105 protein-coding genes and 1 tRNA gene (2 of these 106 only partly in view) are annotated in these 115,343 nt (G+C 46.3%); 21 read left to right on the top strand and 85 right to left on the bottom strand.

Features of this window, described 5'->3' with window-relative positions; genetic code table 11:
* The 6 genes from MHI52_RS09255 to MHI52_RS09230 all read right to left on the bottom strand — a co-directional run.
* Window positions 1-315, bottom strand: the 5' portion of a protein-coding gene (locus MHI52_RS09255; RefSeq protein WP_405158909.1) for a hypothetical protein. The gene continues 237 nt to the left of window position 1, outside the view; the window shows 315 of its 552 coding nt (coding positions 1-315); its start codon is at window positions 313-315; the stop codon falls past the left edge of the window.
* Window positions 316-493: 178 nt separating this feature from the next.
* Window positions 494-715, bottom strand: coding sequence for an aspartyl-phosphate phosphatase Spo0E family protein (locus MHI52_RS09250; protein WP_179198508.1), 222 nt, complete (start codon window positions 713-715; stop codon window positions 494-496).
* 188 nt (window positions 716-903) lie between these two features.
* Window positions 904-2,112: an aminotransferase class I/II-fold pyridoxal phosphate-dependent enzyme gene (locus MHI52_RS09245; RefSeq protein WP_047842264.1), complete on the bottom strand. Its 1,209-nt coding sequence runs from the start codon at window positions 2,110-2,112 to the stop codon at window positions 904-906.
* A gap of 13 nt (window positions 2,113-2,125) precedes the next feature.
* The gene (locus MHI52_RS09240) at window positions 2,126-2,626 is read right to left on the bottom strand and encodes an Lrp/AsnC family transcriptional regulator (RefSeq protein WP_024628343.1); all 501 of its coding nucleotides are present in this window, start codon (window positions 2,624-2,626) and stop codon (window positions 2,126-2,128) included.
* 160 nt (window positions 2,627-2,786) lie between these two features.
* Window positions 2,787-3,182, bottom strand: coding sequence for a spore coat protein (locus tag MHI52_RS09235; RefSeq protein ID WP_047842263.1), 396 nt, complete (start codon window positions 3,180-3,182; stop codon window positions 2,787-2,789).
* 45 nt (window positions 3,183-3,227) lie between these two features.
* Complete coding sequence (locus MHI52_RS09230; RefSeq protein WP_047842262.1) at window positions 3,228-3,461, bottom strand: hypothetical protein; 234 nt, start codon at window positions 3,459-3,461, stop codon at window positions 3,228-3,230.
* Between the two features lie 97 nt (window positions 3,462-3,558).
* Here MHI52_RS09230 and MHI52_RS09225 point away from each other — a divergent pair, with 97 nt between their 5' ends.
* The gene (locus tag MHI52_RS09225; protein WP_405158908.1) at window positions 3,559-4,779 is read left to right on the top strand and encodes an NAD(P)/FAD-dependent oxidoreductase; all 1,221 of its coding nucleotides are present in this window, start codon (window positions 3,559-3,561) and stop codon (window positions 4,777-4,779) included.
* Between the two features lie 95 nt (window positions 4,780-4,874).
* Here the strand turns inward: MHI52_RS09225 and MHI52_RS09220 are convergent, their stop codons facing one another.
* From MHI52_RS09220 to MHI52_RS09205, 4 genes are all read right to left on the bottom strand, one after another.
* Entirely contained in the window at window positions 4,875-6,089 is a 1,215-nt protein-coding gene (locus MHI52_RS09220; RefSeq protein ID WP_405158907.1) for an MFS transporter, read from the bottom strand.
* 129 nt (window positions 6,090-6,218) lie between these two features.
* Window positions 6,219-6,785 (bottom strand): hypothetical protein, encoded by a 567-nt coding sequence (locus MHI52_RS09215; protein ID WP_340026925.1) that lies wholly within the window; start codon window positions 6,783-6,785, stop codon window positions 6,219-6,221.
* Window positions 6,786-6,904: 119 nt separating this feature from the next.
* Entirely contained in the window at window positions 6,905-7,357 is a 453-nt protein-coding gene (locus MHI52_RS09210) for a DUF350 domain-containing protein (protein ID WP_081745925.1), read from the bottom strand.
* Between the two features lie 37 nt (window positions 7,358-7,394).
* Window positions 7,395-9,761: an endonuclease MutS2 gene (locus MHI52_RS09205; RefSeq protein WP_047842259.1), complete on the bottom strand. Its 2,367-nt coding sequence runs from the start codon at window positions 9,759-9,761 to the stop codon at window positions 7,395-7,397.
* 187 nt (window positions 9,762-9,948) lie between these two features.
* On the opposite strand from MHI52_RS09205, the gene MHI52_RS09200 reads away from it, so the two are divergent.
* Window positions 9,949-10,308 (top strand): phage holin family protein, encoded by a 360-nt coding sequence (locus tag MHI52_RS09200; protein WP_036610114.1) that lies wholly within the window; start codon window positions 9,949-9,951, stop codon window positions 10,306-10,308.
* A gap of 217 nt (window positions 10,309-10,525) precedes the next feature.
* Window positions 10,526-10,921, top strand: coding sequence for a cytochrome C oxidase subunit II (locus MHI52_RS09195; protein ID WP_405158906.1), 396 nt, complete (start codon window positions 10,526-10,528; stop codon window positions 10,919-10,921).
* Between the two features lie 104 nt (window positions 10,922-11,025).
* Here the strand turns inward: MHI52_RS09195 and MHI52_RS09190 are convergent, their stop codons facing one another.
* The 14 genes from MHI52_RS09190 to leuB form a co-directional block, all read right to left on the bottom strand.
* Window positions 11,026-13,734 carry a hypothetical protein gene (locus tag MHI52_RS09190; protein WP_405158905.1) on the bottom strand — a complete coding sequence of 903 codons (2,709 nt, stop codon included), beginning with the start codon at window positions 13,732-13,734 and terminating at the stop codon, window positions 11,026-11,028.
* 138 nt (window positions 13,735-13,872) lie between these two features.
* On the bottom strand, window positions 13,873-16,326 hold the full coding sequence (pheT, locus tag MHI52_RS09185) for a phenylalanine--tRNA ligase subunit beta (protein ID WP_405158904.1): 2,454 nt from the start codon (window positions 16,324-16,326) through the stop codon (window positions 13,873-13,875).
* A gap of 82 nt (window positions 16,327-16,408) precedes the next feature.
* Window positions 16,409-17,443, bottom strand: coding sequence for a phenylalanine--tRNA ligase subunit alpha (gene pheS, locus MHI52_RS09180; RefSeq protein WP_047842255.1), 1,035 nt, complete (start codon window positions 17,441-17,443; stop codon window positions 16,409-16,411).
* 633 nt (window positions 17,444-18,076) lie between these two features.
* The gene (gene abc-f, locus MHI52_RS09175; RefSeq protein ID WP_405158903.1) at window positions 18,077-19,969 is read right to left on the bottom strand and encodes a ribosomal protection-like ABC-F family protein; all 1,893 of its coding nucleotides are present in this window, start codon (window positions 19,967-19,969) and stop codon (window positions 18,077-18,079) included.
* 519 nt (window positions 19,970-20,488) lie between these two features.
* Window positions 20,489-20,559 (bottom strand) — tRNA-Gly (locus tag MHI52_RS09170).
* Window positions 20,560-20,719: 160 nt separating this feature from the next.
* Complete coding sequence (locus tag MHI52_RS09165) at window positions 20,720-22,846, bottom strand: EAL domain-containing protein (RefSeq protein ID WP_405158902.1); 2,127 nt, start codon at window positions 22,844-22,846, stop codon at window positions 20,720-20,722.
* 290 nt (window positions 22,847-23,136) lie between these two features.
* Window positions 23,137-24,093, bottom strand: coding sequence for an aldolase catalytic domain-containing protein (locus MHI52_RS09160; protein ID WP_047842252.1), 957 nt, complete (start codon window positions 24,091-24,093; stop codon window positions 23,137-23,139).
* A gap of 83 nt (window positions 24,094-24,176) precedes the next feature.
* Window positions 24,177-25,490 carry a DUF4129 domain-containing protein gene (locus MHI52_RS09155; protein WP_405158901.1) on the bottom strand — a complete coding sequence of 438 codons (1,314 nt, stop codon included), beginning with the start codon at window positions 25,488-25,490 and terminating at the stop codon, window positions 24,177-24,179.
* Entirely contained in the window at window positions 25,487-26,602 is a 1,116-nt protein-coding gene (locus MHI52_RS09150; RefSeq protein WP_036669763.1) for a DUF58 domain-containing protein, read from the bottom strand. Before MHI52_RS09150 ends, MHI52_RS09155 begins: the two co-directional genes overlap by 4 nt.
* 4 nt (window positions 26,603-26,606) lie before the next feature.
* Entirely contained in the window at window positions 26,607-27,572 is a 966-nt protein-coding gene (locus tag MHI52_RS09145) for a MoxR family ATPase (protein WP_017689647.1), read from the bottom strand.
* 121 nt (window positions 27,573-27,693) lie between these two features.
* Window positions 27,694-28,800: a PAS domain-containing sensor histidine kinase gene (locus MHI52_RS09140; protein ID WP_036610143.1), complete on the bottom strand. Its 1,107-nt coding sequence runs from the start codon at window positions 28,798-28,800 to the stop codon at window positions 27,694-27,696.
* A gap of 448 nt (window positions 28,801-29,248) precedes the next feature.
* Window positions 29,249-29,665, bottom strand: a complete 417-nt coding sequence (locus MHI52_RS09135) for a hypothetical protein (RefSeq protein WP_017689649.1) — start codon at window positions 29,663-29,665, stop codon at window positions 29,249-29,251.
* A gap of 356 nt (window positions 29,666-30,021) precedes the next feature.
* Window positions 30,022-30,561 carry a peroxiredoxin gene (locus MHI52_RS09130; protein WP_036610146.1) on the bottom strand — a complete coding sequence of 180 codons (540 nt, stop codon included), beginning with the start codon at window positions 30,559-30,561 and terminating at the stop codon, window positions 30,022-30,024.
* Between the two features lie 277 nt (window positions 30,562-30,838).
* Entirely contained in the window at window positions 30,839-31,924 is a 1,086-nt protein-coding gene (gene leuB, locus MHI52_RS09125; RefSeq protein ID WP_036610148.1) for a 3-isopropylmalate dehydrogenase, read from the bottom strand.
* 233 nt (window positions 31,925-32,157) lie between these two features.
* On the opposite strand from leuB, the gene MHI52_RS09120 reads away from it, so the two are divergent.
* The gene (locus MHI52_RS09120) at window positions 32,158-33,138 is read left to right on the top strand and encodes an aldo/keto reductase (protein WP_405158900.1); all 981 of its coding nucleotides are present in this window, start codon (window positions 32,158-32,160) and stop codon (window positions 33,136-33,138) included.
* Window positions 33,139-33,518: 380 nt separating this feature from the next.
* Here the strand turns inward: MHI52_RS09120 and MHI52_RS09115 are convergent, their stop codons facing one another.
* The 4 genes from MHI52_RS09115 to ilvB all read right to left on the bottom strand — a co-directional run bounded on the left by MHI52_RS09115 (window position 33,519) and on the right by ilvB (window position 38,684).
* Window positions 33,519-35,060: a 2-isopropylmalate synthase gene (locus MHI52_RS09115; RefSeq protein WP_017689653.1), complete on the bottom strand. Its 1,542-nt coding sequence runs from the start codon at window positions 35,058-35,060 to the stop codon at window positions 33,519-33,521.
* Between the two features lie 139 nt (window positions 35,061-35,199).
* Window positions 35,200-36,192 carry a ketol-acid reductoisomerase gene (gene ilvC / locus MHI52_RS09110; RefSeq protein ID WP_036669754.1) on the bottom strand — a complete coding sequence of 331 codons (993 nt, stop codon included), beginning with the start codon at window positions 36,190-36,192 and terminating at the stop codon, window positions 35,200-35,202.
* A gap of 261 nt (window positions 36,193-36,453) precedes the next feature.
* Window positions 36,454-36,936 carry an acetolactate synthase small subunit gene (gene ilvN, locus MHI52_RS09105; protein WP_127544450.1) on the bottom strand — a complete coding sequence of 161 codons (483 nt, stop codon included), beginning with the start codon at window positions 36,934-36,936 and terminating at the stop codon, window positions 36,454-36,456.
* Window positions 36,933-38,684: a biosynthetic-type acetolactate synthase large subunit gene (ilvB, locus tag MHI52_RS09100; RefSeq protein ID WP_036610160.1), complete on the bottom strand. Its 1,752-nt coding sequence runs from the start codon at window positions 38,682-38,684 to the stop codon at window positions 36,933-36,935. Before ilvB ends, ilvN begins: the two co-directional genes overlap by 4 nt.
* A gap of 604 nt (window positions 38,685-39,288) precedes the next feature.
* On the opposite strand from ilvB, the gene MHI52_RS09095 reads away from it, so the two are divergent.
* Complete coding sequence (locus tag MHI52_RS09095) at window positions 39,289-39,732, top strand: GNAT family N-acetyltransferase (protein ID WP_405159374.1); 444 nt, start codon at window positions 39,289-39,291, stop codon at window positions 39,730-39,732.
* A 6-nt stretch (window positions 39,733-39,738) separates the two neighbouring features.
* Here the strand turns inward: MHI52_RS09095 and MHI52_RS09090 are convergent, their stop codons facing one another.
* The 9 genes from MHI52_RS09090 to MHI52_RS09050 all read right to left on the bottom strand — a co-directional run bounded on the left by MHI52_RS09090 (window position 39,739) and on the right by MHI52_RS09050 (window position 48,582).
* Window positions 39,739-40,128 (bottom strand): hypothetical protein, encoded by a 390-nt coding sequence (locus MHI52_RS09090; RefSeq protein WP_222215514.1) that lies wholly within the window; start codon window positions 40,126-40,128, stop codon window positions 39,739-39,741.
* A gap of 214 nt (window positions 40,129-40,342) precedes the next feature.
* Window positions 40,343-41,305: an ABC transporter permease gene (locus tag MHI52_RS09085; RefSeq protein WP_253506968.1), complete on the bottom strand. Its 963-nt coding sequence runs from the start codon at window positions 41,303-41,305 to the stop codon at window positions 40,343-40,345.
* Entirely contained in the window at window positions 41,306-42,385 is a 1,080-nt protein-coding gene (locus tag MHI52_RS09080) for an ABC transporter permease (protein ID WP_036610168.1), read from the bottom strand.
* The gene (locus tag MHI52_RS09075) at window positions 42,378-43,916 is read right to left on the bottom strand and encodes an ABC transporter ATP-binding protein (RefSeq protein WP_127544457.1); all 1,539 of its coding nucleotides are present in this window, start codon (window positions 43,914-43,916) and stop codon (window positions 42,378-42,380) included. Before MHI52_RS09075 ends, MHI52_RS09080 begins: the two co-directional genes overlap by 8 nt.
* A 299-nt stretch (window positions 43,917-44,215) precedes the next feature.
* Entirely contained in the window at window positions 44,216-45,256 is a 1,041-nt protein-coding gene (locus MHI52_RS09070; protein WP_127544459.1) for a BMP family protein, read from the bottom strand.
* A 580-nt stretch (window positions 45,257-45,836) separates the two neighbouring features.
* Complete coding sequence (gene rplT, locus MHI52_RS09065; protein ID WP_017689664.1) at window positions 45,837-46,196, bottom strand: 50S ribosomal protein L20; 360 nt, start codon at window positions 46,194-46,196, stop codon at window positions 45,837-45,839.
* An 88-nt stretch (window positions 46,197-46,284) separates the two neighbouring features.
* Entirely contained in the window at window positions 46,285-46,488 is a 204-nt protein-coding gene (gene rpmI / locus MHI52_RS09060) for a 50S ribosomal protein L35 (protein ID WP_017689665.1), read from the bottom strand.
* Window positions 46,489-46,512: 24 nt separating this feature from the next.
* On the bottom strand, window positions 46,513-47,007 hold the full coding sequence (infC, locus tag MHI52_RS09055) for a translation initiation factor IF-3 (RefSeq protein ID WP_017689666.1): 495 nt from the start codon (window positions 47,005-47,007) through the stop codon (window positions 46,513-46,515).
* A 336-nt stretch (window positions 47,008-47,343) separates the two neighbouring features.
* Complete coding sequence (locus MHI52_RS09050; protein WP_036610177.1) at window positions 47,344-48,582, bottom strand: glycosyltransferase family 2 protein; 1,239 nt, start codon at window positions 48,580-48,582, stop codon at window positions 47,344-47,346.
* Between the two features lie 710 nt (window positions 48,583-49,292).
* Here MHI52_RS09050 and MHI52_RS09045 point away from each other — a divergent pair.
* Together MHI52_RS09045 and MHI52_RS09040 are read left to right on the top strand one after the other, a co-directional pair.
* A complete protein-coding gene (locus MHI52_RS09045) occupies window positions 49,293-49,820 on the top strand; it encodes a phosphatase PAP2 family protein (RefSeq protein ID WP_017689668.1) in 528 nt (175 codons plus the stop codon).
* 50 nt (window positions 49,821-49,870) lie between these two features.
* Window positions 49,871-51,022, top strand: coding sequence for an MGDG synthase family glycosyltransferase (locus MHI52_RS09040; RefSeq protein ID WP_076327057.1), 1,152 nt, complete (start codon window positions 49,871-49,873; stop codon window positions 51,020-51,022).
* A gap of 140 nt (window positions 51,023-51,162) precedes the next feature.
* Here MHI52_RS09040 and MHI52_RS09035 read toward each other — a convergent pair whose 3' ends face one another.
* From MHI52_RS09035 to MHI52_RS09025, 3 genes are all read right to left on the bottom strand, one after another.
* Window positions 51,163-52,716 carry an extracellular solute-binding protein gene (locus MHI52_RS09035; protein ID WP_390924812.1) on the bottom strand — a complete coding sequence of 518 codons (1,554 nt, stop codon included), beginning with the start codon at window positions 52,714-52,716 and terminating at the stop codon, window positions 51,163-51,165.
* A gap of 100 nt (window positions 52,717-52,816) precedes the next feature.
* A complete protein-coding gene (locus MHI52_RS09030; protein ID WP_373865007.1) occupies window positions 52,817-53,680 on the bottom strand; it encodes a carbohydrate ABC transporter permease in 864 nt (287 codons plus the stop codon).
* A 96-nt stretch (window positions 53,681-53,776) separates the two neighbouring features.
* On the bottom strand, window positions 53,777-54,682 hold the full coding sequence (locus MHI52_RS09025; RefSeq protein ID WP_017689672.1) for a sugar ABC transporter permease: 906 nt from the start codon (window positions 54,680-54,682) through the stop codon (window positions 53,777-53,779).
* 408 nt (window positions 54,683-55,090) lie between these two features.
* On the opposite strand from MHI52_RS09025, the gene MHI52_RS09020 reads away from it, so the two are divergent.
* Entirely contained in the window at window positions 55,091-57,343 is a 2,253-nt protein-coding gene (locus MHI52_RS09020; RefSeq protein WP_405158899.1) for an AraC family transcriptional regulator, read from the top strand.
* 134 nt (window positions 57,344-57,477) lie between these two features.
* Here MHI52_RS09020 and trmB read toward each other — a convergent pair whose 3' ends face one another.
* Window positions 57,478-58,233, bottom strand: a complete 756-nt coding sequence (trmB, locus tag MHI52_RS09015; protein WP_076252463.1) for a tRNA (guanosine(46)-N7)-methyltransferase TrmB — start codon at window positions 58,231-58,233, stop codon at window positions 57,478-57,480.
* A gap of 152 nt (window positions 58,234-58,385) precedes the next feature.
* A complete protein-coding gene (locus MHI52_RS09010; protein WP_036610190.1) occupies window positions 58,386-58,586 on the bottom strand; it encodes a hypothetical protein in 201 nt (66 codons plus the stop codon).
* A gap of 318 nt (window positions 58,587-58,904) precedes the next feature.
* On the opposite strand from MHI52_RS09010, the gene MHI52_RS09005 reads away from it, so the two are divergent.
* The 4 genes from MHI52_RS09005 to MHI52_RS08990 all read left to right on the top strand — a co-directional run bounded on the left by MHI52_RS09005 (window position 58,905) and on the right by MHI52_RS08990 (window position 62,632).
* A complete protein-coding gene (locus MHI52_RS09005; RefSeq protein ID WP_036669734.1) occupies window positions 58,905-59,858 on the top strand; it encodes a TIGR01212 family radical SAM protein in 954 nt (317 codons plus the stop codon).
* The gene (locus MHI52_RS09000; protein ID WP_405158898.1) at window positions 59,859-60,443 is read left to right on the top strand and encodes a class I SAM-dependent methyltransferase; all 585 of its coding nucleotides are present in this window, start codon (window positions 59,859-59,861) and stop codon (window positions 60,441-60,443) included.
* A 189-nt stretch (window positions 60,444-60,632) separates the two neighbouring features.
* Window positions 60,633-61,610, top strand: coding sequence for a type I phosphomannose isomerase catalytic subunit (locus tag MHI52_RS08995; protein WP_076252465.1), 978 nt, complete (start codon window positions 60,633-60,635; stop codon window positions 61,608-61,610).
* 41 nt (window positions 61,611-61,651) lie between these two features.
* Window positions 61,652-62,632: an alpha/beta fold hydrolase gene (locus MHI52_RS08990; protein ID WP_405158897.1), complete on the top strand. Its 981-nt coding sequence runs from the start codon at window positions 61,652-61,654 to the stop codon at window positions 62,630-62,632.
* Window positions 62,633-62,758: 126 nt separating this feature from the next.
* Here MHI52_RS08990 and odhB read toward each other — a convergent pair whose 3' ends face one another.
* The 8 genes from odhB to MHI52_RS08950 all read right to left on the bottom strand — a co-directional run bounded on the left by odhB (window position 62,759) and on the right by MHI52_RS08950 (window position 71,043).
* Window positions 62,759-64,024 carry a 2-oxoglutarate dehydrogenase complex dihydrolipoyllysine-residue succinyltransferase gene (gene odhB / locus MHI52_RS08985; RefSeq protein WP_340983015.1) on the bottom strand — a complete coding sequence of 422 codons (1,266 nt, stop codon included), beginning with the start codon at window positions 64,022-64,024 and terminating at the stop codon, window positions 62,759-62,761.
* A gap of 5 nt (window positions 64,025-64,029) precedes the next feature.
* Window positions 64,030-66,903, bottom strand: a complete 2,874-nt coding sequence (locus MHI52_RS08980; protein ID WP_405158896.1) for a 2-oxoglutarate dehydrogenase E1 component — start codon at window positions 66,901-66,903, stop codon at window positions 64,030-64,032.
* 634 nt (window positions 66,904-67,537) lie between these two features.
* Window positions 67,538-67,972, bottom strand: a complete 435-nt coding sequence (locus MHI52_RS08975) for an NUDIX domain-containing protein (RefSeq protein WP_036610206.1) — start codon at window positions 67,970-67,972, stop codon at window positions 67,538-67,540.
* Window positions 67,973-68,470, bottom strand: a complete 498-nt coding sequence (locus MHI52_RS08970) for a GNAT family N-acetyltransferase (RefSeq protein WP_036610208.1) — start codon at window positions 68,468-68,470, stop codon at window positions 67,973-67,975.
* Window positions 68,471-68,588: 118 nt separating this feature from the next.
* Window positions 68,589-69,011 (bottom strand): GNAT family N-acetyltransferase, encoded by a 423-nt coding sequence (locus tag MHI52_RS08965; protein WP_340983016.1) that lies wholly within the window; start codon window positions 69,009-69,011, stop codon window positions 68,589-68,591.
* Between the two features lie 102 nt (window positions 69,012-69,113).
* On the bottom strand, window positions 69,114-69,479 hold the full coding sequence (locus MHI52_RS08960; protein ID WP_339188673.1) for a nuclear transport factor 2 family protein: 366 nt from the start codon (window positions 69,477-69,479) through the stop codon (window positions 69,114-69,116).
* 27 nt (window positions 69,480-69,506) lie between these two features.
* Window positions 69,507-70,016, bottom strand: coding sequence for an 8-oxo-dGTP diphosphatase (locus MHI52_RS08955; RefSeq protein ID WP_339188676.1), 510 nt, complete (start codon window positions 70,014-70,016; stop codon window positions 69,507-69,509).
* Window positions 70,017-70,254: 238 nt separating this feature from the next.
* Window positions 70,255-71,043 (bottom strand): DUF3891 family protein, encoded by a 789-nt coding sequence (locus MHI52_RS08950; RefSeq protein ID WP_405158895.1) that lies wholly within the window; start codon window positions 71,041-71,043, stop codon window positions 70,255-70,257.
* Between the two features lie 195 nt (window positions 71,044-71,238).
* Between MHI52_RS08950 and coaA the strand changes: the two genes are divergently transcribed.
* Together coaA and MHI52_RS08940 are read left to right on the top strand one after the other, a co-directional pair.
* Window positions 71,239-72,168, top strand: coding sequence for a type I pantothenate kinase (coaA, locus tag MHI52_RS08945; protein WP_036610217.1), 930 nt, complete (start codon window positions 71,239-71,241; stop codon window positions 72,166-72,168).
* Between the two features lie 64 nt (window positions 72,169-72,232).
* Window positions 72,233-72,595, top strand: coding sequence for a DUF423 domain-containing protein (locus tag MHI52_RS08940; RefSeq protein WP_036610220.1), 363 nt, complete (start codon window positions 72,233-72,235; stop codon window positions 72,593-72,595).
* Between the two features lie 68 nt (window positions 72,596-72,663).
* Here MHI52_RS08940 and MHI52_RS08935 read toward each other — a convergent pair whose 3' ends face one another.
* From MHI52_RS08935 to MHI52_RS08855, 17 genes are all read right to left on the bottom strand, one after another.
* Window positions 72,664-73,215, bottom strand: coding sequence for a histidine phosphatase family protein (locus tag MHI52_RS08935; protein ID WP_405158894.1), 552 nt, complete (start codon window positions 73,213-73,215; stop codon window positions 72,664-72,666).
* A gap of 24 nt (window positions 73,216-73,239) precedes the next feature.
* Complete coding sequence (gene murI / locus MHI52_RS08930; RefSeq protein WP_127544488.1) at window positions 73,240-74,022, bottom strand: glutamate racemase; 783 nt, start codon at window positions 74,020-74,022, stop codon at window positions 73,240-73,242.
* Window positions 74,023-74,317: 295 nt separating this feature from the next.
* Complete coding sequence (locus MHI52_RS08925) at window positions 74,318-74,704, bottom strand: hypothetical protein (protein ID WP_340019835.1); 387 nt, start codon at window positions 74,702-74,704, stop codon at window positions 74,318-74,320.
* Window positions 74,705-74,771: 67 nt separating this feature from the next.
* Window positions 74,772-75,242, bottom strand: a complete 471-nt coding sequence (locus MHI52_RS08920; RefSeq protein WP_405158893.1) for a GNAT family N-acetyltransferase — start codon at window positions 75,240-75,242, stop codon at window positions 74,772-74,774.
* Window positions 75,242-75,910: a GNAT family N-acetyltransferase gene (locus MHI52_RS08915; RefSeq protein WP_405158892.1), complete on the bottom strand. Its 669-nt coding sequence runs from the start codon at window positions 75,908-75,910 to the stop codon at window positions 75,242-75,244. Before MHI52_RS08915 ends, MHI52_RS08920 begins: the two co-directional genes overlap by 1 nt.
* Before the next feature lie 50 nt (window positions 75,911-75,960).
* Entirely contained in the window at window positions 75,961-76,332 is a 372-nt protein-coding gene (locus MHI52_RS08910) for a hypothetical protein (protein WP_405158891.1), read from the bottom strand.
* 97 nt (window positions 76,333-76,429) lie between these two features.
* Window positions 76,430-77,305, bottom strand: coding sequence for a serine/threonine-protein kinase (locus MHI52_RS08905; RefSeq protein WP_076327073.1), 876 nt, complete (start codon window positions 77,303-77,305; stop codon window positions 76,430-76,432).
* Complete coding sequence (locus MHI52_RS08900; RefSeq protein WP_076252494.1) at window positions 77,302-77,880, bottom strand: GNAT family N-acetyltransferase; 579 nt, start codon at window positions 77,878-77,880, stop codon at window positions 77,302-77,304. Before MHI52_RS08900 ends, MHI52_RS08905 begins: the two co-directional genes overlap by 4 nt.
* Window positions 77,877-78,458, bottom strand: coding sequence for a DJ-1/PfpI family protein (locus MHI52_RS08895; RefSeq protein WP_127544504.1), 582 nt, complete (start codon window positions 78,456-78,458; stop codon window positions 77,877-77,879). Before MHI52_RS08895 ends, MHI52_RS08900 begins: the two co-directional genes overlap by 4 nt.
* A gap of 214 nt (window positions 78,459-78,672) precedes the next feature.
* Complete coding sequence (locus MHI52_RS08890) at window positions 78,673-79,551, bottom strand: SDR family oxidoreductase (RefSeq protein WP_127544862.1); 879 nt, start codon at window positions 79,549-79,551, stop codon at window positions 78,673-78,675.
* Window positions 79,552-79,662: 111 nt separating this feature from the next.
* The gene (locus tag MHI52_RS08885; RefSeq protein WP_405158890.1) at window positions 79,663-80,991 is read right to left on the bottom strand and encodes a F390 synthetase-related protein; all 1,329 of its coding nucleotides are present in this window, start codon (window positions 80,989-80,991) and stop codon (window positions 79,663-79,665) included.
* On the bottom strand, window positions 80,988-81,848 hold the full coding sequence (locus MHI52_RS08880) for an MBL fold metallo-hydrolase (protein ID WP_405158889.1): 861 nt from the start codon (window positions 81,846-81,848) through the stop codon (window positions 80,988-80,990). Before MHI52_RS08880 ends, MHI52_RS08885 begins: the two co-directional genes overlap by 4 nt.
* Window positions 81,842-82,837 carry an NAD-dependent epimerase/dehydratase family protein gene (locus tag MHI52_RS08875; RefSeq protein WP_405158888.1) on the bottom strand — a complete coding sequence of 332 codons (996 nt, stop codon included), beginning with the start codon at window positions 82,835-82,837 and terminating at the stop codon, window positions 81,842-81,844. The genes MHI52_RS08880 and MHI52_RS08875 overlap by 7 nt, the downstream gene beginning before the upstream one ends.
* Window positions 82,834-84,126, bottom strand: a complete 1,293-nt coding sequence (locus MHI52_RS08870) for an ATP-grasp domain-containing protein (protein WP_405158887.1) — start codon at window positions 84,124-84,126, stop codon at window positions 82,834-82,836. Before MHI52_RS08870 ends, MHI52_RS08875 begins: the two co-directional genes overlap by 4 nt.
* Complete coding sequence (locus tag MHI52_RS08865) at window positions 84,116-85,117, bottom strand: beta-ketoacyl-ACP synthase III (RefSeq protein WP_405158886.1); 1,002 nt, start codon at window positions 85,115-85,117, stop codon at window positions 84,116-84,118. The genes MHI52_RS08870 and MHI52_RS08865 overlap by 11 nt, the downstream gene beginning before the upstream one ends.
* 500 nt (window positions 85,118-85,617) lie before the next feature.
* Complete coding sequence (locus MHI52_RS08860; protein ID WP_340983028.1) at window positions 85,618-86,508, bottom strand: TIGR01777 family oxidoreductase; 891 nt, start codon at window positions 86,506-86,508, stop codon at window positions 85,618-85,620.
* A gap of 116 nt (window positions 86,509-86,624) precedes the next feature.
* Window positions 86,625-87,146: a hypothetical protein gene (locus MHI52_RS08855; RefSeq protein ID WP_340983029.1), complete on the bottom strand. Its 522-nt coding sequence runs from the start codon at window positions 87,144-87,146 to the stop codon at window positions 86,625-86,627.
* A gap of 167 nt (window positions 87,147-87,313) precedes the next feature.
* On the opposite strand from MHI52_RS08855, the gene MHI52_RS08850 reads away from it, so the two are divergent.
* Window positions 87,314-87,688, top strand: a complete 375-nt coding sequence (locus MHI52_RS08850) for a BlaI/MecI/CopY family transcriptional regulator (RefSeq protein ID WP_340903135.1) — start codon at window positions 87,314-87,316, stop codon at window positions 87,686-87,688.
* A gap of 9 nt (window positions 87,689-87,697) precedes the next feature.
* On the top strand, window positions 87,698-89,041 hold the full coding sequence (locus MHI52_RS08845) for a M56 family metallopeptidase (protein ID WP_405158885.1): 1,344 nt from the start codon (window positions 87,698-87,700) through the stop codon (window positions 89,039-89,041).
* Window positions 89,042-89,141: 100 nt separating this feature from the next.
* Here MHI52_RS08845 and MHI52_RS08840 read toward each other — a convergent pair whose 3' ends face one another.
* The 3 genes from MHI52_RS08840 to MHI52_RS08830 form a co-directional block, all read right to left on the bottom strand.
* The gene (locus tag MHI52_RS08840; RefSeq protein WP_405158884.1) at window positions 89,142-89,876 is read right to left on the bottom strand and encodes a YdcF family protein; all 735 of its coding nucleotides are present in this window, start codon (window positions 89,874-89,876) and stop codon (window positions 89,142-89,144) included.
* Between the two features lie 50 nt (window positions 89,877-89,926).
* Window positions 89,927-90,148 carry a hypothetical protein gene (locus MHI52_RS08835; RefSeq protein WP_340983032.1) on the bottom strand — a complete coding sequence of 74 codons (222 nt, stop codon included), beginning with the start codon at window positions 90,146-90,148 and terminating at the stop codon, window positions 89,927-89,929.
* A 120-nt stretch (window positions 90,149-90,268) separates the two neighbouring features.
* Window positions 90,269-91,114, bottom strand: a complete 846-nt coding sequence (locus tag MHI52_RS08830; RefSeq protein WP_405158883.1) for an effector binding domain-containing protein — start codon at window positions 91,112-91,114, stop codon at window positions 90,269-90,271.
* A 235-nt stretch (window positions 91,115-91,349) separates the two neighbouring features.
* On the opposite strand from MHI52_RS08830, the gene MHI52_RS08825 reads away from it, so the two are divergent.
* A complete protein-coding gene (locus MHI52_RS08825; RefSeq protein ID WP_405158882.1) occupies window positions 91,350-91,880 on the top strand; it encodes a TetR/AcrR family transcriptional regulator in 531 nt (176 codons plus the stop codon).
* An 88-nt stretch (window positions 91,881-91,968) separates the two neighbouring features.
* Window positions 91,969-93,075: an MFS transporter gene (locus MHI52_RS08820; RefSeq protein WP_101313291.1), complete on the top strand. Its 1,107-nt coding sequence runs from the start codon at window positions 91,969-91,971 to the stop codon at window positions 93,073-93,075.
* A gap of 26 nt (window positions 93,076-93,101) precedes the next feature.
* Here the strand turns inward: MHI52_RS08820 and MHI52_RS08815 are convergent, their stop codons facing one another.
* Window positions 93,102-93,710 carry a DUF1349 domain-containing protein gene (locus MHI52_RS08815; RefSeq protein ID WP_127544531.1) on the bottom strand — a complete coding sequence of 203 codons (609 nt, stop codon included), beginning with the start codon at window positions 93,708-93,710 and terminating at the stop codon, window positions 93,102-93,104.
* A 178-nt stretch (window positions 93,711-93,888) separates the two neighbouring features.
* The gene (locus tag MHI52_RS08810) at window positions 93,889-94,431 is read right to left on the bottom strand and encodes a hypothetical protein (protein ID WP_127544534.1); all 543 of its coding nucleotides are present in this window, start codon (window positions 94,429-94,431) and stop codon (window positions 93,889-93,891) included.
* Window positions 94,432-94,588: 157 nt separating this feature from the next.
* Here MHI52_RS08810 and MHI52_RS08805 point away from each other — a divergent pair, with 157 nt between their 5' ends.
* The gene (locus tag MHI52_RS08805; RefSeq protein WP_127544537.1) at window positions 94,589-94,855 is read left to right on the top strand and encodes a hypothetical protein; all 267 of its coding nucleotides are present in this window, start codon (window positions 94,589-94,591) and stop codon (window positions 94,853-94,855) included.
* 147 nt (window positions 94,856-95,002) lie between these two features.
* On the opposite strand, the gene MHI52_RS08800 is transcribed toward MHI52_RS08805, so the two are convergent.
* The 10 genes from MHI52_RS08800 to MHI52_RS08755 form a co-directional block, all read right to left on the bottom strand.
* On the bottom strand, window positions 95,003-95,965 hold the full coding sequence (locus MHI52_RS08800) for a glycosyl hydrolase (protein WP_405158881.1): 963 nt from the start codon (window positions 95,963-95,965) through the stop codon (window positions 95,003-95,005).
* Between the two features lie 28 nt (window positions 95,966-95,993).
* Window positions 95,994-97,004, bottom strand: coding sequence for a carbohydrate ABC transporter permease (locus MHI52_RS08795; protein WP_081745928.1), 1,011 nt, complete (start codon window positions 97,002-97,004; stop codon window positions 95,994-95,996).
* 28 nt (window positions 97,005-97,032) lie between these two features.
* Window positions 97,033-97,932: a carbohydrate ABC transporter permease gene (locus tag MHI52_RS08790; RefSeq protein WP_405158880.1), complete on the bottom strand. Its 900-nt coding sequence runs from the start codon at window positions 97,930-97,932 to the stop codon at window positions 97,033-97,035.
* Entirely contained in the window at window positions 97,929-100,514 is a 2,586-nt protein-coding gene (locus MHI52_RS08785) for a DUF5696 domain-containing protein (protein WP_405158879.1), read from the bottom strand. The genes MHI52_RS08790 and MHI52_RS08785 overlap by 4 nt, the downstream gene beginning before the upstream one ends.
* A 14-nt stretch (window positions 100,515-100,528) precedes the next feature.
* Entirely contained in the window at window positions 100,529-101,149 is a 621-nt protein-coding gene (locus MHI52_RS08780) for a YIP1 family protein (protein WP_074094245.1), read from the bottom strand.
* Entirely contained in the window at window positions 101,130-102,596 is a 1,467-nt protein-coding gene (locus tag MHI52_RS08775) for a gluconolactonase (RefSeq protein ID WP_405158878.1), read from the bottom strand. The genes MHI52_RS08780 and MHI52_RS08775 overlap by 20 nt, the downstream gene beginning before the upstream one ends.
* Before the next feature lie 11 nt (window positions 102,597-102,607).
* A complete protein-coding gene (locus MHI52_RS08770; protein ID WP_017689719.1) occupies window positions 102,608-103,471 on the bottom strand; it encodes a carbohydrate ABC transporter permease in 864 nt (287 codons plus the stop codon).
* 2 nt (window positions 103,472-103,473) lie between these two features.
* The gene (locus tag MHI52_RS08765) at window positions 103,474-104,385 is read right to left on the bottom strand and encodes a carbohydrate ABC transporter permease (protein ID WP_047842211.1); all 912 of its coding nucleotides are present in this window, start codon (window positions 104,383-104,385) and stop codon (window positions 103,474-103,476) included.
* Between the two features lie 75 nt (window positions 104,386-104,460).
* The gene (locus MHI52_RS08760; RefSeq protein WP_405158877.1) at window positions 104,461-107,388 is read right to left on the bottom strand and encodes an extracellular solute-binding protein; all 2,928 of its coding nucleotides are present in this window, start codon (window positions 107,386-107,388) and stop codon (window positions 104,461-104,463) included.
* 126 nt (window positions 107,389-107,514) lie between these two features.
* Complete coding sequence (locus MHI52_RS08755; protein ID WP_282322203.1) at window positions 107,515-108,894, bottom strand: ABC transporter substrate-binding protein; 1,380 nt, start codon at window positions 108,892-108,894, stop codon at window positions 107,515-107,517.
* 690 nt (window positions 108,895-109,584) lie between these two features.
* Here MHI52_RS08755 and MHI52_RS08750 point away from each other — a divergent pair.
* Entirely contained in the window at window positions 109,585-110,625 is a 1,041-nt protein-coding gene (locus tag MHI52_RS08750; RefSeq protein ID WP_235193769.1) for a LacI family DNA-binding transcriptional regulator, read from the top strand.
* Between the two features lie 119 nt (window positions 110,626-110,744).
* Here MHI52_RS08750 and MHI52_RS08745 read toward each other — a convergent pair whose 3' ends face one another.
* Window positions 110,745-111,923, bottom strand: a complete 1,179-nt coding sequence (locus tag MHI52_RS08745; protein ID WP_405158876.1) for a DUF4272 domain-containing protein — start codon at window positions 111,921-111,923, stop codon at window positions 110,745-110,747.
* Between the two features lie 21 nt (window positions 111,924-111,944).
* The gene (locus MHI52_RS08740; protein WP_405158875.1) at window positions 111,945-113,165 is read right to left on the bottom strand and encodes an RtcB family protein; all 1,221 of its coding nucleotides are present in this window, start codon (window positions 113,163-113,165) and stop codon (window positions 111,945-111,947) included.
* 288 nt (window positions 113,166-113,453) lie between these two features.
* On the opposite strand from MHI52_RS08740, the gene MHI52_RS08735 reads away from it, so the two are divergent.
* Window positions 113,454-114,902 carry an erythromycin esterase family protein gene (locus MHI52_RS08735; RefSeq protein ID WP_405158874.1) on the top strand — a complete coding sequence of 483 codons (1,449 nt, stop codon included), beginning with the start codon at window positions 113,454-113,456 and terminating at the stop codon, window positions 114,900-114,902.
* Between the two features lie 59 nt (window positions 114,903-114,961).
* On the opposite strand, the gene MHI52_RS08730 is transcribed toward MHI52_RS08735, so the two are convergent.
* Window positions 114,962-115,343: the 3' portion of a GNAT family N-acetyltransferase gene (locus MHI52_RS08730; protein WP_405158873.1), read on the bottom strand. Its footprint extends 56 nt past the window's final position; the window shows 382 of its 438 coding nt (coding positions 57-438); its start codon lies off the right edge, out of view; its stop codon occupies window positions 114,962-114,964.

The raw sequence follows: 115,343 nt of genomic DNA, 5'->3' as shown, positions 1-115,343 counted from the left end.
AGTATCATCCAGCGGAACATTGGAACCATTACTTCCGTATTGTTTCATGTCGGATTCAGGCAATATGAAAATATCATGTCCTCCAGCCGCATATTCTACCATAATTTTCTGAACATCATACATCGCACTGGTGATCACTTCTACCTTGGGTTCCTCGCCCAGTTTCTGTTGCAGATTGGCCTGTAACTGCTTTGAGATTACAGATGGATTTCCTTGGTTATCAATGATGAATATGGAAAAACCATCTTTACCTCCACAACCAGCAAGCAGAAAAACGATAGAAATGATTGCAGTAAGCCCCCAAAATCTCTTCATTCCAGTTCCCCCTTTAGTCTCCTATGTCCAATATATCACAATTGTTCCACGCAAAAAAATAACCTGGCTTATCGGGGGATCACCCTGCCTTTACACACAAAAAAAGAAGACCTTCTCAGGTCTCCCTTTCTTTACTTTCTAATTCAATTAATGAAACGTTTCAATCCAGCATAAACGTTTATTTTGCTTTAATCGGGTTAGCCTTCATATATTCATTAATCTTTAAATCCAGCAAACTGCTGATTTCAATTACAATATCGGATGTGAATGATTTCTCTTCGAGGAAGATCTGTTCCATCTTGCGACGAAGCATATGAATTTCATCTTCCAAGGAAATGTCATGCAAAGATGCGTTATCGGGTTTCACCGACCATCGGTCGCCATGATCGCCTTCTGCCAGATAGTGCCCACGATTCGTCGGTAAATCATATTCAACACAAAACAAAGCTAACCCCTCCTTGGAAAAATGGTTTCCAAATTTATGAAAACTTATTTCAAATTGAAATTATATCACATTATTTTGTAAAAGAAAGTTATTTTTTTTCAATGATAAAAATGTCACATTTGTAAAAAGATTCTACTTTAGTATTAACCCTCTTTTTGCAGTTTGTAAACAAAGTTTCCGATTCGTTCCAAAGCTTCATTTAATTGGGTTACAGAAGTAGCGTAAGAACAACGCAAGAAGCCTTCACCCTGAGGGCCAAAAACATTGCCCGGAACAGCAGCCACTTTATTCTCCGTTAACAATCGCTCAGCAAACAGGTCTGAACTCATACCCGTCTTTTGAATGCTCGGGAATGCATAGAATGCTCCCTGAGGTTCATGACAATCAAGTCCAATATCTCTGAAGCCCTGCACAATTAAACGTCTACGCTGATTATACGATTCTACCATCCGATCTTTCTCACCCAAACCATTTGTCAACGCCTCAAGTGCAGCAACCTGACCCATGGCCGGCGCACACATTACCGTATACTGATGGATTTTGAGCATGGCTGCAATAAGCTCAGGATGACCACACATGTAACCGATCCGCCAACCTGTCATTGCAAAAGCCTTCGAAAATCCGCTTACGAGAATGGTCCGCTCCTTCATGTCAGGGATAGCTGCAAAACTAACATGTTTTTGCGTATACGTCAATTCAGCGTAAATTTCATCCGCGATCACAATCAGATCATGCTTTTTAATCACTTCAGCAATAGGCAGCCACTCTTCATACGTCATGATGGCTCCAGTCGGATTACTCGGATAACACAGAATAACCACTTTCGACTTCGGTGTGATGCCAGCTTCAAGTGCTTCGGCCGTTAACTTGAACTGATCTTTCGCATAGGTATCAACACCAACTGGTATACCGCCACCGATTGAAGCGATTGGTGAATACGCCACGTACGAAGGTTCAGGAATGAGAATCTCGTCACCAGGTACGATTAATGCTCGCAAAGCCAGGTCAATCGCTTCACTGCCACCCACCGTAACAATAATCTCATCCTTGGGATCGTATTTGGTATCAAACTGAGTATCCAGATATTCACTAATAGCTTCTCTTAACTTCGGCATACCTGCGTTGGATGTGTAACTGGTCATACCTCTTTCCAGCGAGTATACACAAGCTTCACGCATATGCCAAGGGGTAACAAAATCAGGTTCACCCACACCCAAAGTGATAATATCCTTGTTGTCTCCAACCAGATCAAAGAATTTACGAATTCCGGATGGAGGTATCTGCTGCACGAGGGGTGCCAGATAAGATGTCATTTTCTTGTTGTTCCCGGTTGTCTGTTCATTCACTATCATGACACATCTTCCTTTACGGCGAGATCATGAGACGGTTGTCTTCCTGATGGTCTTCAAAGATAATCCCGTCCTGCTTATATTTTTTAAGAATAAAATTCGTTTTGGTTGAAAGTACAGAGTCTATCGGAGACAGTTTCTCCGACACAAAATTAGCGACTTCACGCAGGTTGCCACCTTCCACTTCAACGAGCAGATCGTATGCACCGGACATGAGATATACGGACTTTACTTGCGGATAGAGATAAATACGTTCGGCAATCCCTTCAAAACCACGACCACGCTCCGGCGTGATCTGCACTTCAATCAGGGCCGTTACTTTTTCATCATCTATTTTGCTCCAGTTCACGACGGTTGCGTATTTCACGATGACGTGGTCTTGTTCTAGCTGTGCCACGGCGTTCTTGATCTTGTCTTCCGACTCCCCCAGCAGCGTCGACAGCAGTGCGGGAGTCCTTCTCGCGTCTTCCTTTAGCAGATCCAGAACTTTTAATTGCAGATCGTTCAAATCTTTCATGGTTTTCCCTCCAGCATCATCCAGGTTCCTGAAAATGAATTAATACTTATATTACATGAATTTGACGTTGATGCATAGACAAAAGACCGCCTGCCCTGAATTCAGGCAAGCGGTGGTATGGTCCTTTACCACTAGGTGCTTCAAACCTCTTTTGCAAAGGTTACATGTAATAAGGGTTACCGTAATTCGGTTGATGCTGCGGCACATTAGGAGCTTGGCTATATGAACTGTTCTGCGTATTCTTTTCCTGAATGAACTGCTGACACTTTTGTTGGGTCTGGTGGGCGGACTGAATTTGCTTGTCCACATCCTGACGAAGTGCCTTGGATGAGACAGAATACATGTTGTTTTGCTGCATCAGATTGAACAGTTCCCCTTGTAATCTTAGGGTATCGTTCGTCAGGTCTGTGAACATTCGACGTGTCATGGGGCAGGAAGCTTCCGTTGTCGCAGTCGTATATTCGCGTGAGGTTCGTCTTAAATCTGCAAGAATCGACTTCAGCAGATCCTGCTCCTGCATAAAATTTCCACCAGATGACAAAGATTGAGTGTACACGTATTTTCCTCCTATACTTTAAAATAACTTGTCATGTTTTGAACTTTACTGTGATTGCGCTGGTGCAAGAGATTGATGTTGCTGTAACGCATTGACAAGAGTATTCAGATGCTGCTCATGTGAGCGAACATAATGATTCAGCGCCTGTTGAATTTGCGGATTATGTGTGATGGAGGCTGTAGCTGCACATTGTTTGATTAACATTTCCTCATTGGAAATTGAATCCGCAATATAGTTCAGTTCCTTGGGGCTCAGTGCTTGCATTTGTGAGTTTTGCATGTATATCTGACCTCCTTAATCTAAAGTTATTGCGAATTTATTGTTACCCTAACCTGAAAAAGTATACTTCAACTATATTCAACAGAGGTGATCAATAATGGAACTTATTAACGGAAAAACATTTTGGCCAACTACCTTTACTTCCCATCCCCATTATCCTGTTTTGCAAGAAAACCTGTCCTGTGATTGTCTAATCATCGGTGGTGGAATGGGAGGCGCGTTGTCTGCCAAGCTTTTGACGGATCAGGGGATTGACACCGTTGTTATTGACAAAAGAAATATCGGTTATGGCAGTAGTATGGCAAATACGGGCCTGCTCCAATATACAAATGACAAAACGCTCACCTCTTGTATCGAGACATTTGGAGAAGAGCGCGGTGTTCGATTCTACGAATTATGCCGGGATGCCATGCACCATCTCGAAAAAATTTCATCGAAGCTTGAGATTGATCCTTGGTTTGTGCCTCGCACAAGTCTCTATTGTGCCAGTAACGAGGAAGATGTATCGTTGCTGGAGGAAGAATATCGTAACCTGAAACATTATGGATTTGATGTGGAGCTTTGGGATCAGGAAAAAATCAGTGCACTATTCCCGTTCAGCAAACGTGCTGCATTATACACAAGCGGGGATGCTGAGGTTAATCCCTATCGTTTGGTTCACTCACTATTCCACTCAGCCTCACGTCAAGGAGCAAGAGTCTATGCTCATAGTGAATTCACCCATTGTGAATATGATGAGAATGGTGTCCTATGTTACACACCTCATGGCACTATACGTGCCAAACATGTTATTTTCTCAACAGGCTATGAAACACAAGAAATTAAAAAGGACAGGGGCGCATATCTTCAAAGCACCTATGCTATCGCTACCAAGCCACTACAGGATCTCAGTAGCTGGTATAAGCAATGCATGATATGGGAGACCGAACGACCTTATCTATATATGCGCACAACTCCAGACGGAAGAATTATTGCAGGTGGACTTGATGAGAATCGTCCTCGAGAAGAACAACGGGCTATCAAGGCGGTTCATAAAGGTGAGATTTTGCTACAGAAGATTGCCGAGTATTTCCCATTACCTGATCTCGAAGTCGATTACGCTTGGGAGGCTGTCTTTGGAAGCACCCATGATGGTCTTCCGTTAATCGGTCCACACCCAGACTATCCGAATTCGTACTTTGTAGAAGGATATGGAGGTAACGGGACCGTATACAGCATGATTGCTGCTTCCTTAATTGTGGATGCTATTACTGGCAAACAAAACCCTGATATGGATCTGTTCTCTCTCACACGTACAAGTAAACCATCTCCTGTATAACCAACAACTGAATCAATACAACTACAAACAGGGTACAGCACACGGAAAGTTCTCTTTTCCCGCCGCTGTACCCTGTTTATATATTGGGAAGCCTGCTAAGCCGAGGGCTCTTGCCCTTCCGTTCGGTTCAATAACTTGCGCATAAAGATCCATCCAATTAGCGGAGAAGCACCGAGGACAATAATAAGCCAGGTTAACATGCGTAGAGACGGAGCATTTAAGACCGTCACAATAAATAGGGCCAACCCACATAGTCTGCCAAGCATCAGGCATAACTCTCTCAAAACGACAAGTTCAACCCTTTTCTCCACATTTTCGCCACTTGTGCCCATCATGTCGAATCCCGCTGATATCATCGGTAATACATATAACGGCATCGCAACAGCACTCCCAATCCCCATGATTAACAGCGTACCATAGGTCACTTTCCAGAGAAGAGGAAGAAGCACAACGAGCAGAATGAGAGCTCCAATGAACATTCCTTTTGATCTATACTGTGGTTTAAACCATTTCCCGGCTGCCCAATAACTTACTAATGCCACAGCAGAAGTGATGAGTGAGAACTGCCCCAATTTGTACTCTTGTGCGGTAGCCAAATATACAAGCAGTGCAATCAGGAAGGCAAAGACACCTTCACGTGCACCCTGAGCGAATAAACCCAAGCCTAAGGTCCTCCAGGGACTATCCCGCTTGGATAGCTGTATCCAAGGTTCCGACCAGCGGTATGTACCGCTCACCTTTCTTTTTTTCAGAAAAAAACTAAAAACTACTGCTATGACATAAATAACGAGTGATACCGTAAAGATGAGCCGATATCCTGTGTTGTCTGTCATGCGAGTAATAATCAGACCGGAGAACCATGGACCTATAATTCCTGTCATCGAACCAAGTAACCCGACCCAGCCATTGAATAGATCCCTGTTTTCCCGATCCGTTATTTCAAAATACACAACATTAAATGCAATCCAGAATAACCCCAAGGAACAACCTATTAGCATACCCAGAGGCCATATCCAGTCTACAGCTTTGGAACCAGCCCAGAGGACTATCATATAAAATATGCCGGACAGCGCAGTACCTAGTCGTAGTGCACTCATTTTATTATGTTCCTTGACCCATTTGCCAGCAAGCCAGAATGTCAGTCCAATGGCCAGTTGCTGGCTGAGAGTGAACCACCCCAACATGGCATAATCCGGACGGCTTTTCCACAGAAACACATTCAAAAAGGTTCCCGACAGCGCTCCGGCTAACGCAAACAATCCATTCACGCCCAAAAGCAGAATGGATTGTCGGCCTAAAGTAATCTTCATCTGCTCCTCCTTCATCCACCTGAAGTGAACTATGTACAGGTAGGTCTTAGGGTTAACGTGCCCCAAGCAAGAGGAAAACATGATGAATCTTCAGGATTGCTATGAAATTGGTTAGAATCTCCGAAATGTTTATCCCTGCGTACTCAGGTTCTTGATCAGACGCAGACGATCTTCCTCAGACAGACTGTATTGAACTTGGAAACATCCAGAGCATACATAGGTCAATACTTTAAACGGTGATGCCAATAGTGACCCTTCGCCTGAAGCTGCGTTAGCAACTGGTGTGAAGTTATCCTGCGTTGCAGCTTGTGTACCTGCGAGAATCATGAATTCCCGGCAATTCGGGCACTCTGGTACTTCTTCCTGATGATCAAGTTGCTTCTGTACACCTTGTTCATACTGAATGAGATCATTACCTTCATCCGCGTATTTGGTTAACGTTCGCAACTCCGGCAATTTGAGTTCGACTTCATCCCCCCACAGATCTGAAAGATCCGTAGTCTGTTTCTCGTTCGTTACATCGTCTACATCATAGATGTCGTCCTCAGCTTCATCGTTCTCTTCATCATCGATGTTAATGTTGAGTGTACGGTATCCTTTTAACTCATTGTGGCAATAAGGACACTCTTCTTCAGGACCGAGTTCCTCATCCCATACAATCTCCGTCTGACACCAAGGGCATACTGTTGTTTCCATATTGATCAACCTTTCTCTTTCATATAATCATGTATTCATTACATAGATGACACCGATGGCAAAAAACACGATCGATGCCGCAAACAGAATCCGTATCAATATCTTCATGACTGGTCCCCCTAGATAATGCTCGCGCCAATAACAAACGACAGCGAGACTGAAATAATCATGGATATCAATCCGACAGCTCGGTTATCCGATTCGATCTCCTTATCAATGGAGAACACGGGTGTCAGGAATTCAAACAAAAAATAGGCAATGAGCAGAAGGATAAACCCTACAAATGACCACGTCATGGCTTCATATACCGAAGATTTCGCTTGTATGCAGAACCGCAATACGTTGCAGATCCCGAAGATCTTGCCTCCTGTAGCCATCGCAACGGCCACATTGCCCTTCTTGATCTCCGTCCAGCATTTATACTTGGTCACCAGTTCGAAGCAAGCCAGAAATACGAGCAGCTCCATAATCGCTACCGAGAAAAAACCGAGTACCATCCCCAAGGGATGAGACAGCAATTGGTCAATGCTTTCTATCACGCACCGTTCCCCTCTCCCATCTGCGACCTTCATGAATAAGGTCGCAGAATATCATTGATTCATGGACCGGCTATTCCAATTCTGCGACGGTCACACCGTTCCCGCCTTCTCCGTAATTGCCCAGCCGGTAGCTTTTAATATGTTTATGCTTACGCAGGTAATCCTGAATACCGGAACGTAAAATTCCTGTACCTTTACCATGAATAATATAAACTTGGCCCAGGTTGGCAAGGAAAGCTTCATCAATGAACCGGTCTGTCTCCATCAGGGCTTCTTCCAGGTTGGTACCACGCAGATCCAATTCACTTTTCACATTGTCATCACGTGTGCGCTTCATACCCGTTACCGGTTTTTGCTTTGGTTTGGCTGCGGGAGCCGATTGCTGCAGTTCCAGATCATCCAGGGATACTTTCATTTTCATAATCCCCAGTTGTACCATAGCGTCTTTGCTGCCCGCCATCTCTACAACATGGCCTTTTTGATTCAAACTGTAGACAAGCACTTCATCACCAGGACCGATAGCACGAGTCTTCGGCGCTGTTGCCGTTTTCTTAACCGTTTTTCTGCGTTTCTCCGGTTCAGCCTCGTCCAGCTGTTTGCGGGCAGCAATGAGTTTGTGCTCCTTCACGGAAGCACCTTCTTCCATAGCCAACAGGCGAAGATCTGCTATAATCTTCTCCGCTTCCGCGCGAGCCTTGTCCACAATACTGCGTGCATCTTCTTCTGCTTTTTCAATCCGGCGATCACGTTGCTGTTCCAGTTTCTCCAGTTCGGTCTGGTGACGACTGCGTAATTTCTCCATATCCTGGCGCAAGCTCTCTGCCTTCTCACGCTCTTGTTCAGCCGTAAGACGGTTCTCTTCAAGAGAAGCAATCATGTGCTCAATCCGTTGATCCTCTTCCTTCACTTCCCCACGGGCGTAGTCGAGAATGTAACCCGGCAGTCCCAGTCGCTCTGCAATGGCAAATGCATTACTTCGTCCAGGTACACCCACCAGAAGGCGATAGGTTGGACTCAGTGTGTTGATGTCAAATTCCATGCTGGCATTAATGACACCTTTACGCTCATATGCGTATGCTTTCAGTTCACTGTAGTGAGTGGTTGCAACCATGCGACATCCCGTCCGGTGCATATGCTCCAGCATGGAGATTGCCAGTGCGGAACCTTCAGCCGGATCTGTCCCTGCGCCAAGTTCATCGAGTAATACCAAACTTTTTGGTGTCATGTTTTTCAGAATGCGAATGATGTTGGTCATATGACTGGAGAAAGTACTCAGATTCTGCTCGATACTCTGCTCGTCCCCAATGTCTGCATAGATCGCATCAAATACACATAACTGACTGCCATCCTCAGCCGGAACAAATAAACCGGACATGGCCATCAGGCTCAGCAATCCAATTGTTTTGAGCGTTACCGTTTTACCACCCGTATTGGGACCTGTCACGATAATGGATGTATAATCATTGCCCAACTCTATGTCAATTGGTACCACGTTTTCAATCGGAATCAGTGGATGACGGCCTTTCTTGAGCTTCAGGAACCCGCGGTCATTCATGCGAGGCAATGTTGCTTTCAGTTCACGAGCCAGACGTGCTTTGGCAAAGATAAAATCAAGTGATCCCAGCAAGTCGACATCATACAACAGCCACTCTCCCTGCTCACTGACAAGTGCCGTCAATTTCTGCAAAATAATTTCTATTTCGCGTTCTTCCCGAATCCGAGTCTCGCGTAATTTGTTGTTCATTGCAACAATCGATTCCGGCTCAATGAACAATGTCGCACCCGAACCGGATTGATCGTGCACAATCCCGCCAAAGTACGAACGATATTCAGCTTTCACCGGGATAACAAAACGGTCTCCTCTGATGGTGATGAGCTGATCTTGAAGCATCTTGGATACGGTAGAGGATCGAATCATGGAATCCAGTTTTTCGCGAATCCGCGCTTCTCCGCCTCGCAGCTCACGACGAATCTGCGCCAACGTTACGCTTGCACTGTCGGCAACCTCTGCATTATCGTCAATACAGATTTTGATGGCATCCTCAAGCGTTTTTTGCTCTGACAGTTGATCACTGATATAGAACAATGATTCGATGGGCTCATCTTCATGCAAAGTACCAATCTGACGTTTCAATCGCCGCGCTGCAAAGGTTGTATTGGATATTCCCAAAAGTTCGTGAGGGTTAAGTGTGCCTCCAATTTCAGCACGTTTGATGGAAGCCGTAATATCTACAATTCCCCCAAATGACGGTGAGCCTTTCAAGCGATCAAATGTGAAGGCTTCATCGGTTTGCTGCAGCAACCGCTTCACTTCTTCAAGTTCACTGCTTGGTTCAAGTTGCTCCGCTTTCTTTTTTCCCATGGTCGTCTGGGCAAAGCTAAGCAATGTATTTAAAATTTTGCGATATTCCAGTGTGTGTAAAATTTTCGTGTCCAAGTGTACAACTCCTTCCAAACTATATCTGTATTATAACGAAAGAAACTTTCTTACGCTATTTAACGAATCCTTCCACACATAACTTCAACAATAACACCACAAACTACAGGTGTCAGGATTGTGCAACCTCTCCATCCCCTTGGAGTTGCCCTGCTCAGTTCAATCCGAATAAAAGGAGGTAAACACCATGAATTTCTTGGGACATGTCGTGCGATTTGTCATCGCTGCAATTGTATTAATGGTGGTCAGCTGGATCGTTCCCGGATTCGCCGTTGGTGGCTTCTGGAGCGCTCTGTTGCTTGCTCTTGTCATTGCCCTGCTCGGCTGGATCGTTGAAGGTATCTTCGGCAAAAGAGTCAACCCGTTTGGTCGCGGTATTGTCGGATTTATCGTTAGCGCACTGGTGATTTGGCTTGGTCAATATGTTGTAGATCATGTTGAAGTCAGCCTGCTCGGTGCCATTCTCGCTGCACTGGTTATCGGGATTATCGATCTCTTCATCCCGGTATCCACCCCTTTTGATGCCGGACGAAGCTCCAAAAGTTAATCTCCACTTCACCTTAACGTCCCCATGTATTCTCCTAAACCTCTGAAGGCCCTGGGCCGGAAGGGGTTTATTTCATTCAGGCAGTGCACACGCTCTGCCGTACACGTACAATTTTCAAAAAAACGACATACGCAGCGTGTACAGGCATCCACATATTGCGGTATGATGACTGGAGCAATCATTCAAATTTTATCCATATCACGCTTTAAGGAGGCACATGATGAAGAAAGGCATAACATGGCTTGCTGCCTGTATGTTAATTCTGGTCCTCACTGCATGTGGAGGAGTGAAACAGTCCGCAGAATCTGGCAGCAATGGATCCGATGCTGATGCTGGAGTTACAGCCAGTGAAGAATTGGTCATCAAGGCGAGTAACTATGAATTCGATCAACCTGAGTACCATCTTAAAAAAGGCGTTCCCGTTAACATTGTTTATAAAAATGAAAACGGAAATCACGGTATCCTGGTGCCTGAGCTGAATCTTCAACTGGATACCAGAAATAGCTCCAAAGTCATAACCCCGGACAAAGCTGGTGAGTTTGAAATGTCCTGTTCTGTCTTCTGCGGTTCAGGACACAGCAGCATGATCTCCAAAATTATCGTTGAAGAATAGTATTCAAGACAAGGAGCCCCCGCAGCGACGGGAGCTCCTTCTTTAGTATAACAAATTGTACCAGAGTACGTTGCCCACGAGCCAGTTCTGCTACATTCATTCCGCTAGGTCTGGTCCTGTTCAATCAATTCAATCCATTCGTTATATTCCGTCTGCAATTTCGTATATTCATCATGCAACTGACGATATTCCGTGTTCAGCTGCTCTGCCTTCTCCTGCTCCATTTCACGTTCAACCTGTAACAAACGTAATTGATTGGCCGCTAGTTCGTAACGCTCCCCCATCTCAAGCAGTTCAGTTTCCATGATCTCTTTCTCTTGGGTCGCTTCTGCACGTAACTTGTCCAGCTGCTGTCGTTCTTGCTCCAGTCCCTCCAGCAACTCACTACTTGCAGCACTTTCTCTCTTCCAAACCGTCAGTTCATTCTCAAGTGCAGCCCAGCGTTCCTGCCAGGATTGTTCCTGAGCCGCCCATTCATCTGCACGGCGTTGCCACACCTGGTCGTTCTGCTCTGCTTGTTCAACACTTGAGCGAAGTTCTTCTTCACGTCTCGTCAACTGTTCCAGACGGGATGCCAACTCGGCCTGTTTGGCTGACAGCTCTTCGTATTTGATCTGCCACTCCAACGCTTCTTCCTCAGTCTGGGCTAGCCGGTTCTCTTGCTCAGAGTAACGCTCGGAAAGTTTAGCTGAAGATTGACTTGCTTCTTCAAGTGCGTTCACAATCTCCTGTTTCTCCTTGCTCAGTTCATCCAGCTTGGAACTGTAATTCTCTTCACGTTGTAATGCATCACTGTAATCATTACGGATTTGTTTATAGTTATCCTGAAGTCGATTCAGCTCTTCCCGAACAACATTTAGCTCACCTTCAAGCTGATTGCGTTTCTCTTCCAAAAGCTCTGCATCCTTCTGGTATTGCACAGCCTCTTCATGGTTGAAACGAGACTCTTCCTTCACCACGGACAATTCATCATGAAGGGATTGCACACCAGACTCCAACGTTTCATTTTGTTCAGCAACTTCAAGAATCTGATTCTCCAGGTCTCCGATCTCAGCCAATCGCTGCTCAGCAAGATCCTTCAAGGACTGCTCACGTTCCGTAAGCGTGCCGATCTCATTCTGCAATGTACGCACCGCAGCATGAGCCTGTTCAAGCACTTTATGCAGTCTGCGCTGTTCCTCTTCCGACTTCACTTCAGCCTCACGAAGCTTTTGGGCTTCCTGTTCAAGCTGTGCATGTTGCTCCTGAAGTTTGCGTAGCTGTGCTGTGAGAGAGGTTTCTCTATCCACAGTTTCATTATACTTCTGCTTCCATTGTTCCTGTGAATCACGGGATTGCTGGGCAGCCTGTTCCGTTTCACGCAGAAGCTCCTGCAACTGGGAACGGTCCTCTTTCAACTGCTCCAGTTGTTGCTCCAGTTCCGTAATACGGCGAGTCTGAACTTCCTGCTCCTGTTTACGGACCCCATGCTCATGACGTAACGATTCCAATTGACCACGCTCGTGCTGAAGCTGCTGTTCTTGCTCTGCAACCATGTCCTGTGCACTGATGAGCTGGGTCATCACTTCTTCTAATTGCTCTTCGACATCTAATAGTCGAGTCTCCGCCTGTTTACGTTGTTCCTCAAGTTGCTGTTTGAGCTTGCCCTGTTCTTCTTGCAACAAGGCCTCTGCCGCCGCTTCGGCTTCTTTCGCTTGGGACGCTGCTGCTTCCTTGGCTTGCTGCAATTGTTCCTCGAAGGCTGCTTCTTTCTCCATCCATTCGAGTTCCAACTGCTCGGATAACGCCTTGAACTCCGCATTCAACTGATTTATCTCAGTCAGGCGCTTCTGCTCCGCTTGTTCCTGTAAGGCAGACCGTTCCTGATTCGCCTGATCCGTGAGCTCTTGTGTCTGTTGCAGCGCTTTTTCTTCAGCCTGTTGAAGACGAAGTTCCATCTGTTGCTGAAGTTCGTTATATTGCAGCGCTGCTTCTTCCTGAGCTTTCTTCAGATTGCTCTCTGCCTGCTCCAACTCGGACAAAATGGCCGACTCGGCTTCTTCCTTGGCTGTCTGGACCTGCTGCGCAGCCTTGGCTTCAATCTGTTGACGTTCTGCAACGGCACGGCTTTCGGCTTCTTTTAATTGAGCTGCAGTCTTGTCCTGCAACTCTTTATATTGCGCCGCAGCTTTGGCCTGCGCCTGCTGCAATTCGGCTGCAGAACGGTTCTGAGCTTCTTTGAGCTGGGAAGCAGCCTGTGCCTGTGCATTTTTAAGCTGGTTAGCCGCTTTCTCTTCCATTTCCTTCAGCTGTTTCGTTCCCTTGGCTTCTGCTTCCTTCAGTTGTGCTGTCGCTTGGGCCTGCAATTTCTGCACTCGCTCCGTTGCTTGAGCGCGTTCTTGCTCCAGCAGCTTATTCAACTTGGCTATCTCTGAATTTTTGTCCGATTCGGACTTTTGCAAGGCCTGCTCTGCTTCAATCTTCAGCTGTTGCAAATCAGCAAGAGCCTGGTCACGCCGTTCCAATTCTTGTTGATGTTCATTTTGTATGGCGTTCAACCGATTCAATTCGTTTCTCAGTTCTGTACGTTCTCCAGTGAGCATCTTCAGTTCATTACGGATTTCCTGAGTCTGAAGAGACTGTTCAGCCATATGTACAGCCGCCAGTACCGCAATACGCGGAGTATCCAGACGGGAATTTTGCTTGGAGATTGCGCCCATACGCTCATCCACCAGGTTAGCTACTTGTTTCATATAGTCGGCACTGCTGCCAACCAGTTTATAGGAAGTCCCGTAGATCTCTACGGTGACGCGTGTACGATCAGGTGTAGTCACAGTTGTGCCCTCCTTCAAGTCTGTATGTTGATTCTAAGCTGTAATCACAAAAAAGTCACATCGATCCTCTAATGCTAAGGATTCGATGTGACTTCAAACAATTCCTGCTAATCTTTGTTCAAAAAATCTTCTTTTGTCCTATTTACGCAATTCCGCTCCGAATTGCTCTTCCAGACGAGTCACTACACGGGCATGAACTTCAGTAACTTCCTCATCGGTCAGTGTACGTTCACGATTCCGGTATACCAGTGCCATCGCCACGCTTTTCTTGTTTTCACCCAGTTTACTACCAGTAAACACATCGAACACCTGTACAGTTTGTAACAATTCACCCGCCGATTCACGAATGGTGCGCAGCATATCTCCTGCTTCAATATCCTCATTCACAACAACCGCGATATCACGTTCCATGGCTGGGAAACGCGGAAGTTCACGATAACGAATGTCAGCGTCTGCTTCATTGTAGATCGATTCAAGTGCAATCTCTGCGATGTACACATCATTCAGATCATACTGCTGTTGCAGTTCCGGATGCAATTGACCCAATGTACCGATCAATGTGCCTTCCCCGCCATCCTTACCTTCCAGGTAAACCGATGCGGAACGTCCCGGATGGAATCCTTCAGGGCTGTTTGCTACCAAGCGAATGCGTTGTTCAAGCCCCACATAGGCGAACAGATGCTCAAGAGCACCTTTCAGATCGAAGAAGTCTACTTTCTCCGCTCCAACATTCCACTGCTGGCTTGCACGATTACCGGTGAGCAACAAGCCCAGTACCGGAATCTCATGTGGTTGCTTGGTCAACTGATCTTCTTCAGTGAAGAACACATTGCCCACTTCAAATACAGCCAGTGAATCCTGTTTACGGTTCATGTTATACACCGCTGCATCCAGCATTTGCGGCAAAATGCTCGTACGAAGCACACTACGGTCCTCGCTCATAGGCATCGCGAGTTTCACGGCTTTACTGCCTTGTGTCAATGCCGGGAACAATGTCGCTTTATCCGGGTGTACAAAGGAGTAACTGATCATTTCCTGCCAGCCACTGCCTGAGAGCAATCCACGAATCGTGCGGCGCATTGCTTGAGAGCGTGTATATGCCCCTGGAGTCGTCGGCCCTTCAATCCATGTGGTTGGAATGTTGTCGTATCCGTACAGGCGTGCAATCTCTTCAAACAAGTCTACATCAAGCGTAATATCCCCTCTGCGTGTTGGCACTTCCACATCCAGCAATCCTTGATCAGCATCACCACATGCAAAGTGCAAGCGAGCGAAGATCGTTTTTACCTCAAGCAAAGACAGATCAGTTCCCAGATAACGATTCAGTCTGTCCAGCGACAATTGAATTACACGTTTCTCCGCAGCTTCTGCTCCAGCTTCCACGATTCCCTGGTGCACTTCACCTTCAGCATAACGCTGAATCAGTTCAGCCGCACGATCCAAAGCTGTAATCACCGCACCCGGGTCTACTTCCTTCTCAAAACGCATGCTTGCTTCGGAACGTAGCCCCAGTTGGCGCGACGTTTTCCGAACGGTTCCGCCGTCGAACTTGGCGGACTCCAGCAACAGATTCACCGTGTCTTCCGATACCTCGGAATTCTCGCCACCCATAACCCCAGCGATGGCTACAGGTTTCACGCCGTCCGTGATGAGCAACATGTGTGGCTCCAGCTTGCGCTCCTGTCCATCCAGCGTAACAATCGTTTCGCCTTCGTTGGCCATCCGCACTTCAATATGGCCCTTTTCCAGCTTATCCGCATCGAATGCATGTAGCGGTTGACCGTATTCCAGCATGACATAGTTCGTGATATCAACGATGTTATTGATTGGGCGAACACCTGCCGCCATGAGACGGTTTTGCATCCACAGCGGGGAAGCACCCAGCTTAATGCCAGTTACATAACGAGCTGCATAGTGAATGCATTGCTCCTGTGCCTTGATCTCTACAGAGATATGATTCGCGGCTACATCACCAATTTCAACCAGTTGGTCTTTGGGACTTGGCAGCTTCACTTCACGACCCAGAATGGCACCCACTTCATAAGCTGCACCACGCATGCTGAGACAGTCGGAACGGTTCGGTGTCAGGTCCAGTTCAAGAACATGATCGTCAAGACCAAGAACCTGACTGATTGGCGTGCCAACCTCTGTTTGTTCCGGCAGAACGAGAATACCTTCCTGCTGATCTTTCGGCAACAATTTATCGTTCATGCCCAGCTCTTTGGCGGAACAGATCATGCCAAGGGATACAACACCGCGCAGTTTGGCTTTTTTGATATCCAATCCACCAGGGAGCTTCGCTCCAACCAGGGCTACGACTACTTTTTGGCCTGCATCCACATTTTTCGCACCACACACGATCTGCAGATCTTCTTCCTGACCAGCATCGATGACACATACATTCAGTTTGTCTGCATCGGGGTGTTTCTCCTTGCTCTTCACATGACCTACAACAACTTTATTGACGCCCTTGTTGCGGTTCTCCACTACATCAATTTCGACACCCGCACGGGTGATTTTCTCAGCCAATTCCTGTGGCGTCACACCTTCAAGGGAAATATAATCAGACAGCCAATCTGTCGATACTCTCATGGACGTTCACTTCCTTCATCTATAAATTGGTGTTCTCGGTTCATTCGCTTGCTATATATGGTTAATCTTTCTTGTCTTAAAGTTACAGCCGTCCAAATTGCTTCAGGAAGGTCAGATCGCTATTGTAGAAGTGACGGATATCATCGACACCATACTTCAGCATCGCAATACGTTCTACGCCCATTCCAAATGCAAAACCACTGTATTTCTCCGGATCGTATCCACCCATTTCCAGTACTTTCGGGTGAACCATACCGCCGCCCAAAATTTCAAGCCAGCCTGTTTGCTTACATACGCGACAGCCGCTGCCGCCACATTGTACACAAGTTACATCCACTTCCGCACTTGGCTCTGTGAATGGGAAGAAACTTGGGCGCAGACGAATTTCTGTGTGGGAACCGAACATTTCGCGTACGAATTGCAGTAGGGTTCCTTTCAGATCGCTCATACGAATGTTTTCGCTAATGACCAATCCTTCAACCTGGTTGAATTGGAAAGAGTGTGTCGCATCGTCATCATCACGGCGGTATACTTTACCTGGGCAGATGACTTTGACAGGCACTTCGCCCTTCATGCTCTGCATGGTACGTACTTGAACCGGAGATGTATGGGTACGCATCAACAAGTCTTCGGTAACATAGAAAGAATCCTGCATATCGCGCGCCGGGTGATTCTTCGGCAGATTCAATGCTTCAAAGTTGTAATAATCCATTTCGACTTCAGGACCTTCCGCAACGCGGTATCCCATACCGATGAAAATATCTTCGATCTCCTGTACCACTTTGGTCAGTGGATGTAGCCCGCCTTGACGTCCACGACGTCCTGGCAGAGTCACATCAATTTTCTCGGATTGCAGACGCTTCGCCGTCTCTTCCTTCTGGAACTGATCCTGCTTGCTGTCGATGACTTCCTCAATGGCAGCCCGAACATCATTGGCTACTTGACCAATAACTGGACGTTCCTCCGCACTAAGTGCACCCATACCACGCAAAATTTCAGTCAATGCACCCTTTTTCCCCAAATACTTTACACGCAGATCACTGAGCGTCTGCGGATCATTCACACCAGACAACTGCTCCAGCGCTTCGATCTTCAATGCCTCTAAACGTTCTTTCATGTGTAATTGCCCCCTTTTTGTGGTGTTTTTGCAACAAAAAAAGGCCTTCTCTCCCCTGAAGGGACGAAAAGACCGTGGTACCACCCTTGTTAGACATCCATTGCTGCGTGACCCTTCTGGCCTGCAACTGGTTCTGTCTCACTTTGTACGGAATAACGACCGTTAACCGTTTGCCCCTACTGTTGCCTCTGTGTCTGCACACAAACAGGTTCAGGGAACCGCTTCGGAGTGAATTTCGGCAGCCTTGTTCTACAGAAACGCTCTCAATCTACGGCGCTTCCTCCCTGTCCAGAGGCACTGCTTACTTATCTCCATCATCACGTTTGCTTTTAAGTTAAACCTCTAGAGGTTGTCAAAAAGTCCGCTTTTGATTACGAATGATGCCTGACGGCATCATCAGCGTCGAATATGGCATTCAGCCGAATAAGCAAATGCTTACGAAGTATGTTTCCTTCGGAAACATTGTAGTTGCTCACGTAGTTTTCCTACGCTCCGCTACTCCATTTCTAGCTTCATCCCATCTTCTTGGTACTGAAAACCGATCTTTTTGAACACTTACCTATATCGATGTAATCATCGATGATCGTTCATAATTATATGCAAAATTGATCGAAATAGCAAGCCGTCCATGTTCTAATTTATGCTTGCACCCTTATCTTTCAATTGTTTCAGGCGCTGCTGGATTTCGCGAATCTCAGCTGCCTCGACTGCTCGCTCATTCGAATGCTCGGGCTGTATCAGACTGTCTTTTCCAGCAGTGCTCACAGGAGACAGCAACTCCGATAGGCGCATCTCCAATCGTAACCGCTCGTCATCGGATTCCCGGGTCTCCAGCGCCACCTCCCGAAGTTTGGTGGACTGCTCCCAATCCGACACACCTCCTTCAAACAGAGTTGCTGTGCCACCAGCCTCCAGATCGCATAACCGATTCGCGAGTGACTTCGTCAGCATCCGGTCATGGGATACAAGCACCAAAGCACCTGAAGCCTGTTTTAATACATTTTCCATGACTTCCTGGGTATCGATGTCCAGATAGTTGGTCGGTTCGTCCAGCACCAGCAGATTGGCTCCGCCAAAGTACAGTCTCAGAAATGCCACTCTGCACTTTTCCCCCATGCTCAAATCCCCAATGCGCTTGAATACATCATCTCTGGAAAATAGGAAACATCCCAGAATGGTACGTGCCGCACTTTGTGTCATGGATGGAAGAGTAAGCAAGCTGTCCAGCAGCGTCTGATTCTCGGGGAGCCCTTCCAGCTCCTGTGAAAAGTAACCCATTTTCAGCTGTGGATGCCGTGTGACCTTGCCTTGAGAAGGTTCCAGTTCACCAATCATCAACTTCAGCAGTGTTGTCTTGCCCGTTCCATTAGGACCTCGTACAGCAAGCCGATCTCCACGTTCCACAGCAATCCGAAGATCGCGCAGCAATGGTTTGTCTCCCGTATATGAAAAACTCACCTCTTCCAGCGCAAGCAGCTGGCGTGCAGCCAGTGGATTCATCTGTAATTCCATGTTCAACTTTGCAGCTTCACGAGGTTTATCCACCCGTTCCCGCTCCAAACGTTCCAGCTGTTTTTGTTTCGCGTGGTAACGTGAAATATTTTTGTTGGCTTTGGCTTTGTAGAAACTCTGGGTGATCTTCACCTCCACATCAGTCGCCGAATTATGCGCTTTATGGAACCATTCCTGATAATTTCGAATCGTTTCTTCCAACGCCTTACGTTCCAATTCCTGCCTGCGGTAGATCGTTTCCTGTTCGCGTAATTCACGCTCTTTGTGGATCTTGTAGTCGGAGTATCCGCCCTTGTATTTGGTCAGGGCATCCGGACTGAACTCAATGACTCCTGTTGCTACCTGATCAATAAACGTACGATCATGTGATACAAATAACAGTGTACCTTCATATGAGGATAACCACTCTTCCAGCCAACGCATGCTTCCCTCATCCAGATGATTCGTCGGTTCATCCAGGATAAGGAACTTGGGTTTGCTGACAAGTAGCCCCGCCAAACGAGCCTTTGTTTTTTGTCCACCACTCAAGGAATGATAGGGTCTATTCCAATGCTCTGCGGATAATCCAAGGCGGGTCAGTACTTTCTCTACCTCAGTCTCCCACATATAACCGTTCAACTGTTCATATTGCTCCATCACTAGTGTATAAGCTGCAAGCAGCTCTTCATCCGCTTCAGTGCTCATGCTCAAACGTTGTTCCAGTTCTTCCAAGTTCCGTTTCACTTCATAGATCTGACCGCTCTCACGCCGGACCGCATCCAGTACATTCATCCCGGTCTCAATCTCCGAGCGCTGGCGCATGAACCCCCATTCCTGCTGAGGGATATGACGTTCAATCCGTCCACCACCATGCTCCTCACCCAAAATGATGCGTAACAACGTTGTCTTGCCGCATCCGTTGCGACCCAAAATGGCGAGTCGTTCGCCCTCATTAATCTCCAAATTCAATCCTGTAAACAATTCAATACCGTTCCACTCTTTTGATACTTCATGTAAGCGTACCAATGTCATCATGAGGCCTCATCCTTCCTGCATCCTTTTTGCTGAACAAAAAAAACCGCTGGCATCAGCCGGCGGTTTGGCAATTCAGGGTTGGATCAAGCATTCAAAGACAGATCTAAGGTAAGCTACGGCATGAACAAAGAAACCCAAAATACAGGGTACACGTAAACCTCAATGGCTTACTTGCTCCATACCTTTTCCCATAGCTGAATTTGGACACACGAATCCCCTCATTGCTCAGCCGCTCTGGCTGACTGCGTCATAAAACCGTCTGCAGTTAACTGGGGTTCAATTCATGTGTTTTACTTCATGGGACGTATGGTTACCTCTCATTCATGTGTAGTATCAATTTCTCCGTTATTGTACCAGAACATTGTAAAAAAGCAAAGGGTACATAATTTAAACTAAAGAATACTTACTTACTCGCCACTCCTAAAATAGAACAATCTTCTGATCGCTGTTACCACGGGATTTCCTTTAGCGCAATAGAAAAAGCCCCTGCATCGCAAGGACTCCGGTACTGCTTCGTTAAGCGGGTGATGGGAATCGAACCCACGCTATTAGCTTGGAAGGCTAAAGTTCTACCATTGAACTACACCCGCATGATTGAAGATTTATTGTTAAGTTCCTTAGGAATTTAACAGTGATTTTACAAATAATAATATACCATGATCCTCTATAGCATGCAAGTCATATTTTCCATTTTTTTCATTACGCATCCATCAAAAAAAAGCAGGAGCACCCTCGCGCCCCCGCTGTTCCCTATCCTGTAGGCTTATCCACATCTCTCAAAAACTGCTTTTCAAATTCAGCGGCTTTAATCGGTTTGCTGAAGAAATAACCCTGAGCCTCGTGACAGTGTTGATTGCGAAGAAAGACCATCTGATCTTCGTTCTCCACACCCTCAGCTGTGACTTTCAGTTGTAAATGATGCGCCATTGAGGTGATGGTAGATACGATCGCTGCGTTATTGCTGTCCTCCATGACTTCATTCACAAATGAACGGTCAATCTTAAGCCGATCAATCGGCAGATCCTTCAGATAGTGCAACGAGCTGTATCCCGTTCCAAAATCATCAATACTGATATGCACACCAATTTCTTTGATTTTGCGCAACTGTTCGAATGACCGGTCTTTATCAAATGTCATGCTCTCTGTAATCTCCAGTTCAAGCCATACAGGCTCTAGTCCCGTCTCTTTGAGAATGCCATTGATATTGTCCAACAAATGGGAGTGCCTGAATTGTCTCATCGACAGATTCACCGAAACACACAGTTTACGATAACCGGCTTCCTGCCACTGTTTGTTCTGTGCACACGCTTCACGAAGCACCCATTCACCTAGTGGCACAATGAGCCCACTCTCTTCTGCCAGAGGAATAAAATCCGCCGGAGATACCGAGCCTCGCTGCGGATGCTGCCAACGCACCAAAGCTTCCATGCCGACGATTAGCCCACTTTGCAGATTAACCTGCGGCTGGTAGACCAGGTAGAACTGACCTCGATCCAACGCCTTGCGCAGATCGTTCTCAAGCTGCAAACGCTCCTGTGCCTTCATCTGCATCGCATGGGCAAAACGATTCAGTTCCATTCCTTGTTCCTTAGCACTGTGCAAAGCCGTATCGGCATTTTGAATAATCTCCAGTGGTGACTCCCCATCATGTGGGAAAATGGCCATCCCAATTCCAAGTGTCAGATGATACTCATTGCCATCAACCAAGACGGGCTTCTCAAAAAGTTGCAAAATGGATCTTGTCCGACGCAACGCTGTATCGGTTGAACTGAAATCTGTCATCGTTAATGCAAACTCATCTCTTCCCAATCCAAAGACTTCTTCTCCTGGAAGGGACAATTGTTTCAGTCGTTGACCTACCTGACGCAAAACACGGTTAGCTGCTTGCTGTCCAAGCGAATCATTAATGGTCTTGAACCGATTAATATTCAGGACCAATACACCAACAAGCTGTTCCTGCACCACGGCATCATCCATCATCTTTTTCAGCTGCTGTGAAAGGCGACGACGGTTTGGAAGTCCCGTCACGTCATCATGATGAGCAATATAGTTCATCTTGGCTTCCGCGACCTGCTGTTGCAGGAAAGGTGTGTCCACTACGGACGTATACAGCCCTTTTTGAATGAAAAAATATGCCATACAATTACTCAGCAATCCTAATAATAGATTGAGATCGTTCACCCCAGTTGCTGAAACAAAATAACATTCACCAAAAAAGAAACACAGAATGCCACATAGAATGGTTGGTAAATCACCGTCTTTGGTTTTTTTCCATTGTACAAACAAAAGAACTGAAATAATGCCATAGAGCAATCCAACCATAAGATGAACTCGGGTGAAGACACCACCAAGCACTTCCCCATCAAGCATACTCGGCAACATGCTCCATTCCTGAATAGCCAATATGTACAAAATAACAAAGGTACCCAATGTCCCACTTAAAAGCAAGAATTTGCGTGGTAATGCAAATTCTTTCTCATTTAAGGTATACACGAGCAATAATCCTACGGAACATACCAAAGATCCCATGGTTGACATCATTAAGGAGAACTCCGATTCCATCATGGCTCCATTTGGAATCTCTTCTGCAAATGAAACGATATGAACCAGTTCAAACAGACCAATCAATAAAAAGAGTGTTGTCAATAATGTCCTCCGAAGCGTTAGCTTCTGTGTCCGAAACAACCAGCTTTGATTATAGATGCCGATACAAGCCGCTACCGCAGCAAATCCACCCAAGAGTGTCAAAACCGGGTAACCCGATATGATCAGATCAGAGCTTGAAGAAGAACGAAACCATTGACTTGCGAGGAAACATAATAAGCCGCCCACAGCGACCCAACTTATTTTTCTCTGATCTTGCAGATTAACCTTCATGCCGTGTTTTCCTTCCCGGGATCACCTATCCTGAATTACATTAACCAAACTCAACAACTTACTACACGATTCGACAAAAAAACATATTAACCAACGTTCAATTCACATGCATACACATGCTATCTGGTACATAATAACATTTAATTTTGTATACGTGAACTAAAAAATAGTTACTCCTAGGAATATTTATTCACAAATATATAGAAAAACAAGGCATTTAGAACTAAAAAAACATGGATCTCCAGTTAGAGTCCATGTTTTCCTATTTTGCAACTGTATTTCAGACTATATTACTTATCAAAATTCACTTCTGGTGTTGTTAATTTATCATAGAAATCAACAACCTTATCCTTGTCTTCCGATGAGCGAATCGCCATTGCTGAACGTGGATGCTCGTCCAACGCGCCTGTAATCATGTAAGGCAGAATGTAACCCCATTCTTCTTTTTCTCTGAGCGGAACCATCAACTGTTCCAATACACCAAGTACTGGACGCAGATTGTATTTTGTTCCTTTCAGATGAGCTACGAGCAATTCGGTTGGACAGTTTCCAGCAGCACGGCCCATACCATACACAGAAGCATCAAGCAGTTCAACGCCAAGTTCTGCCGCAACCAATGTGTTAGAAAACGCAAGTTGCATATTATTATGTGTGTGAACACCAAGACGTTTGTTAGGCAAGTGAGTCTTGAACTTCTCTACCAGATATTTCACATCATTATGGTCCAAGCTACCGTAGGAGTCTACAATGTAAACAACATCCACAGCGCTTTCTTTGATCAATTCAAATGCTTCCAGCAATTCATTCTCCATAACATTGGAGAGTGCCATAATATTAAGTGTAGTTTCATATCCACGATCATGGAATGTTTGAACCAGTGCAAGTGCCTTGTCTACATCTTTGCTGTAGCAGGCAACCCGGATCAGATCCAGCATGCTCTCACTGCGAGGCAAGATGTCATTTTCGTCCACACGTCCAACGTCAACCAGTGCAGACAGTTTGGTATTGCCTTTTTGAGGAATAACTTTACGCAGGAAATCATCGTTCAGGAAACGCCATGGTCCTGCTTCCTCGGCACCTTTAAGCAACTTCGGAGAGTTCTTATATCCAATTTCCATATAATCAACGCCGGCTTCATTCAATCCAGCATATAGCTGTTGAACAAAGTCCACGCTAAAGTCCCAATTATTCACCAATCCGCCATCACGGATCGTACAATCTACAATTTTGCAATGATTTGTCTTCATTAATGTCTGCTCCTTTTCTGACCAACTTGTGTATTCCTCTCATGATACTTGAACGTGACAAGAAAAGTAAAGGGATTCCGGACTTATTTACTTCGATAAGATCTCCAGATTCGGTCAATCTCAACCATATCGGAACGATCGAGAGCTTTCTCTCCATAACGAACGGCATTATACGTATCTGGCAGTCTCGCAGACAGCTCATCTTCTTCTACCTTCACACCATTCTGAATAATGGTCTGTGCAGCCTCCAGCGGAGTATGCGCCCCCTGTATTTCCACGCCTCGATGAGCTGCTCTTTCAATCCAAGTCCGATAGTAATACCGAACACGTTCGGCATCCTGTGCAGGGGGCGCCTCTTTCTTGCGAAACCAATTCTTTCGGACTTTTGCTGGCGCATCAAGCGTCTCACTGACATCGATATACTCCGTCCGTGGTTCTGTCTTCTTTTCACCTGGTTGTAACATCCCCTTGAATCGGTCCATAAGTCTGTTTATCGTTTTTTGTCCCAACCTCAGAAGCAGCCACAGAATTGCTCCTGCTACAGCACACATCACTACCCATCCGAGGATGTTCCAGAAGACTGAGGGCTCGGATGGCGGCTCTCTCCAGTCATTCGGTATATTTAACTGCTGATTGGGGTTGTCCATTGGTAATCGTGGCTCCTCGCCGGAAATCGGACCAAACCATCCCCTGATCCATGCGAGCAAGCGATCACGTAGCGGTCCCAGCCAGGAAGCCAGACTTGGGAAAGCACCAATCGCTACGATAACAATAAACATCCACATGAACCGCTGATGATTCGCACGTGCAAAATCTCTTAATACCAATCTTCTCTTGCCGTCATTGAGTATTGCCTGATCCAGTTGCAGCATATATCGTCCAACTAGCCAAAAGGCAAAGCTGATCACTCCGGCAATATAGATCCATAGGGTATAGGTTCGTATTGGCTGCATGAATTCCAACGCATTCGAAGCAATCATAAGCACGATTGCACTGATTACACCCATAATCTGCAAGCGCCATAACAATACAGAATGAAAGACTGGCTGGAGGGTCAGACCTGCATAAGCCGAGATGACTCCACACAGTACCAATGTGATGATATCCGGCAACGGGAGAATAAGGCTCAACCCAACAACGAGTGCGAAGAGAAATCCTATGACAAGTGCCGCTAGTCCACGAATGAGTGTACTTTTCTCGCTAAAACCTGGAATTTTATGCTGAATGAATTGTCCCAACCAACCTACAAGAACAACCAGGATGAATAATGTGTACGGCAAATGTTCCATTGCGTAGAATGAAGCAAGCGTAAATATCGGAAAAAGGTATATGCCAGCCATCAAGACGGCAAGCATTGTTATGAGTCCTGTGGTCGTTGCTACCGGTCTGTTCCTCATGCACTCACCGCCTTCGTATTACCCTTCACGTCCTCTACCGGGAGAATCGTTACACGATGTCCTTGTTCGTGCAGACGTGCAATCTCGTGCTCCATAGCGGCAGATACATAGGATGTAATCAGCAGATAGCTGCGGATTTGCTGTGCTTCTTCATTCAGACGTACTTCATCATTCAGGAATTGCTCCATGGGCACCATACATTTCAATTCTGTCTCAGCCATAGCTTCCAGTAACCGTTCCAGATGGGGCGTGCCATAATCCGGTTCAATCCGAAGTGTATCGCGGCCTCCACCCACATGATAACCATTATGGGCGAAACCTGCTGGCAACCCTCTACCGATGGCATCCACTGCAGCCGTGGCAGCGTAACGAAGTGCCCGCTCAATCTTTTCCGGTCGAGTAACAACACTCCACATATCTGCAGATTCCTGAATATTGACTACAATCCAGGATTGCGGATCAGCCGTCCATCCCTGTTTGTAGACTTGTAATTCACCTGTACGTGCACTCGCTTTCCAGTGAATACGATTCATGGGGTCGCCTGCACCATAAGGCCGAACACCCAGGATCAAGAAAGGATCTTCAACGATCCATCGTGATACTTCCACTTCTCCCTGCCATACCTGATAAATTGCAGGAAGATCCTCTGCATTCACTAATGAAGGATACACGATCATAGACATTTGCAAAGGAATTGGTTTGGTGGAACGCCACACGCCAAAGAGATCCCCACCTGTCATCGTTGCTGTATTTAATGGATAAATTCCACGCTGAGTACATGTAAAAGGATGCTTGCGCGTAATACGAGTAAACGGTTTTAACGTAAAAATACTCTTATGGTTCTGATAGATTTCTCCTTGACTAATATCCATACCTGAGCCGGAACGAAATACAAACGACACTGGCATCATCGATTCAAGTCTGAGCCACGGTACGGAGACTCGTTTCTCATTCGATATCGTCTCCACCATCTCAAGTTCATCTCCAGCGTAACAACGCAGCTTGCTGAATTGTCTGCTGTATCTGAGTTTTCGCAGTGCAGGTCGTCCAAACCACACACCATGTATAACAACGACAATGCCTCCAACAAGGACAAGCCATAATAATGCCATAAGATTAACGCCCGCTTGTAGCGAGATTCTCCGTAGGCACTTCTGTCTGATTCAGAAGTTCCTGGATGATACGCTCCGCCAAGCCCTCTTGTTGTCTGATCCTGTTACGGAATACCAGTCGGTGGGCCAGCACAGGTTCCGCCAGCACTTTAATATCATCAGGCAAAACAAAGTCTCTGCCATGCAGTGCAGCCCATGCCTGACTTGCCTTGAGTAATGCCTGAGCCCCTCGTGGACTTACGCCAAGCGAGAGCTCTGGATGTTGCCTTGTCGCTTCGGTTAACTGAATGATATATCGTAGCAGATCTTCGTTGATTTGCACTGTTTTATACGTATCCTGCGCCTTCAAAAGTTCTTCACGACTGATCACTGCCGAGAGATCATCAACAGAACGACTGGCTACCGTACGTCTCAAAATTTCTACACTCTCTTCACTGCTTGGATAACCCATGCGAATTTTCATCATAAAACGATCCATCTGCGCTTCAGGTAGTGGAAAAGTTCCTTGGTTATCTACAGGATTCTGGGTGGCGATAACGATGAATGGCCGTTCCAGCTGTCTCGTTGAACCGTCGATACTGATCTGGCGCTCTTCCATACACTCCAGCAAACTTGATTGTGTACGCGGTGTAGCCCGGTTAATCTCATCGGCTAGTACAAGATTGGCAAACAAGGGGCCGGGTCGGAATTCAAAATCCCCTTCTTTTTGATTAAAAAAATGAATCCCTGTTAAGTCAGAGGGCAACAAGTCCGGTGTAAACTGGATGCGTTGGAATGTGCAGTCCAATGAGGAAGCTACCGATTTGGCGAGCATCGTTTTTCCGGTACCCGGTACATCCTCCAGCAGCACATGTCCTGACGCTATGATCGCTGTCATCACCAGCTCTATCGTATGCTCTTTTCCCACAATCACTTTTCCCACATGATCCATCAATTGTTGATTCATTCGTTCCATTCCTTGGATTTCCATCTGCATCTCATCCTTCCGTTATGGAGCTTATGTATTCGCATTCATTACTAACTATAACCGTTATTAGCAACATAAAACAAAGGAGTTGGCAAATGGCCAACTCCTTAACTCCCCGCTTTTCTCAATATACCAAGGGTAACATAATTATAAACCGCGTGCCTTCGCCCTTTTTGCTATCCACAGAGATGGTGCCCCCATGGTTCTTGATGATTCGGTAACTCACCGAAAGTCCAAGCCCCGTTCCGCTCTCCTTGGTCGTGAAGAATGGATCAAACAGACGTACAAGCGTGTTATGGTCCATCCCATGACCGTTATCCGCGATGGAGATCTGTACGAACTTGTTTTCCGTGGCGGTAGATATTCGAATTAGACCCGTATGTTCTTCGCCAACTTCCTCAATGGCATCCATTGCGTTTTTCACCATATTCAAAATAACCTGCTTAATCTGTTTGACATCAATGGACACATTCAGCGGGGCATCCCCTTCATCCAGTACGATCTCGCATCCCTTCATCAACCCTTCACTTTCGGTCAGCAAGACCACCTCTTTGAGCAAAGAGTCGACGGATATCACGGTCTTCTGTGGAGCTGACGGTTTGGAAGAATTCAAAAATTCGTAGATGATGTCATTCGCCCGATCAATCTCCGTCAGTATGATTCGAGCGTACTCGTCTTTGCCGAGCTGCAGCAAATGGGGCCTGAGCAGTTGAATGAACCCACGGATTGCAGTCAACGGATTACGAATTTCATGAGCAATAGATGCTGAAATTCGCCCCAGCATCGCAAGTTTGTCATTTTGATAAGCGGTCTGTTCAATTTGTTTATAATCAGATACATCTTTGACGCTGAACAAAAAGTCGCCATCCATCTGATCACCGTACGTCACAGTAACCAGCCAATGCCTTCCGTATTCATCAATCAATTCATGATAGCGCTTACGGTGAAAAATAGTTTCCCGATAGATACGTAAAATTTTCTTTTTCTTGAATCGGCTCATCTGCGGATGATGCAGCATTTGCATCAGGGTGCAGCCGCTCAACAGACTTCTTGGAAGTTCCAACAACTTTGCCATCTGAACGTTAATAAACGTCAATACACCGTGACTGTCAAACAACATAATACCGCTATCCAGATGTTCCAGTACATTCTCGTACTTGTTGTTATCCAGATGCACAGGCGGGAAACCATCCGTTGGTTGAGGCACTGTATCCTGAAATTCACTAATCATGTCAGGTTCCTCCTTTTCACGTAAATGATAAACTTGCCATTCGGACATCATATCATCACAGAAACAGGAAGGGCCGATTTTATTTTTCATTACCGGTGCCCTTTCGTTGGGGGGCTGAGCCGAAAATATGGATGCCATGGCCGGAACTCAAGCTGGTCTATTCCCGGTAACCAACAGTTGATCCGGAAAATCATATACGTTTGTCCCATTCTGACCTTCTCCTATTCCCAAACACGAACATTTTTTGCTCCGCCTCTTTTGCAAGTCTGTTTTTATCATAGACAAGTTTATAGAAGAGAGTCAATCGGAGAAAGTGTCGAATGGAAATTATTTTAAAAAAAACCTCGAATTAGTTCCAGAACACAGCACAAAAACGAAGCCGTTTCACCCAGTTAGGCAAATCAGCTTCGTTTTTAATATCTTTAATTGGTGATATATCCGAGATCATCTATAGTCCGGTCTTATTATGCTGAATTTTCAGTCTGCGCTGACTCATCACAGCTAATCGACGTTTAAGTTCGCTTTCCCACTTCTCGTCTTTGGTTTCCTTCGCGAGCCTGAGCAAATCCAGAGCCATATCAATCTGGCGTTGCACAATGACCATGGCATCCTCGCTCTCACGGTTTACACAGTTTTCAAAAATCGCATCCTCATCTTCTGTAACATAATCTTGAAAGTCGATCTCGGATGCACCGTCTCCATGCGCATATTCAGCCAGAATTTCGTATTCGTTTTCCACTTTATAATGCACCTCAACCCGGTGACACACCGGGCAAAACAGCAGGGGAACATTATGAACCTGGGTGCGGTAATGCTTCAGCGTGCCCTTCGTTCCAACCATACTTGCCCCACAACAGTAACTCATTTTTGTTCACCCTCCTTATTACGTGCCGGGACTTTTTTGTTAAAATGCCATCCCGTACACTTACAGCACTTCCAAAAAGGAATAGTTCCATCAGTGTATCACATTCATGTACAGATTATAAATGCAGAGCACCGGAATATTTACCGGGTTTCCATACCCTATTCGCCTTAAAGGCCATCAATTCCTCTTTCAACAGATAAAAAGAAGACTTTCTTCTAATATATTATTAACACGCTTAGCTGCTTGTTCAAACACTTTTAGTTAACTTCGTGATAACTTCCGCCAAAAGGGTGCAAAAAGCCCTCAATCCCTAACGGGATGAGGGCTTGAACAAAAACCGTTCAAGTTAACCTGGCTTACAGGTTAGTGTCGCCTGGTTTCCAGTTCATTGCACACAATCCGCCGGATTGCAGTGCTTGCAGTACGCGAAGTGTTTCTTCAACACTACGGCCTACATCGTTGTGGTTAACCACTTGATATTTCAATTCGCCTTCTGGATCGATGATGAACAGGCCGCGCAATGCTACGCCTTCTTCTTCGATCAGAACGCCATAATCTTTAGCCACTTGCTTCGTGATATCGGAAGCCAGTGGGAAGTTCAATTGACCCAGACCATTGCTGTCTACAGGTGTATTGATCCATGCTTTGTGGCTGTGTACGGAGTCTACACTCACGCCAAGGATTTCTGTATCCAAAGCTTTGAATTGCTCGGAAGCAACGCTCAAAGCTGTAATTTCAGTTGGGCACACAAATGTGAAGTCCAAAGGATAAAAGAAGAATACAAGCCATTTGCCACGATAATCGGACAGTTTAACGGAACCAAAGTCTTGTCCATCTCCCGATACTGTTTCCATTGCGAAATCCGGTGCTGGTCTACCTACCAAACGTTCTGCCATAACTAAAAATTCCTCCTTTGGGATTATGTAAGCATCCTTGCGGATTGCTCATCATCAAGAAAAACGCGTACGCTTTTCCTGTAATTAAAATGATTTGAACCTTGATAACAAGTACAAGTAAAATGTTATCATCCGGACTTCCCAAAGTCAAGATTATAAACATTATTTTTTTATAATCATTATAAATAAGGATTTTTCGTGGCAAAAATGATAAAGGAACAGCCCTCTGTACATTCCATAACTGGAAACAAAGGGCTGCCTGTAGTTGGTAATATAATTACGCCTGTTTCTGAATAGCCGCCACGATCAAATCGCCCATTTCGGTCGTGCTGATCGCTGTGCTCTTGTCTACAGCAATATCACTCGTGCGGTGTCCTGCGTTCAATACATCCGATACAGCCGCTTCAATGGCATCCGCACCTTCTGTATAACCAAAGGTTGTACGGAACATCAATGCCAAAGAGAGAATGGTTGCAATCGGATTAGCGAGGCCTTGACCTGCGATATCCGGTGCAGAACCGTGTACCGGCTCATAGAGTCCGAAGCTGCCCTCTCCCAGTGATGCAGATGCGAGCATACCGATGGAACCCGTCAACATCGCTGCTTCATCACTCAAGATATCTCCGAACATGTTTTCCGTTACGATGACATCGAAGCTGGATGGACGACGCAGCAATTGCATCGCGCAGTTGTCTACCAGTACATGCTCCAGTTCAACATCCGGATAATCCGGTGCTACCCGGTTCACGACTTCACGCCAGAGACGGGAAGTTTCCAATACGTTGGCTTTGTCTACAGAAGCCAGCTTTTTGCGACGTCCTTGCGCAATTTCGAATGCCTGACGAACGATCCGCTCCACTTCTGTTACATTATATGCACATGTATCTACTGCCTCTTCGCCCTGTGCACTTTCACGTCTGAACTTCTCTCCGAAGTAGATACCACCTGTCAGCTCACGTACCACCATCAGATCTGTACCTTCAAGTACTTCAGGCTTCAGAGTTGAAGCATCCTTCAAGCAATCAAATACAACAGCCGGACGCAGGTTGGAGAACAATCCAAGTGCTTTGCGAATACCCAGCAGGCCTGTTTCCGGGCGAAGCTCTTTGCTGTTGTTATCCCATTTTGGACCACCAACCGCTCCAAGCAGGACTGCATCTGCACTTTTACATACGCTCAGTGTTTCTTCAGGAAGAGGTGTACCCTTCTCATCAATCGCGATTCCGCCAAACAACGCATGCTCTGTCTCAAAACGATAACCGAATACTTCCTCCGTACGTTTAAGAACTTTCTCAGCCTCAGCTACGACTTCAGGGCCGATTCCGTCACCTGCAATAACTGCAATTTTTTTCACGTCTGCCATTGGGTTGTCCACTCCTTATATTTCATTCATTAATTATTCATAAAGTAACGTCTCATATTAACTCTCTCTTTTGTATCATATTCCAAGGTCATTTGACCAAGATATACAATCTATGACTTTAATAGATTTTACCTATAAGCCAATAGAGATTGGCCTTTCCAAGTTGTTCTGACCTCCCGGCTGGGTTAAAATATAGCTGAATTCAAATCAGGTACGCAGGAGGGATAAGCAACATGCAATATTCGTATTTGGGTAAATCAGGCCTCAAGGTCAGTCGAATCTGTCTCGGTACCATGAATTTCGGGCCTGCTACAGATGAAAAAGAAGCTTTCCGCATTATGGACGCAGCACTCGATGCAGGCTTGAACTTTTTTGATACCGCTAACATCTACGGTTGGGGTGAAAATTCCGGCCTTACCGAAGAAATTATCGGACGCTGGTTCAACCAGGGTGGGGGCAGACGTGAAAAAGTAGTTCTGGCCACCAAAGTCTATGGCTCCATGCATGATGATACAGATGGCCCCAACAACGAAGCTGGCCTCTCCGCCTACAAAATCAGACGGCATCTGGAGGGTTCCCTCCGCCGCTTGCAGACCGATCATATCGAGCTGTACCAGATGCATCATGTAGACCCTGCCATATCGTGGGACGAGCTGTGGGGTTCGTTCGAGAATGCCGTTCATCAGGGTAAAATCGGTTATGTAGGATCGAGTAACTTTGCTGCATGGCAGATTGCAATCGCTCAAAGTGAAGCCAAGAATCGTCATTTCCTCGGCCTGGTTTCCGAACAACATAAATATAGCCTCAACTGTCGTTTGCCTGAGTTGGAAGTACTGCCCGCAGCCAAAGAGCTGGGCCTCGGCGTCATTCCATGGAGTCCACTGGATGGTGGATTACTGGGACGTAACGCTCTGCAGAAGCTGGAAGGAACACGCAGTGGAGGCATCGCTGGACGGATCGAGCAGCAGCAAACTCAGCTTGAAGACTTTGCCGCACTATGTCGTGATCTCGGTGAACCACAGGATACGGTAGCTTTGGCATGGGTTGCAGCCAATCCGGCAGTGACCGCCCCGATTATCGGACCGCGTACACTGGAGCAGTTTGAGACAGCACTCAAATGTCTGGATGTAACTTTGGATGAAGCCGTGCTCAAACGTCTGGATGAGATTTTCCCGGGTCCAGGTGGACATGCCCCTAATGCATACGCGTGGTAATAGCTTGATAGTGTAAGCCAATGCAATAGGTAATCGTAGAAAAGGTTCTGTGTTTTACTGCCATAATTATATAAATCAGCATTTTGCATAATTCGAATTATACCGCTCACGGGTACAAGATATAGACGAACAGAATCATTTCGATCTATATCTTGCTGATTGGAAGACGCTTAGAGGTTATGCAAAATGCTCAAATACAAGCAAAAGAGTCTGGCCCTCCACAGGAGAGTCAGACTCTTTACGTACCTCACTAAACGTAACAAAGCAAGCCGAACGATCTTCTATATCCATTAAATTAAAGATATATCATTCTAGCAGCATACATGTATCTCAGCTTAAAGTTCAGTTCAATGAAGGCTGCGTGCTTCTTGCATTGGAGCCTACAGATTAACGTTTACACGGTTCGTATATGTCTTGCGCTTCTCAATCAATTGATTCAGGCCGTCTACATAGGCACGTGCGCTTGCACCCAATATATCTGTGCTTACGCCACGTCCTTGTACCGAAACCTGATTCTGAGTCAGCACAACATGTACTTCACCCAATGCATCCTTACCGTGCGTTACCGATTTGATGGAGTAGTCAGACAACGTTACATCTTCCCCACTCACTTGGTCAATCGCATTGTAGATCGCATCTACCGATCCGTTACCTTCTGCTTGCTTCTCAAGCGTATCCCCGTCAAGCGTTGCAATGCGGACTTTGGCCGTTGGTACCGATTCATCTCCGTACGTTACGAAGATGGATTCCAGTTTATACACCTCAGGTGCATCCTGCAATTTCTCTTCAATTACGGCAAGCAGATCTTCGTCAGTAACTTCTTTTTTCTTATCAGCCAGATCTTTGAACTGAGCAAAAGCACGATTCAATGCTTCTTCTTCCAGCTCATATCCCAGATCAATCAACCGTTCACGGAAGGCATGACGACCAGAATGTTTACCCAGTACAAGTTTGCTTTCCTTCAGACCGATGGACTCTGGAGTCATAATCTCGTACGTGGTTTTTTCCTTCAACATGCCATCCTGGTGAATGCCGGATTCATGTGCGAAGGCATTCGCCCCAACAATGGCTTTGTTTCCAGGCACAACCATACCTGTCAAACGGCTAACCAAACGACTGGTCCGTGCAATCTCAGACAACTGCAGCGATGTTTTCGCCTGGAAAAATTCCTGACGTGTCTCCAGTGCCATAGCAATTTCCTCGATCGCCGTGTTTCCGGCACGTTCACCAATGCCATTGATCGTACCTTCGATCTGATCGGCTCCGTTGAGAATGGCTGCAAGTGTATTGGCCGTCGCCATACCCAAGTCATTATGACAGTGGGCGCTCAGCTGTACCTTTTCAATACCGTGTACATTCTCCTTGAGATGTTTGAAAATGTTTCCGTATTCATATGGGCTCAGGTAACCAACCGTATCCGGAATATTCACGACGGCTGCACCTTCTTCAACAGCCATATTCACCATTTCCACGAGGAAATCATACTCGGTACGACCTGCATCCTCAAGGGAGAATTCAATCTTCGAGAATGTTTTCTTTGCATAACGAATCGCGGAACGAGCTGTATCCAGTACCTGCGCTTTGTCCATGCGCAATTTATGTTGGCGGTGAATAGGTGAAGTTGCCAGGAAAACGTGAATGCACGGGTCCTGTGCACCTTTAAGTGCTTCCTTAACCGCATCAATGTCTTGCTCTCTGGAACGGGACAAGCCAATTACAGTCACATTTTTGACCGCATTTGCTACTGCATTGACAGCTGCCAGATCACCTGGAGATGCCGCCGGGAAACCCGCTTCCATCCGGTCAATGCCAAGCCGCTCGAGCTGATGGGCAATTTCCACCTTTTCACGAGTGTTCAGATTGACTCCCGGGGATTGCTCTCCATCACGCAGCGTTGTGTCAAATACATAGATTTTACGCACGCTTCGCACCTCCTGTACTTGTTATTATATGTTTCTCTGAACCAGCAATAGCGGCTCACGCATAAGCACGGCCGCTATTCCCAGTTAAAGCTCTAAGTTTACTTGATTACCTTAAAGTGCATGCTCTAGAAGTTAATGCTTACTTCTTGATCCAGTGCATCATCTCACGCAATTGTCCGCCAACCACTTCGATTGGGTGTTCAGCTTCGTTACGACGAGTTGCTGTCAAGAATGCACGTCCGGATTGGTTTTCCAGAATGAAGTCGCGTGCGAATTTACCTTGTTGGATATCCGTCAGCACTTCTTTCATTGCTTTCTTCGTATCTTCAGTTACAACGCGAGGTCCAGTTACATAGTCACCGTACTCAGCTGTGTTACTGATGGAATCACGCATGCTTGAAAGTCCGCCTTCATACATCATGTCAACGATCAGCTTCAGTTCGTGCAGACATTCGAAGTATGCCATTTCAGGAGCGTAACCCGCTTCTGTCAATGTTTCGAATCCAGCTTTTACCAATGCACTCACGCCACCACACAGAACAGCTTGCTCACCGAACAGATCTGTTTCTGTTTCTTCACGGAAGGAAGTTTCGATAACCCCTGCGCGTGTACAACCGATACCTTTAGCATAAGCCAAACCGATTTCTTTAGCTTTACCCGTTGCATCTTGCTCAATCGCGATCAGGCCCGGTACACCAAAACCTTCCACATAAGTACGACGTACCATGTGACCAGGGGACTTAGGAGCTACCAGCAATACATCGCTGTTTTTTGGAGCAACGATTTGACCAAAATGAACGTTGAAACCGTGTGAGAAGAGCAATGCAGCGCCTTCTTTCAGGTTTGGTTCGATTTCGTTTTTGTATACAGAAGCTTGAGTTTCGTCTGGCAGCAAGATTTGAACTACATCTGCGCGGCTTGTTGCTTCAGCCGGGGACAGAACTTCAAATCCGTCATTTTTTGCAGTGTCGAAGGATTTACCTTCACGAAGTCCGATGACTACGTTCAATCCACTATCACGAAGGTTTTGAGCTTGGGCGTGGCCCTGGCTACCATAACCGATTACCGCGATCGTTTTTCCTTTCAATACGTTAAGCTCTGCATCCTGTTCATAATAAGTAGTTACTGGCATGTTTATAAGTCCTCCTTTGTATTGTAAAGAACCCTTCATTAATGAGCGGGTGTCTCAAGGGACCGCCTCGCTTGGAGTGTCAAAAGCATCTCTGGTCTGATCCGATCCGTTCAGACACCCGCCCATTAATGCGGGAATGTAGCTATATTTTCAAGCGTTACATCACTAAAATGTTAAATTACAACTGTTAAGGGACTGACACTCACATAAGATCAACTGTATATGTTAGCTAACCGTCGTCCCTCTTCATTCATTATAACTTTATACGTTGCCGCGTACCAATGCAGTTATGCCTGTACGGGACAATTCGCGAATGCCATATGGCTTGAGCAATTCAATCATAGCATCAATTTTGTCCGTATCTCCAACTACCTGCACAATCAGGCTGCTCGGACCAACATCTACAACGGATGCGCGGAATGTTTCTACCACACCCAGAATTTCAGGACGCTCGGAAGGCTCTGCTTTCACTTTAATCAAAGCGAGTTCACGGGCTACCATCGGTTTCAGGCTGAAATCAACCACTTTAATAACATCGATGATTTTATACAATTGTTTCTCAATCTGCTCCAGCGTTTTATCGTCACCAATGGTGACAATAACCATCCGGGAGAGTCCAGGTTCTTCCGATTGACCTACGGTAATACTCTCAATGTTAAATCCGCGTCGACCGAACAACCCTGATACACGCTGAAGGACGCCTGGCTGATCGTTTACCAATATTGAAATCGTATGTCTAATCATTCGTCAGCATCCCCCATCAGCATTTGATCAATTGTTGCTCCCTGCGGAACCATTGGATACACATTTTCATCCTTGCGTACTACGAATTCTACAACGACTGGTCCTGGTGTATCCAAAGCTTCCTGCCAAGCACGCGCTGCTTCTTCTTTATTCGTTGCACGCAATCCTTTCACGCCATATGCTTCAGCCAGTTTTACAAAATCCGGGCTTCCTGCCAGATCAATGTGGCTGTAACGGTTCTCATAGATGAGTTCCTGCCATTGGCGAACCATTCCAAGTACCTGATTGTTAATGATCACAATTTTTACCGGTATATTGTTAATAGCACAGATTGCGAGTTCTTGGGAACACATCTGCATTCCGCCGTCACCGTTAATGGAGATAACAAGTCTGTCCGGATTGGCCATCTGAGCACCAATTGCAGAAGGGAATCCGAAGCCCATCGTTCCGAGACCACCCGAAGTTACCCATGAACGTGGTTGATTAAACTTGTAATATTGTGCCGCCCACATCTGATGTTGTCCCACATCCGTAGTCACAATCGCTTCACCTTTGGTTGTATCATTCAACATTTCAACAACCCACTGCGGTTTCAGCACTTCGTCTGAATCCGTATAGCTGTATGGCTTCTCTTGTTTCCACTGTTTGATCTGGTCTCTCCATGCATCTGCACGCTCTGCACGTCCAACTTCTTTGTTGGCTATTTCAAGTACGGTCTTCACATCACCAACGATTGGAATATCGGTTGCAATGTTTTTACCAATCTCAGCCGGATCAATATCGATATGAACGATTTTGGCATGTGGAGCGAATCCGTCCAGCTTACCTGTTACCCGATCATCGAATCGTGCGCCGATATTAATCAGCAGATCCGACTGTTGGATGGCCAGGTTGGATGTGTATGTTCCGTGCATTCCTGGCATCCCTGTCCATAGTTCATGCCCACTTGGGAATGCACCAAGCCCCAGAAGGGTTGTCGTAATCGGAATGCCTGTCTTCTCAACAAACTCGAACAGTTCTTCATGTCCTCCCGAGTATACCACACCGCCACCGGCCAGAATCATTGGACGTTCTGCTTCCTGAATGGCCTGAGCCAAACGGTCAACCTGCAGTTTGTTTGGTACTGTCCGTGGATTGTACCCTCTTAATGTAACAGGTTCAGTACTTGGTTCAAACAAGGTTTTGTTAGCTGAGACATCTTTCGGAATGTCGATCAGTACAGGACCTTTACGGCCGGTGTTGGCAATATGGAATGCCTCATGAATGATACTCGACAAATCCTTAACATCTTTTACCAGATAGCTGTGTTTGGTGATCGGCATTGTAATCCCGGTAATATCCGCTTCCTGGAAAGCATCGGAGCCGATCAGGCTGGAATTAACATTTCCCGTAATGACAACCAGCGGCACAGAATCCATATATGCCGTGGCTATTCCAGTAACCAGATTGGTTGCTCCCGGCCCGGAGGTAGCGATACAAACACCAACTTTGCCGCTTGCACGTGCATATCCGTCAGCTGCATGAATTGCACCTTGTTCGTGACGGGTTAAGACGTGTTTGAAATCCTCGAAACCATACATTGCATCGTAAATGTACAACACTGCGCCACCCGGGTAACCAAATACGCAATCCACACCTTCAAGCAACAAACTTCTCAGCAGAATCTCGGAACCGCTAATGACCTCCGGCTTCATCCATTTTTCACGTAATTCATCTGTCGATCGTACTTCTGGAATTTGAGCTCCCATTAGTCATCCTCCTCTCGGAATTTACACCATTCTGACATTTAAAGTTACAAAAAAAACCTTCCATCCCCTGCAAACAAGTTCATGCTTGCGAGGGACGAAAGGTTATCGCTTCCGTGGTACCACCCAACTTTGCCCGAAATTTCGCAATAACGGACCTTACCAGGTACAACAAAACGAATAGCTCAAACGAACATAGTCGTTTCCCATACCTGTTGTCTGTAACGCAGACATACGATTTTCCCTAATACGCGAAAGGAGTGACATCCAGTGCTTTTCAGGAAAACAGCTCCGAGGTGAGCTCGTATATAAGGGATAATGGTGGTGGTTTCAGCAATTCCAGCCACTCTCTGAGCAAAAGAGCCCTTAAAACTTCGTCCTCTTCATAGCCGATGAAATATTCTCGTTAAATGTTAGGAACATTATATGATTCCTCCAACCGATAAGTCAATACCTGTTTTGCATAAAAATTCAGAGAACCTTCCTTCCTCCCTCTTCAGCCTATAAGGTTGCCCTAATCCCAGCGCTTCATTCAGTCACCTTTTATCTTGCTTCGGGCATAGGATATACGAGCAGCACGACTGGTCCTGAAAGGAGGCTCCGCATGGTGATTCGGCAACGCACATCCAAGCTAGATGATGGCCCCATCATGAAGCTGATTGACACTCAACTTGTTCCTTTATCCCATATGAGCGAAAAGGAAATTAATAAAATCCGCAAAGAAATACCCCTGCGAATGAACAGGGGCATGACCTTTGTTGTCTCGCCGGAGCCAGACAAAGCTGCTGTGGCATTCATCCATTTTCTCATGCATGGGGAATTGCTCTATGTCGATATGATGGCCGTTAGTCCGAAAGAACAACGCAAACGTTACGGGCAAACTTTGTTGCTCAAAGCAGAGAGCTTTGCGGTATCTCGGGGTTGTCGAAGATCTAAAGTGATGGTGGATGAGGGCAATACCAAAGGGCTTCAGTTTTATCAAAAAAATGGATACAGTGCGATTCGATACATCATGATAAGCCGCTGCTACGAATTGGAAAAAACATTATAGAATGTCCTAGAAAAATCCTGGCGGGCGTGGACCTGGACCATAAGGGCCGAATCCAGGACCAGGTCCATATCCGCCACCAGGTCCTCCAGGTCCATATCCCGGTCCGTAGCCTGGACCATATCCAGGCCCTGGTTTTGGTCCAGGTCCATATCCGGGACCAAAGCCGGGACCACCTCCATAAGCATAAGGCAGTGTAGCAATAGCGAGCAGATCAAACAATACCAGTGGCAGAATCGCTTTTGTACTTACTTTTTTGCCATTCAAACGCTTGAGTACCAGTTTGTTGCCCGATACTTTCAACAGCTTTCCCGTAACCCGAGTGCCGTCTTTTTTGATTGCAACAATATTTTTGCCTATTAATTTCATCGCTTCATCACGCGTAACTTGTTGTTTCATACTTTCCCCTCCTCCTCGGATCGTTCAAAACAGTGTATTCGTCCATCACTGAATTCGCCTGTTTCTTTGTCCCTACCTGAAAATATGGGTATCTGCACGAGAACCAAGTTAAGCATGTAAAAGTCGATGGGCGTTCAAGAAAACAAAAAAAGGCCCGCACAAGGCGGACCCTTTATCAGAACTCTGAATAGCTAAGCTGATATGGAAAAGGTTGTTACCTTTTACCCGGATCATATGCTTCACCGAGTGCAGACGGAGCCGAAGAACGTCCAACCGCTGCAACGAGAACGATGATGGTAAGCAGGTAAGGCAGCATAAAAATAATTTCCTGGGGAATATTTTGTGACCATTCAAACAACTGTACATAGTTTCGGATCGCTTGTGAGAATCCAAAGAAGACAGCCGCCCCAAAGGCACCAATCGGATTCCACTTACCAAAGATCATAGCTGCAATGGCAATATAACCTTGGCCGGAAACCGTATTGTGTGAGAATGTACCCGTAGTCGTCAACGTAATCGCAGCTCCACCAATAGCCGCAAGCGCACCACTGATCATAACGCCAATATAGCGATAACGAAGCACTTTAACACCAACCGTGTCAGCCGCACTTGGATGTTCACCTACAGAACGAAGGCGCAGACCAAATGGCGTTTTGAACATGATGTAATACGTCAGGAATACGAACAGAATGGCCAGATATGTCGTTGGATATACGTTCTTAAAGAAGGCTTCTCCAAGCAAAGGAATGTCTTTCAACAATGGCACATCAAACTTGCTGAAGCCTTGAACCAACGGTGAATCACCAGAACCTTCAAACAACAGTTTAACCAAGTACAACGTACTTCCTGCTGCCAAAAAGTTAATGACGATACCACTGATAATCTGGTCTGCCTTAAATGTGATAGACGCAACGGCATGAATCAGAGATACCAGTACGCCCAATACAATCGCAAGCAAAACCCCCATCCAGGCCGATGTCGTTCCACCCATGCCAGCTTCTTGAGCATAATGCGCCCCGATTCCAGCTGCAAAGGCACCAAATACCATAAAACCTTCAAGTCCCAGGTTGGTTACACCTGATTTTTCAGAAAAAATTCCGCCGAGTGATGCAAAAATCAATGCCGTAGCAAAGACAAGCGTCGTATTGATAATTTGCCCAATTGTCAACAAGTCCATCTACAACACCTTCTCTTTCTTACGCTTCGAATAGAACGGTTTAAGTATCCAGCGCACGATGCCTTGTGCCGCAATGAAGAAGATAATCGAACCGATCACAATCCGAATAATCTCAGGCGGAACATCCGCAGCAAAACTCATACCTGCAGATCCGTACGTGAGGGTACCAAACAACACTGCCCCCAATAACACCCCAAACGGATGATTCAAACCAATCAGGGCAACTGCAATTCCGTCAAAGCCTGTTCCCGGTGAACCCGACATTACGGTTTGGTATTGGAACACACCAAGAACCTGGAATGCACCGCCAAGACCGGCAAGCATACCACTGATAAACATCGCTTTTACGATATTCCGGTTAACATGCATACCTGCATATTCAGCCGCATTAGGGTTGTAACCTACCGCGCGGATTTCATAACCTTGTTTTGTTTTCCACATATAGATATAAAAGAGCACAGCCATCACAAGGGCAATCAACGTCCCCATGTGTACACGGGAGTTACCCATCAGTTCAGAGAGCCATGTCAAACTAATCGAAGCCGATTCGCTGATATCCACGGAACGATTCTCGCCCTTCAACAGCAAGAATTGGCGAACGATAAGGTTGGCCAGATACAGACCAATCCAGTTCAACATGATACTACTGATAACTTCATTGACCCCACGTGCCGCCTTTAGATAACCAGCAATAGCGGCCCACAGACCACCAAACAATGCACCGGCAATCAAAGCCAGTGGCGCATGGAGGTAGATCGGCAAACCTGCAAATTTAACACCAACAAATGTTGCAGCGGTCATACCAACGAGAAATTGACCTTCTCCACCGATATTAAACAACCCTGCACGTGATGCAAATGCAAATGCAAGTCCAGTCATAATTAGTGGTGTCATTTCCCGTACTGCTTCACCAAAGTTGTACATGTCGCCAAATACCTTGGTGAACAATGCACCATAGGCTTCAATTGGATTGTAACCACCAATCAGCATGACAACTCCACCGAGAATAAGACCCATAATAATAGCTACTACAGGCAAAATAAATGAATCTCGGGTAAACCATTTCAATACGTTATTCATGCGCAGTACCTCTCTTTTGGGTGCTGCCCGCCATCATCAAGCCGAGCTCCCTGTCATTGGTTTCTTCCGGCAGCACCTCACCAACGATCTGTCCTTCATAAATAACAGCAATTCGGTCAGATACATTGATAATCTCATCAAGCTCAAATGAAATCAGTAGAACAGCCTTCCCTTGATCGCGCTGTGCAATCAGTTGCTTTTGCACGAACTCAATAGCCCCTACATCCAAACCACGCGTTGGTTGCGCAGCGATAAGCAGTTCAGGGTTTTTATCTACCTCACGGGCGATAATGGCCTTTTGCTGGTTTCCTCCGGACAAGGACCGAGCTTTGGTCTCAATGCTTGGTGTACGCACGTCAAAAGCCTCAACAAGCCGCTTCGCCTGCTGTTTGATGGCATCGAAGTTAAGGAACCCTTTACGGGTGTATGGTGCTTTATAATACGATTCCAGAACGATATTTTCACTCACTGAAAAATCAAGTACAAGTCCGTGTTTATGTCGATCTTCCGGAATGTGGGCTACACCCGACTCCGAGATATGGCGCGGAGAATGATTGGACAGCTCCTTGCCCTCCAAAAGAATCGAACCGCTCTCTACTTTACGAAGTCCGGTAAGAGCTTCAATCAGTTCACTTTGCCCGTTACCATCCACGCCTGCGATTCCGACAATCTCTCCTGCACGTACGTTCAGGTTAAGTTGGTTCAGAACCGAAATACCTTCTTTATTCTTGGCCGTTAATTTACTGACTTCGAGCACATTGGCTCCAGGTGTAGCCGGTTTTTTGTCCACTTTGAATGTGACATTCCGCCCCACCATTTTCTCTGCCAGCTCATTCGGATTCGTTTCCGAAGTTTTGACCGAATCAATTACTTTACCCCGACGAATAATGGTTACTGTATCGGAGATTTCCATAATCTCTTTCAGTTTGTGTGTGATCAAAATAATGGACTTTCCTTCAGCAGCAAGCTTCTTCATGATGATTATCAATTCTTTAATCTCTTGAGGAGTCAATACGGCTGTAGGCTCGTCAAAAATCAAAATATCTGCACCACGATACAATGTTTTTACGATCTCAACTCGCTGCTGCATTCCGACAGAAATATCATGAATCTTGGCATGAGGATTCACTTTCAGTCCATACTGTTCAGACAGACGCTGAACTTCAGCGGCTGCTTTTTTATAATTAATATTGAGACCCTTCGTTGGTTCAGATCCCAAAATAATGTTCTCTGTTACCGTGAACGGCTGTACAAGCTTAAAGTGCTGATGCACCATGCCGATGCCAAGATCGATCGCTCGGTTAGGACTGTCGATGATGACAGGCTTGCCATTCACTTCAATGGAACCTTCATCTGGCTGATAGAGACCAAAAACAATATTCATCAACGTTGACTTACCAGCGCCGTTTTCGCCCAGTAGCGCATGGATCTCGCCTTTACGAAGCTGAAGGCTGATGGCGTCGTTGGCAACAATGCCTGGGAAACGCTTCGTAATTTGTTTTAACTCAACGACGGGGGTTGCTGCACCCATGTAATCACCCTTATAACTGATATAGTGTGGTTCCGCAAACGTAAAAAAAAACGTCTATCGACGTACTTTCAAAGAAGACAGACCACGCTTAGCTGAAGTTTTTCTTGCGATAATCGAATGGTTCAGCTCCGCTAAGAACGTATAAATTCCATTATCTTAAGAAAAGCTCCTACCGGAGCGTTGGTGCACAGTGACCTTGTACAATTGTTATGATGACTTGATCAAATGTTCCTGTTCTTGCAATCATAAGGCCGGTCAAGACCGGCCCCAATGATTATTCTTTTGCAACGAAGATCAAATTACTCTGTAGGAACTTTGATTTCGCCGCTGATGATTTTTTCTTTGTACTCGTCCACTTTTGCAAGTGTATCAGCAGAAACATTTTTCGTGGAAGTATCAGCGACACCTACACCGTTGTCTTTCAAAGTCAGATTCTCAGCTCCGCCTTTGAAGGTACCATCGATGATTTCTTGGTTTACGCGCTTAACAGCTTCGTCAACTTTTTTGATCATTGAAGTCAAAGTGATTTCATCACCAAACTCAAGAGATTGGTCTTTGTCAACACCGATAACCCATACATCTTGACCTTGTTTCTTGCGAGCACTTGCTTCGATAAACACACCGTTACCTGTTGCGCCAGAAGCGTGGAAGATAATATCTACGCCTTCATTGTAAAGTGTTGCTGCTGCTGCTTTACCCAAGTCAGGTTTATCAAATGCACCTGTGTAGTTAGAAATGAATTTAGCGTCAGGGTTAACTGCTTTAACACCTTCTCTGAATCCAACTTCAAACTTTTTGATCAGTGGGCTTTGCATACCGCCTACAAAACCAATTTTGTTGGATTTTGTTGTCAGACCAGCCACAACACCAACTAGGTAAGATCCTTCTTCTTCAGCAAATGTTACGGATTTAACGTTAGGAGCATCAACAACACTGTCGATGATCGCGAGTTTAGCATCAGGGTTTTGCTCAGCTACAGTTTTGATTGCATCAGCCAATTGGAAACCGATACCCCAAGTCAGATCATATCCACCTTTAACGAATTCGTTCAGGTTAGGAATGTACTCTTCATCGGATTTACTTTGCAGGTATTTAACAGCAGTACCTGTTTCTGTTTCAGTCGCTTGCAAAGCTTCCCAAGCGGATTGGTTAAAGGATTTGTCATTAACTCCACCTACGTCAGTAACCATACCGATATTGAGATCGGATTTCGTTTCAGTGGGTGTGCCACCTGTATCTCCTCCGGCATTTGTTTCTTCTTTCGGTTTGCTACCACAACCTGCGAGCATAACCGATACCGCCAGCAACATTACCAAAGACAAGCTGAGCATCTTTTTCATTTCTCTTTTTCCCCCTTAATGATATATCCCTCATTCCAATCCAGCCTACAATTGAACGGTTAACAGATAGCAGGAATGACTTTTATGCAGAATGTATGGTTTCTTCGACATTAAAAGCGCATTCTCACCCTTGAAGCATCCTATCATCTGTCGAAAAACCGAACATTATGACATGGAGAGAAAAATCTAGGACTAGCCTACTAGAGGTGATTATACAATCAACCAGTGTTAAAATCCAGATGTTTCATCACCAAATATCACATATTTTTGTTCTTTTTTTATTGAAAACGCTTAATAATTTAGCGTTTTAACACACTAACGTTACAATGATGTGATGTTATATAACAAAAACATATCGCGAACTTTAGTGATGAGAGGGATTTACCTGTTTTTATTTGTATTATTTCACCGTTCGTATTTTATGTATTCCCATGGACCGTTATTCACCAGTTATCTGGTTTCATTGTTCCCTTCCAGACTACAACCTATTCGCTCTAACTCATTCAGAGATTCATCCTCGAATTTCTTCCAAGCCGTAAAAAAAGCCGCCATATAGGTACGGCGGCTTGTATCATACAATTTAAGCGTTGATTTTGCCTTTAGCTACAGTAGCCAAAGAGTTGAACGCATTGATGTCGTTAACGGCCAGATCAGCCAACATTTTGCGGTTCATGTCTACTCCAGCAAGTTTCAAACCATGAATCAGTTTGTTGTAAGACAAACCATTCATACGTGCTGCAGCATTGATACGAACGATCCACAGTCTGCGGAAGTTACGTTTCGTGTTGCGACGGTCACGGTATGCGTATACCAGGGATTTCATTACTTGCTCGTTAGCTGTTTTAAAAATACGGTGTTTGGAACCGAAATAACCTCTTGCCAGTTTCAAAACCTTTTTATGACGACGACGTACTACAAAACCGCCTTTTACTCTTGCCATATTAAAGAACCTCCCAAATAAATATAAATGTATCCGTGGTATGTGTACGGCCGTAGCCGATCCCCCATACGGAATCTACTAATTAGAATTAGCCTTTCAAGTTAGCCAAGCCTTGTTTCAAACGTCTAACATCCCCGGCAGCCATAACTGGGTTACCGTTCAGAACGCGCTTAGCACGTTTGGATTTGTGGGAAAGCAAGTGGTTTTTGTGAGCTTTGTAACGAAGGACCTTACCGGAACCGGTAATTTTGAAGCGTCCTTTCAAACTGCTGTGTGTTTTCATTTTAGGCATTTTGTGTTTCCTCCTCCAATGTTATCAGGCTTTAGGAGCCAAGATCATGATCATACTGCGGCCTTCCAATTTCGGTTGACGTTCAACAGTACAAAGTTCTGCAACTTCTACCTTAACGCGCTCCAAAATCCGTTGACCAATCGCGGCATGTGCAATTTCACGTCCGCGATAACGAACAGAACATTTCACTTTGTCGCCTTCGTTCAAAAACTTAACTACATTACGAAGCTTCGTTTGATAATCGTGCTCCTCGATATTGGAACGGAACCATACTTCTTTAATATCAACAATTTTCTGGTTCTTACGGGCTTCTTTATCTTTCTTTTGTTGCTCATAGCGGAATTTGCCATAGTCCATAATACGACACACCGGCGGTTTAGCCTGTGGTGCCACATTGACCAGATCCAAATTCAGGTCAATCGCCATTTGCAGTGCTTCGCGAATGGGCGTAATCCCAATTTGTTCTCCTTCAGCTCCGACAAGGCGTACTTCCTTCGCCCGAATCTCATCATTAATCATGTGATCTTTACTAATAATCGTCCACCTCCAGGTCATTTTGAATATCCAGTTACACAAAAATAAAAGGGATGCCGGTCAAGCTACCGACATCCCTGTAATCAACACAATTCTTCATGAGTATACACTTCATAAATTATTGGGATCGTTGACCAGCCAACATGTTTGTTGATCAGGTGAGAAGTCGGACTTCTGCTTGTGATTCCATTGCTATTCGCTTTAAGGCACTTAAATACTATATCACCCATGAAATACATTGTCAACATTTTTCACAACTTTTTTTTCGTAAATTACCCATTTGTGATATCAGATGTCAACAAAGTATCGCATGCATGTTCCTTACCCTTGTTTGCTTTGCACCTCATCCAACCGTACAACACGTGTATGTTGAGTGTGGCTCCACTGTTTGTTGTTCTGTGTAAAGAAAGCGTAGAACGTAATCGGGTACCAAGACAGCAGGTAGATCGGGAACAGAATCAGATATAGATAAACTTTGGCAAAGGTAACCTTCTCCAGCGCCATGGACAACAGGAACGTCAGAATGTTCAAACCAATAGCCACGAACCCAACCCATAACGGGAAGTATCCATAAATATTAGCAATGTGCGGACCACTGAATATAGCCATGTCTACCCACATCACAGCCGTCATCAGGAACGTAAGCAACACCACATAGACATTGGCTCCGTAGATAGCAAGGTCAAATTTCACCAGGCTTCTTTCCTTAATGGACTGCCATAGCAGCGGGAAGAAGTATCTACGCGCAACTGTAAAGTGACCTTGCATCCAGCGCAGACGTTGTCTCGCTGAAGCTTTGAATGTTAATGGCTTCTCATCAAATACTTTGGCGTCATAGTTGAAAACAGGATACACATTACGTTGCACACTGCGCATCGTAAACTCCAGATCCTCAACCAGACTTGTTGCACCCCAACCAATTTCCTTCAACAGGTTGGTCTCAAAGCACATTCCGGTTCCTCCGAGGAAATTCGCCATATTCAAGTTATGACGAGACAACTGCCACAGACGGTTGATGTACCAGTAAGAAACACCGTAAGCTGCAGTAATCCAGGAATCCTCCGGATTTTTCGTATCAATGTATCCTTGGATAACACGTGAACCATTGTTCAAGTCATCATTCATCTCAAGCAAGAAGTTACGGTCAACCAGGTTATCCGCGTCAAACATAACAACTGCGTCATACTGACGTGGCAATTTCCACAGGTACTTAAGCATCCATTCGATGGCGTACCCTTTACCTCTTAAATCGGCATTGGTACGTACACAGGCGTTTAATCCATGCTCTCTGACAATTTGAGCCGTTCCATCCGTACAGTTGTCACAGATGACAAACACATCGTACAGATCTTCCGGATAATCAAGTTGTTTCAAGTTCTCCATCAAGGCACCTATGACTTGTTCCTCATTGTGTGCTGCGACGAGTACAGCGAATGATTTTGTCGCCGGATAATGTTTCTTTTTCTTTTTCTTAATCAGACCGAACAGCGAAAACGTGAATTGGTACACGGCTAGCAGTGCCAGAATGACCTGCATCGTGACGAATATAGCGTCCAACATCGTTCTCTGTTACCCCCTTTTTTTCAAAACCCAGTTTACTCAAGCATTTCTCTTCCTGATTCTGCAATTTATTTTTTTTTGATCTGCAGAATATGACCCTGTTCTTTTGTGTACTACGTGAATATATCAGGCAATGTTTCAAAGCTTGGTTGCTATCAGTTGGCTGCTTTATCGATTCTGTATCCTTTTCAGTCATTTGTCAAAACCCCAATTTCACTTTTTGAAGCAGAAATGTGATCTTTAAACGCTGAATAGACACTTCGTGATACCACAACCTCGCATTCATGCCTGTTATATCTTATTTTCAGCCGTTTACTTGATTTTTATTTCTAAAGTCCCTGCTTTTTTCATCAGCATGTTATTCTTCGTCAGAGGCTCTATAACAAATAACGCAAACAGACCTCAAAAAGTTTGAAACAGAACTCACATTTTTTTACCTCATTTCAGCCATGTTGAATCATTGTATCTTTTTTGGCTGACCCAAGTCAAAAAGTTAAGATGGGTATATATCCACTCTTTAACATGAATTTCACGTTCTTTACATGGGTTCTCCTTGAAAAGGACAACATTTAAAAATATGATAAACATATACCTGAAATAACCTCAAGTTCATGAAAAACGGTTATATACTAATCAGGACGAAACCGGATGCAGAAAATCACCGGAAATAATGCCGCCATTACGGGCGGCCTGACTGGCAGGAGGCCAATATGAGCCGTTTATTCTTAAAGTTTCAAGATTATGATCGAAATGTTTTTATGTGGATCAACGGCCGACTTCATAATCGTTTTATGAATTTTTGGCTGTATTATTTCACCCATCTGGGTGGAGCAACTTCATCTATTGCAATATCGTTGTTAATCTGGCTGCTTGCTCCAGCTCCATGGAGCACAACAGGACTCCAGGCATGTATCGCCCTTGCGGTCAGCCACATCCCTGTAGCTATCGCGAAAAAATTGTATCCCCGCATTCGACCTTATCTGGCCTTACCGGATACAATTACGTTCCGTAATCCCCTGACGGATCACTCGTTTCCTTCAGGGCACACAACTGCCATTTTTTCGGTCACAGTTCCCTTTATGACCACTGATCCAATCTTATTGCTAATATTGTTGCCTGTGGCCCTTATTGTCGGATTCTCTCGAATTTATCTGGGGTTACACTATCCTTCCGATGTTCTGGCGGGTGCCACAATAGGTACTTTAGTCGCACTTGCAACAGTTGCATTCTGGTCTTAAAGCCGATATGTTAGACTCAGAAAAACCTAGCAGGAACAGGTGAAGCAAGCGTGGAGAAAAAAAGAGTATTACTATTATCTGAAGGCTTTGGTACGGGTCATACTCAAGCCGCCTATGCACTGTCCAGCAATTTGCGAAAGCTCTCGCCAGACGTGCAGACAAAAGTGCTTGAACTGGGAAGTTTCTTAAATCCAAAGGTTGCACCTCTGATTATAACAGCATACAAAAAAACGGTTACCAACCAACCCAAACTTTTCGGGTACGTATACAGACACCAATATAAAAAATCATTGAACAGGCTGACAACACTGGCGTTGCATAAACTGTTCTATACACACACACGTAGCGTTGTGCGCCAGTTACGTCCCGATGCGATCGTCTGTACACATCCGATTCCAAGTGCTGTCATATCCAGACTGAAGCGTCTGGGTGTACAGGTTCCCCTATGCACAGTCATCACCGACTATGATGCACATGGGACGTGGATTAACCGTGAAGTAGACCTTTATCTGGTTTCTTCAGATGAGGTTAAGTCCAAACTAATGCTACGAGGCGTACCTGCAGAAAACATTCGAGTCACGGGCATTCCGGTGCATCCAAATTTCTGGGAGCATCCCGGGCGAGAAGAGATCCGAAGCAGATTTAACCTCAAGAACATGCCTACTGTACTGGTGATGGGCGGCGGTTGGGGAATGCTCAGCGACAAGCTGGTCCATCCGCTGCTGACACGCTGGCATGAAGATATTCAAATCATTTTTTGTCTCGGTCGCAACGATAAAACACGGATCAGCATGGAACAGAACCCCATGTATCGCAAAGAAAACATTCACATTATGGGATACACCAACGAAGTGGACAAATTAATGGAAGTATCCGACCTTCTGATTACCAAACCTGGGGGAATGACTTGCAGTGAAGGCTTGGCCAAAGGAATTCCCATGTTGTTCCACAACCCTATTCCTGGTCAGGAAGAAGAAAACGTCCATTATTTTACGGCAAGAGGGTTGGGAGAACCCATAACTTCGCCCGACGTAGTGGTTAAATGGATGAACAAGCTGTTGCATCACTACCCGGATGTTGTACGTAAACGCAAACGTCATCTGGCGGAAATCGCCAAGGTTCATCCAATGCAGAGCGCTCAAAGTATTATTGATCTGCTGGAGGACGTTCGTCCTTCATCCGCAGAAGAGGCCCGTTTATGAATTTATCCCATTAGGATGTCGCTTCCCGCATTCTTCGTCCAATCATGCCTCTAACCAACGGCTTCAAACAAGCCTGCAACCACATTGAAAAGGTGCCTTCGAATCAGAAGGCACCTTTTCTTTATGAAGGAAAGTACAAACTATTGTATGCCTGTAGACTTCAAGTACTCCTGCCACTGTTTGGTGTATTCTGCCTGAATTTTTTCCAATCCTGCTTGTTTAGCCTTCTCCATAAATGTGTTCAATCCAGCCTCTACGTCTGCCACCAAACCTACATTAAGCGGATACAGATATTGTTTTTCCACTTGTTCCAATGCAGCCTTCTCGGCTTGGTACGGTGTCCAGTCTTCAGCAAATCCGGTATAAATATCCGGCTTTTTGATTTTGTCGAGATCTTCAAACATGGTCAGCACGTCATCAAAGGTTTTATCATAGAGCATGAATTCCGGATTACGCCATGCCCAACCATTCATACCCTCACGTGGGAAGCCGTTGGTTTGTGCATCTCCGACCATTTTGTAGTATCCATTATCTACCTCGAAGTTTTTGCCTTCAACGCCGTATTCAGTCAACCAATTATATCGTTTGTCTGTCACCAGTTTCTCATAAAATGCCAATGCTTTTTCCGGGTTTTTACTGCTACGCGGAATCGCAAAACCATTGTGGATCGGGTGAACCGGTTGTGCAAACCCTTTCGCATTCGGGTACGGGAAATAAGCCAGTTTCCAATCTGGATGAGTAGACTGCACCTTGATAACATCTGCATTAAATTTGTTCGGGTTCTCCCCGGACAGAACAACAGCCGCTTTTCCATTTTGAAGCAATGAGTTGGAAGTATCCTTTACATTCAGTACGTTTTTCGGGAAAAAGCCTTTATCCATCCAGCGTTTGTATGTTTTCAGGTCTTCCAGATGTTGCGCCGATCCCCAGTAGGACGTCACGGTCGATGGTGAGTCATACATAATATCCAGTCCATATGGAAGTTGACCTGCTGTATTAACCAGCTTGGATGTCAATTGACGAATACCATGGGTATGGTTGGCATTGCTATCGGCAATCGGAATCATATTGGGTTCGTTGGCTTTGATGCCCTCCAGATATGCTTCGAGCGTCTCCAAGGATTCCGGTTTCGGAAGATTGTACTTCTCGCGCAAGTCCTCACGGTACGCAATCCCCTCGGTTACATACTCAATCCAAGTGGATGGAACAGTATAGATTTTGTCATTGATTTTGACAGCATTCCACATGTCATCAGGTACATGAGCTTTCAGCGCCGGCGCTGCTGTAGGCAGCATTTCATCCAGTGGCAGGAACGCGCCCTTCTTGGCATAGGACTGGTAGAATGTCCAATCCGCTGTGAAGATCAGATCGATCGGCTGTCCGGAAGACAGCAGGAGTTTATATTTTTGATCCCAGTCGGTCCAGGAGGTGTAGTTGAATTTCACATTGACGTTCAGATCAGCCTCCGCCAACTTATTGATCTCGGATTCAATGACAGGCAGATCTTTGGGAGCATCCCCAAGCATGTAAAATTGGAGCGTCACTTTCTCTCCTTTGTTCCCGGATGTTCCTCCCTGCTCGCTTCCTTGCGTCGATCCCCCCGAACCGTTATTACATGCGGCAAGTACCCCGGCGAACAACATCAGGGCAAGTACCAGAGACAGGTGCCGAATTGTTTTGTTACGCATACGCATCCTCCCTTTTTGTGGTGAACCTTTATATGTTAGCGCAGACTCGCCATGCTTCAGACCTGAAATGATGTCAATGGCCTGACGCCCACAGCGCGTTCACGTTCTAACCTTTCACTGCACCAATGGTGAGTCCTTTAACAAAATAACGTTGTACAAACGGATACAGGAACAAAATCGGTCCCGTTACAACGATGGCCATTGCCATCTTGGTTGATTCGGTAGGCACATCCTGACTGAGTGTGATCCCTGTGCCAATCGCCATCTGGTCAATGAATGTGATCGTGTTCATCGTGTTGTAGAGATAAAATTGCAGTTGGTACATATCCGGGTTGTTAATGAAGAGGGATGAGGTAAACCAGTCATTCCAGTAACCGAGTGCCAAGAACAGACCTACGGTGGCGATACCAGGCATCGCCAGTTTCAACACAATGCTGAAATAGATGCGGAAGTCATTCGCTCCATCAATTTTGGCTGACTCAATCAATTCATCCGGCACTGCCGAGCGAATGAAGTTTTTCATCAGGATAATGAGGAATGGCGTCATCAACCCCGGGAAAATCAGTACGGTGTACGTATCTGTGAGATTGAAGTAGTTCGCCAACATAATGTACCAAGGCACAAGTCCCCCACCAAACAGGGTTGTGAAGTAGATAAAAAACGAGAACGTGTTCCGATATTTAAAATCCTTACGCTGGAGCACAAATCCGGCCATCGTGATGAGGAACAGCCCAAGCGTAGTCCCCACCACCGTTGTAAAGACCGTTACCCCATAAGCCTTGAGTACCTTTGTAGGGAATGTAAAAACCATTTTGTAACCTTCCAGGGAAAAGTCCGTTGGAAAGAGGTGATAACCATCCCTCACAATGGACTCGTTGCTGCTGAATGAACCGGATAGAATCAGCAGAAACGGTAACAAGCACATGATCGATAAAATGATGATGAAGCTGTAGGAAATCAGTTGAAACATGAAAGTGAATTCCGAATCTCTGAGACGAGTATTCGTACGAGTGTGAGTATTCATTGGCGTGTTCATGATCGTTCTCCCTCCTGCCCTGCGGGCGTTCTAGAACAAGGCGTAGTCCTCATTTACTTTGCGGATAATATAGTTGACGGTCATGATCAAAATGAATCCAAACAAGGACTGATACAGACCAGCAGCCGTTGCCATCCCGATATCAAACGTTACTTTCAGTGAACGGTACACATACGTATCAATAATATCTGTAGCATTGTACAGCACCCCATTATTACCGATCAGTTGATAGAACAGGTCAAACTGCCCCTTCATAATGCTGCCGAGTGAGAACAACAACAGGATGACAAAGGTTGGCTTCAGCATGGGTACCGTAATGTACCAGATCCGCTGAAATATATTCGCCCCGTCGATTCGGGCAGCTTCATAATACTCGTCACTGATACCCGTTATGGCGGCCAGATAGATGACCATGCTGTATCCAAGATTTTTCCATAGATAAAAGATGATGATCAGGAACACCCAGATCCAGGGTGTGTTATAAATGTCGACCGGGCCGGCCTCAAAACGTTTGAGCACCGTGTTCACAAAACCCGACTCGTAGTTGAACATGTTGTAAGCGATTACACTTAATAGTACAAATGAGATGAAATACGGCAAGAACATGACGGATTGCGTGATTTTTTTGAATAACCTGCCCCGGATCTCGCTAAGCATGATCGCACAGAAGATCGCCAGACCGTTTCCTAATATAATGAAGGCGAGATTGTAACCCACGGTATTGGTTGTGAGCTTCAGCAACATTCCGGATTGCCATAGGAACTTAAAGTTCTCCAGACCGACAAATGGACTACCAAATAATCCGCCTTCAAAATCATACCGGGTGAACGCATAATAGATGCCGACCATCGGAAAATACGAGTTAATCAGAAAAAAGATCAGCGTGGGCAACAGCATCAGAAACATGATTTTGTTTTTGTTCAATTCTTTGAGCATGGCTCGATCCCTCCCGAATTTCTTGCGGTGCTGCGTGGTGGAGCTCTCTTTTTATTGTAGATGCTCTCTTCACTCACGGATACTGAAGCTTCCCTTCAGAAAATGAACGATTCTGCGAAATGAACTATGAACAAAATGAACGAACCATGAAATGAACAGACATTCACACACATCCGTTCACAAATGTTGATATCGTGCATAGGCTACACCTAGTGAACAATCCAGCGAAAGTTGAACTTTATGTAGAGAAAATAGGCAAAATGGCCTGTCCAGCATTGATGTAAACGCATACATAATATATAATTCAAGTTACTCTTGCTCTTCTGTACATCGATATATGAAGCCTCACATATGTATATGAAATTCTATGTTGTTCACCCAAAATAGGAGGTCTGAGGGGGAAACAGAATGCGTAAACGTTCAGAGGACAGTCAGAAGGTCTTCACACGGATTCTGATCGGCATTATTATCAGTACCGTCGCTACCTTACTTGTGGCTTCTTCTATTTTGTACGTCAACTATAATCGGATTGCTCTTCGCCAGGTGTATCGTACAGATATGAACAGTCTTACTCAAACCAGCCGTGAAGTGGCCAAAATGACCGAGACTGCGAAATCATTGTCATATCAGATTTATCAGGACTACACCATCTCTTCATTACTGCTTTATTCCAAACCAAATATCTATGAGATCACATCGGCGATGGAGCAGCTAGACAACTACCGTATGTCCCTTCCCTTTATCGAATCCATCTATGTATATAACTCCAAAAGTAATGAATTCTATATCAGTTCCAACGTGCGCAATGGGCAGCAGTCCATCTCGGAGATCGATGATCAGGGGATTACAAGCATCCTCCAACGCTTCCATGACTATAAACCTTTTGTGCCCATCCCGCGTACATATCAGGTCGGCTCTACCGAAGCAACAGAGGTTAACAGCTACACCTATCTCTGTTATGACACAATTAATGATAACGCGAAGCTAAACTATGCTGTCATCGTTAATATCAAGGATGATTGGCTCAGTCCAAATATGAATGCTGTGGATCAACCCGGCAAAACCTTTATCGTGAATGAGAATGGAGACCTTTTATCTGACTTTGGCGACCGTGCATTGATGAAAAATCTCTCCAGCGAAGCTTTTATGAAGCCAATTATGCAGGATACGGAGCAATCAGCTTACTTTACCGAGAAGGTCGACGGAGAAAAATCGCTCATCACCTATACCGCTCCCGATGATCTGGGTTGGCGTTATGTGAGAATAACACCTTATGATCTGATTACCTCAGATATACGGAGTATGCGCACACATACCGTTCTGTTTTGTGTTGGACTTCTCTTCGCAGGCTTGCTGCTCTCTTACCTTGTGTCCCGAAAACTATATCACCCTATTGATAAGGTGCTTGTTCGTTTACGTGTGATGGAAGCAGAGCGACGTGGCAGTCTTCATTTGTTACGGCAGGATTTTCTACGAGGGGCCCTACAGGGCCGCGAAACAGTAACTGGAGGTATGCTGGAAGAACGGATGAAGTTCTACGGCTCCTCCATTGATGTTCAGCGTGCATCCAGACTGGTATTACTGCGTATTGACCATTTTACCGAATTCAGCGAAACGTATCGTGATGAGACCCAACTTGTAAAATACGCCATGATGAACATCTGCACCGAGACAGCCGATCTCCACTACAATGCGGAAGCTGTGGACATGGGCGGTGATCTGATCACACTCATCTTCAATGAAAAAGCGGAAAGCCATGAACTTGAGCAACCTGCTCATAACCGGATCGAAGAGCTGCTACGTATGATGCAGGCAGCTGTAATGACCCATTTGAAATGCTCCATCTCCTGTACGATCGGCACGGAAGAAGATTCATTGGAAGACAGTATTGCATCCTACACCAGATCAGCCGAAGCCTCACTTCATCGTTTGTTCATGGGACCGGGCTGTCTGATCTATACCTCTGACATCATGGCTTATCACGCCAAGGAGTACGCATTCCCAGCAGGTAAGGAAAGACAGCTTGTTGATCATCTAATGACAGGTAAGACGCGAGAAGCAAAACAAGTCTATGCAGACATCGTCGGCGAGACAGCCGCATATCCATTTACCGTCTTCCAGCTAGCTTTATCCCATCTGACGATGACACTGAACCATGTACGAAATACCCTCAAGAAGAATAATCAACTCACGCTTGATTCAGTCTCGGATGGTCTAATGCTGCCTGTCAAAGACGCGGAAGACATCAGTGAAGTACATGAACACTTCTATCGGATGTTTGATGAGCTTGGTTCCAAAGTCGAGGAGAAACGTACGCTGAAGCACGAAGAATTGATTCGTAAAATCAATGGCATTATTGAGCGGGACTATGCGGACCCCAATCTATGTCTAACTTCTATCGCAGATGAGTTGGGCATGTCGCCCATCTATGTAAGCAGGCTCTACAAACAGCTCACCCTGAAAGGGCTCACGGACGTGATTAACGAGACCCGAATAGCCAAGGCCCAGCATCTGCTGGTGGAGACGGAGAACTCCGTTGCCGACATTGCCGAGAGAACCGGATTCACCAACAGTTCATACTTCTATCGCATGTTCAAAAAGTTCAATGGTGTTACACCAAACGATTATCGCCGCAAAGAATTTCATTCAGAGAACTTTTGAAATCATACCATACCAGACTTGAGTTTATGGAGTAATGCATATGGATTGTTAATGCAAAAAAAGAGCGACCTATGAGAATGAATCATTCACCTCATGTGTCGCTCTTCTTTAATGAGTTTAAGTTAGATTTCGATTTATTCCTGTTCCTGATCTTCGCCAGACTCATCCGAAGCTTCACGAACTTTATACTTGTCCAGACGTGTCTGCTGATACTCACGCAGGGCCTCTTCACCCACAATCACTTCAACCCGGTGAATGTTCATACCTTTACCCATGAATTTCTGCTCGTACTCCGTCATCACATGTTCTTCATTCAAACCATCACGATGCAGATTCAAAGAAATATTGGTCATTTGCAGGCCGAAGTCGGCAATGGCGTTGAGTGAGAAATCAAACAGCGTCTCCGAATCGGTTTTGAAATGAATCTGACCTTTGGGATTAAGCAATTCCGTGTATTTCTTCAGGAAGCGCGGGTGCGTCAACCGACGACGTGCATGCTTTGCTTTTGGCCAAGGATCACTGAAGTTCAAATAAATGCGCTCCAGTTCTTCCGGTTCAAAAACTTCTTCGATCTGTTCGATATTTGCCAGCGCAAGCTTCAGGTTCGGAGGTGTCTCCACATCAGCCTGACTCCACGCATTACGAGCTTTCTCACTGGCACGACGCACCAGTTCATCATACATATCAATACCGATGAAATTAAATTCCGGATATTTATAACTCATTTGGCTGATAAATTGACCTTTACCCATACCAAATTCCACGAAGATCGGATGGTCATTGCCAAACAGTTCAGACCATTTTCCTTTATGTTGCTTGGGGTCCAGTACAACAAGATCAACTTGTTGCTCCAGATTTTCTCTTATCCCTTTTCTGCCACGTAAACGCATTTTATTCCTCCGTTTGTCCCATACTTGTCTCAGACTTATTTTGCCGAAGAACTGGCAAATTGTAAAGAGCAATGAAAAGGGAATCTTCGGATCTGCCACTTTGGGCAAATCTCAAAGATTCCCTCTTCGATTTATTTGGAATTGGGGTCCAACTACTTTAGTAGTTCATAGTCTACCTTATCTTGGTGTGAAAAATCAAATGTCTTTTCGAAAGCATCGCGAACTTTTTGTCTTGCAGCCGCTTTCACTTTCGGATTTCCATTAAAACGAACACCTGTTAAAGCCAGTGCTTCTTCTGCCGTCAATTCAACAGACACATGATTCAACTCATTGTTTTTAACTTGGGAATTCATTCATATCACCTCACGGTATAGTATGGTCCATGACGTCAACGTTGATTCAAATGCTATGATGAATAATACCCATTAGATGGTGTCTGACGCTGATTTAAATATAACATAAGGTGTAAACTATAGCAAGGAGAAAACCTTGATTTTACGGCCTATTTTTGCGTTTCGATTCCCTTTTTTTTTAGTTTTTTGATACAATGATAAAAGTTCATGAAGACACCTATAATCGCTATCCATCGTCTATGACGGAAATCGCATAGCGCTTCTTCTTTTGTTCACGTATGATTACGGTAATTCGACAGCCAAAGGAGTACCCTGAAGATGAATGCACCTGCATTACAGTCCCCTCTCCTGTGGGGAGATAAACGATTCCATACCTGGAATTATGAGATGCGAGATCAATTTAACAATAAGGTTTTCAAAGTGATGCTGGATGCTGGATTCACCTGTCCCAACCGCGACGGTTCCATTGCCAAAGGTGGTTGCACATTCTGCAGTGCGCGTGGATCAGGCGATTTTGCTGGCAGCAGACGTGAAGATCTGGTCACCCAATTCAATACAATTCGAGATAAACAGCACCTCAAGTGGCCTAAAGCCCATTATATTGGCTACTTCCAAGCCTATACGAATACGTATGCTCCGGTTGAGGAGCTGCGCGAATATTTTGAAGAGATTTTGGAGCAACCCGGTGTTGTTGGTTTGTCCATCGCCACTCGCCCGGACTGTTTGCCAGATGACGTTGTTGATTATTTGGCTGAACTGAACGAGCGCACCTACCTGTGGGTTGAGATGGGGCTTCAAACCATCCATGATTCCACATCAACATTGATTAATCGCGCGCACGACACGAAGTGTTATGAAGAAGCGGTTGAGAAACTGCGCAAACGGAATATACGTGTGTGCACACATATCATATATGGTCTGCCTCAAGAGACACATGAGATGATGCTGGACACTGGACGTGCAGTTGCCAATATGGATGTACAGGGAATCAAGATTCACCTGCTGCATCTGATGCGCAAAACACCAATGGTGAAGCAATACGAAGCCGGTCTTTTACGTTTTCTGGATCAGGACGAGTATATCAAGCTGATCGTAGATACACTGGAGATGCTTCCACCGGAAATGATCGTACACCGTCTTACAGGCGACGCACCGCGTGATCTGTTGATTGGACCGATGTGGTCCATGAACAAATGGGAAGTGTTGAACTCCATTGATCGTGAGTTGCGAGAGCGGGATTCATGGCAAGGTAAGTATTGGAGGCGAGCATAGATGGGCTTTCTTTCGGTTCTCAGCTGTGCGCATCAGTGGGTTGCTTCCCGTCTGCAGAAAGGTGATCTGGCGATAGATGCAACGGTGGGTACAGGAGCAGACACACTATTTTTGGCACAACAAGTTGGCCGGCGTGGTCAAGTCATTGGATTCGATATTCAAAATGAAGCCCTCACGCTGGCACAGGCCCGGATTCGAAAACAAAATGATGAAGCCAAGCTTGGCTCCATCTCCATGCTTCAACTAAGCCATGATCGAATGGCAGAAGCAGTTCCTGAGTCATGGCTTGGTACGGTTGGTGCAGTTATGTTCAATCTGGGGTACCTGCCTTCAGAAAGTGCAGATTCCTCCATCATCACCGAGACTGACAGCACAATCGCTGCACTCGAGGCTGCACTCGCTTTATTACGTCCTCGCGGAATTATTACGGTTGTGCTCTACCCCGGTCATGACGGAGGGGCACAGGAAGCAGAAGCTGTATTGGACTGGTCCTCTGCCCTTCCGGTGGAACAGGCACAGGTTGTGATCTATCGCCAATTGCAGCGAGAAACTTCTCCTTTTCTGATCGGAATCGAGAAAAAATAATTTCCTTTGTTCACCAAATACAATAAACTAGACACAATCGCAAGGCGAGCTATTAACGGCTTTTTCTTACTGCGATCTGTGTTCTACATCTACATATGCAAACGTATTCACTTGTTTGCTCATGGCGACTACATGCCCATGACTGATTAAAGCGATCCACCATTTCATATACTAGAGGAGAGATTACTGATGTCTACGCCATACCCATTACAATTCCAACCTGAGTTCAAAGAACGTGTGTGGGGCGGTCGTGCGCTGGAGCAATTCGGCCTTACGCCCCCTGAAGGACATATCGGAGAAGGATGGATGATTGCAGATCATCCCAACGGTACAACCAAGGTATTAAATGGAGCACTGGCTGGCAAGGGTCTGGATGAAGTTCGTGAACAACTGGGCACCGAATGGCTTGGAACCAAAGGTGTCTCTGAAAAAGGCGGCCGTTTCCCCCTTCTGATTAAGCTGCTTGACTGCAACGATGACCTGTCCGTTCAGGTTCATCCAACAGACGATTATGAGGCACTTCCTCCAGGCGAGCTTGGCAAAACAGAAATGTGGTATGTACTCGACGCAAAACCGGGCGCACACATCATCTATGGCTTGAACGAAGGCGTTGATCGGGCAACATTAAAAGAAGCATTGGAAAACGGCACGGTGATGGATACCCTTCGTCAGGTACCTGTAGAGGCCGGCGATACGTTCTTTATCCCTGCCGGAACAGTGCATGCGCTCTGTGCAGGTGTCGTTGTCGCTGAGATTCAGCAAAACTCGGATACGACGTACCGCATATACGATTATAATCGTCCAGGGCTGGATGGCAAACCACGTGAGTTGCATGTTGAAGACTCATTAAATGTCACCGCCTATGAGGGCGCAGGTGCCTCAACGATGAAAACAAATAACGCTACTCCTGGTGAATGGCTCAAGCTTGCGGAATGCCCTTATTTTGTAGTTGAAAAAGGTATTGTGAATAAACGTTGGGAACTCTCCACCAATCCTGACAGCTTCACGATTCTCGTTGTCTGTGAAGGAGAAGGAACTTTGGAGTGGGCACATGCTGAATCAGACAGCATTGAATTGAAAGCTGGACAATGTTATCTCTTGCCAGCCAATCTGGGTTCTTATACATTGAACGGGAATACCACTGTTCTTCGCTCTTATCTGCCCTAAATCAAGCTTATATGTAACCTGTGAAGGAGGAATTACACGAGATGCAGGAATCTACCTTTGCCTTGGTCGCTAGTGAAGGTACCCGTATTCATGTGTACCGCTGGCTTCCCGATCCGGAATGCAACGTTAAAGGTGTAGTGCAAATTGCACACGGCATGGGCGAGACAGCAGCCCGATACGCCGAATTTGCCGACATCCTTACCCAAAATGGCTATGCGGTTTATGCCAATGACCATCGGGGTCATGGCAAAACTGTGGAGAATGCCAAGTTGCTTGGTAATGCTGGTATCGATGCCTTCCGCTGGATGGCGAGTGATATGATCAATCTGGGCGAAGTAGCCGCCAAAGAGAATCCTGGGGTGCCCCTATTTCTAATGGGACATAGCATGGGCTCATTCTTGGTACAACATCTCATGTACGCTGGTCATGAGCAGTACCATGCCTTTATTTTATCCGGGACAAACGGCAGACGTGGTCTGCTCCGGTTTGGAGAGAAGTTGGCCTTCTTGCAGTGCGGCATTCAGGGGGCTACCCACCCCAGCATGCTACTCAACGCGATTGTATTTGGTGGATTTAACCGCTCTTTCCGCCCTGCAACGACACCGTTTGATTGGTTGTCCCGGGACTCACAAGAGGTTCAGCGATTCATTGATGACCCCCTGTGCGGAGCCGTCTGTACAGCAGGCTTTTTCCGCGACTTCTTCAAATTGCTGCTTGAAGTCCATCTTCCACACAATATGGAGCGCATACCCAAACACAAACCCGTATACCTGTTCTCAGGTGAGAAGGACCCTGTCGGACTTCATGGCAAAGGCGTTCTTAATCTGGTCTCGCAGTATAAGAAACTTCAGCTGGAGAATATTGAGTATCGCCTGTATCCGGATGGACGCCATGAAATGCTGCATGAGATTAACCGAACAGAAGTAGCCCAGCACGTTGTGAGCTGGCTAGAGCGGAATACCCCTGGCTCGAATACTCACCCTAGTCCGGTGAGCCCTACCGAGACGGCTGACTCTATATAATAGACTCGGAGACATATCAAGAGCAAAAAGAAACCCCTGAATCGGATGTACAGCTCACGCTGCGCTCCAGTTCAGGGGTTTTCTTGTTAAGCGATATGAATAATAGCTATAATCAAACGTTATGGATTAACCTTCAATTAACAGGGATTCCGGGTCTTCAAGCAGTTCTTTCACGGTTACGAGGAAGCGAACAGCCTCACTACCGTCGATAATCCGGTGATCGTAGGACAACGCGATGTACATCATTGGACGGTTCTCCATCCGTTCTGCATCAATCGCCACTGGACGAAGCTGGATCTTATGCATCCCCAGAATACCCACTTGAGGTGTATTCAGAATTGGCGTAGACAACAAGGAACCAAATGTTCCACCATTGGTGATGGTGAACGTTCCACCTTGCAGATCAGATAACGCCAGCGTGTTGGAACGAGCTTTGGATGCCAGATCCGCAATGCTCTTCTCGATCTCGGCAAAGCCCAGACGATCTGCATCACGCACAACCGGTACAACCAGTCCTTCCTTCGCAGATACGGCGATGCCGATATCATAATACTTTTTGAGTACAACATCTTCGCCATCAATCTCTGCGTTAATTGTAGGGAACTTTTTCAGAGCCCCCACAACCGCTTTAGTGAAGAAGGACATGAAGCCCAGGTTAATCTCATGTTTCTCTTTGAACTTGTCCTTACGGCGTTTACGTACATCCATGATGGCAGTCATATCAACTTCATTAAACGTAGTCAACATGGCTGCTGTCTGCTGAGCCTCTACCAGACGTTTCGCAATGGTTGCACGACGGCGAGACATCCGCTGACGCTCCACTGGTTTGGTATAGGTAGAACTTCCAGCTGCCGGAGCACTTGGTGTTGCTGGGGCTTTACTCGCAGGTGGAGCAGCAGGAGCCTGATTGTTATGACTCTTCACATCATCCTGGTATACCCGTCCAATCGGATCTTTGCTCTGAACCTGATCCAGTTCGATACCACGTTCACGTGCAAGCTTACGGGCAGACGGTGAAGCCGTCTTGGCACTATCGGATGACTCCGGTGCTGCTGCAACAGGTGCTGGTGGTGGTGTTGGAGCTTCAGGTGCAGGAGTAACGGCCTTTTTCTCTTCAGCTGCTGGTTCGGAAGCGGGTGCACCGCTTCCTCCTCCAGAACCAGCTGAGAGTGTACCGATCGTTTCACCGATCTCGACCGTCTCTCCTTCCTGACGAATGATCTTCTCCAGCACGCCACTTTCTTCTGCGCTGATCTCAATATTTACTTTATCCGTTTCCAGTTCAAGAAGCACATCACCCTGATTAACGGTATCCCCTTCTTTAACCATCCATCTGGATACAGTTCCCTCAGTTATTGACTCACCCATTGCAGGTACTTTAATTTCACTCACAGCTGTTACCTCCCCAGTGGAATATTATTCTTCGTCGTCTGTTTCAACGCAGATGTAATAATCTGTTGCTGTTCCATACTATGCACAAGCTGATAACCGCTGGAAGGACTTGCGTGTTCCGGGCGACCTTCGTATCTAACGGTTGTGCCTTCCGGGGCAACTTCACGAAGACGAGGCTCCATGTATGTCCAGGCACCCATGTTTTTGTTTTCTTCCTGTACCCATACCAGTTCTTTTACATTGCTGAAACGTGCGAGTATGCGTTTAATCTCTTCTGCCGGGAACGGATATAGCTGTTCCACTCGAATGATGTGAAGCCATGACCAATCAGCTTTATCTTTTTCAAAAGCATCTTCCAAGTCAATGGCAATCTTGCCACTGCACAAAATAATGCGCTCTACGCGATCCGGCTGTGTACCCAGTCCGGCTTGCTCCAGCACAAGCTCAAACTTGCCTTCACTGAATTCGACTGCCGGTGAAGCAACACGCGGATTCCGAATGAGACTTTTCGGTGACATCATCACAAGTGGACGAGCATCTTCCGTTTCAGTCAAGGAAGCTTGACGACGCAACAAGTGGAAGTACTGAGAAGCACTCGACAAGTTGGCAACCGTCATGTTGTCTTCTGCACAAAGCTGCAGGAAGCGTTCAAGACGAGCACTTGTATGCTCAGGTCCCTGACCCTCATTCGCATGTGGAAGCAACATGACCAGACTGGATTTCTGAGACCACTTGGCACGACCCGCTGATACAAACTGATCAAAGATAACCTGTGCACAGTTGGCAAAGTCACCGAATTGAGCTTCCCAGATGACCAGTGTATCGGGTGAATATACGTTATATCCGTATTCGAATCCAACAACGGATTCTTCAGACAACGGACTGTTATAGATTGCAAAGGATGCTCTTGCCTGTGGCAAGTGATGTAATGGGCAGAACTTTGCTCCATTCTCCGAATCATGCAACACCAGATTCCGATGAGCGAATGTAGCACGCTCGGCATCCTGTCCACTAATCCGAATTGGCTTGCCATCTGCCAGAATGGTTGCAAATGCGAGTGTCTCCGCAAGGCTCCAATCCACTTTTTCCCCTTCGTTCAGGGAAGTGCTCCGGCGTTGCAAAATTCGCTGTAACTTCGGATACACATTGAAGTTCTCAGGCCATTTCAGCAGATCGGCATTAATGCTGCGAAGATTCTCCAGCGGTACCGCAGTCGGAGTAATCGTAACAGCCTCCGGCTCACTGATTTTCCGCTGATAATATTCATGCACTTCATTTTTCTTCATCTGGTCATAAGCTTCTTTTAATTTGTTCGTTACTCCATCGCGAATGCTCGTAATGGATGCATCATCGATAATCGATTCCTCTTTCAACTGATCCTGATACAAGTGGCTTACCGTTGGATGGTTTTTCACCTTGTCATAAACGATAGGTTGAGTTGTTTCGGGATCATCGGTTTCGTTATGGCCGTAGCGACGATAACCGATCAAGTCGATCAGGAAATCCTTTTTGAAGCGATTGCGATACTCGGCTGCCATACGAATGGCTGCAATACAAGCATCCGGATTGTCCGCATTCACGTGTACAATCGGAATTTCGTACCCTTTAGCAAGGTCACTTGCGTAGTACGTTGAACGGGAATCACTGCTATCTGTAGTGAAACCCAGACGATTGTTGACGATAATATGGATGGTTCCGCCATTCTGATATCCTGGCAGAGCTTTGAAGTTAAGCGTCTCTGCAACGATCCCTTCTCCAGGGAATGCTGCATCACCGTGCATCAAAATGGTAGCTGCCTTCGTCACGTCCTGCTTCGGATACCCAGGGTCACGACGGTCATCCTGAGCCGCACGAGCAAACCCTTGTACAACCGGATTAACGTATTCCAGATGGCTCGGGTTATTCGCCAGAGTAAGGCGTGCCTGCACAGTTTCCCCGTCTTTCACAAAACGGTTGGCACCCATATGATATTTGACATCCCCCGTCCAACCGTAGTTGATCCCAGTCGAACCTTCCGATGGAACCAAATCTTTGTTCGGAGCATGATGAAATTCAGAGAAAATCTTGCTGTACGGTTTGCCCAAAACATGAGCCAGTACATTTAACCGTCCACGGTGGGCCATACCCATCAGAATGTGGCTTGATCCGGCTTCTGCCATGATGCGAACTGCTTCATCAAGCATCGGCACAAGCACATCGTTACCTTCGATGGAGAAACGTTTCTGCCCAACAAATGTTTTGTGAAGATAATCTTCAAATTGCTCGACTTCAACCAAACGTTCCAGCAAAGCCTTACGTTCTTTCGGCGTAAGTGGAGCCGGTGATGTCCGAGATTCCGCACGACGATTCAGCCACTCACGCTCTTGAACTTCGTGCACATGACTGAATTCGTAGGCCATGGGTCCAGTGTATATCTGACGCAAACGTTGGATTGCATCCCATCCGGTTGCTGTCTGCCCATCTGCACCTTCCCAGATCAGGGAAGCAGGCAAAGCTTTCAGATCTTCTTCGTTTAATTCAAAATGCTGAGGTTCCAGCAAAGATGTGTCTGTATCTTCACTGATTCCAAGCGGATCTATATCTGCAGCAAGATGACCATAGGTGCGGATGTTCCATACCAGTTTACCCGCTGTAACCGCTTTCTGTAATAGTTGAATGTCTACGCTTCCGGAAGCCGATTGGGCGTTGCCGGAATTCAAGGTTGTGCGTGCATCCCTGCCAGACATCGGCGGTGCACCCCATTCTTCAAATAGTTCACGATAAGCCGGTGTAACCGAACCAGGGTCTTGAGTGAATAATTCATATTGTTCCTGTACGTATCCCATATTGGGGCCATAGTAACTTTCCCAGGGCTTCTTGTTGCCTTCCACGATCGTCATCGACGTTCCCTCCGTCTTGATTTAGTCATAAGTTTTTGACGGAAATCATTGACTAAGCCGTAATTTGCGTTCGTTCAACATTTTAAGCGAAATTTTTCATGAAGTCCAATAATCGTGCTGTTGGTGGTAGTAACGTTAGTCCGACGCTCCCGTCAAGGTTTGTCTGCGTTTTCAAAATCAAAGTAAAACAATGATTGTATATACCGTCGCACAGATGTCGAATACTGTCCTGATCCGTTCGAAGGTTACACTTTCTCCACTTCTTCAAGTGAAGTCCATGTTCTACTATCTATTCTATAAACTTTTACGCTCAGGAGCATTTCCTATTTTTAGTTCAATTGATGCATAAATTAGATGAATCGAATAAATCGATCAATTTGGGTAGTACAACGAACGCTTAATTACAACAAAATAGGCATACGATCTCCCATTTTACCTCCTTAATTGAATTGTGGTCCATTATGTGCAAAAACAAACCGTCAAGTTAAACATTAACCATTTGACGTCACATTCAACAAATAATTGGGGTTTTCTTCAGGAGACCCACAGCAAAAAGCTGGCCCAGACATAAATTATCCGAGCAGCTTCTTTGGATTCATCAAATTTAAGTTAACAATAAAGTTGAGGATGCACATCAAGATGTACTTTTGCTAATCATATACTCTGCAAACGGGGTTAGGGAAAGATCTCTAACTTGCTCCAGTGTAAACCAGTCCGCGCCCAACGAATCTTCACCATCGGGTTCTTTTTTGATATGATCCGGCTGACTGGCTGCGGTCAAAACAACATCATACAACATCCCGATATGGTGCAACTCTTCCGGCTCACCTTGATACACCCATTCCAGTACCGTAGACTCCGCAGAACGAATCATCACTTGTAGATGGGTCAGGCCCGTCTCCTCTTCAATCTCACGATGAAGAGCAGTCTCTGGCTGCTCGCCAAATTCCAGCCTTCCGCCTGGTAAATCCCATTGCCCCTGATATGCTCCGCGAGCCTTATGAATCAACAGGAATTGGCCCTCCCAAGCTACCAAGCCATATACCCCAATATGTGTATGCCGATTCACTTAGGGACTCTTCCTTTCGTTTTCATCCTCTGTAACAGCATCCAGATCTATGGCCATACGGATCATATCCACACAGCGGATACCATCCTCTATAATCTCTTCCTCATAATGCCTCACAAAGAAGTCACGATCAACCCCGATAATGCGGAAACCGCAACGTTGGTATAACTTCAATTGATGAAAGCTGGAGTTGCCCGTCCCAATCTCGAGAATTCGGCATCCCAATCTACGTGCAGCTTCCATCGCTTCCTTAATCATGTGTTTGCCTACACCTTGTCCCTGCAGTTCTTCCTGTACGGCAATATTAACAATCTCCGCAGTCTCTGGACGAGTCTTCAACAATACGAACTCCCCAACCATCTCTCCTTCATACTCGGCAATAAAACAAACACCCCGACTCAGGTATTCATCCACAATTGCTTTTGAAGGATCAGCCATCAACAAAAGTTCGTAGGGTCTCTCTTCTTCCCAGTCCAAAATCCGGAACGACAATTTCATGCCAATCTCCACCTTTTCATCGTACAATATTCATTTACGTTCTGTTTGCAGAAGCCTATGTATGGCAAATCTACAAATATATCATTCTTCATTTCAACAAACTAGTTTACTCAATCTATTAATCACACACTGCTCCTGATTGATTTTGATAATGTCGAATGATCATTCCAGATGCATTGGTCATGCCCTGTTTCTCATAAAATGCCTGAAGCTCTGGGTCACACAAGAGATCGATCATATAAAGATTACGAAGACGTTCGAACATACGCTGAACAAGAGCCGTACCTATTCCACGCCCCTTATACTCTGGCACTACTTCCAGTAAGGGGATATACGCACTGAGAACACCATCAGAGATTGCTTGTACGAATCCAACCACATTTCCGGTATCTTCATCAACAGCCAGTTCAATAGCATAGGATTGTTCCAGCAGCTTCAGAAATGTTGGCGTAGACGGCGGGTTTGGCCAACCATCAAAGAAATTCCCACCTAGTTGTTCAAGAGCTATACTTTCTAACGTATCACGAAATACGATACCCACAGACTAGTCATCTCCTATAAAAATAGTAAACTTCATTATATCATAATATTTGGATATAAATATATAGATATGGATGATACATTATGAGGCATTATTTTTATCCTAACCCAAGCTTAAATGCTCATGGATTAATTTCCATTCCCCATCAAGCGTAGCAACAAACACATTCGTTGCCCGACCCTTGCCATAAGCCAGCTCTCCCTGATAAATTCCCTTCCAGTGGTAGGTATAAATACAAACGGCCTGCTCTTTGCTAGTCGTAATCCACTTAACATCTTCAGCACGATACACTTCTTCCTTGACTGTCTCCCAAGCGTTCTCAAAATACGCCCGAATTTCGTTAGGGGTAGTACAAGACGTTCCCGTAAACCAATATACGGCTTGTGGCGATAACCATTTACTGACTTCATCAAACTGATGTGTATTTGTCGCCGCAATGTATCCTTGCAGGGCATGCTGGTATCCCATGATTTTTCCTCCTTCTGACGGTTTAACTTATCGGGTCCCACTCTGTTCAAGTACGGAATCGCTATACACCATAAATGTTTCTTGCAACGTACGTCCGGATGACTTCTCCCAGATCACACTCCGCTCAAAAGTGCCTTTTTGGAAAAAACGCGGGAAACGTTCAGCGAACCAATCCTGCATAGGCAGCTCAAAAACCCGCTTCATCGGCACCCATAACAGCTCGCCTTCGGGCGGATCTTGCAATAACCGACCCTCGAATGAAGTCGCCAAATAGTTAAATACCATGTACCGCAATCCTTGTTCGGGATCACAGAACTCATCAAGCCCTTTATACGTAATCTCATTAACTATTAGCCCCGTCTCCTCCAAAACCTCCCGCATGGCACCATCCACGATACTCTCCGGAAAGTCTACCTTCCCCCCAGGAGCAATGTATCCCGGAAATCCTTTGCTGTCCGGCCGATTCATTAACAACACCTGATCATTCATTTTGTCCCATACCATACACATCGTTAATATTTCTATCCTAGTATCCATATTCGTCCTCCTGCTAACATGCGCTTCTCTGCTGTACACTAACATTTCTGGGAATAACCTGTGTTATCCTTCTTTATTCCCACTCTGATTCATTCGTATTTTCACCGGTCTCACAGTATAGTCTATGATGATATATATGCATACGAAAGGCGGACGCCCTGTACACCTGTACATCAGAAGCCCGCCTGTTTTGTTATATTCTATGCTGCTATTTCCTCAAGCCTGGAGTTTCCAGTTCTCAGTTCAATTCCGTAATCAACACCCGGCGTTCCTTCCATTCAGCCCGGCGATAAGCCTGTTGCATACCAAATTTGCGGATACTTGCCTTTGGTACCGATTTATATGGTAAAACGATCGTAAAGTCCTCATCAAACGGGAAAAAAGACAGGCCTACTTTTTCATTGGATAACCACTCTGCCTGAATCGGTTGTCTGGAACAGGCATCAAATGTACAACTGAGCCCTTCTGCAAAAAAATCATAACGCGCAGCAGGTGTTCCAGGTTCCTCCATACAGAGAAACAGACTGAGCTGATCACAGAAAAGCATAATCTCCACATCACTTTGCAGCCTCTGTTTCAGTTCTTCAGCATCACCACCAAGCTGTTTCTCCCAATCCAGCTGACGTTCGTGTTCTTGTTGCAGATAATCTCGGATGTCATCATCATCCTGAGCATTGGCCCCCAGATTTTTCTGAAATAGCTCCGTGTACATCAAGCTACACAATAATCCGGCGTAGAGGTTTTTCTGACGAACTTCTTCAATCCCTTTATGGTAGAATACAAAACGCGGACGCAATGGAAAGTCACGAAACGAATACGGCGATTGACTGTAATCATTCCAGAACGGAGATGAATCCAGTTCAATCCAACCACGGTCATGTTCCTTGGCCGCTAGAATCAATTCATCCCGATGCGCAACATCGGCTAGTAATTCATTTTTCCAGTGGGAAGCCATCTCTCCGGCTACTAATCCATGCTCATGCTGTGCGGTCAAAACAAAATCATGCTCTCTCTCATATACGATCATGTGCTGTCACCCTTCCGCATGGTATACGTTGACTTTAACATAAATTGGGTTAAACTTTCCTAGTAAGTTGTTTTTCGCTCCATTTTGACGAAAGGCATTATGAAAGGCACAATGTAAAGGTGTTGTCAGTTTCCTGAAATTTGATACACTAAAGGTTGTGTCCACAATTATATTACATACAGAAAGCGGGATCTCATGAATTTATACTCTCCTTACATCGAGTTTAACCGCAAGGAATGGGCTGAACTTAAAGAACATCAGACCACTCTTCCACTGACGGAAGCCGAATTAGAACAGTTAAAGGGATTGAATGAAGAGGTATCGATTCAAGAAGTCGAAGATATATACTTGCCTCTTACCCACTTTATTGACCTATATGCAAGAGTTTCACGAGAGCTGAATCAACTGACGGCCTCCTTTATGAAAAAAGAAGCTCTCCCCACCCCCTACATCATTGGAATCGGGGGGAGTGTTGCCGTGGGCAAAAGTACAGCGGCCCGCTTGCTACAGGCACTGCTCGCCAGAGGTAAGAATAGCCCGAAAGTTGACCTTGTCACAACTGACGGTTTCTTATATCCCAATGCGGTGCTACAAGAGAAGGGCATCATGAACCGCAAGGGATTCCCGGAAAGTTATGATATCAAATCCCTGATTCAGTTCATGGGTGATGTGAAATCTGGCAAACCCGAAGTGAAAGCACCCGTCTACTCTCACCTCGCCTACGATGTCATTCAAGGAGAAGAGAAGCAGATCTGTCAACCGGATATTCTCATTATTGAAGGTATCAATGTACTTCAGATCAAAAAGGAAACGCCTTTGCTGGTTAGTGATTTCTTCGATTTTTCCATCTACATTGATGCGGAAGAAGAACATATAAGGCACTGGTACGTTGAGCGTTTCAAGCTACTCCGCAATACAGCGTTCCAGAACACGGATTCCTTTTTCCATCAACGATTTGCCAATATCGATGAAGAAGAAACCGTGCGTACGGCCAACCAGATCTGGCAAGATATCAATGCCAAAAACCTGCATGAAAACATTTTGCCAACCAAAGGACGTGCCAGACTGATTCTGAAAAAGGAAGCCGATCACTCCATTGGGCAGATTCAATTGCGCAAACTGTAGACAACACTCGTGCAGTAAACTTTGATGTTATATCTAATTACCCTTAAAAGGAGAGAAAAACACATTGCAAACCCTGATTATACTCGGCAGTATTATGATGTTCCTGGCTGTTGCTTTGGGTGCCTTTGGCGCACACGCGCTCAAGCGCAAATTATCCGCTGACATGATCAAAATCTATGAAACCGGTGTTCAATATCACCTCATCCACGGACTTGGCATCATCCTGATCGGACTGCTGGCAGACCGTCTTGAATCCTCTTCACTCGTCATGCTTGCCGGATGGCTGATGTTCGCCGGGATTATCCTGTTCTCTGGCAGCCTGTACGTTTTAAGTGTGACGGGTGTTCGCAAATTGGGAGCCGTTACCCCACTTGGCGGAGTCGCATTTTTGGCTGGATGGGTTATGATCATGATTGCTGCATTGTAATATGCCCCGTGGATAAACGAAAAGAGTGTTCTGGCTGATATAATATCTCTGGAGCACTCTTTTGCTGTTTAATCTGTCCACATTCTTCGAATGGTGGACAGCCCTGCATCCGGTCGTTGTCTCTCCAGCACATACACATCCGGGTTAGACAGTTTGGTCCACTCTTCATAACCAAAGGATGGTTCATACTCACGAATAAGCAGTGATAACAAGTTTCCATGTGTAACCACGGCCGCGTGCTGTTCCGGTCTGCTCCACAACTCTTCCAGTAGTGCCAGCCCCCTTGCAGCCGCGTTTCTCGAAGATTCCCCGCCTTCTTCCATCCAATCCACATCATCGTATGTACGTTTCAGTCCATCCATCCAGTTAGGCAGATCAAGAGAGCTAAGTACCCTCTCCTGAAGACGTTCATCCGTATGTATATGTTGCATCGTTGCTATGCCCAGTGGCATAGCCGTCTGAACGGCCCTTTTCCATGGACTGGAGACAATATACGTTATGGAATGATGAGCCAAGATATCTGCAAGTTTTTCAGCCTGCCTGATCCCTTCATCAGTAAGCTCTGCATGGGGTTCCTGCCCTGTGGCCTTGGCGTGACGGATAAGATAAATGGACTGCATAGCTATCACCTCCTATGGTGTAACTTACTTGGAGTTCATCTCAAGATATTGAAGTGCACTGTACATCTTCTCCTGCTCTTCCGGTCGGCCTGATGAACTGAGGAAAGTGACCTGTTCCCCTGTTCTGTCTCCATGTTGAGCCACCAGTCCAAGCCGCTGCTTCAGATGGTTCACTGTGCCTTTACTGCCATCAATGATCTGTATATGATCGGGCAGAACCGTGCGCAGAATGGACGTATAGAATGGATAATGCGTGCAGCCAAGCACCACTGTGCCATACCCTTGAAGATCAAGATCTGCCAGTTTGAACCGGAAATAATCAGCGATTTTGCGCGGATCAAAATCCAGCTGTTCACACCATTCCACAAGTTCCGGCAACGCAATGGAATCCACACTGTGGTGATCATCAACACGTGATACCAGTTCGTTATACTTGGTTTGGCTCAAGGTGAGGGCCGTGGCAAATACAAGCACTCTCTTTCCACTATCACGATTCATCTCCACGGCTGGTTTCACCGCAGGCTCCATGCCAATGATCGGGATATCATACTTGGCGCGCAGATCCTTCACAGCCAGACTTGTTGCTGTATTACAAGCAATCACGATGGCTTGAACATCCTCCTGAACGATGGCTTCCACACAATCAAAAATATGTCCTCTAACCTCATCCGCAGACTTCGTTCCATAGGGGACATGCAAGGTATCTGCGTAATACAGAAATTTTTCTTCCGGAAACTGTTGTAATGCCTTATGCAAAACGGTTAAACCACCGATGCCTGAATCAAAAAAAGCAATTTTCTTATTCAAGGATTTCACCTCTATAATGTATTCTTTCGGGTTCCAAGAACCTCTCAATGCTGCTCATGCTGACTGGAGGTGAGGTTTGTACTTCCGGCTCATCACACACTACAGTGCTTGACGGCTTGCGGGAACCATTCCGGTTACGGATCGTTCTTCTGATCGCTGTTGTCTCCAAATTTTCTTAAATAACCTTATAGATGTATAAATTCGGAGACAAAGGCGAACGCTATCGCTTCTTCAGAATCGATTCCGCCCCCTCCATTACTTCCGCTAAGTCAGGTACTATAGAGAAGATAAGCCATTATTCTACGCTCATTTTATACTGTCTGAGCCAGTCCTTGCCACTATGCCACGCCTCTACAGGGTTAAGCTCTCCAAGCAGTTCAGTACTTGCCTGAGCCATGATCCATTCCTTAAGACCATTATCCGGACTGGATTCGAGCTGCTGTAGCAGCAGATGCAATCCTTCCTCACCGGTATTCAAGATGTCGTCGTATGCCTCCCGGTTACCAGCAATATAATCATTCGGATTGCTACTGGTCAGGAGGACAGGGTCGCTAACCATCTGCTGCAGGTTGCTTTCAATCGATGCTGTTAATGCTTGGTCTTCTGTCCGAATCGAACATGCTGCTACCGTCAATGCTGTGCATACGGATAACAAACCCAGAATCAGTCTTCTCTGATTCACTGTACCACTCCTTTCAACAACGAGTTAACGCAACAGACTCGGCTTTCATGCTCAAGCCCTCGGCCAACTACAGAACAAGTTCCCATTGTTCTTCGGTAAGCTCCTGACCTGACAACATCTGCTTGCGGACTTCCTTCACTTCAAAGCCCACAGATTGATATAATCTACGCGCGCTGATCAAAGACTCATTGGTCCACAGGATCACGGATGTGTAGTCCTTTTCTTTTGCAAAAAGAATTGCCTGTTTGATAAGCTCCCCGCCCCATCCTGCACCACGTGCTTCCGGTTCGATCAAAAACCAGCGAAGTTGAGCCGTATTTTCATTCACCTGAGTAAGTCCTATGGAGCCGGAAGCTGTCTGATCTAACTCAACAATCCATAACATCTCCCTCCAATGATTGCCTTTAAGTCCAAACGAATTCACCGCGTTGGTGATAAATTCAGCAAAGCTATGATCATAATTATACTCGTTTCGATAAATTCGGATATGCGCTTCAATGACATACTTCAGATCCTTTTGTACGAAAGTGCGAATCATCAGACATCACAGTCCTTCCTCAAATCCACAGTTGTGATACTGAAATCCACACCGAACTGAATTAATCCGAGTTTACGGGCAACTTGCTGTGAAGCAAGATTATCCCAAGATGTACTGTAGATTGGCATGCGTCCACGCTCCTTGACATAATACTGCCAGCACTTTACTGTCTCCGCTGCATATCCATGTCCTCTATAACCGGGGGCCGTATACAGACTCGCTTCCGCCCCATGATCGGAGAGCCTTGCGGAGCAGCACACTGCCACAGCAGAATCCCCAATAACATAAGCGGCAACAGGGCTTTTTTCATATAAGTGATCTGTTAATTCAGGAAAATGCTCTGCCAGCAAATAACGCTGCTCCTGACCAATCAACTGAACCTTCTGATTCCACTCGTAAGATATCTCAGGAAAAGCATAGGCGGGTCCCATCCACACACGGTTAACTAGCTCAAAGGTTTCCACCTTGCGAATTAGTTTCGAAATATCCAACGGAAGCTCGCAATCCTTCCCCAACTCATCCATTAGATCCGGCGGTAACTGCTCATGATAATAGATCAGTGAACTGGCAGAAGTCATACCGATAAAAATGGCTGGAGCCTGCCCACCACCCGGCTCGTTGATGCTTAATAGACGCTGCTGCTCGTTGATCGTATATAAAGTACTCACCTGTATTTTCAACATTTCCATAGACGACAGGTTCGATTTTGGAACCATAACTAAGAAGTTAACCTTTGCAATAATCGTTTGCCTACACTGCCTTTACCAGCTTCCTGTTGCTCCAGAAATTCGGATAATTGACGTAATTCTGCAGGACGATATCCAGCCCCGCACCCGCAATTATGATAGGTATAACCATGACGGTACAGCATCATCACTTTGGTCCATTGTTTGGTATCATTTTGCTTGGGCGCCTGGAAATCGTGTCCCATACTAACCATAGATGTGGCACATTGCGGGCATTTATATTCAAGTTGTGCCACCACCTCAGGGCTCAGGTCATGTCTGGAAACTTGTTTAAATGATTTGCGACAAATGAAACATGCATAGATGTCTTTATATGGTCCTGACAAGGCATATCTGCACATCATCTGCACCCCCTTAATAATTTCCATTATACGGGATTTCACACACGTATACGAATGGATTTTGCACATTTGCGAAAATTCCACCACTCACTCATTGACCTTAAATCGTAGCTTGTTTCCAGGCCTCACCAAGTTCCGCAATCGATGCGTACCGCTCGGACCGATCATCGCTCACTGCACGTATCACAACCTGATACAATGCTTCTCCGGCATCCCATCTGTCATAAGAACGATCTTTCTCCCCACCAAGCAACCCAAACGCCATTGCCCCCATGTTGAATACATTGGTAACCGCATCTATGGGTGCACCCAACTCAAATTCCTCAGGGGACATAAAGCGGGAAGATCCCCACATGCGCCCCATGGTATTGGTAAAAGAGCCCTTCCGATACAAGTCGATATCACAAATTTTCATAAAGTTTCTGTCAAAATCATAGATCAGACTGCCATCATACAAATCAACAGCCACATAACCTCTTCGTTCCACCTCGATATGAAAATTCAGAATCTGCTCCATTGCCCGAATGCGTGTCTCAACAGGAAGCTGTCTGAACCGATAGTAGGGCGAACGCGGATCTTCATATTTGGCCGGAGGCGGAAAATACCAGTGGGAATGCAAACACTCCCCATCCACCCAATCGAATACACAGGCATACCCCTCATCCGTTGCAAAATGATCCGTTAGTCGAATCAACGTGTCATGCGCCAAATCTTCGTAAACGGAAACAGATGATTTCAGATTACGAATGGCTTCCGGGGGACTTCCCGTATGATTCGCATGAATTGTATGTGCTCCCGCATATTTAACGAACAATCGCTTTCCATCCTTTTGCACAATACCAAAAGAGAGATTCCCTGAATCCTGCTGATCGAATACGCGAAAGACCGTACCCAAGGGCTGTAACCAGTCGAAAGAATGAGACTCTTTTAAGACAAAGGAAACACCGTCGATCTCAAGTTCAAATTGATCTGTCATCGGACTCCTCCTGTGCTGGTATCTTCATTCAATGTTGAATGCTCCGTGTAAAAGTAATTCATATGCGCCTCATCATATCCCTGACCGTTGACTTCCAATGCGTTACGCTCGATGCCGAAAACTTCAAATCCATATCGCTCGTATAAACGTCGGGCTGATTCATTCGTTGTCACTACACTCAGATTAATCTGCTTGATGCCTTCCAGATGTCTTCCACGATCCAGCACCTCGCGGAGCAAGAGCGAAGCCAGCCCACTTCCCCGATATGGCGGAGCAACATAGACGCCCCAGATCATGCCTTTGTGCCTGAGCTTTAGGCCATATTCTCTTTTGAAACCCATCATTCCCGCCAAGGTTCCTTCTTCTGTGTATGCTCCCAGAATATAATCATCCGGTTCATTATGTATGCGCTCCTGCACTTCACTCATGGGGAGTTGAATGGACAACTCGAACGAAGCCCCGAAGGCTTCAGGATGTGTTTTCAGTGCTTCCAGTCGCAAAGGCCAGTAGATGTCTGCTTCATCCCGCTGAATATTGCGAATGATATAAGTCTCTTGCTTGCGATCTGCATTCATTCTTCGACCACTCCCTGCATCTCATAAGGATAATCGATCTGAAGTTTTACATTCGCTGCCGCTTCCTGTCCTGCAAGCAACCCAACAACATAAATCCCAAGGTCAATGGACGTGGCCACACCACCGGCAGTAATTACATTTCCATCTTTTACAATCCGCTTCTGAATCACCTCGGTGACATACGGCTCAAGCAAATTATATGCACGGGGATGTGTTGTTGCTTTTTTGCCGGATAAAAAACCAGCCGCACCCAGCAACAGAGAGCCTGTGCACACCGAAACCTTCAAAGGCACAGACTCAGCCTGTTTCAGCCAACCTACAAAGGCCTCGTCATATCGAAGCTTGCGCGTTTCCATGCCTCCGGGGATAAACACGAGATCATATTCCGATAGGTCAGGCTTCACTCGATCCACCTTCAACGTTAGACCAGACTCATCCGTGACCTGATCTGTCATGGCACAGGTTTCCCACGTCGTTCCTTCGGTAGGTTCAAAGAAATTCAACCGATTGATCACATCATAAAACCCTGCAAAATCAAGGAAAGTCAGTCCATCAAACAAAACGAATGCCATTTTCATTGGTAACCTCCGCGTTTTAATTTGGAGCATCCTGATTATGTTTCTGATTCCGATCCCGTTCCATTGCTTCCTTCACCCGGTCACGCGCTGGCAGCTTGCTATTGATATGAAAGAGCAGACCCACAATCGCAAGAAGTAAAATAATGACGATGAATTCGAATATGGCTAACCCCTCCCGTCTGCAAACTGTACAATTTTGGTTCCTGCCTAATCTCTATTTTAAACCACGGGCGATGATCCACTCCAGCCACTTCCAGGGTAGCAGTACTTTACCTATGATGAGCACACGCGAACCTTTTCCCAAAGCATATCGAAGTCTTGGTGCACGCATCCGTGCAATTCGGCCAATCAGATCGGCTACCTCCTGTGGATCAGGTGCCGTCTCGCTCGCATGTTTGGAATAACGAAGAACCGCGTCCAGCTTATGCTTATACGGAGAGTCCTCGCTCCGGTGAATCTCACCCAAACCTTTATTCCAGATCGGTGTGCGATAAGAGCCAGGCTCAACTAATACCACCCGAACACCAAACGAAGACATCTCATGCCGCAAACTTTCCGTAAATCCTTCCACAGCGAATTTGGAGGCAGCATAGGGCGCATACCCTGGAAAACCGGACAAACCACTGACACTGGACAAATTAACAATTAACCCCTGCTTCTGTTCACGCATCACAGGCAGAACCGCCCGTGTCACAGCGATTAATCCAAATAGATTCGTTTCCATTTGTCGCCGCCAATCCTCCATCGATACTTCCTCAATGAACCCGCCCACCGCAAATCCTGCATTGTTCACCAGCATGTCGATTCGGCCATTGTTGTGAAGTGCGCTCCCCACAGCTTTCTGCACCGATTCAGCATCGGTCACGTCCAGTTGCACATATTGCAAACGATCAGCTAACCCCGCCTGTTCAGCCAGTTTCACCAATTCTTCTCTTCGACTCAGATCACGCATTGTAGCAACAACAAGGTATCCCTGCTTGGCAAGGGTGATCGCGGTAAGCATACCAAAACCACTGGAGGTACCCGTAATTAAGGCCACCGGAGCGTTAGTTCCTTCCTTCGTCTTTTTCACTACATCAGAACCTGCATTAATCCGTCCCTGTCCGGCTTCTGTTAAGTTTTCCTCTACTGTCACGGTGTGTCCTTCTTTCCTCGGTAAATTACTTACTTCCCGTTCCTACCTATACCGCACGGCCCCTGCTGCTTAATCCGCCACTCCATTATGCCGTCTCTCCACCCTGCGCAGCTTCGTAAGTCCCTGTTCAAACGTATACGGTACAAATCTGATCTCAGGTAAGGTGCATTCAAGCCGCTCTCCCAGCTTCATCAGTTCCAGCAGTACATTGGTCTCAACCTGAGCCATCACTGCGTTCCCGCCAAGTCGAAGGGATACCTCCATTGTTCCGTCCCCTTGCTGCACCACACGATAATGTTCAATATCCGGCGAAGCCGCAATGACCGAACGGGTAACGAAATCCGGAAAGACCGGTACCGCCTCACCCGTATGCATGTTTGAAAAATAAAGCGTGTCATCACAGCGGCCTTCAATCCGCTCAATGGCAGTAAACGGGGAACCACAGGCACATGGCAGCGCCGCCTCGGTCAGAATATCATTCAACCGATATCGGATGATCGGCTGTGATGTTCTGGAGAAGTCCGTAATAATGGGCACGAACCGTCGGGTGGCGGGATCAATGAACTCTTTTTCAATATGCACGATATCTTCATTCAAATGCAGTGTGCCATAACGACAGGTTGCACCCAGGAACCCTTCTGTGCACTGATAGACTTGATGAACGGTCTGTCCGAAGACCCGCTCCAACACCTTGCGATCCAGGGGGTCCAGCACCTCGGCAACAGAGATGATTTTATCCGGTACAGCAGTCAGATATCCTACCACATACGCATCCGCCAACAGACGCAGCATGGATGGAGGAGCCACCCACACGGTAGGTTGGTAGGTTTCCAGCCGCTTAACCAAGGTCTCCACACGTTCCAGCAGATCAAAGTACTGAAACTGCAATTTGCCACGTTGCACCGATTCATACAGATTACTGTTGGCCCGCAGGAAAAACGCAATCTTCGCAGGTTTCCACAGTCCACCAGGCAACAACTTGGCCAGCACCGTACCCGTCCACGCATCCTGCTCCCGATCACTCACCAGAAATATCCCCCGGTTCCCTGACGTGCCCGAAGACAGTCCAACCGTCACGCCTTGAATGGAAGGTTTGAAATCACGTGTTTCTTCACTTTCACCTGCAAGAGCCAGAGCTTTGTCCTTGGTAATACCCACCGTGTTCAGTGTATCAAAATGTTCCATCATGGTTGATTTGTCAATCAACGGAAAGCTTCTCCAGTCGGTTGCGTCCACGCCACCCCACCACTTCCGGTAAAACGGAGATCGGGCACGGATCTGATGAACATGCCGAATAATCCGGCGCTCTTGCCAGCGCTCAAGTTGTTCTCGTGTTTTCCATGTTCGCAGCCCACGTGCGAGTGCATAATGAACCACAATACGAAAGGTATTACTCATCGTTTCGGCCCTCCTGTACCCCAAGCGTCCAGTACATCTCGACAATGACTCGGCACAATCCGAATGTGGGGAAATTGCTGATGCAACTGAACCAGCTTGTCAAAGTTACGATGGTATTCCTGTCGATTCGACATAATGATTCCAGCAAGAATATTCGGTCTGCGCTGTTCACGAAAAGCCCGACTCGACCATACCGCGTCCGCACAGAGAAAATAGTCATGTTCTTCTGTACGCAACAGGAGTCCCATCATGCCTTCCGCATGACCGGATACATCCACCCCAAGCAGACTGCCATCACCAAAGATGTCGTAGACCTCATCAAAAGGGAAAGCTTCCCCCGCTCTTATCCATCGCTCAGGCTCACACGTAACTGGCAATGATCTGACTATAAAATCCTCGGGCAACAGCCCCGCAAGAAAACCTGCTTTTACAGCCGCAATCGGACCAAGTGAGCGCACAGCATCATAGGCTCTTGGCAGATAGATGAATTGTGCCTCCGGGAAATCTCGTACACCCGCGATATGATCGCCGTGAAAATGCGAGAGGATGATATACCGAATATCCGAAGCTTTCAGTCCAATTCGAACCAAAAAATGAACGGCACTATCCTCTTCACGATAGACCACAGGTGTAATATGACGATACAGTGCGTTAGGCAAATGAGCCGTTTCCTCGAAAAAGCGGGAACTATATCCCGTATCCAGCAGGATCGGTCCATGTACGGGATGAATGATGCAGGCAAATCCTGCCGGGAAAGGTACTGGACTCAATCGACCACCACGCAGCGTCAGAAACTCTGGATGTGTACAGTAACCCGCCGCACCCAAATATAGTTTCACCGGAGTTGTTGTCAGCATGATTCAGCCCTCCACCAGTCTGCAAATTGTTGCAATCCCTCTTCAATGGACACCCGAGGGATGTATCCCAATTGCTCCCGTGCATCCGTAATATCCAATGTCTGTGGAATAGATAAGGAGCCGACTGTATACCGTGTCAATGCAGGTTCACCCATCGCAGGGATAAAGCCATGAACTCGCTCTAGCAACGCTGCCACACCATATGCCATCTGATAAGGAATGTTTCGACGACGCAAGGGCATATCCAGCATGCCAAACAGGCTGCTCACCAACTCACTGAACGCTCTCGGATCGCCATTGGAGATATTGTAAGCTCTGCCGAGTGCTGCGGCATCAACATCACGGCATAACAACAAGGCATCCACCACATTATCCACACAGGTCAGATCGATTAACGCCTGTCCACCACCGATCATCGGCACGCCTGATTTTGCGTTTGCTGCGACAATTCTGGGAAATAACGTCTGATCATACGGACCAAAAATGGCTCGCGGTCGAATCATGATCGATGGAAGTCCCTTCGCATGCCCCTCCATTACAACCTGCTCAGCGAGAAGCTTCGTGGCTGCATAATGATTGGCTGGTTTGGATGGCAACGGATCATTCTCATGTACGTTATATCGCGGATTGTAATTAAAATATATACTCGGAGTTGAGACATGTATGAATCGCTGTACTTCATTATGCAGGCATACATCTACAAGATTCTGCGTCCCTTCCACATTGCTGCTATAAAAGTCACGATATCGGCCCCATGGCGAGGATAGAGCTGCACAGTGAAACACCACATCCTGTCCCGTACACGCTTTGTTCACTGCAGCCTCATCCCGTATATCTCCATTCAGGAATCGGATTCCTACCAACTCAAGTTCTGCACCAACCTTTGGCTGTCGGCCCATGCCAGTGACTTCCCATCCCTCTTTAGCAAGTCGTATCGCGAGATGCCTGCCCAGACATCCCGTAGCTCCTGTAACCAATGCTCTATTCATTGTTGTTCACCGTTCCATTCTATGTCATGAGTCAAAGCTTCAGTCAGCGAGCACTTCTGCGATCTTGCCAGACGCCATGCAGCTAGCACCACTCCGAATTGTTCAAATACAGGCTGGATATCCTGCCCTACATAGACCACATCCCTGGCTCCACGCCACGCAGCTATCCATGCACGGAGCTTCCTTTTGCCTAAGATCTGCTGCAACCCGCTTCCCAGCATGGGAAGCATGAGCATGGCTTTGCTGCCCCGTGCGGGCGTGATCATTTTTCTTTCTTTTACCAACGTCTCCGGTTCAGTTAGTGCACGCACCAAGTCATCTCCGGGGTGAAACAGATGAATCCCACTCGTTGCCCTCGGATTACACTCAATCGCGTACACTCGCCTGTCCTGACCTTCTATAAAATCAAACCCAATCTGTCCACTAAAACCCGTTGCCTCAAGAAATTGTCTAACCCACGCAAGGGCACCTTCATGTTCCACCTGTTCAAAAAAAACACTGGCTCCCACGCTTCCTGTACGATAGCGACTGTCGTAAGTGGCATGTGCAACCAGTTGCCCTTCATGCGCTATGCTGTATGTACATAACATCTGACCAGGAATGTAGGCCTGTGCAACCCAAGGTGAAATAGAGGATAATTCCGCGTCGTCCGGAGGGTCGTTACGGAAATGTCGACGTTTCTTTTCGCTTACGTTTCCTTGCTTATCACTCCCTGCCCCAGCGTCATCGGTCATGAGTGTTGGCATGCGAACTTTGGATGCAAAGCGGGAATACACCGGTTTCCACACCCAATCTCCTACTTTTTCTATAACAGACTGGGCTTCCATCCATTCCTGCCGACTGTGGATCAGACGTGTATCCGGAACCGAAAGACCGAGTGACCTTGCAAGCTGGATAAATTCATATTTATGGTGCAACTCATGCAGCTGCTCCAAGGTTGTAACCAGAACACGGCAATATACACGCAGTCTGTCTGCCCCTTGAGCAACATAAAAGACTTCTTCACACATCGGAATCAACAGGTCGATCTGCCAATCCTGTGCCAACCGTTCCAGCTCTGCCAGATACGCACGTGTGTTATGACGCGGCGATGGGACCACAGCGCACTGTTCCACTGCACTGGATGATCTGGTCAGATGCCGTAAGGCACTCTCCGCAACATAGACCCGATGGCCTGCCCGATGAAGCATGCGTGCCAGATCCAGCGTTACGGGAGCCCTTCCGCCTGTAAGCAGCACACGGAGAGAAGCAACTGTACGATGTCTGGTTTCCCCAGATCTAGTAGTCAAAAATGAGTCCTCCCAATGATAATCCGGCAGCCGTGCCAATCATCAACACCCGATCACCACGCTGAATACGCTGTTGTCTAATCGCTTCATGCAGACCCATCGGGATCGATGCCGCAATCGTATTGCCGTGATTTCGTGTGATGTCCATAAACCGATCTTCAGCAATGCCAAGCTTCTTGCGAATCAGTCTCATCGCCATGGCACTTCCCTGATGGGGAATGATCAATTGGAAATCCTCCATTCGATTCCCGGTCGCCTGCAGCATATCACCAATGAATCCAGGCAAAAGTCTGGAAGCCATGCGGAAGATCGCCTGTCCATCCATATGAAAAAGGTAGGGTTCAGGCTGATCCGCCTTATAATTCGAAGCATGCAGCCGTGTACCTCCACCTGCAATCTCCGAGAAGCGAGCACCTCGGCTGTAGGTTTGAAGGGAAGCATGTACAATCTGAGAGGATGACCCTTCAGGCGAACGCTCAATAATAACAGCGGCCGCTCCATCTCCGAACAGGGCCGCACTTTCTTTATCCGACCAATTCAGTCCGGCTGAGGCAATCTCAGTGGCTACGAGCAGTACTCGCCGGTAACGTCCGGCATCTACCATATAGGAAATCACATCCAGTCCGTTCAGGAAACTTAGGCAGGTTGCATCCATATCAAAAGCAGGTACGCCCGAATCTTGCTGCCCCATGGCCTGCTGGATAAATACCGCCGTACTTGGCAACGGTTGTTCCTTCGTGCCACTGGTACACACCAGACAGTCGATATCACTAAATTGTAATCCTGCATCCGCCAGTGCAGCTTCCGCAGCCCGTGCGCCCATGAAAGAGGAGGTTTCTTCACCCGAAGCATAATGACGTACACCTACGCCTGTAGCTTTGCTAACCCAGCCCGCAGGCACGTCCAAGCGGCGATCCAGTTCCTCATCGGTGACTTCCTGTTCAGGCAGGTACTTCCCTGTTCCCGCGATCCTTACTCTTCTAAGTTGCATTTCCCCAACCTCTTTCTGTTCATCTGACTGATATATAAGTTCGTATTCAAAAAGACCGGTTTTCAGTACCGAGAAGATGGGATGAAGCTAGAAATGGAGTAGCGGAGCGTAGGAAAACTACGTGAGCAACGGACATTTCGGCTGAATTCCATATTCGATGCTGATGATGCCGATAGGCATCCTTCGTAATCAAAAGCGGACTTTTTGAAAAACCTCTATAAGTTCAGCTAATTAGTATTTACACAGACACTGCGATGACAGAACAACTTTCCAATCGCTGTTATCCCCAGATTTTTTTGATTCCCTTCTTAAAAAGGGAAAATCCGGGGATAAGCATATGCTTCCGATGCAGCTTTCTTTCAGAAAGCTTTTAGGCGAACGCTTCGCTTCTTCAAGTTATTTCTGTCCTCTCCGTTATCGTGTAAATGTTTAGTTGAACATATATAACAAAAGGGCAGATGCCTCTGCCCTTCCTGTTGTGTTTTCTTTTGTATGAAGTGTCATTTCTTCTCATTCAAAATCTCGGCAAGAGCGGCATCTAGTGTACCGTATGTGAACGTGAAGCCTTCCCTCTCCATTCGCTCGGGAATCACCCAACGGCTTTTGAGAACCAGTTCCGTCTCGGTCTGAATAAAACGTGCGCCCAGTTCAAGCATCCAGCGAGGAGAAGGTAGTCCAATCCGCACACCCATCTGTTCTCTCAGACGCGACATTAGCTCCCGATTCGTCACCGGATGCGGAGAGGACGCATTAAACACACCATTCAAGTGTGGATGCTCCTGCAGATAGATCACCATACGGAACAGATCCTCGATATGAATCCAGCTGAACTGCTGTGTTCCTGCGCCTTGAGATCCTCCCAGTCCAAAACGGACGAGGTTCGTCATGGGCACCATAACGCCACCCTCACCCAGCACAATCGCGATCCGCAGTGCAATCTGACGCGTAGACGGCAGGCTGAATTCAAAGAAAGCCTGTTCCCATGCCTTGGCAACGTCGACCGAGAATCCGGAGCCAATCTCGCCCTCTTTTTCCGTCATGGGACGATCTTCAGCATGTCTGTATATGGTCGCTGTACTCGAATTAATCCATAGTTCGGGAGGATGATTACAAGCCAGGACGGCTTCCCCGAGAATATGCGTTGTCCGGGTTCTGGATTCCAGAATGGCTTTGCGATTCTCATCCGTATAACGGCAGTTCACCGATTTACCTGCCAGGTTAATCAACATTTCTGCTTCTTCCAGTGCCCCTATAATTCCTGCACGATCCTCCCAGGCAATATGACCGGGCTGACGCGAGATAATTAACACCTCGTACCCCAGCTTTCTGAATCTTTGGGCAAAATCCTGTCCGACAAATCCCGTTCCACCAGCTAATACAACCTTCTTCACGGTATCCCCTCATTTCCCATACTGGGTAAAGAACTCGCAAGATATAGATTGGAATGTTTCTATGCATGCAAAATGCAGATATTAGATTAACACCGCCGGTGACCCGTTGGTTTGATTTATTTCGCACCCAGAGCTACGTACAAGCGATCCCGCTCTTCGATAGCCCATGCGTTTGCAGGGTTTTGTTCCAGTTGATATCGGAGTTCATCATAAAAATCATGGATCATGAATCCGTCCGGCAAGTTCCCAAGCATCGCTGTGAAGTTGTACTCTGGCAGTGTTCTCTTTCCTTCGCTGATCTGCTTCAGCCAGTCCATCCACTTTGCAAGAGTAAGCACTTCCTCCTGCCATAACTCAGCCTGTAACCCAAGCGCATCCTGAAGTTGCTCGTACGCCAATGGATCGGCGAAGACCCGGCAGGCCTGAACAGCTAGTTCGTACAACTCGGTCACTGCACGGAGTACCACATGCTCAAGTTGGACCTCCAAGCCTCCCATGTAATCCTGAACCTGGATGCCCTGTCCATCATCATATAATAGCGGTGCCTGCGCCAACAGGCGTACAATCTCTTCCATCGCTTGCATTGAAACTCGCTTCTGCTCATAGAGAGCAGGTAATTGATATGCTGTAATGATCATTCACTCCTACATCGTTCTTCTATTAATGACCTATATTATAACATGGTTTGGCAATCATCTATCAGGATAACTTGACTATCCACTACAAGTTGTAGTAGTTTATACGTACTACGTAGTGTAGTAATATGATCGTTATGGACGCATAACGATGTTAAGGAGTGTTCACTGTGAACCAGATTCAAAAATTATCCGAAACAGAAATGGAGTTAATGGTTGTTATATGGTCATGCGCCCCACCGGTCACCTCCACAGAACTATTAGACATATTTGCTGAGAAGGGGAAAGCGTGGAAAGCGCAGACCATGTCTACCTTTCTGTCACGGTTGGTGGATAAAGGCGCTCTTACCGTTACGAGACGTGGACGGACCAATGATTATGAGCCTCTTCTAAAGCCCGAAGATTACAAACTACAGGAAACGCAGCACGTTCTTGATGGACTGTATCAAGGTTCAGTTAAAAATTTGGTTTCGGCCATGTATGACGGTGACAAGCTTTCAGACAATGACATTTCAGAACTGAAAAAATGGCTTTCGGAAAAGTAGGTGCAGATTATGAATATCTTTTTTGAGATTCTGTGCAGCCTGACCGTGGCGGGAAGTATCGTTTCTGTTTGTATTTTGGCACTACGACTTATACCCGTATCTGTTTTTCCGACCAAGTGGCTCTACAGACTCGGTAAACTGGCTATCTTGTTTTATCTGTTCCCGGTATCTCTTGGAATTTCATGGCTTTTGGATATTGCATTCCAAACGACATCAACTATACCGGGTACGGAGAATGCAGCAGCTTCGGGTGTACTTGCAGGAACGTTTATCCCGGAACAAACCATTTCGGTAACCACAGCCTGGTTCTTGTTATGCGTCTGGGGCATTGGAGTCATTGGTTTTTCTGCATGGCAGGTGTACTGTTATCGGAGATTTCTGAATGAATTATCTCGTACACGTACCCCAGTCCTCTGTCATAGTGAAGCAGCTGTACAGCTACCATTAATCAAAGAGGCTTTGGGTCTCAAACGTAATATCACGCTTGCTCACAGCACGCTAGTACGAAGCCCTATACTGGTTGGCTTGTTTAAACCAACGATATATCTGCCACCCGAAAATACGGTGAAAATGGACATCAGCATGGTAATTCATCATGAGTTGGTACATCTAAAACATAAAGATCTGTGGGTCAAAGCTTTGACCTTGGGGGTTAGTGCCCTGCACTGGTTCAATCCCCTGATTCATATCATTCGCCGGGACATTCATACCTGGAGCGAGTTGGCTTGTGATGAAGATGTGGTGAAAGAGATGTCCCACGAAGAACGAAGACGATATGGTGAGACAATTTTAAATGTGATGGCGGGAACCAAGAAAATGCCTGCTCAATTTTGTTCGTCCCTATCGGGTGAAGGCAAACAATTAAAAAGGAGATTGATGATTATGTTTAATGTAAAGAAACTGAAAAAGAAACATTGGATGTTAAGTATGGGAGCCCTCCTGCTTATTACAGGTGTAAGTACGTCCACCGCCGTATGGGCATCAAACCACACAGTTAAAGTGGAGGCTGAGGCTTCTGAAGCTGTGACTGTTCCTTCTACGGGTGGATCTTCTGAAATCGCAGCTTCTCCCAACAAGGTTGGAATTTCCGAAGCTGTAACTGCTCCTTCTACTTCCGAAACTCCTGAGATCGTGGCTCTCCCTGAGGATGAAGTTTCCGAAGCTGTGCCAGTTCCGTCTGTTACTGTACCTTCTACTACTGTACCTTCTACTACTGTTCCATCTACTACTGAACCTTCTGAGGCTAAAGTTGTAGAATCAGCCACTGTTCCTTTTACCGGTGAATCTCCTGAAATGGTAGCTCTTCCTGGGGATAAGGTTTCAGTAACTGTACCTGCTCCTTCAGAAAAATAACCTATCGTTAAAGAGCAATAGCCATCCTTATATGGAAACAGGACGAAGCATAGATCATAGATCTCCGCTTCGTCCTGTTTCCGTTTCTCTGTCATGTGCATTAGATAAATGTTTTGATCGTAGCAAAATATTCACGGATCATATTGACGGGTTTCAGATAACCCGGTGACGGAGCCGATATGCCGTATTCTGCTGCATAACCGTTCTTGGCAGCGATGTATTTGGAACGGAACATATGATAGTCACTGGTGACAATCATGATCTCAGGGTGCTCTAACCCGGATTCAAGAATGATTTTTTTGGAAAAGGCCAAATTCTCCTGTGTACTTGTGGAGCGATCTTCCATAATCACTTGGGCAGGGTTAATCCCCTGTTCAATCAGATAGTTTTTCATGGCGAGCGCTTCGGGAATCGATTCCCCAGGTCCCTGCCCACCCGATACAATGACGGGTGTCTGAGGGTGACTGCGAATGTAGTCCAGACTGGCATCTAACCTTTGTTTCAGGGTCAATGACAATTCCGTTCCACGGATGCCGGAACCCAGAATAATGACATAGTCCGCTTCTTCCGGATCATTCGCACCAAGCTGTGTGAATACAAGTGCTTCAATAATGACAAAAGATACGGCAGCAACGCCAAATCCGGTAAGAATAATCCGTTTCAGAATAACATGCTTCTGATAGTCAATCCGTCTTAGTACGATAAAAACAACCGTGATCATTCCGAAAAACATGACTGGGAATCTTTGGCCCCAAAAGGCCAGAAATGCCACAAAACATGCCAACAGGACAAGATCAATGATCAGTCCATTTTTGTGTAAGAACTTTTTTATCAAATCCGTAGACACTCCTTCTTGTACCCGTTATTCCGCAAATCACTTATTATTCAATAATTACGAATATATCCTGCACCTATGTAACTTTGAGGCAAATGGAGACTACGAACTCTCCGCAGGTCATGCATTAATTGCTCGTGTTTGATGATCGTCTGAATGAATGGGTTCTCATATAACATATCTGCCTCCTGCGGTTTACCTCGTTGTCCTCTTATTGCTGTTAACCTTCGTTCCAATATATCATGTTTACCTGGCTGCAATAAAATGAACAACGCTTGAACATCCTCTGTACAACTTCGAACTCTAATTAATCACAACCGAATAACCCATAAACAGCTTCGGTTATCCGAATGTTTATGGGCGACAATGATCGAGTTTGAAACGGTTAAAATTTATTTAATCGGTATCCAGATTTGTGGCGGTTGATGGGGGCCCGGGTATACTTCCAGCTCCGGCATATATGCGTGCTCATAAGGGTTGGATGGAAACCATTCCGAAATAATCCGTTTCCACAGAAGCTGCATACTCTCCGGCATCGGGCCTTCTACTTCAAATACACTCCATTTGGAAGCAGGCATGGTGAAGCTTGATAATCCTTCCGGTACTTCACCATCGTAAGCCGTAGCAATCCAGTATTGCATCTGTTTCTCCTGAATTTCGCTCTGATCCACAACGACGCCAAGTAACCCTGGAATATTCCCATTGTTCAGTTCAAACAAACGATCCTCTGTACCGCTTGCCCACGCTTCCTGCCACATCTTCCCGATACCTTGCAGATGTTCTCCATCTGCATATGAGAAAGTTTGCTCTACTCCGACCAACGTAAATTCAGGATGTTCAACAATTTTATATTTCATCGGCTCTGCTCCTTTTAGACTCACTTGAATCACCAGACGATTATACGATTGGACAGCGTTACTATTCTTACGAGCCTCACTGGGTGCGATCCCATGTTGTCTACGAAATGCTTTGGAGAAAGATTCCGGTGTGTCGTAACCGTATTTAAATGCCAGATCAATGATTTTGTGATCACTTTGAAGCAGCTCATGTGCCGCCAGTGTCAATCGTCTTCGTCTTATGTATTCGCCTACAGTAACATCTGTTAATAAGGCAAAGGTACGCTGAAAATGAAAAGGAGAGATATGGGCCTGCGCTGCAATCTGCTCCATCGTCATATTTTCGAGTAAGTGGTCTTCCATATATTGAATAGCGACCTGTAATGCGTTGATCCAGTTCATGTAATAATCACTCCTTGATGTCTAATATAACGGATAAACCACCCAAAAACCTGTCATGTTGTGCTCTCATATGTCCGGTTAATGTGCAACGACGTTGTTCATATAACGCCCTGCCCAGGCTTTGAACTAACCAAAGACAAGAGGAGTCACAACATTTGACAATGTAAAAGATATATTATAGCCTACAAGTATAATGATCGTTCTATCTTATTTTGAAGGGAGAGTATCACTGATCATGAGCAGCAAAAAGGAAATGCTTTTGAACGTGGCTGAAGAATTATTCTACCTCCACGGCTTCCATTCCATCGGCTTGAAGCGGATTATCACGGATGCCGGGATTGCCATCATGACGTTATATAATCATTTTGAGTCCAAGGATGATCTCATTGTCCAGGTACTCTTACGACGCGAACAGCGTTATTTAGAACAGCTCAGGCAATATGCAGACAATAAAGCACAACCTATGTTCCTCAATCTGGCTGAAGGACATGCAACCTGGTTGAAAGAACACGAATCAAGAGGGTGCTTATTTTTACGCGCCAAAGAAGAATTCGGAGGTCATGCAGATCATATCATCGTACAGACAGTGAATGCGCACAAAAGACATATGAGAACGTTAATCCAAACATTGGCGCCTTCTGCAAGTGATCGAGATCTATTGCGATTCTCCCTGCTACTGGAGGGTTCCACGGCACTTGCTGAGACAGAAAATGTAAATGACGTCTGCCTTGAACTGATCCATATGACGCAGAACAGTTTCAAATAAAGCTATTCCGGGTGAGTTAATATTTCAACTCACTTTTTTATTTAATGAGAAATATAATGATCGTTCTATCTAAAAGGCGGTGGATTTAATGAAAAAAATTATCTTTCCAGGCATTGCACTTATCGCTGTATGTTATGCATTCGGGCGATTCAGTTATGGATTGTTTATGCCGGAAATTTCGGAAGCCTTACAATTAAATGATGCAGCCTCTGGCGCGATTAACTCAGGAACGTATATTGCCTACTGTCTGTCCCTTCTAACTGCACCACTGTTGATTAATCGCAAGGGACATCATTATGTCATTCAATTGGCAGGGATCAGCGCAGTGCTCGGATTAACCGGCATTGCCCTGGCTCAGAATGCATGGGTTCTTACATTTAGTATATTTCTAGCAGGTTTGAGTACAGGCTGGGCCTCTCCAGCCCTCGGTAACACGGTTAATGCCGAGCTTGCTCCCGAGCTACAAGCAAGAGGCAACAGCTGGATTAACACAGGGACCAGCTTCGGAATTGTAATATCAGGTCCACTCTACTGGCTGTTCACGGATTACTGGCGTCTAACCTACATCCTGTTTGCTGTAATCGGTGTTGTGGTTCTTTTGTGGAACAGACGTGTTATTCCGGCAACCAAGACACTGCCTTGTACCAAGTCTCTCTGGACATGTATGAAACCTACCAGACCAGGGTCTGCTCTGCTCATGGCTTGTCTGTTGACAGGTTTCAGTTCTGCAATCTACTGGACCTTTGCCCGGAACTTCCTCACAGACGAGAAAGGGGCCTCCGATTCGGAAGCCGTGTTGTTCTGGATTGTGATGGGGGTTATGGGGATACTCGGTGGATGCGCTGGTCGCATTATTGAACGGTTCGAGATTGGGTGGTCCTACCGAATAGGCATACTTTTATTGGCTATTTCGCTCGGGGTTATCCTTCTGCCTTCAATGACTGCCAGTCTCATCTCTGCGATCATATTTGGCAGCACGTATATTTTCCTGACCAGTGTATTTATCGTTTGGGCGACGAGACTATTCAGTCCAAATGTGTCCATCGGAATTAGCCTTGCCTTTCTCGCGCTGGGTGTTGGGCAATTCCTTGGATCATCTATGGCAGGTTATACGATCGAAGTGTTTTCCAATACAACGGCATTTCTGGCCTTTGCTATACTCGGTCTGTTCGGAATGTTAATTCGGGTGAAATAAATGACAGAACAACCTTCTGATCGCTGTCATTTTACCCGGCGAACACTTCCGGTCACTCCATGTTGAAGCTGTACGTCTGTAAAAGTAACCGTGGTCCCTTGCCCAATCGGGGATTGGGCCACAATGCCAACTTTGATCTCTTCCGGGCAGTCGAGTCCGAAATAACGAACGAGCTTCCACTTCTCTCCATCTTGAGAATAATGGAAAGCAAAGCTGTTGCCTGCCCGGGCTACACGTAAATAAGGCTTGTTGACGTCTACAGGTGCTGATACACAATCATCCGAGTTACCACGAGTAACAACACTAAGAATAGACGGCTGTTCCTCAAAATACTCAAAGCAGACTTTAGCCCAATTCGTATCGTCCACCCTCACCATCAGGCAGCCGGAGTCATACTGTTCTTTCATATCCACCTGTACTTGAGTCGTGATGCTGAAATCTCCCTTGACTATCGTATGTAAAAATGGAGCTGAAGCTTTCACCGGCTCACCTCCCGGATCAATGAAAAAGTCACTGATTGGTGAAACGGTTATCGTTACTTTGCCGTCTTCAATGGACCAATCTGTTGGCTCGTTCAGCCATCCCAGGTTGGCAGATAATGTTTGACCTGAACAATGTTCGAATAGATTCGTCATGTGGCACACCCTTTGTGTTGGAGTATAAGTTTTCTAATTTCTCTATTTGTATTCGATATGTATCATGGTTAATCCTGTATGTTTTACTCAAATATCCCACCCTCGATATCGTACACTGATATCTCCGCATGATCACTTCTTGCGATCGATAATAAAATCAAAAATCTTCATAACGAGCTCAGTCACGTGTGGAAGGTTGGATAATACGTTCGTCCCAGACTTGTACCTCAATATATCGTTCCGGCCCCTTATCACCTTTACGGTTCCATTCCTGAGGCCAACCATAGAACTGAATAACTTCCATGATTTCATCCTTGGTATAGATCTGCTTACGATAAGGTTTAGCATCGTCAAACCTCATTGTTGGAAACAAGTCCCCGTAGGTAAAACTCACAACTTCAACTGGAAGGTCACCCCATGGAATGATTACATGATCGGGTTCTGAATACCAGGACAACAGCCACTCGCATGCACCGAGCGTCATATAATGGGGATATGATTGTACCGGCTTCCCACCTTTGGCAACAAACTGCTCATAAGCCCTTTGTTCAAGTGTTCTGCGAATTGTCATGTAATCTGCGGGTCGCCGACTTGCAAAGTTCCGTCCCTGAAGACGAATCTTCTGGGTGACTGTTTCTGCTTCATCCGCAGACAGGCTGGAGAGATTTCTGAAAGGACCAAGACTTTGTTCAAAATAATGATAGGCATTCCAGTCGTTCATACATTCTCCTCCTTTGCACAGGATAGAATTGGACTTTCGAAATCAGTTGATAGAAACCATCACTCTTTATTATTAATAAGGTAATTTTATCCAAAATATGATAAACTGGACATACGAGATTACTTCAATAATTTGAATCACAACAGGAGGTCATCCTATGTTTGGTGTTAACGTGAAAAAAGTAGAAGATCAACTGGTCATCCGGTGGCAGTTTTCCAAAATTGAAATTCCCATCGCACATATCACATCGGTCACCCTGGATGATACGTACGGTGGCAGCGAACCATCCGCCATTCGGATCGGTCCAGTTAATGGCACAAGCGAAAGGATTCTGATCCGCACGGTTAATCAATCGTACATTTTATTCACTTCCAGCGTGACTTTACATACCAATATCCAAGCTATGTTGCACCCGTCAAACTAGATGGTTGTTCACCTTCTAATGTTTCAGGGGTGATGGGTTCCATTAACAAATGTGCGCTACCAACAAATGAAGCGTTAGTATTCGCATGAATTCTTACAGCGAATACTAACGCTTCTCTGATTCCAATTCAAGTTGGAAGTGGGGTTCTTATAGCCAACTCCACTTCGGTAACTGATCGAGCGTAATGACCTCTTTGCTATGGTACAATTCCTTCAAAAACGTTAGTTCATTATGCGTCCCGTCTCTCAGGAATCCACCTGTCCAGGTACAGAACCAACTCCAGTGTACATCCTGTTCCTTCATCTGCTTAGGGTCAGGGATGGAACCGTTCTCGGCCAGTGCGATGATTTTGCCGTTCTGTACAAGCTCTCGCAGGTTGGTGTAACGTGCAGCCAGCGGGCTGTGGTCTCCTGCTTCAGGGTACACATCCACACTGACAATATCCACGATATCATCACCCGGGTACCATTCCGGTTTTTCCGAGTTCCAGACCCAGATAAGGTTGTGCAGCTGATGTTCTTGAACCAATCGATCATACAACAAACGATATAACTGTTTGGCAGGTTCGGGGCCTTTCGCTCCCCACCAGAACCACCCACCTTCTGCTTCATGAAGTGGTCGGAATAATACAGGCACACCAGCATCCTTCAACTCTTGCAAGTGAAATGCAATCGCATCGATATCCCGGATCAATAACTGAAATGCTTCCGATTCAGTATCAGCTATCGCGGAGGCAAGATCATAGGTTGTCGCGTCCGTATAGAACCCCCGCCACCACTCTTTACCCGGTTCATCGATCAGATCCGTCGGTGCGTTCCAGTGCCAGCATAATGTCACGATCCCGCCTTGTTTATGCCAGTCTATCGCATCCCGAATCTCTTGGGAGACCGCACCGCGCTCTGTTCTTGATGGCGAATATTCCATGAGATCAAAGCCAATCACAGCTGGTTTCCGGCCTGTATTTTCATTAATCCAGTTTAGATTGCTATAATCCTGCTGGCCTGACAACATCCCTTTTTGATAACGCTCTACCAGGAACGCCATCAGTTCTTTTGCTTCGGGAGTCGTTGCTTTATTCACCGGAACTCTGCTGATCTCACGCACTGTCATCTCTACACCTCCAATTGGATTTAACATGTTAACCCACTACACCAGAACGTTCAATACTCTCCACGAAATAACGTTGCACAAACAGATACAAAATAATCAGGGGTGCAATAGCCAGCAAAATGCCTGTATCCACAATCATCGCCACATAGTTTGGATCGGCCTTGATGCCCGAGTTCGAGCCAAAGCCCATCAGCTGCGGAATCAACTGGTTCGCCTGAGCAGGTAAGGAAGCCACTTTCAGCGAGATCAGTGGACTTTCACTCATGAATAATGCCGAATAGAAGGTATCGTTATACTGCCATACAAACGAGAACAAAATGACCGTAATCAGCGGCGAGATTGCATTGGGCAGCATGATTCGAGCAAACGTTTTGAATCCACCTGCGCCGTCAATCAATGCAGCCTCCTCGATTTCCTTTGGCATGCCCTTGAAGAACTGACGGAAAATATAGATGAACAGCCCCGCCTTCAGCCCTCCCGCTGTAGCAGCCGTGATCATGGAAGGCCAATACGTATTCAGCAGATTGATACCATTTTTTCCAGAGAACAACTGGATGATGCCCATAAAGTCAAAGCTGCGGAAATGCAGATACATTGGCACCATAAGTGTGCTTGTCGGCACCAGAATCGTTAGAATCACAAGGATGAAGAGTACATTACTACCCGGAAACGAAAACCGGGCGAAGCCATATCCGGCAAGTGCACAGGATATCGCTGTCAGAAGCGTTGTGATGGTAACAAACAATAACGTGTTCGCCAGCAGAGGCAGGTAATCCATCACTTGCGCCGCTAGCCGGATATTATCCAATGTAAAGTGCTGGGGAATCATATAGATCGTTGGATTGTAGATATCCTGTTTATCCTTAAACGCAACTGACACTTTGAGAAATAACGGGTACAAAATAATAAATGAAATGCCGATGACCAGTGCATATCTGAATATGGAATAGAGAAGGTCCGATGTTTTGTTTCGCACCCGATGCATGTGATAATTCTGCTTCGGAACTACCACCATGCGATCTGTCCCTGATGCAGCCATAATCTGAAGCCTCCCTTAATGTTAACCGTCAGTTGTAGTGAACCCGCCGTGACAATACCCAGCCCACTACGATCAATACAAGACCAATCACCAGTGTGTACAGCCAGGACATCGCCGAGCTTAAGCCAAAGTTCTGGGTTTTGAATGCGGTTTGGTAGATGGCCTGTGTGACTGGACTCCCGGCAAATGAATCAATGATCGTATAGATGACATTTGTCAGGATCAACGGACTGACCATGGGAAATGTAATTTTCCAGAATGATTCATAAGCTGTCGCCCCTTCGATCTTCGCAACCTCATACATCGATCCCGGTACCGATTGCAGTGCAGCGAGGAAGATCAAAATCTGAACACCTGAGCTGCTAATAATTTGATAGATCCGCATGATGGCTTCAACGATGTAATCCACATAGGCCATCGGCAATCCCACATCCGCCAGCATCCGCACAATGGATACTACGTTGAACGAAGCACCGCCATCGGCTGATGCATCCACCGCACTTGCATCCCCCATTAGATTGATTAATCCCGCAGACTCAGCTGCTGCGACTGCACTGGAAGCCAGAATAACCGGCAAAAAGAAGATTGCACGTGCCATCGTTCTGCCTCTGAACTTCTGGTTAAGCAGTGTCGCCGTAAACAGACTGAAGAACAAAATCATCGGCACATTCAGTAGCATCGCTCCAACGGAGTCGACCAGAATCCGGTTGAACGTCGCATCAACCAGAAGCGCATCCTTGAAATTTTTAAATCCAACGTATTCCAGAACGTACCCGCCCGGAGCAACGGACAGATTACTCAGACTGAATCGAATCGATTGCAGGAGTGGCGTAGCAAAGAGGAAGATGAAACCGAGTAGCCACGGGGAAATAAATGCAAGTCCAAGCAGCGCTCTCCGTGACTTCAGCGATAATCGAATGGTTCTCATCGGTTCACTCCTCCCACCACATAGTCCGTCCCGCCAACCATTGTTCCATCCACGGTTACTGCATCCGCATTGTAATTCACAAGGATGGATGTACCCCCAGTATAAGTGATCCGGACAACGCCATCCTGAATGCGTTCATGCTTGAGAATCTGCTCATTCGCCAGATTTCCCAGCACTTCATTGGCCTGCTTATACAAGGCAACGGCATCATCCACCCAATATGCATACTCCGTTGCGTATGCCGAATCATAATTCGTCAGCTTCAGCCTGGATGATGGTTCATAGGTCCATTGAAAATACGGAGCTGCCCCAAGCTCCAGACTGCGCAGCAACTGTTTGCGGAGATCCTGATCCCCCGACGTGTTCATTGGAGATGCCGCATAGTTCATGTATCCATGAATGACCATCGCATAAAAAGGAACTTCTTCATCGGTAATATTGAACCGACTCGACCCTGCGGGTGCATTCACAACATGTTGTGCACTTCCCCAAGCGTAGCTATTTGCTGCGGATATCATCAGGTTCGGATAGGACTGTTCCAGCTTGCCCAGCTGCTCCTTCACAATGTTCTTCGCCGTCTCCCGATGAATCACCCGACTATCCCGATAATCTGAAGTCAGGACCTGCCCGAGATCACGAAGGGATAATCCACCAAGGCCCAGTTGATTGAATTTGTCAGCAAACTCACTCACTACATAAGGAAGCTTGGCCGCTGAGAGCAAATAATAGCTGTCCTTACTCTGATCCATGCGATTAAGGGCAGGATTGTATGGATACAGTTCCGCTGTCTCCTTTGTTACAAACCGCGCTGCATCCGAGGAAGGAGCAAAGCGCATATCATCGTGATACATGTGCTGGAAAGCCACATCCGGGAACAGAGCTCCACCCGACTGCTCCAGCTTGGTGGACAACGCCTGCAGTTCGGAACGACTGCCCACTTCACTGTCCAACTTCACCTGGGTTGGCGTATGATGACTGATGCCACCGCCAAACCATCCTTGATACCGCATTTGTACACGTGCAACACCATCCTGCTGTAACTTTGCTGCCATTTCTGTAGCCTGTTCGTACGTGGTCATGGCTAAAGTGGTCCGATAGGGTACACTCAGGAACGAAGCCTTTTTATCCACTGCACCAAGCACATCTACATAAAACGGCAACTCCGTCTGTTCTGGGAGCGGCTTCAGTACATCCTGCTCTATCAACTGCTGCTGATACAGGCGGGCCATACCCGAGTAACTGGCATCTTCTCCATGAAGGAAATGATAACGGATCTGAATATCTCCACGGTAAGGCTCTTCGCTAAGTAGCTGAATCTCCTGCATTTTCTGCGAGGTGTACATTTCCAATTCATCCTCCCCCCGCAGGGAGAAGGTCGCATGCACGTGGTTGTAGCTATTCTGTCTGCCTCCAATATCCGCGGAGATACTGGCAATACCGTCCCCTTTTTCAATGACTGCAAACCAGGCATTCTCCCCGTTCTTCAGACCAAACACAGGCATATACGCGGATTCACTAACCTGAGGACGACTGAGCGAATTATCATTTGGATCTGGGCCATAGACACGCTGTACATACTGCTCTTCTTGGGTTTTTCCGTTGTTCAGATGGATCAGACTGCCGGAACCATCAGGTACGAGCATATAACCCTCACCCTTTGTATCCGCAGCACCAAAGTAAGCGAGCAAGTCAATATTCCGAATGCGGTACTGCCCACTTTCTTCTATTTGGCTCAGAGGCACGGTCACAACAAGCGCCCCCTGCTCAAGTCGATATTCCACAGAAATGACAAAGCTGGGCTTATCTGATACAGCTCCGCCTTCAACTCCATTCTCCTGATTGTCAAAAGCCAGATCGTCCGCCGTGTAACCCGCCGTCTCAAAGGCTCCCAGCATCTTGTTCAGCACAAGCTGCTTCGAGATCTGTCCATCCAGCCGTTCCAGAATATCCGGATTGTTCTTGGTTGGATAATATCGGGCAGATGTGTACCTTGCGACAGTAGCATCTAGCTTGGAAAGCACTTTCTCCTCCAGCCGCTGTTTGCTAATCAACTTCGGCAGCGCATCAATGCCAAGTGATGTATCCCCAAGGGTATAATTCACCCGAATCCCCTTGTCAATCTGGCCCACTGCGAATTGTTTGTTGCTAATACTCGAACTGAAATTCGGAAAGTTCTCCAGTGTACCCATCGAATCCCGGAAAGACACATTCAGCTGGGAGGACAGCACCTCTTTTTCATACGCGGAAGCAAGACCGTCCTCAGCCCGTTCTTTCGGGTTGCTGTACCAGATCTCTCCACTTTTCCCGTCACGTACTGCAATTTCCGTTGTCTCCTCGTTATAGTACAGGGCGAGTCCCTGATCTTCAGCGACCAGTTGCATACCAGGCACACCCTGCGAGGAGTCGCTAAGAAACTGCAACGGGTCCTCCGTGACGGGCATGGCTTTGGTTGTCGTATCCAGATAAGCCGCGGCTTCTACGGCAGGAACTCCCCTGTTGTTTATATACAGCAGCCCGGCTGCAATCATGATTACAGCTGTACCACCAGCCAGCACCGTATATAATCGTTGCCTTTTGTTCACGGATGCCGCCTCCTTTAGGTCCGAAAAATCAACTCGCGGTAAATGTTATAACCGAATTCGTACAACTGTTGCAACATGCTGAAGACCAGCGCGCCAAGGAATACGATAATGCCCATCACAATGAGCGTCAGCACCATCGTAATGATTGTTCTAATCACCGTGTACTGGTGTACCGTCATCATGCCAATGAACAGAAGCAGTACAAACCAGAAGAACGCGATACTATTGAACAGATAATAAAAAGCAGTCTCCTCCTGCACCATAAAACGGCTGATCACGATCATTGGGGCATAGATCAGAATAACCGGAATGAGCGAGTAACCTGTCGCCAGAACGATTTCCTTGAACTTGCCTTCCCCTTCCATCAAAGTTGTTACCGCCCAGTTGGCCATGCACCATAGAAAGAAAGGTACTGCAACCGTGGCGATTTCGATGATGCTATTAATCGTACGAGGATCGATGTAATTAACGAGAAATCCTGCGTACTGCTTTTGCAAAACCATCATAACAATGGTAAGCGCCAATGCTGCAAAAGCAACAAACAGCCGTCCCCGGTTATCCGACTTGAGGTCCCAGAATGCATCAATGGGGTGAAAAATGAGATGCAGCGGAAACTTAATGAAATCCTGCTTCACGATCAACCTGCCTCCTCCGTCTCCATTTAACCGCCACCCGGGTCAGGATCAGAATGACAATCAGCGCGATTACAGCGGTCAGGAATGTACCAAAATGTTCCTTCATCATCTCCCGCCGATGCCTCTTGAACGCGACAGAATAACTCTTGCGGTCCATTCCAAGTTCGAAGTAACCTAGCGCTTCCTCGTTTTTCTTCTCCATTAATAAGGACTTGCCGATACCGATATAAGCGATGTCATAGTTGGCATTCAGCTTAAGCACTTCTCTCCATAAATTCACTGCCTCCGTGTCCTCGCCCCGATAGTGGAGTGCCACCGCCTCATTCACACGGGCACCAAAACGGGTTGGCTCATAGACAACAAGGTTGTTCTTGCCCCGATCCAGAATCAAGTGATGCTCACCCGATTGTTCAATGGCGACAGGTGTTTTGAGCGTCCCCACCTGATTTCCTTTGCCACCGTATATGTAGAGCAGATGACCTTCATCGTCGTACGTGAACACCCGGTTCTGTGTCGCATCCAATACACTGTACATGCCGTCGCCCAGCACTTTCACATCGATCAGTTTGGATGGACCCGGATTGTTGCGGAACCGGATATCGCCTTTGACATCGTAATAACCAAACCGTTTCAGTACATCTTCACCAGACGGGTTAAGCCGCTTAATCGGTTCATTCGAGCCGGGATCAATATTCGTTGCATACACAAATCCTTTGTGGTCGATATCTGCATTGGAGAACTCCGTTGGGACAAACAGGACCATCTGTGCGCGCTGGGCTTTGGTCGATAACATTCGCCAGATATATTCGCCGTAGTCCCGCTCCACTTTGTTCGTACCGACGTATCCGATAAATTTCCCACTCTCGTCAAACTGCATAATCCCTTCGTAGACCCCCTGCGCCACAACGTACACTCGGCCTACATGGTCAACCGTCAGCTTCAAAGGCTGGAACTGGAATTGGGTCGATAGGATATCCGACTCGGGCTTCGTGATGGTTTGAATCAGCGGCCCTTCTCCATCCAGGACAACCACACGACTGTTGCCTGTATCGGCGACGTATATGCGTTCTTGCTCATCCACGAATAATCCGCCCGGAAGGTTAAAGGTCTCCTTGCTGCCATCCATCATGAATCCATCGATGACGCGCAGCAGCTTAAAGTCTGGGTCCAATACAACAATTCGGCTGTTGCCGCTATCCAAAATGTAGATCAACCCGGAGGGTGAAACGTTCACATCACCGGGGTCTTTGAACTCACTAATGCCGAGGTCACGGCCTGATATGGTACGCTCGGGCAGATAGGCATCTGGTGAAGGAACAGCCTCTTTCCAGTAGTTGTAGTTATAACTCTCATACGGCGCCGGGGAGGCCGCCGCAGGCACGGCATTCACCAGCAGCAGAGATACTGCCGCCAAGAGAACAAGCCATCTTTTCACTGTGCGTGCCATATCGTTCCCCCTTAATCCTTCATGCCCGAGCTCGCCATCGTCTCAATGATTCGGCTCTGAGAGAAAATAAATAGCGTGATCGGCACACTCATCAAAATCAGTGCTACCGCAGCACCCGCTCCTGCCCGGGATATTCCGCCCTGAATAATCTGCCCTGCTGCATAATGCAGGGTCTTGAGCTGTTCACTATAGATGTATCCATTGCCATCACTGCCCCATAACATCTGGAACAGCAGTATGATCAATGTCAGCCAAGCTGGTTTCACATTGGGCATGACAATGGACCAGAAGATCCGGTATTCACTGGCACCATCAATCTTGGCCGCTTCCAGCAGCGCATCCGGGATCTGCTCCATGAACTGTTTCATCAGATACAACCCGAGTGAATAGGCAAATGCCGGAATAATGACGGCCCAGTAGGTGTCGATCCATCCGAGCCATGACATGATCATATAGTTCGGAATTGCCGTTACCGCAGGTGTGAACATCAGTGACAGTACGACCACTTGGAACATGAATACTTTGCCCGGAAACTTGTGTTTGGCAAGTGGGTACGCCGCTGCGGAAGCTAGCAGTACATGGCCTACGATACCGATGCCTGTAATAAATACCGTGTTGAATATATAACGTGAGAAAGGCACCCACGAGTCACTAAGCAGATTCAGCAGATCTGTAAAGTTGCTGAACGTCGGATTTTTGACAAACAGCGTTGGTGGAAAGGTGAAAATCTCATCCAATGGTTTGAAAGCATTGTTGATCGCATAGATCAACGGTAGCACCATGAAGGCACCAAATACGAGCAGAAGGGCAAACAGGGAGAGGCTTCCCGATAGCGAGCGATTCACCCGCTTTTTGCCTGTCGCAATTGCAGCCATAGCTATTCTCCCACCCTTCGAAGCAGTTTCTGGACCAGCAAGTTGGTGCCCACCATAATCATGAACAGCACGGTGGCAATTGCTGATGCATACCCCATCTCAAACCGCGTAGTACCAAAGTCGATCAAGTGGGTCACCACAGTCTCTGCTGCATAGTTCACACTTGGGAACCCGGCCAGCGCGATCGACACATCAGCCACGGCAAACGAGGTTGTCAGCTGAATGACTGCGCCGAACATCAACTGTGGACGCATCGAAGGCAGGGTAATGTACCATAGTTCCTGCCAGCGATTCTTGATCCCATCCACCGCTCCCGCTTCGTACAATGTCCGGTCCACCGTCTGCAAACCAGCGATAAACGCCAGAAATCCGGTTCCGAGACTCAGCCATAGCTGCACGAGAATGAGAATAGGCATAATGTAGGCTTCCGTCTTCAGCCACTGGATTGGCTCCAGCAGAAAACCCCATTTGATCAACAGCCCATTGGCAATACCATAACGATCTCCCGAGAAGATCATCAGCCAGATAAAATACACATTGCCCGAAATGGAAGGCGCGTAGAAGATCAGCGTCATGAACGCTCTCCATTTCGGTGTTAACTCATTAATGATCCACGCGAAGACAAAGCAAGCAATATAACTGATCGGTCCGGTAATGATGGCGAACAACAACGTATTCTTGATTGCAATCAGGAATACATCATCCTCCAGAAACAGGCGAGTATAGTTCTGCCAGCCAATAAAACGCGGGAATTCCAGCATGTTAAAGTAGGTGAAGCTGAGTATGATCGAGATGACAACCGGAATCACGGTAAACATGAGGAACAGGAGCATATAAGGTGCAAGCAGAACATAGGAATGTTTGCTGGCCTTCATTTCCTGGAGCTTCCAGCTCCACCACGATTTCATGCCCATCCTTGACGCTTTCTCAGGAGGACTGTTTTGTCCGTCTCGGAGTGATATTTGTGGCACGATTAACCCTCCCTCTGCTTACGGAAGACCAAATTCATTACGTTTGACTCGAATCTCGTCCTGAATATATTGGGTATAATCCATGATGGATTCCCTGGCTTCCACTTGGCCAACAACGGTTTTGTAAAATGCATTGAACAGATGGCGGCCTGTAAAATAACCACCGGGTACTTCAGGAATGCCCTTCACCGTTTCGAATTGTGCCTTGAGATTGGCGTAATCCTCCGCAGGCCACGGCAGGGAATCCAGCGCCTTGATGTTGGCCGTTGGATACCGGGCAGCGGCACCCATCAGCCCTTCCATCTCCCGCCCGAATTCAGCTTGAATCGGTGTACTGGTCCACCACTTCATGAACTCCCACGCCGCATCCTGATCCTTGGCACCCTCCAGCATCATGACTGCGCTGCCTCCACCCGGTACGTCCCGATTCAAGGTTCCATCCGCCTGAACAGTTCCCGGGACAGGAACGAATCCCCATAGTCCGCGAATCTCCGGTGCAAAAACGGACAACTGGTTGTACATCGTGTAATCCGTTAGTCCAATAGGCATCTGTCCTGTACGGAAACGGTTGGCAAAATCATATTCCCGCTCCAGCTTGTAATCGGTATAGAACTCCGTCCACTGCTTGAACGTCTCAATTCCGATCCTTGAATCCAGATCCGATTCCTTGTCATCGTTCCGATAGAAAGCACCGCCGTTCTGAAGCAGCATTGTGGCATACTGCGAGTTCGGCGGAATATTGACACCTTGCATATTCGCCTGGGTCACAATCGGCATACCAAATTCCATATGATTTTTGCTCAGAATCGCGAGCAGAGCTTCAACATCCTCCCAGTTTTGAGGCACTTCAAGTCCGAGTTCTTCGAGCACGTCTTTACGATAAAATAGCATGTTAAAGGTCTGCGTTTCCGGCAGGGCATATACACCTGAATCATAGGCATATGGCACGATTGCACTTTCCCTGAACTCCTGTTCCACGGTGCTATAATCACTGAATTGCGTCAGATCTACAGCCGAGTTCCGCATCGCAAAGTTCACCGGCAGATCATTGCCGATCTGCATCGCTACATCCGGTCCTTCACCGGACAAAGTCGCTGGTAGCAAGGTTCCCATATTCACCAGCTTCAGATTGACATTGATACCACTGTCTGGTGTGAAGGTCTTGTCAATCATCGCTTTCATCGTATTCGCCTGATCACGTCCGCTACCAATCCAGACGGTTACCGTACGCTGATCTTCAGATGTAGCTACATTACCAATCTGGTTATAATCAATGAAGAACGAATGATAGAATATCTTCGCTTCATGACCAAGCTTGGCAAGTGGCCCCATACCTGTTCCAGGAATATCGCGGTCAATCGAAGTGACGTACAGTGCATCGATTTCAAGGGGCTGCTCTCGTGCCTGCTGCACCCATGTGCCGAGACCGCCTGTATTGGTTTTATAAGCCGCAAGCCGTCTTGGAATGGTATCTGGCTTGTCAATCATCTCGTCCAGTTGCAGCGCCATCGTCTTAATCAGTGCTTCCTGATCGCTGGACTGTCCTGACAGAAGACGAAGCTGTGCGGCCACGTCCTTGAGACGTTTACTTTCTCCGCTGAATACTTCCAGCAGGTTCGGAATCTGTTTTTCCACCCGGTAATCACGGAATTCATCAGGCTTGGTGCCTGTAATCATCAGAATACGTCGGTACATGGAGTTCAAGTTGTACAGACTGTCCTCCACATTGCGGATAAGCGGTGCGAAGTCCCCGAGGCTGTTCTCCAGCCGCAGCACATGTTTTCCTTTTTCCATGTGAAACTTGTATGCTTCCTTGCCGCCCATCACGTCAATACGATAGTCACTTTCATAACGGAAAGGTGCTTTCGCCATCTCTGCAAACGGAACTTCACCATCGATGGTCAGTTTGCGTGTAGAATAGATGCCTTTGACAAAATTCTGCTGTGCGGTAAAACCGATATGATAAAGTCCACTCTCAGGCACATCCACTTCCCATTCAATCCATTGTCCTGGCAGACGCCAGTTAAAGCCGCCAATCGTATTGATGCGTACTTGGGAAGCGCTGTAAGGAGATACAGCAGAACTTGACCTCTCGCTGGTCGGGTATAACGTAGGTGAAGATTTGGCAATCGCGACTTCTCCTTCAATGCGAATAAGTACATCCTTCGGCTGCCCGGAGGAATCCGACTGTTTTGCACCTGCAGTTTCCCCGTAAGGAACAGCTGTCTTCTCATTGAAAAGGCGAATGGACCGGATCACCATGGGTTCACGCGATGATTTTAGCGTTAGCGTGTGTTCCCCTTTTTCCAAATAAAACTTGAATGGAGTCTGTTCGTACCCGTCGGAGTCCTGAAACGTTTCTTCCAGCCAGCGTGGTTGCTCCACTTGTCTCGGGCGAAGGTCATTGCCTTGGTTATCCTGTTCAACGACATCTTTCTCATTCGCCCATACCCGGTCAAACTGCAAATAGGCGGCTTCCGCAAAAGGAAGTTCACCATCAATGTACAATGCACGCTCAATGGCCGAACTCTTGCCTTCTACGGGAAAATAGATTGCGGACAGGTTATACAGCCCGGTCTCCGGCACATTAATCGTCCAATCGACTTGTCCGGTCTCTCCGGTATGGAGAGATACACCATCCATTCCTTCATAATTAGTCAGTTTGCGGACGTCTTCACCTTCGGCTTTTATGTAATCTCCTGCTTCAATGGTGATGTCCACATTCGGCTGTGTAGCCTGATCCGTTCCGGATCGATACTGTTCGTATCCCTTTTTCTGCCGGGTCTGCTGCAAGACTGCATCCACTTCAATGGCAGGCAGACTGCCAGGTGGAATGTTTGCACTCTTTCCATCAGCGCCGGAAGTTACATATAGAATGATGCAGGCTGCCGCCACGATGAATACTGTGGACAATATCCATGTCTTACGTTGTAGAATTCCAGCCATCCTACGAGTCCTCCTCATCAAGGCTGATGCCAGCAATGCCGATTTGGTGGTTCAGGAAAAGGGGCTCCGTGCAACATTGCCGACACGAGCCCCCCTGCCTGAATCGTTTGCTGGTGATAAGTGTTGTTATTGTTTGCCGAGTTTATCAATTGCAGCTTGTGCCTGTGCTTTGTATTTCTCGGCTGTTGCTGTCACGGAAGCATTGTTTTTGATGATATCGTTCACATAATCCCCGAAAGGGTATCCTGTGTAGGCATCATCCAGCAAGATGCGGCCGGTTCCAGCGATGTGCTCGCGAATGATCGCAATATCCTTCTCGTCGGTATAACGACTCTCCAGATAATCTTGACCTGGATACTCTTCAATCTGCGGGATGTCGAAGGTCTCTTCATAGATTTGGTAGACAATCTTTGGATCTTCCACACCTTTTGGAATGAATTTTGCCGATGCCGCGTTGTTTGCATACGTTACCTCTTTGCTACCCTGTGGCCCGTTCGGAATCGGCACAACACCAACAGCAAAGGTGAGATCGCCCAACTGCCATTCAGCAGCGGTGAACAGAGCTACATCTCCATCTTTGAACGTATTGCTTTCCTCCCAATTGGTTTTGTCGCCGGTTTTGACCTTCACGACATTTTCCACGTTATACAGGCGTTTGACGAATTCGGCAGCTTCAATCGTTTTCGGATCGGACAATCCTTCTTTGCTATTGGTATCATCCACGATCGTTCCACCATTGGCTGCGGTAAAATGACGAACGACATCAAGCGCCCAGCCAGAAAATCCGTATACGTCAGTTTTGCCGTCGTTATTGGTATCTTTGGTTGCCTGTTTGGCAAGTTCCATGAATTTGTCCCAATCCCATTTGCCTTGGTTATACAGTTCTTGAGGATCAGGCAAAGATAATTTTTTGAACAAGTCACGGTTATAGTGAAGTCCCAGACCAATGCTGGTTGGAGATTCGAAGGCATATTCGTTGCCTGCAATGGCAGGAAATTTTGCAATCAGGTTAGCCTCTTGGTTGATGTTATTCTCAGGTGTAGTGAATTCGGAGATGGGCAATAATTGCCCTTTGAGGATGGCGGGTAGTGCGGATTTGTACTCCATCTGAACGATGTCGGCGAACGGTTCGCCAGCCAGTGCAGACGTTGTGAATTTGTTCATGTATTCTTCAAAAGGTACGTTAACAAACTCCAGTTTTACGTTGTATTTCTTCTCAACCTCTGCAATTTTATCAAGTCTGGCCTTATCGGAGGCCGTCTCTCCCGCCGGTTTCAAGTCCCACCAGGCCGCGACCTTGATGACACGTCCACCCAGATCAGGAACATTAACCACAGCTTCTTCCGCTCCGCCCTCTTTCTCTGTCTCAGCGACTTCGGTGCTGTTACCTGAGTTCGTTGTTCCCTCTGCTTCGGTCCCCGTCTGCGCTGTCCCCCCACCACTGCAAGCGGATACAAAAAGCATCACGGCCAATAACATCAGAGGCAGAACATTCCATCTTCTCATCATGATTTTAACAACCTCCCCGAATGTGTATACCAATCATGGTTCACCCTAAATCGTTAACCCCATTCATCAACCAATCGAAAATAAAAAACCACCACCATTTGTTATTTCTTTGTTTGCTTTAGACAAACAAAATTTAACACAGCAAAATGTAAGCGTCAACATTTTTGTTGTTAACATTTTCTTATTTCTCTGATAAAATGTTGATTAAGCTGTAATATTCCTGTATCACAGCTTATTCAAAATCCTGGACTCTGAGTACAAACATATTAAACCTTAATTCTAACTTTGTTTATTTTGTTATTTTTATAAAATAACAAAATAATAATTAAGCAGACAAATTTCGTCATACTATCTGAAAATATGCTTACCGTCACGTTGAACGTTCATCCTAAAATACTGTGCATCACTAACATTTTGAATTCTCTGTCCGTTATTAGATTAAGAGAAATACATCATGTTATACTAGGGCGTGTCTTAAATCTCACTTAAGGGCATCTTTCACCGCCTTTTCGCCCCCTGCTGCGTCACTTTCTCTTGACGTACCCCGGTACGCCTGCGAAAAAGTTCCTGGCCTGGAACGAAAATTCGGCAAAATCTGCTCCTTTCGGAGTTATAAGATACGCCCCGGGATCAGTTGGATATCGCTCCAAATAAGGAATACGGCAGAACTACGAGTGTAAGGATGGTATGATGAAGACAAAGGTAACAATTCAGGAGATTGCACATTTTACGGGTTTGTCGAAATTCGCGGTGTCACGAGCTTTGTCTGGAAAATCGGGAGTTAGCGATCAAACGAGGGATGTCATTCTCAAGGCCGCTGGCAAACTTGGATATTTCAAAGATAACAGCATGTTGTCTGGTGAACTGTATAACAGCCATGAACTTCAGGAACCAAAGAACACACGTTCAAGCGGAACGATCTTGATTTTGTTCCCCAATGTTCGGTACCAAAATCAAGACTCCGTATACTGGGGCCCCGTCTTTAACGGGATCTCTTCCAAGCTGAACCAAAAAGGGATTAATATTCTGACCTTAACGGAACCCTCAGCAGACCAGCTATTTACCCTACTCAACCCGGATGCCATTCGAGGGATCATTACCGTTGGCTCTATCTCGACCCCGATTCTGCTTGAAATCAAGCGTCTCAGTATTCCGGTTGTGATGGTGGATCATCTGGACCCTGTTTTTCACAGTGACAGCATATTCACCGATAACTTCGCATCCATGCGAGAGATCATGCTCTATTTGCTCCGTAAGGGTTTCAAAACATTCCAGTTCGTTGGCAATATCGGGGATGCTCATAGCTTCTATGAACGCTGGATTGCGTATACTTCTGTGCTTATGGGTCATGGGATGGAAATACATCAGATTCCCGAGCTGAGTAATCAGGCATTGGATGAGTTCCGCCAGACGTTCACTTCGGTGATCAGTGAGGATAACCTGCCTGAAGTGTTTGTATGTGCGAATGATTTCTATGGGCTATACACCATAGAAGCCCTTGAGAGTATGGGTATTCGTGTACCCGATCAGTGTGTTGTCACGGGATTTGATAATCTATACGACAATATCCCATTACTTGCCACAGTTAATGTGAACAAGGAGTTACTCGGTGCGCGTGCAGTGGATCAGATGTTATGGCGCATTGCGAATCCAGAGAGCAATGTCGAGAAAAAGTTGATTCTTGCTGATGTCATTATTCGTGAACAGTTTGGCAGACATAGTGGGTAATATGGCAGAATATCAAATACCCCTTTAACCGTATTTGTGCGGCTAAAGGGGTATTTGCATTGTTGTATGTTGTGTCATTTTTATTGTTTATTTACAATAGGCCGTCACATCATCCCGTTCTACGTATCTGTACGCACATCATCCCACGCCAGATCCAGATAACAGATCAGCCAGTTCAATGCACGGTGACGTTCATAAGCCACTCCACCATTCAGGCCAGCGGGAGGTGTTTTGTCATTCACCCGACTATCCACGCACACCCAGTTATAACGGTAGATCAGATCTGCTTCATCCAGAATCTCGCTTTTGTTACGCAGAGATGCATCGGAGAGAAAGTCGGTAAAACTATCCTTCTGCTGCAAATAACCGACATCCTTCCCTACGTTACATAACTCCGTTGGTGCACCTAGTTCCTTCACATAACCAAGCGCCCACAACATTACGTGGTACGCTTCATATCCCCAAGAGAAGGAGATAATCTCCTGCTGCTCTGCTCCGTGCTGGTCGATAAACCTCTTCTCTGCGGGTGAGAAAAAGGATTCAGCCTCATACTTGTCGATCACTTCCTGAACCAGTGCTGCGGTATCATCCGCACTTTCGCCGGCTCCCAGACACTCACCCTTAAGCGCGGCAAGACATAGGGCAACCGCACGACGCGCGACTTCCTCTTTACTCCGAATCGTGGTGTGCTCGTCTCCGGCCCTTACGGGCAAGTTCGCATTATACGGAATGCCTTGTTCAGTCAACAGTTGCTCTGACCGCGCTTTACGTTGAATGCCCGACTCCGACTGCGGTCTGTTACCGTCAAGGAAACTGGTGTGCGCTGTCACCTTGTAATCCTCCACCTCAGATTCTCCATTCACATCCAGCAATAGCTGACCTTGTGCATTCAGCAGAGATCCACCTCCCCAGAAGATAACAGCATCCAGCGCATCAGCCAACCGTAATAACTCGCCGAAGAATTCTTCCGAGATATCCTCTTCCGTCTCAATACCAACCACCATGTTCAATGTGGAACATTTGATCAATACCTTTTCCTGGAGCGAAGCATTGCGCCCTTTAATCTGACCCAAAAATCCAAGCATCCCCTGAATCATTGTCGTAAATTCCTCAGGATGTGTCTGGCTGGTCATGATATTAAAGCCTTTGGTTTTCTTACTGAGCCATTTTTTCTGAGTCACTTGAATATGGGTCTTGTCTTCCCGGCGTTCAATCGTATCCTCAGGATAAATGGATTGAATCAATTCAAACAGCTGATCCAGGTCAAACTGAGAGCTATATATCGCACAATTCCTCATGAAGTTCACCCTCTTTTCTAACTAATCCTTATACGGATCGAATTCATTACCTCCGGCCATGGCGACACCAACGGGACGCAACACATGGTTGATCTTCAGCGTATTCGCATGTGCGTTCAGTACGTCTTGCAGTTTCTTGTACACAAACGGACTTTCGTCTGTGCCCGCTCCCCGCAGTTCGACACCATAGGCACGAATCGCCTCATGCATCTGTGCTTCGCTAATCTCACCGCCCATGCGTGTGCGCAGCTTGTAATTCATTTTGCCAGCCGCCTGGGTTCGACTCATCGTGCGCCCTGCCCCATGTACGGTGCTACGGAATGACTCGGTGTTCTCCTCGCTGTGGATCCCTTCCACAATTACCGAGATATCCCCCATACTGCCTCCGACAAAACCGAGTTGCCCGGGTGCAAGTGGCGTTGCACCTTTGCGGACCACAACTACCTCTTCACCCATGTGTTGTTCCTTCCAGGCAAAGTTGTGATGGTTATGTACGGCGTATTCAGCACTTGCCCCCAGAATACCGAGCACCTGTTCAATAACATAGTCGCGTCCTGCATAGGCGTATCGGCCCGCCAAAGTCATTCCATCCCAATACATATCACCCATTTCGCTGTTCAGGTCAAACAACGTAGGCGGTTGATCCATCGATTCGCCAGGAGCTTTGCCACTGAACTGACGTCCTGCCGCAAGGTTAAGGAATCCACTCGCCACTTTATGACCGAACCCGCGGCTGCCAAAATGATTTGCAATCCACACCTTCCCCGTTGCCTCTTCTACAAAAATATCCACGAAATGATTGCCACTGCCTACGGTTCCGAGTTGGTTGCGTGCAAGTGTCTTCAGCTTATGTTGTAATCCCGGTTCAATGGTATCAAACAGCTTCCAGCTCGCGTCGTCGAACAGCTCATGATCCACGGGTGTTGGGTTGTTACGACCCACGCCGAAAGAAATGGTCGAATTGATGTCATCCATAATCGTTACAATCTGATCCCGAATCTCATCCCACATCAGATTTGTGCGCACAGCCTTGTTGCCACAGGCAATATCATATCCGACACCTGACGGGCTGATCATATTCCGATAAGCGACAACACCGCCGATGGGTTGCGAGTAACCTTTGTGATGGTCGGCCATCAGAGCCACACCCAATACATCTCCATATTGCGAGCAAGTCACCGCCTGACTTACGGCGTTCTCCAGCGGCTCCCCCCAGACTTTAATGTTATCTACGATACGCATGATTGTGTTAACCTCCTATGTACTCTTCTTAACTCGTTTAATTTAATCCATTCTATCAGAACTCTGACTCTGAGACACGAAATCCGTATATGGGGAGTATAGGCCAGCTACAGAGAGCCAATTCCATATATATATGGCCTGCTCCCATCATCCTAAATTCACTAGATAAGTCCCAACATTTGCAAAAATACAACATTAGTACTAACATTAAATATAGTGTAATTAAATCCATATATAGCCTTTATCTCAATCATTTTCATTTTATTCACTATTAAAGGAGGTATTTATTTGTATCATTTCAGAAAAAGGAAAAGAAAAAGAGTTGCCGCTCTTACATTAACCACAGTTATTTTGGCTACTGCAACGTTGTTTCCCACAGGGCAAGTCCATGCCCAATCTTCCATCGAGACCATACAGGGTCATGTGACTGAAGTACAGACAGCAAGAACATCAGATGAAAAAATTGAACTGTGGAAACAATGGGCCAGAGAACATGCTTACCGGATAAAGAGTATTACACCTGTTCATGAAGATATTGAGAGTAATAGCTTTACAGACTTGGATATGTTAAAACCACTGCTCCAGGATAAACGAATCGTATTTCTGGGTGAAAGTTCCCACGGAGTAGCAGAATTCAACTTAGCTAAAACCCGATTAATTCAGTTTCTACATAAAGAGATGGGCTACAATGTGCTCGCCTTTGAGAGTGGTCTCTCTAATACATCACTATCTAACGCCATAATAAATCAAAAAAGCGCAGAGCAAACAATGCAAAGCTCCATTTTCGGCGTCTGGTGGTCCAAAGAAATTTTACCCTTGTTTGATTATCTCAAAACGAGTGCTCAAACTGAACAGCCATTAATTCTGACGGGTTTTGACATGCAACTGCAATCCCCCCTACTTGATGGTCACTGGCTGAAAGATCAGAAACTCGCCAAACAACTAGCACAAACAGAAAAACAATTGTCCGAGTTTTATATCGGGGCTGACCTTCAATCCTACCGTGCAAAGAAACAGGAAATGATTCAAACTTACAAAAATATTTTAAAATCACTGCAATCCAAAGAGAACCAAACCTATCTGCAACAAGAATATCCCAATCATCCGGAACTATCCAAGTTGCTGGAACGAAGCCTCGAAGATCGAATTCGTATGGCTCAGGAGTATATTGAAATTTCTATCCGTTCCATGATTGAATTGGAGGAAGGGAAGATGGATGCATTTCTGGACTCCCTTGTTTGGCGGGATAAAGCCATGAATGACAATCTGATCTGGTTAGCTACGGAAGTATATCCGAACGAAAAGTTCATTGTGTGGGGTCATAACGATCATATACGTAAAGCAAACAGCAAAGTGATGGATTCTTCATATCCAGTTCCACTAATGGGAGAGATCTTCCCCGAGGAATTGAGAGAAATCAGCTATGTTCTGGGGTTATATGCTTCAAGTGGACAAACAGCGGATAATGCAGGCGAAGTTCACAATGTCGAACCAGCGTTGCCTGGTTCAATTGAAGCTATCATGTCTGCGACAAATACACCCTACAGTTTCCTTGATCTTCGTTATCAAAAAAGAGAAGCAGGGAACGCCTGGATGTTCGAACCTCGATTTGCTTATAGCTGGGGCATATATCCAGAGAGCTTTGTTCCAAAAGAGCAGTTTGATGGTATTCTCATGATCGACAATGTTCATCCACCTCAATATATGAGATTCAACTCGTCTAACTCGAAAGAGTAATTGTAAAGTAAGATCACAAAGAGAGAGAGCCACTGCCTCTCTCTTTTATGCGTCTTTAGTTAAAGATGCTTCCGGTAACCCTGAACCTTCTCATCCTTGAAACCTAACTTCTCATAAAATATATGCGCTTCCTTACGCTGATCGCCAGACACCAGAATCATGTAACCACAACCCATATCTTTTGCAACCCGCTCAATCTGGAGCATTAACCTCTGCCCAATGCCCTGCCTGCGTACCTGATCCGATACAATCACATTCTCCACAACCATGAACGGTTTGCATGGCCCTACCAGATCCATACACTCAACCCCCATAACGGACCCAACCAGTTTGCCATTGTAAAATGCCCCAAGCACATGATAATGGCCATTCTGCTGTATGTAATGAAACATCTTTTTCATCTGCTGTTCATTGGTAGGCATTCCCATCAACTCATGGTAT

Source organism: Paenibacillus sp. FSL H8-0283, assembly GCF_045040675.1.
Classification (GTDB): Bacteria; Bacillota; Bacilli; order Paenibacillales; family Paenibacillaceae; genus Paenibacillus; species Paenibacillus amylolyticus.
The sequence above is the reverse complement of the archived record's forward strand: the minus strand, read 5'-3'. Positions and strand labels throughout refer to the sequence as shown.

What these genes read in the sequence shown, in the direction of transcription:
- MHI52_RS09245 (WP_047842264.1), bottom strand. Translation starts at nt 2,112, where the DNA reads ATGATAGTGAATGAACAGACAACCGGGAACAACAAGAAAATGACATCT.
- MHI52_RS09240 (WP_024628343.1), bottom strand. Translation starts at nt 2,626, where the DNA reads ATGAAAGATTTGAACGATCTGCAATTAAAAGTTCTGGATCTGCTAAAG.
- MHI52_RS09230 (WP_047842262.1), bottom strand. Translation starts at nt 3,461, where the DNA reads ATGCAAAACTCACAAATGCAAGCACTGAGCCCCAAGGAACTGAACTAT.
- MHI52_RS09225 (WP_405158908.1), top strand. Translation starts at nt 3,559, where the DNA reads ATGGAACTTATTAACGGAAAAACATTTTGGCCAACTACCTTTACTTCC.
- MHI52_RS09220 (WP_405158907.1), bottom strand. Translation starts at nt 6,089, where the DNA reads ATGAAGATTACTTTAGGCCGACAATCCATTCTGCTTTTGGGCGTGAAT.
- MHI52_RS09215 (WP_340026925.1), bottom strand. Translation starts at nt 6,785, where the DNA reads ATGGAAACAACAGTATGCCCTTGGTGTCAGACGGAGATTGTATGGGAT.
- MHI52_RS09210 (WP_081745925.1), bottom strand. Translation starts at nt 7,357, where the DNA reads ATGAAGGTCGCAGATGGGAGAGGGGAACGGTGCGTGATAGAAAGCATT.
- MHI52_RS09200 (WP_036610114.1), top strand. Translation starts at nt 9,949, where the DNA reads ATGAATTTCTTGGGACATGTCGTGCGATTTGTCATCGCTGCAATTGTA.
- MHI52_RS09195 (WP_405158906.1), top strand. Translation starts at nt 10,526, where the DNA reads ATGATGAAGAAAGGCATAACATGGCTTGCTGCCTGTATGTTAATTCTG.
- pheT (WP_405158904.1), bottom strand. Translation starts at nt 16,326, where the DNA reads ATGAGAGTATCGACAGATTGGCTGTCTGATTATATTTCCCTTGAAGGT.
- pheS (WP_047842255.1), bottom strand. Translation starts at nt 17,443, where the DNA reads ATGAAAGAACGTTTAGAGGCATTGAAGATCGAAGCGCTGGAGCAGTTG.
- abc-f (WP_405158903.1), bottom strand. Translation starts at nt 19,969, where the DNA reads ATGATGACATTGGTACGCTTACATGAAGTATCAAAAGAGTGGAACGGT.
- MHI52_RS09165 (WP_405158902.1), bottom strand. Translation starts at nt 22,846, where the DNA reads ATGAAGGTTAATCTGCAAGATCAGAGAAAAATAAGTTGGGTCGCTGTG.
- MHI52_RS09160 (WP_047842252.1), bottom strand. Translation starts at nt 24,093, where the DNA reads ATGAAGACAAATCATTGCAAAATTGTAGATTGTACGATCCGTGATGGC.
- MHI52_RS09155 (WP_405158901.1), bottom strand. Translation starts at nt 25,490, where the DNA reads ATGAGGAACAGACCGGTAGCAACGACCACAGGACTCATAACAATGCTT.
- MHI52_RS09150 (WP_036669763.1), bottom strand. Translation starts at nt 26,602, where the DNA reads ATGGCATTATTATGGCTTGTCCTTGTTGGAGGCATTGTCGTTGTTATA.
- MHI52_RS09145 (WP_017689647.1), bottom strand. Translation starts at nt 27,572, where the DNA reads ATGGAAATCCAAGGAATGGAACGAATGAATCAACAATTGATGGATCAT.
- MHI52_RS09140 (WP_036610143.1), bottom strand. Translation starts at nt 28,800, where the DNA reads ATGATTAGTGAATTTCAGGATACAGTGCCTCAACCAACGGATGGTTTC.
- MHI52_RS09135 (WP_017689649.1), bottom strand. Translation starts at nt 29,665, where the DNA reads ATGAGTTACTGTTGTGGGGCAAGTATGGTTGGAACGAAGGGCACGCTG.
- MHI52_RS09130 (WP_036610146.1), bottom strand. Translation starts at nt 30,561, where the DNA reads ATGGCAGAACGTTTGGTAGGTAGACCAGCACCGGATTTCGCAATGGAA.
- leuB (WP_036610148.1), bottom strand. Translation starts at nt 31,924, where the DNA reads ATGGCAGACGTGAAAAAAATTGCAGTTATTGCAGGTGACGGAATCGGC.
- MHI52_RS09120 (WP_405158900.1), top strand. Translation starts at nt 32,158, where the DNA reads ATGCAATATTCGTATTTGGGTAAATCAGGCCTCAAGGTCAGTCGAATC.
- ilvC (WP_036669754.1), bottom strand. Translation starts at nt 36,192, where the DNA reads ATGCCAGTAACTACTTATTATGAACAGGATGCAGAGCTTAACGTATTG.
- ilvN (WP_127544450.1), bottom strand. Translation starts at nt 36,936, where the DNA reads ATGATTAGACATACGATTTCAATATTGGTAAACGATCAGCCAGGCGTC.
- ilvB (WP_036610160.1), bottom strand. Translation starts at nt 38,684, where the DNA reads ATGGGAGCTCAAATTCCAGAAGTACGATCGACAGATGAATTACGTGAA.
- MHI52_RS09090 (WP_222215514.1), bottom strand. Translation starts at nt 40,128, where the DNA reads ATGAAACAACAAGTTACGCGTGATGAAGCGATGAAATTAATAGGCAAA.
- MHI52_RS09085 (WP_253506968.1), bottom strand. Translation starts at nt 41,305, where the DNA reads ATGGACTTGTTGACAATTGGGCAAATTATCAATACGACGCTTGTCTTT.
- MHI52_RS09080 (WP_036610168.1), bottom strand. Translation starts at nt 42,385, where the DNA reads ATGAATAACGTATTGAAATGGTTTACCCGAGATTCATTTATTTTGCCT.
- MHI52_RS09075 (WP_127544457.1), bottom strand. Translation starts at nt 43,916, where the DNA reads ATGGGTGCAGCAACCCCCGTCGTTGAGTTAAAACAAATTACGAAGCGT.
- MHI52_RS09070 (WP_127544459.1), bottom strand. Translation starts at nt 45,256, where the DNA reads ATGAAAAAGATGCTCAGCTTGTCTTTGGTAATGTTGCTGGCGGTATCG.
- rplT (WP_017689664.1), bottom strand. Translation starts at nt 46,196, where the DNA reads ATGGCAAGAGTAAAAGGCGGTTTTGTAGTACGTCGTCGTCATAAAAAG.
- rpmI (WP_017689665.1), bottom strand. Translation starts at nt 46,488, where the DNA reads ATGCCTAAAATGAAAACACACAGCAGTTTGAAAGGACGCTTCAAAATT.
- infC (WP_017689666.1), bottom strand. Translation starts at nt 47,007, where the DNA reads ATGATTAATGATGAGATTCGGGCGAAGGAAGTACGCCTTGTCGGAGCT.
- MHI52_RS09050 (WP_036610177.1), bottom strand. Translation starts at nt 48,582, where the DNA reads ATGTTGGACGCTATATTCGTCACGATGCAGGTCATTCTGGCACTGCTA.
- MHI52_RS09045 (WP_017689668.1), top strand. Translation starts at nt 49,293, where the DNA reads ATGAGCCGTTTATTCTTAAAGTTTCAAGATTATGATCGAAATGTTTTT.
- MHI52_RS09035 (WP_390924812.1), bottom strand. Translation starts at nt 52,716, where the DNA reads ATGCGTATGCGTAACAAAACAATTCGGCACCTGTCTCTGGTACTTGCC.
- MHI52_RS09030 (WP_373865007.1), bottom strand. Translation starts at nt 53,680, where the DNA reads ATGTTTCAACTGATTTCCTACAGCTTCATCATCATTTTATCGATCATG.
- MHI52_RS09025 (WP_017689672.1), bottom strand. Translation starts at nt 54,682, where the DNA reads ATGCTCAAAGAATTGAACAAAAACAAAATCATGTTTCTGATGCTGTTG.
- MHI52_RS09020 (WP_405158899.1), top strand. Translation starts at nt 55,091, where the DNA reads ATGCGTAAACGTTCAGAGGACAGTCAGAAGGTCTTCACACGGATTCTG.
- trmB (WP_076252463.1), bottom strand. Translation starts at nt 58,233, where the DNA reads ATGCGTTTACGTGGCAGAAAAGGGATAAGAGAAAATCTGGAGCAACAA.
- MHI52_RS09010 (WP_036610190.1), bottom strand. Translation starts at nt 58,586, where the DNA reads ATGAATTCCCAAGTTAAAAACAATGAGTTGAATCATGTGTCTGTTGAA.
- MHI52_RS09005 (WP_036669734.1), top strand. Translation starts at nt 58,905, where the DNA reads ATGAATGCACCTGCATTACAGTCCCCTCTCCTGTGGGGAGATAAACGA.
- MHI52_RS09000 (WP_405158898.1), top strand. Translation starts at nt 59,859, where the DNA reads ATGGGCTTTCTTTCGGTTCTCAGCTGTGCGCATCAGTGGGTTGCTTCC.
- MHI52_RS08995 (WP_076252465.1), top strand. Translation starts at nt 60,633, where the DNA reads ATGTCTACGCCATACCCATTACAATTCCAACCTGAGTTCAAAGAACGT.
- MHI52_RS08990 (WP_405158897.1), top strand. Translation starts at nt 61,652, where the DNA reads ATGCAGGAATCTACCTTTGCCTTGGTCGCTAGTGAAGGTACCCGTATT.
- MHI52_RS08980 (WP_405158896.1), bottom strand. Translation starts at nt 66,903, where the DNA reads ATGACGATCGTGGAAGGCAACAAGAAGCCCTGGGAAAGTTACTATGGC.
- MHI52_RS08970 (WP_036610208.1), bottom strand. Translation starts at nt 68,470, where the DNA reads ATGAAATTGTCGTTCCGGATTTTGGACTGGGAAGAAGAGAGACCCTAC.
- MHI52_RS08960 (WP_339188673.1), bottom strand. Translation starts at nt 69,479, where the DNA reads ATGGGATACCAGCATGCCCTGCAAGGATACATTGCGGCGACAAATACA.
- MHI52_RS08955 (WP_339188676.1), bottom strand. Translation starts at nt 70,016, where the DNA reads ATGGATACTAGGATAGAAATATTAACGATGTGTATGGTATGGGACAAA.
- MHI52_RS08950 (WP_405158895.1), bottom strand. Translation starts at nt 71,043, where the DNA reads ATGATCGTATATGAGAGAGAGCATGATTTTGTTTTGACCGCACAGCAT.
- coaA (WP_036610217.1), top strand. Translation starts at nt 71,239, where the DNA reads ATGAATTTATACTCTCCTTACATCGAGTTTAACCGCAAGGAATGGGCT.
- MHI52_RS08935 (WP_405158894.1), bottom strand. Translation starts at nt 73,215, where the DNA reads ATGCAGTCCATTTATCTTATCCGTCACGCCAAGGCCACAGGGCAGGAA.
- MHI52_RS08920 (WP_405158893.1), bottom strand. Translation starts at nt 75,242, where the DNA reads ATGATTCGCACTTTCGTACAAAAGGATCTGAAGTATGTCATTGAAGCG.
- MHI52_RS08910 (WP_405158891.1), bottom strand. Translation starts at nt 76,332, where the DNA reads ATGATGTGCAGATATGCCTTGTCAGGACCATATAAAGACATCTATGCA.
- MHI52_RS08905 (WP_076327073.1), bottom strand. Translation starts at nt 77,305, where the DNA reads ATGACAGATCAATTTGAACTTGAGATCGACGGTGTTTCCTTTGTCTTA.
- MHI52_RS08900 (WP_076252494.1), bottom strand. Translation starts at nt 77,880, where the DNA reads ATGAATGCAGATCGCAAGCAAGAGACTTATATCATTCGCAATATTCAG.
- MHI52_RS08895 (WP_127544504.1), bottom strand. Translation starts at nt 78,458, where the DNA reads ATGAAAATGGCATTCGTTTTGTTTGATGGACTGACTTTCCTTGATTTT.
- MHI52_RS08885 (WP_405158890.1), bottom strand. Translation starts at nt 80,991, where the DNA reads ATGAGTAATACCTTTCGTATTGTGGTTCATTATGCACTCGCACGTGGG.
- MHI52_RS08880 (WP_405158889.1), bottom strand. Translation starts at nt 81,848, where the DNA reads ATGCTGACAACAACTCCGGTGAAACTATATTTGGGTGCGGCGGGTTAC.
- MHI52_RS08875 (WP_405158888.1), bottom strand. Translation starts at nt 82,837, where the DNA reads ATGAATAGAGCATTGGTTACAGGAGCTACGGGATGTCTGGGCAGGCAT.
- MHI52_RS08865 (WP_405158886.1), bottom strand. Translation starts at nt 85,117, where the DNA reads ATGCAACTTAGAAGAGTAAGGATCGCGGGAACAGGGAAGTACCTGCCT.
- MHI52_RS08855 (WP_340983029.1), bottom strand. Translation starts at nt 87,146, where the DNA reads ATGATCATTACAGCATATCAATTACCTGCTCTCTATGAGCAGAAGCGA.
- MHI52_RS08845 (WP_405158885.1), top strand. Translation starts at nt 87,698, where the DNA reads ATGAATATCTTTTTTGAGATTCTGTGCAGCCTGACCGTGGCGGGAAGT.
- MHI52_RS08830 (WP_405158883.1), bottom strand. Translation starts at nt 91,114, where the DNA reads ATGAACTGGATCAACGCATTACAGGTCGCTATTCAATATATGGAAGAC.
- MHI52_RS08825 (WP_405158882.1), top strand. Translation starts at nt 91,350, where the DNA reads ATGAGCAGCAAAAAGGAAATGCTTTTGAACGTGGCTGAAGAATTATTC.
- MHI52_RS08820 (WP_101313291.1), top strand. Translation starts at nt 91,969, where the DNA reads ATGAAAAAAATTATCTTTCCAGGCATTGCACTTATCGCTGTATGTTAT.
- MHI52_RS08815 (WP_127544531.1), bottom strand. Translation starts at nt 93,710, where the DNA reads ATGACGAATCTATTCGAACATTGTTCAGGTCAAACATTATCTGCCAAC.
- MHI52_RS08810 (WP_127544534.1), bottom strand. Translation starts at nt 94,431, where the DNA reads ATGAACGACTGGAATGCCTATCATTATTTTGAACAAAGTCTTGGTCCT.
- MHI52_RS08805 (WP_127544537.1), top strand. Translation starts at nt 94,589, where the DNA reads ATGTTTGGTGTTAACGTGAAAAAAGTAGAAGATCAACTGGTCATCCGG.
- MHI52_RS08800 (WP_405158881.1), bottom strand. Translation starts at nt 95,965, where the DNA reads ATGACAGTGCGTGAGATCAGCAGAGTTCCGGTGAATAAAGCAACGACT.
- MHI52_RS08795 (WP_081745928.1), bottom strand. Translation starts at nt 97,004, where the DNA reads ATGGCTGCATCAGGGACAGATCGCATGGTGGTAGTTCCGAAGCAGAAT.
- MHI52_RS08790 (WP_405158880.1), bottom strand. Translation starts at nt 97,932, where the DNA reads ATGAGAACCATTCGATTATCGCTGAAGTCACGGAGAGCGCTGCTTGGA.
- MHI52_RS08775 (WP_405158878.1), bottom strand. Translation starts at nt 102,596, where the DNA reads ATGGCACGCACAGTGAAAAGATGGCTTGTTCTCTTGGCGGCAGTATCT.
- MHI52_RS08770 (WP_017689719.1), bottom strand. Translation starts at nt 103,471, where the DNA reads ATGGCTGCAATTGCGACAGGCAAAAAGCGGGTGAATCGCTCGCTATCG.
- MHI52_RS08765 (WP_047842211.1), bottom strand. Translation starts at nt 104,385, where the DNA reads ATGGGCATGAAATCGTGGTGGAGCTGGAAGCTCCAGGAAATGAAGGCC.
- MHI52_RS08760 (WP_405158877.1), bottom strand. Translation starts at nt 107,388, where the DNA reads ATGGCTGGAATTCTACAACGTAAGACATGGATATTGTCCACAGTATTC.
- MHI52_RS08755 (WP_282322203.1), bottom strand. Translation starts at nt 108,894, where the DNA reads ATGAGAAGATGGAATGTTCTGCCTCTGATGTTATTGGCCGTGATGCTT.
- MHI52_RS08750 (WP_235193769.1), top strand. Translation starts at nt 109,585, where the DNA reads ATGATGAAGACAAAGGTAACAATTCAGGAGATTGCACATTTTACGGGT.
- MHI52_RS08745 (WP_405158876.1), bottom strand. Translation starts at nt 111,923, where the DNA reads ATGAGGAATTGTGCGATATATAGCTCTCAGTTTGACCTGGATCAGCTG.
- MHI52_RS08740 (WP_405158875.1), bottom strand. Translation starts at nt 113,165, where the DNA reads ATGCGTATCGTAGATAACATTAAAGTCTGGGGGGAGCCGCTGGAGAAC.